General features: G+C 36.3%; 95 protein-coding genes, 6 tRNA genes and 6 pseudogenes. 54 read left to right on the top strand and 53 right to left on the bottom strand.

Going from position 1 to position 115,343, the window contains the following annotated elements; all coding sequences use genetic code 11:
- Positions 1 to 1,774: 1,774 nt before the first annotated feature.
- The 3 genes from CS842_RS02995 to CS842_RS03005 all read right to left on the bottom strand — a co-directional run bounded on the left by CS842_RS02995 (position 1,775) and on the right by CS842_RS03005 (position 3,421).
- On the bottom strand, positions 1,775 to 2,551 hold the full coding sequence (locus tag CS842_RS02995) for a lysophospholipid acyltransferase family protein (protein ID WP_103328018.1): 777 nt from the start codon (positions 2,549 to 2,551) through the stop codon (positions 1,775 to 1,777).
- 337 nt (positions 2,552 to 2,888) lie between these two features.
- A complete protein-coding gene (locus CS842_RS03000) occupies positions 2,889 to 3,089 on the bottom strand; it encodes a hypothetical protein (RefSeq protein WP_103327411.1) in 201 nt (66 codons plus the stop codon).
- A 122-nt stretch (positions 3,090 to 3,211) separates the two neighbouring features.
- Complete coding sequence (locus CS842_RS03005; RefSeq protein ID WP_103327412.1) at positions 3,212 to 3,421, bottom strand: hypothetical protein; 210 nt, start codon at positions 3,419 to 3,421, stop codon at positions 3,212 to 3,214.
- Between the two features lie 528 nt (positions 3,422 to 3,949).
- On the opposite strand from CS842_RS03005, the gene lysS reads away from it, so the two are divergent.
- Entirely contained in the window at positions 3,950 to 5,470 is a 1,521-nt protein-coding gene (lysS, locus tag CS842_RS03010; RefSeq protein WP_103327413.1) for a lysine--tRNA ligase, read from the top strand.
- Positions 5,471 to 5,838: 368 nt separating this feature from the next.
- Here lysS and CS842_RS07145 read toward each other — a convergent pair whose 3' ends face one another.
- The 5 genes from CS842_RS07145 to CS842_RS03035 form a co-directional block, all read right to left on the bottom strand.
- A complete protein-coding gene (locus CS842_RS07145; protein WP_241518425.1) occupies positions 5,839 to 5,958 on the bottom strand; it encodes a DUF3109 family protein in 120 nt (39 codons plus the stop codon).
- Between the two features lie 10 nt (positions 5,959 to 5,968).
- Positions 5,969 to 7,327 (bottom strand): acetyl-CoA carboxylase biotin carboxylase subunit, encoded by a 1,359-nt coding sequence (gene accC / locus CS842_RS03020; protein WP_103327414.1) that lies wholly within the window; start codon positions 7,325 to 7,327, stop codon positions 5,969 to 5,971.
- A gap of 27 nt (positions 7,328 to 7,354) precedes the next feature.
- Positions 7,355 to 7,819 (bottom strand): acetyl-CoA carboxylase biotin carboxyl carrier protein, encoded by a 465-nt coding sequence (gene accB, locus CS842_RS03025; protein WP_103327415.1) that lies wholly within the window; start codon positions 7,817 to 7,819, stop codon positions 7,355 to 7,357.
- Between the two features lie 104 nt (positions 7,820 to 7,923).
- Entirely contained in the window at positions 7,924 to 8,124 is a 201-nt protein-coding gene (rpmF, locus tag CS842_RS03030) for a 50S ribosomal protein L32 (protein ID WP_103327416.1), read from the bottom strand.
- Between the two features lie 36 nt (positions 8,125 to 8,160).
- On the bottom strand, positions 8,161 to 8,643 hold the full coding sequence (locus CS842_RS03035; RefSeq protein ID WP_103327417.1) for a YceD family protein: 483 nt from the start codon (positions 8,641 to 8,643) through the stop codon (positions 8,161 to 8,163).
- Positions 8,644 to 9,373: 730 nt separating this feature from the next.
- On the opposite strand from CS842_RS03035, the gene CS842_RS06510 reads away from it, so the two are divergent.
- The 4 genes from CS842_RS06510 to glyA all read left to right on the top strand — a co-directional run bounded on the left by CS842_RS06510 (position 9,374) and on the right by glyA (position 11,900).
- Positions 9,374 to 9,601: a hypothetical protein gene (locus CS842_RS06510; RefSeq protein ID WP_146037440.1), complete on the top strand. Its 228-nt coding sequence runs from the start codon at positions 9,374 to 9,376 to the stop codon at positions 9,599 to 9,601.
- A 475-nt stretch (positions 9,602 to 10,076) separates the two neighbouring features.
- Entirely contained in the window at positions 10,077 to 10,274 is a 198-nt protein-coding gene (locus tag CS842_RS08135; RefSeq protein ID WP_488192425.1) for a DUF4230 domain-containing protein, read from the top strand.
- A 91-nt stretch (positions 10,275 to 10,365) separates the two neighbouring features.
- On the top strand, positions 10,366 to 10,545 hold the full coding sequence (locus CS842_RS03045; RefSeq protein ID WP_103327419.1) for a hypothetical protein: 180 nt from the start codon (positions 10,366 to 10,368) through the stop codon (positions 10,543 to 10,545).
- A gap of 74 nt (positions 10,546 to 10,619) precedes the next feature.
- On the top strand, positions 10,620 to 11,900 hold the full coding sequence (glyA, locus tag CS842_RS03050; protein ID WP_103327420.1) for a serine hydroxymethyltransferase: 1,281 nt from the start codon (positions 10,620 to 10,622) through the stop codon (positions 11,898 to 11,900).
- A 48-nt stretch (positions 11,901 to 11,948) separates the two neighbouring features.
- Here the strand turns inward: glyA and CS842_RS03055 are convergent, their stop codons facing one another.
- Positions 11,949 to 13,178 carry a porin gene (locus CS842_RS03055; RefSeq protein WP_103327421.1) on the bottom strand — a complete coding sequence of 410 codons (1,230 nt, stop codon included), beginning with the start codon at positions 13,176 to 13,178 and terminating at the stop codon, positions 11,949 to 11,951.
- Between the two features lie 878 nt (positions 13,179 to 14,056).
- The gene (locus tag CS842_RS03065; RefSeq protein ID WP_103327423.1) at positions 14,057 to 14,470 is read right to left on the bottom strand and encodes a transposase; all 414 of its coding nucleotides are present in this window, start codon (positions 14,468 to 14,470) and stop codon (positions 14,057 to 14,059) included.
- Positions 14,471 to 15,134: 664 nt separating this feature from the next.
- On the opposite strand from CS842_RS03065, the gene CS842_RS03070 reads away from it, so the two are divergent.
- The 5 genes from CS842_RS03070 (at position 15,135) to CS842_RS03095 (ending at position 21,371) form a co-directional block, all read left to right on the top strand.
- Positions 15,135 to 17,390, top strand: a complete 2,256-nt coding sequence (locus tag CS842_RS03070) for a DNA translocase FtsK (protein WP_103327424.1) — start codon at positions 15,135 to 15,137, stop codon at positions 17,388 to 17,390.
- An 8-nt stretch (positions 17,391 to 17,398) separates the two neighbouring features.
- Complete coding sequence (gene lolA1 / locus CS842_RS03075; protein ID WP_146037441.1) at positions 17,399 to 18,064, top strand: outer membrane lipoprotein periplasmic chaperone LolA1; 666 nt, start codon at positions 17,399 to 17,401, stop codon at positions 18,062 to 18,064.
- Positions 18,064 to 19,485: an LptF/LptG family permease gene (locus tag CS842_RS03080; protein WP_103327426.1), complete on the top strand. Its 1,422-nt coding sequence runs from the start codon at positions 18,064 to 18,066 to the stop codon at positions 19,483 to 19,485. The genes lolA1 and CS842_RS03080 overlap by 1 nt, the downstream gene beginning before the upstream one ends.
- On the top strand, positions 19,482 to 20,135 hold the full coding sequence (gene ribB, locus CS842_RS03085) for a 3,4-dihydroxy-2-butanone-4-phosphate synthase (protein ID WP_103327427.1): 654 nt from the start codon (positions 19,482 to 19,484) through the stop codon (positions 20,133 to 20,135). Before CS842_RS03080 ends, ribB begins: the two co-directional genes overlap by 4 nt.
- A gap of 594 nt (positions 20,136 to 20,729) precedes the next feature.
- Positions 20,730 to 21,371, top strand: a complete 642-nt coding sequence (locus CS842_RS03095) for a multinuclear nonheme iron-dependent oxidase (protein WP_103327429.1) — start codon at positions 20,730 to 20,732, stop codon at positions 21,369 to 21,371.
- 1,504 nt (positions 21,372 to 22,875) lie between these two features.
- Here the strand turns inward: CS842_RS03095 and CS842_RS03105 are convergent.
- From CS842_RS03105 to nusB, 5 genes are all read right to left on the bottom strand, one after another.
- A complete protein-coding gene (locus CS842_RS03105; protein ID WP_103327431.1) occupies positions 22,876 to 23,037 on the bottom strand; it encodes a hypothetical protein in 162 nt (53 codons plus the stop codon).
- Between the two features lie 246 nt (positions 23,038 to 23,283).
- Positions 23,284 to 23,889 (bottom strand): dephospho-CoA kinase, encoded by a 606-nt coding sequence (gene coaE / locus CS842_RS03110; protein ID WP_103327432.1) that lies wholly within the window; start codon positions 23,887 to 23,889, stop codon positions 23,284 to 23,286.
- A gap of 102 nt (positions 23,890 to 23,991) precedes the next feature.
- Positions 23,992 to 24,351: a YbbR-like domain-containing protein gene (locus CS842_RS03115; protein WP_103327433.1), complete on the bottom strand. Its 360-nt coding sequence runs from the start codon at positions 24,349 to 24,351 to the stop codon at positions 23,992 to 23,994.
- 464 nt (positions 24,352 to 24,815) lie between these two features.
- Positions 24,816 to 25,160, bottom strand: a complete 345-nt coding sequence (gene yajC / locus CS842_RS03120; protein WP_103327434.1) for a preprotein translocase subunit YajC — start codon at positions 25,158 to 25,160, stop codon at positions 24,816 to 24,818.
- A gap of 120 nt (positions 25,161 to 25,280) precedes the next feature.
- Positions 25,281 to 26,294 (bottom strand): transcription antitermination factor NusB, encoded by a 1,014-nt coding sequence (gene nusB, locus CS842_RS03125; protein ID WP_241518426.1) that lies wholly within the window; start codon positions 26,292 to 26,294, stop codon positions 25,281 to 25,283.
- Positions 26,295 to 26,304: 10 nt separating this feature from the next.
- Here nusB and CS842_RS03130 point away from each other — a divergent pair, with 10 nt between their 5' ends.
- The 3 genes from CS842_RS03130 (at position 26,305) to CS842_RS03140 (ending at position 29,452) form a co-directional block, all read left to right on the top strand.
- Entirely contained in the window at positions 26,305 to 28,086 is a 1,782-nt protein-coding gene (locus tag CS842_RS03130) for an ABC transporter ATP-binding protein (RefSeq protein ID WP_103327435.1), read from the top strand.
- 384 nt (positions 28,087 to 28,470) lie between these two features.
- Positions 28,471 to 28,932, top strand: coding sequence for a DUF2520 domain-containing protein (locus CS842_RS03135; protein ID WP_103327436.1), 462 nt, complete (start codon positions 28,471 to 28,473; stop codon positions 28,930 to 28,932).
- Positions 28,919 to 29,452, top strand: coding sequence for a KdsC family phosphatase (locus tag CS842_RS03140; protein WP_103327437.1), 534 nt, complete (start codon positions 28,919 to 28,921; stop codon positions 29,450 to 29,452). The genes CS842_RS03135 and CS842_RS03140 overlap by 14 nt, the downstream gene beginning before the upstream one ends.
- A gap of 414 nt (positions 29,453 to 29,866) precedes the next feature.
- Here CS842_RS03140 and CS842_RS03145 read toward each other — a convergent pair whose 3' ends face one another.
- From CS842_RS03145 to CS842_RS07860, 5 genes and pseudogenes are all read right to left on the bottom strand, one after another.
- The gene (locus CS842_RS03145; protein WP_103327438.1) at positions 29,867 to 30,742 is read right to left on the bottom strand and encodes a sigma-70 family RNA polymerase sigma factor; all 876 of its coding nucleotides are present in this window, start codon (positions 30,740 to 30,742) and stop codon (positions 29,867 to 29,869) included.
- 71 nt (positions 30,743 to 30,813) lie between these two features.
- Entirely contained in the window at positions 30,814 to 32,943 is a 2,130-nt protein-coding gene (locus CS842_RS03150; protein ID WP_103327439.1) for a polyribonucleotide nucleotidyltransferase, read from the bottom strand.
- 86 nt (positions 32,944 to 33,029) lie between these two features.
- Positions 33,030 to 33,299, bottom strand: coding sequence for a 30S ribosomal protein S15 (gene rpsO, locus CS842_RS03155; protein ID WP_103327440.1), 270 nt, complete (start codon positions 33,297 to 33,299; stop codon positions 33,030 to 33,032).
- A 920-nt stretch (positions 33,300 to 34,219) separates the two neighbouring features.
- A complete protein-coding gene (locus tag CS842_RS07855) occupies positions 34,220 to 34,561 on the bottom strand; it encodes an ankyrin repeat domain-containing protein (RefSeq protein ID WP_103328020.1) in 342 nt (113 codons plus the stop codon).
- Positions 34,530 to 34,709: pseudogene (locus tag CS842_RS07860) on the bottom strand (hypothetical protein); the annotation flags it as partial. The gene CS842_RS07855 and the pseudogene CS842_RS07860, both read right to left, overlap by 32 nt.
- A gap of 213 nt (positions 34,710 to 34,922) precedes the next feature.
- Here CS842_RS07860 and CS842_RS03165 point away from each other — a divergent pair.
- Entirely contained in the window at positions 34,923 to 35,567 is a 645-nt protein-coding gene (locus tag CS842_RS03165; RefSeq protein ID WP_103327441.1) for an outer membrane beta-barrel protein, read from the top strand.
- Positions 35,568 to 36,054: 487 nt separating this feature from the next.
- Here CS842_RS03165 and CS842_RS03170 read toward each other — a convergent pair whose 3' ends face one another.
- Entirely contained in the window at positions 36,055 to 37,569 is a 1,515-nt protein-coding gene (locus tag CS842_RS03170; protein WP_103327442.1) for a GH3 auxin-responsive promoter family protein, read from the bottom strand.
- A 177-nt stretch (positions 37,570 to 37,746) separates the two neighbouring features.
- Here CS842_RS03170 and CS842_RS03175 point away from each other — a divergent pair, with 177 nt between their 5' ends.
- Complete coding sequence (locus tag CS842_RS03175; protein ID WP_103327443.1) at positions 37,747 to 38,265, top strand: DUF2797 domain-containing protein; 519 nt, start codon at positions 37,747 to 37,749, stop codon at positions 38,263 to 38,265.
- 725 nt (positions 38,266 to 38,990) lie between these two features.
- On the opposite strand, the gene ubiE is transcribed toward CS842_RS03175, so the two are convergent.
- Positions 38,991 to 39,725 (bottom strand): bifunctional demethylmenaquinone methyltransferase/2-methoxy-6-polyprenyl-1,4-benzoquinol methylase UbiE, encoded by a 735-nt coding sequence (gene ubiE, locus CS842_RS03180; protein ID WP_103327444.1) that lies wholly within the window; start codon positions 39,723 to 39,725, stop codon positions 38,991 to 38,993.
- A 127-nt stretch (positions 39,726 to 39,852) separates the two neighbouring features.
- Here ubiE and CS842_RS03185 point away from each other — a divergent pair, with 127 nt between their 5' ends.
- From CS842_RS03185 to CS842_RS03195, 3 genes are all read left to right on the top strand, one after another.
- Positions 39,853 to 40,929 carry a 3-oxoacyl-ACP synthase III family protein gene (locus tag CS842_RS03185; RefSeq protein WP_103327445.1) on the top strand — a complete coding sequence of 359 codons (1,077 nt, stop codon included), beginning with the start codon at positions 39,853 to 39,855 and terminating at the stop codon, positions 40,927 to 40,929.
- Between the two features lie 60 nt (positions 40,930 to 40,989).
- Entirely contained in the window at positions 40,990 to 41,247 is a 258-nt protein-coding gene (locus CS842_RS03190) for a type B 50S ribosomal protein L31 (RefSeq protein WP_103327446.1), read from the top strand.
- A gap of 118 nt (positions 41,248 to 41,365) precedes the next feature.
- Entirely contained in the window at positions 41,366 to 42,535 is a 1,170-nt protein-coding gene (locus CS842_RS03195; protein ID WP_103327447.1) for a putative sugar nucleotidyl transferase, read from the top strand.
- A 21-nt stretch (positions 42,536 to 42,556) separates the two neighbouring features.
- Here CS842_RS03195 and CS842_RS03200 read toward each other — a convergent pair whose 3' ends face one another.
- Positions 42,557 to 43,276, bottom strand: a complete 720-nt coding sequence (locus CS842_RS03200; protein ID WP_103327448.1) for an RsmE family RNA methyltransferase — start codon at positions 43,274 to 43,276, stop codon at positions 42,557 to 42,559.
- Positions 43,276 to 44,301 (bottom strand): tRNA (adenosine(37)-N6)-threonylcarbamoyltransferase complex transferase subunit TsaD, encoded by a 1,026-nt coding sequence (gene tsaD, locus CS842_RS03205; protein WP_103327449.1) that lies wholly within the window; start codon positions 44,299 to 44,301, stop codon positions 43,276 to 43,278. Before tsaD ends, CS842_RS03200 begins: the two co-directional genes overlap by 1 nt.
- A gap of 59 nt (positions 44,302 to 44,360) precedes the next feature.
- Between tsaD and CS842_RS03210 the strand changes: the two genes are divergently transcribed.
- The 7 genes from CS842_RS03210 (at position 44,361) to CS842_RS03240 (ending at position 53,091) form a co-directional block, all read left to right on the top strand.
- The gene (locus CS842_RS03210; RefSeq protein ID WP_146037442.1) at positions 44,361 to 48,887 is read left to right on the top strand and encodes a translocation/assembly module TamB domain-containing protein; all 4,527 of its coding nucleotides are present in this window, start codon (positions 44,361 to 44,363) and stop codon (positions 48,885 to 48,887) included.
- A gap of 258 nt (positions 48,888 to 49,145) precedes the next feature.
- Positions 49,146 to 49,568, top strand: a complete 423-nt coding sequence (locus CS842_RS03215; protein ID WP_241518427.1) for an Lrp/AsnC family transcriptional regulator — start codon at positions 49,146 to 49,148, stop codon at positions 49,566 to 49,568.
- Positions 49,569 to 50,272: 704 nt separating this feature from the next.
- Positions 50,273 to 50,656, top strand: coding sequence for a hypothetical protein (locus CS842_RS03220; protein WP_103327452.1), 384 nt, complete (start codon positions 50,273 to 50,275; stop codon positions 50,654 to 50,656).
- 84 nt (positions 50,657 to 50,740) lie between these two features.
- Entirely contained in the window at positions 50,741 to 52,708 is a 1,968-nt protein-coding gene (locus CS842_RS03225; protein ID WP_241518428.1) for an HD family phosphohydrolase, read from the top strand.
- 116 nt (positions 52,709 to 52,824) lie between these two features.
- Positions 52,825 to 52,909, top strand: a tRNA-Ser gene (locus CS842_RS03230).
- A gap of 9 nt (positions 52,910 to 52,918) precedes the next feature.
- Positions 52,919 to 52,996, top strand: a tRNA-Pro gene (locus CS842_RS03235).
- Between the two features lie 18 nt (positions 52,997 to 53,014).
- A tRNA-Arg gene (locus CS842_RS03240) sits at positions 53,015 to 53,091 on the top strand.
- A 711-nt stretch (positions 53,092 to 53,802) separates the two neighbouring features.
- On the opposite strand, the pseudogene CS842_RS07865 reads toward CS842_RS03240, so the two are convergent.
- Together CS842_RS07865 and CS842_RS06850 are read right to left on the bottom strand one after the other, a co-directional pair.
- Positions 53,803 to 53,895 (bottom strand): annotated as a pseudogene (locus CS842_RS07865) (DUF4294 domain-containing protein); the annotation flags it as partial.
- A gap of 95 nt (positions 53,896 to 53,990) precedes the next feature.
- Entirely contained in the window at positions 53,991 to 54,164 is a 174-nt protein-coding gene (locus CS842_RS06850; RefSeq protein WP_195909855.1) for a DUF4294 domain-containing protein, read from the bottom strand.
- 206 nt (positions 54,165 to 54,370) lie between these two features.
- On the opposite strand from CS842_RS06850, the gene CS842_RS03250 reads away from it, so the two are divergent.
- A complete protein-coding gene (locus CS842_RS03250; protein WP_103327455.1) occupies positions 54,371 to 55,459 on the top strand; it encodes a M42 family metallopeptidase in 1,089 nt (362 codons plus the stop codon).
- 3 nt (positions 55,460 to 55,462) lie between these two features.
- Here CS842_RS03250 and CS842_RS03255 read toward each other — a convergent pair whose 3' ends face one another.
- Genes CS842_RS03255 through CS842_RS03265 form a run of 3 tightly spaced genes read right to left on the bottom strand, consistent with a single transcriptional unit; the run spans position 55,463 to position 57,652 of the window.
- Entirely contained in the window at positions 55,463 to 56,650 is a 1,188-nt protein-coding gene (locus CS842_RS03255; RefSeq protein ID WP_103327456.1) for an ABC transporter permease, read from the bottom strand.
- Positions 56,651 to 56,655: 5 nt separating this feature from the next.
- A complete protein-coding gene (locus tag CS842_RS03260; protein WP_146037443.1) occupies positions 56,656 to 57,030 on the bottom strand; it encodes a ribosome-binding factor A in 375 nt (124 codons plus the stop codon).
- Positions 57,031 to 57,046: 16 nt separating this feature from the next.
- Positions 57,047 to 57,652, bottom strand: coding sequence for an HAD family hydrolase (locus CS842_RS03265; protein ID WP_103327458.1), 606 nt, complete (start codon positions 57,650 to 57,652; stop codon positions 57,047 to 57,049).
- A 47-nt stretch (positions 57,653 to 57,699) separates the two neighbouring features.
- On the opposite strand from CS842_RS03265, the gene CS842_RS03270 reads away from it, so the two are divergent.
- Positions 57,700 to 57,773 (top strand) — tRNA-Ile (locus tag CS842_RS03270).
- Between the two features lie 882 nt (positions 57,774 to 58,655).
- On the opposite strand, the gene CS842_RS03275 is transcribed toward CS842_RS03270, so the two are convergent.
- Both CS842_RS03275 and recR read right to left on the bottom strand, forming a co-directional pair.
- Positions 58,656 to 59,942: a dihydrolipoamide acetyltransferase family protein gene (locus tag CS842_RS03275; RefSeq protein WP_103327459.1), complete on the bottom strand. Its 1,287-nt coding sequence runs from the start codon at positions 59,940 to 59,942 to the stop codon at positions 58,656 to 58,658.
- 75 nt (positions 59,943 to 60,017) lie between these two features.
- On the bottom strand, positions 60,018 to 60,641 hold the full coding sequence (gene recR / locus CS842_RS03280) for a recombination mediator RecR (RefSeq protein WP_103327460.1): 624 nt from the start codon (positions 60,639 to 60,641) through the stop codon (positions 60,018 to 60,020).
- 84 nt (positions 60,642 to 60,725) lie between these two features.
- On the opposite strand from recR, the gene CS842_RS03285 reads away from it, so the two are divergent.
- The gene (locus tag CS842_RS03285) at positions 60,726 to 61,043 is read left to right on the top strand and encodes a pyrroline-5-carboxylate reductase family protein (protein ID WP_241518429.1); all 318 of its coding nucleotides are present in this window, start codon (positions 60,726 to 60,728) and stop codon (positions 61,041 to 61,043) included.
- Positions 61,044 to 61,274: 231 nt separating this feature from the next.
- Here CS842_RS03285 and lnt read toward each other — a convergent pair whose 3' ends face one another.
- Entirely contained in the window at positions 61,275 to 62,924 is a 1,650-nt protein-coding gene (lnt, locus tag CS842_RS03290; protein WP_103327462.1) for an apolipoprotein N-acyltransferase, read from the bottom strand.
- A 798-nt stretch (positions 62,925 to 63,722) separates the two neighbouring features.
- Between lnt and CS842_RS03300 the strand changes: the two genes are divergently transcribed.
- A complete protein-coding gene (locus tag CS842_RS03300; RefSeq protein ID WP_103327464.1) occupies positions 63,723 to 63,941 on the top strand; it encodes a hypothetical protein in 219 nt (72 codons plus the stop codon).
- A gap of 845 nt (positions 63,942 to 64,786) precedes the next feature.
- Here CS842_RS03300 and CS842_RS03310 read toward each other — a convergent pair.
- The 5 genes from CS842_RS03310 to dapF all read right to left on the bottom strand — a co-directional run bounded on the left by CS842_RS03310 (position 64,787) and on the right by dapF (position 68,899).
- Complete coding sequence (locus CS842_RS03310) at positions 64,787 to 65,212, bottom strand: lysozyme (protein ID WP_103327466.1); 426 nt, start codon at positions 65,210 to 65,212, stop codon at positions 64,787 to 64,789.
- 97 nt (positions 65,213 to 65,309) lie between these two features.
- On the bottom strand, positions 65,310 to 65,510 hold the full coding sequence (locus tag CS842_RS03315) for a hypothetical protein (protein WP_103327467.1): 201 nt from the start codon (positions 65,508 to 65,510) through the stop codon (positions 65,310 to 65,312).
- A gap of 888 nt (positions 65,511 to 66,398) precedes the next feature.
- Positions 66,399 to 66,662, bottom strand: coding sequence for an ankyrin repeat domain-containing protein (locus tag CS842_RS07870; protein ID WP_430537314.1), 264 nt, complete (start codon positions 66,660 to 66,662; stop codon positions 66,399 to 66,401).
- Between the two features lie 401 nt (positions 66,663 to 67,063).
- Positions 67,064 to 68,089 (bottom strand): endolytic transglycosylase MltG, encoded by a 1,026-nt coding sequence (gene mltG, locus CS842_RS03325; RefSeq protein WP_103327469.1) that lies wholly within the window; start codon positions 68,087 to 68,089, stop codon positions 67,064 to 67,066.
- Positions 68,090 to 68,092: 3 nt separating this feature from the next.
- Entirely contained in the window at positions 68,093 to 68,899 is an 807-nt protein-coding gene (gene dapF / locus CS842_RS03330; RefSeq protein ID WP_322746649.1) for a diaminopimelate epimerase, read from the bottom strand.
- Positions 68,900 to 68,969: 70 nt separating this feature from the next.
- On the opposite strand from dapF, the gene CS842_RS03335 reads away from it, so the two are divergent.
- Positions 68,970 to 70,316 (top strand): S1C family serine protease, encoded by a 1,347-nt coding sequence (locus tag CS842_RS03335; RefSeq protein WP_103327470.1) that lies wholly within the window; start codon positions 68,970 to 68,972, stop codon positions 70,314 to 70,316.
- Positions 70,317 to 70,432: 116 nt separating this feature from the next.
- On the opposite strand, the gene CS842_RS03340 is transcribed toward CS842_RS03335, so the two are convergent.
- From CS842_RS03340 to tgt, 3 genes and pseudogenes are all read right to left on the bottom strand, one after another.
- Positions 70,433 to 71,302 (bottom strand): cupin-like domain-containing protein, encoded by an 870-nt coding sequence (locus tag CS842_RS03340; protein WP_103327471.1) that lies wholly within the window; start codon positions 71,300 to 71,302, stop codon positions 70,433 to 70,435.
- Positions 71,303 to 71,353: 51 nt separating this feature from the next.
- Positions 71,354 to 72,445 carry an LptF/LptG family permease gene (locus CS842_RS03345; RefSeq protein WP_103327472.1) on the bottom strand — a complete coding sequence of 364 codons (1,092 nt, stop codon included), beginning with the start codon at positions 72,443 to 72,445 and terminating at the stop codon, positions 71,354 to 71,356.
- A pseudogene (tgt, locus tag CS842_RS06525) lies at positions 72,442 to 73,578 on the bottom strand (tRNA guanosine(34) transglycosylase Tgt). Before tgt ends, CS842_RS03345 begins: the two are co-directional and overlap by 4 nt.
- A 1,736-nt stretch (positions 73,579 to 75,314) precedes the next feature.
- On the opposite strand from tgt, the gene mraZ reads away from it, so the two are divergent.
- From mraZ to CS842_RS07875, 14 genes are all read left to right on the top strand, one after another.
- On the top strand, positions 75,315 to 75,782 hold the full coding sequence (gene mraZ / locus CS842_RS03360; protein WP_103327474.1) for a division/cell wall cluster transcriptional repressor MraZ: 468 nt from the start codon (positions 75,315 to 75,317) through the stop codon (positions 75,780 to 75,782).
- Positions 75,766 to 76,671 (top strand): 16S rRNA (cytosine(1402)-N(4))-methyltransferase RsmH, encoded by a 906-nt coding sequence (gene rsmH / locus CS842_RS03365; RefSeq protein WP_103328022.1) that lies wholly within the window; start codon positions 75,766 to 75,768, stop codon positions 76,669 to 76,671. Before mraZ ends, rsmH begins: the two co-directional genes overlap by 17 nt.
- A gap of 8 nt (positions 76,672 to 76,679) precedes the next feature.
- Complete coding sequence (locus CS842_RS03370) at positions 76,680 to 77,000, top strand: FtsL-like putative cell division protein (RefSeq protein ID WP_103327475.1); 321 nt, start codon at positions 76,680 to 76,682, stop codon at positions 76,998 to 77,000.
- Positions 77,001 to 77,005: 5 nt separating this feature from the next.
- Positions 77,006 to 78,979: a penicillin-binding protein gene (locus tag CS842_RS03375; protein ID WP_103327476.1), complete on the top strand. Its 1,974-nt coding sequence runs from the start codon at positions 77,006 to 77,008 to the stop codon at positions 78,977 to 78,979.
- On the top strand, positions 78,976 to 80,466 hold the full coding sequence (locus CS842_RS03380) for a UDP-N-acetylmuramoyl-L-alanyl-D-glutamate--2,6-diaminopimelate ligase (protein WP_103327477.1): 1,491 nt from the start codon (positions 78,976 to 78,978) through the stop codon (positions 80,464 to 80,466). The genes CS842_RS03375 and CS842_RS03380 overlap by 4 nt, the downstream gene beginning before the upstream one ends.
- On the top strand, positions 80,447 to 81,682 hold the full coding sequence (gene mraY, locus CS842_RS03385) for a phospho-N-acetylmuramoyl-pentapeptide-transferase (RefSeq protein ID WP_103327478.1): 1,236 nt from the start codon (positions 80,447 to 80,449) through the stop codon (positions 81,680 to 81,682). The genes CS842_RS03380 and mraY overlap by 20 nt, the downstream gene beginning before the upstream one ends.
- On the top strand, positions 81,679 to 83,016 hold the full coding sequence (gene murD / locus CS842_RS03390) for a UDP-N-acetylmuramoyl-L-alanine--D-glutamate ligase (RefSeq protein ID WP_103327479.1): 1,338 nt from the start codon (positions 81,679 to 81,681) through the stop codon (positions 83,014 to 83,016). Before mraY ends, murD begins: the two co-directional genes overlap by 4 nt.
- Positions 83,017 to 84,213: an FtsW/RodA/SpoVE family cell cycle protein gene (locus tag CS842_RS03395; protein ID WP_103327480.1), complete on the top strand. Its 1,197-nt coding sequence runs from the start codon at positions 83,017 to 83,019 to the stop codon at positions 84,211 to 84,213. It begins immediately after the preceding gene.
- Entirely contained in the window at positions 84,197 to 85,297 is a 1,101-nt protein-coding gene (gene murG / locus CS842_RS03400) for an undecaprenyldiphospho-muramoylpentapeptide beta-N-acetylglucosaminyltransferase (RefSeq protein ID WP_103327481.1), read from the top strand. The genes CS842_RS03395 and murG overlap by 17 nt, the downstream gene beginning before the upstream one ends.
- Positions 85,294 to 86,655, top strand: coding sequence for a UDP-N-acetylmuramate--L-alanine ligase (gene murC / locus CS842_RS03405; RefSeq protein WP_103327482.1), 1,362 nt, complete (start codon positions 85,294 to 85,296; stop codon positions 86,653 to 86,655). Before murG ends, murC begins: the two co-directional genes overlap by 4 nt.
- Positions 86,649 to 87,377 (top strand): cell division protein FtsQ/DivIB, encoded by a 729-nt coding sequence (locus CS842_RS03410; protein WP_103327483.1) that lies wholly within the window; start codon positions 86,649 to 86,651, stop codon positions 87,375 to 87,377. The genes murC and CS842_RS03410 overlap by 7 nt, the downstream gene beginning before the upstream one ends.
- Positions 87,378 to 87,380: 3 nt before the next feature.
- A complete protein-coding gene (gene ftsA, locus CS842_RS03415; protein WP_103327484.1) occupies positions 87,381 to 88,751 on the top strand; it encodes a cell division protein FtsA in 1,371 nt (456 codons plus the stop codon).
- A gap of 30 nt (positions 88,752 to 88,781) precedes the next feature.
- Complete coding sequence (ftsZ, locus tag CS842_RS03420) at positions 88,782 to 90,437, top strand: cell division protein FtsZ (RefSeq protein WP_103327485.1); 1,656 nt, start codon at positions 88,782 to 88,784, stop codon at positions 90,435 to 90,437.
- A gap of 62 nt (positions 90,438 to 90,499) precedes the next feature.
- The gene (locus CS842_RS07875; RefSeq protein ID WP_103328023.1) at positions 90,500 to 90,709 is read left to right on the top strand and encodes a GatB/YqeY domain-containing protein; all 210 of its coding nucleotides are present in this window, start codon (positions 90,500 to 90,502) and stop codon (positions 90,707 to 90,709) included.
- Positions 90,710 to 91,060: 351 nt separating this feature from the next.
- Here the strand turns inward: CS842_RS07875 and CS842_RS06855 are convergent, their stop codons facing one another.
- The gene (locus CS842_RS06855) at positions 91,061 to 91,213 is read right to left on the bottom strand and encodes a hypothetical protein (RefSeq protein WP_195909856.1); all 153 of its coding nucleotides are present in this window, start codon (positions 91,211 to 91,213) and stop codon (positions 91,061 to 91,063) included.
- Between the two features lie 766 nt (positions 91,214 to 91,979).
- Here CS842_RS06855 and CS842_RS03430 point away from each other — a divergent pair.
- Both CS842_RS03430 and CS842_RS03435 read left to right on the top strand, forming a co-directional pair.
- Positions 91,980 to 93,065 carry a diphosphomevalonate decarboxylase gene (locus CS842_RS03430; protein ID WP_195909857.1) on the top strand — a complete coding sequence of 362 codons (1,086 nt, stop codon included), beginning with the start codon at positions 91,980 to 91,982 and terminating at the stop codon, positions 93,063 to 93,065.
- An 83-nt stretch (positions 93,066 to 93,148) separates the two neighbouring features.
- A tRNA-His gene (locus tag CS842_RS03435) sits at positions 93,149 to 93,222 on the top strand.
- A gap of 1,183 nt (positions 93,223 to 94,405) precedes the next feature.
- Here CS842_RS03435 and CS842_RS03440 read toward each other — a convergent pair.
- Complete coding sequence (locus CS842_RS03440) at positions 94,406 to 95,590, bottom strand: pyridoxal phosphate-dependent aminotransferase (RefSeq protein ID WP_195909858.1); 1,185 nt, start codon at positions 95,588 to 95,590, stop codon at positions 94,406 to 94,408.
- 69 nt (positions 95,591 to 95,659) lie between these two features.
- Between CS842_RS03440 and rsmG the strand changes: the two genes are divergently transcribed.
- Complete coding sequence (gene rsmG, locus CS842_RS03445; protein WP_103327487.1) at positions 95,660 to 96,280, top strand: 16S rRNA (guanine(527)-N(7))-methyltransferase RsmG; 621 nt, start codon at positions 95,660 to 95,662, stop codon at positions 96,278 to 96,280.
- A 17-nt stretch (positions 96,281 to 96,297) separates the two neighbouring features.
- Here rsmG and CS842_RS06530 read toward each other — a convergent pair whose 3' ends face one another.
- The 5 genes and pseudogenes from CS842_RS06530 to CS842_RS07880 all read right to left on the bottom strand — a co-directional run bounded on the left by CS842_RS06530 (position 96,298) and on the right by CS842_RS07880 (position 99,660).
- The gene (locus tag CS842_RS06530; protein WP_146037444.1) at positions 96,298 to 96,483 is read right to left on the bottom strand and encodes a hypothetical protein; all 186 of its coding nucleotides are present in this window, start codon (positions 96,481 to 96,483) and stop codon (positions 96,298 to 96,300) included.
- A 493-nt stretch (positions 96,484 to 96,976) separates the two neighbouring features.
- The gene (locus tag CS842_RS03455) at positions 96,977 to 97,165 is read right to left on the bottom strand and encodes a hypothetical protein (protein ID WP_103327489.1); all 189 of its coding nucleotides are present in this window, start codon (positions 97,163 to 97,165) and stop codon (positions 96,977 to 96,979) included.
- Positions 97,166 to 98,185: 1,020 nt separating this feature from the next.
- Complete coding sequence (locus CS842_RS03460) at positions 98,186 to 98,437, bottom strand: ankyrin repeat domain-containing protein (protein ID WP_103327490.1); 252 nt, start codon at positions 98,435 to 98,437, stop codon at positions 98,186 to 98,188.
- Between the two features lie 244 nt (positions 98,438 to 98,681).
- Positions 98,682 to 99,233 (bottom strand): annotated as a pseudogene (locus CS842_RS07435) (catalase).
- A pseudogene (locus tag CS842_RS07880) lies at positions 99,128 to 99,660 on the bottom strand (catalase). The pseudogenes CS842_RS07435 and CS842_RS07880 overlap by 106 nt, the downstream one beginning before the upstream one ends.
- Before the next feature lie 1,632 nt (positions 99,661 to 101,292).
- On the opposite strand from CS842_RS07880, the gene gyrB reads away from it, so the two are divergent.
- The 4 genes from gyrB (at position 101,293) to truB (ending at position 105,905) form a co-directional block, all read left to right on the top strand.
- Positions 101,293 to 103,233, top strand: coding sequence for a DNA topoisomerase (ATP-hydrolyzing) subunit B (gene gyrB / locus CS842_RS03480; RefSeq protein WP_103327493.1), 1,941 nt, complete (start codon positions 101,293 to 101,295; stop codon positions 103,231 to 103,233).
- 824 nt (positions 103,234 to 104,057) lie between these two features.
- Entirely contained in the window at positions 104,058 to 104,357 is a 300-nt protein-coding gene (locus tag CS842_RS03485; protein ID WP_103327494.1) for a DUF3098 domain-containing protein, read from the top strand.
- Entirely contained in the window at positions 104,354 to 105,214 is an 861-nt protein-coding gene (locus CS842_RS03490; RefSeq protein ID WP_103327495.1) for an undecaprenyl-diphosphate phosphatase, read from the top strand. Before CS842_RS03485 ends, CS842_RS03490 begins: the two co-directional genes overlap by 4 nt.
- Positions 105,204 to 105,905 (top strand): tRNA pseudouridine(55) synthase TruB, encoded by a 702-nt coding sequence (gene truB, locus CS842_RS03495; RefSeq protein WP_103327496.1) that lies wholly within the window; start codon positions 105,204 to 105,206, stop codon positions 105,903 to 105,905. The genes CS842_RS03490 and truB overlap by 11 nt, the downstream gene beginning before the upstream one ends.
- On the opposite strand, the gene CS842_RS03500 is transcribed toward truB, so the two are convergent.
- From CS842_RS03500 to CS842_RS06860, 3 genes are all read right to left on the bottom strand, one after another.
- Entirely contained in the window at positions 105,896 to 106,405 is a 510-nt protein-coding gene (locus CS842_RS03500; protein WP_103327497.1) for a ribosome maturation factor RimM, read from the bottom strand. The two genes, truB and CS842_RS03500, sit on opposite strands and share 10 nt — an antisense overlap.
- Before the next feature lie 20 nt (positions 106,406 to 106,425).
- Positions 106,426 to 106,968 carry a 30S ribosomal protein S16 gene (locus CS842_RS03505; protein ID WP_103327498.1) on the bottom strand — a complete coding sequence of 181 codons (543 nt, stop codon included), beginning with the start codon at positions 106,966 to 106,968 and terminating at the stop codon, positions 106,426 to 106,428.
- A gap of 433 nt (positions 106,969 to 107,401) precedes the next feature.
- Positions 107,402 to 107,545 (bottom strand): hypothetical protein, encoded by a 144-nt coding sequence (locus CS842_RS06860; RefSeq protein WP_195909859.1) that lies wholly within the window; start codon positions 107,543 to 107,545, stop codon positions 107,402 to 107,404.
- Positions 107,546 to 107,728: 183 nt separating this feature from the next.
- On the opposite strand from CS842_RS06860, the gene CS842_RS03515 reads away from it, so the two are divergent.
- Positions 107,729 to 107,911 carry a hypothetical protein gene (locus CS842_RS03515; RefSeq protein WP_103327500.1) on the top strand — a complete coding sequence of 61 codons (183 nt, stop codon included), beginning with the start codon at positions 107,729 to 107,731 and terminating at the stop codon, positions 107,909 to 107,911.
- A gap of 25 nt (positions 107,912 to 107,936) precedes the next feature.
- Positions 107,937 to 108,263 carry a hypothetical protein gene (locus CS842_RS03520; protein WP_103327501.1) on the top strand — a complete coding sequence of 109 codons (327 nt, stop codon included), beginning with the start codon at positions 107,937 to 107,939 and terminating at the stop codon, positions 108,261 to 108,263.
- A 479-nt stretch (positions 108,264 to 108,742) separates the two neighbouring features.
- Here the strand turns inward: CS842_RS03520 and CS842_RS03525 are convergent, their stop codons facing one another.
- The 3 genes and pseudogenes from CS842_RS03525 to CS842_RS03535 all read right to left on the bottom strand — a co-directional run bounded on the left by CS842_RS03525 (position 108,743) and on the right by CS842_RS03535 (position 115,100).
- Positions 108,743 to 108,994 carry a DDE-type integrase/transposase/recombinase gene (locus CS842_RS03525; protein ID WP_103327502.1) on the bottom strand — a complete coding sequence of 84 codons (252 nt, stop codon included), beginning with the start codon at positions 108,992 to 108,994 and terminating at the stop codon, positions 108,743 to 108,745.
- A 297-nt stretch (positions 108,995 to 109,291) separates the two neighbouring features.
- A pseudogene (locus CS842_RS07885) lies at positions 109,292 to 109,387 on the bottom strand (helix-turn-helix domain-containing protein); the annotation flags it as partial.
- A 2,458-nt stretch (positions 109,388 to 111,845) separates the two neighbouring features.
- Positions 111,846 to 115,100: a glycosyltransferase family 117 protein gene (locus tag CS842_RS03535; RefSeq protein WP_195909860.1), complete on the bottom strand. Its 3,255-nt coding sequence runs from the start codon at positions 115,098 to 115,100 to the stop codon at positions 111,846 to 111,848.
- Between the two features lie 127 nt (positions 115,101 to 115,227).
- Between CS842_RS03535 and CS842_RS03540 the strand changes: the two genes are divergently transcribed.
- Positions 115,228 to 115,301 (top strand) — tRNA-Gln (locus CS842_RS03540).
- Positions 115,302 to 115,343: the final 42 nt, after the last annotated feature.

Consider the following 115,343-nt stretch of genomic DNA (forward strand, 5'->3'; position numbering starts at 1 on the left):
TTTACATTTTACATTAATGCCTACCCCTCTGTCTGATCAAGAGTGTGACCACTAGAGTAATGTTTATCAATAGAATGTAGAACTGCTCCATGAAACAAACGTAATCAAAAAAAATGATTTGCAAAAAAAATTGATATTTTTTCTTCAAAACTTATTTTTTAACATAAAATTAATAATTTCATAAATTATTTTTTTAAAGTAATCCTTGGTGTAAAAAAATCTTGAATTTACATTATTAATATAAATTATACAATGATTTAACGATTATTTATTGTATATTAATGTGAACAAAATTGATTATAATATAATTTTATATAACAATAAAATAACTAAGTATTATAAATAAATTACACAATAAGCGATAAATATTTTGAGGAGGACTCAGATGATATGGATGAGTTTTTATATGATTCCAAAGTATTTTCAGGAGATCCTAATGAAGATTAATACTTTTGGAAAGAGAAAGCATAGCTTATGCGGTATTTGACAAAGTACGCGAAAAACTCTCTCCTGGGAAGTAAATCAAGTCTACGATATTTTAAATCTCAAGGGAAATTACACTAGAAGCTTATCAAAAATTATGGGCCATTTCCACGTTAAAATTTAATGATAGAACGCGCGCTATTTTGGCATTTTTAATGAAAACAGGCATCTGTGATGATTTTGCACGAACTACAGGCTATTTGCTATCTGTAAAAACTCACCAAAGAAAGGAACGATCAGAGAGTGTTGAATTGGGGCTTGTTTTTTAATACAAGTTCTGGATTATACTTTTGTTATATAAATGACCTTGAAAAAGATCCGCAGACTACTGTGGTAGATACATGGACCGCCGATCCACATCTGTATCTCTGGAGTGACTCCCCTTTTTTCAATTCTAAATCACCCGATAACGGACTGTTATACAATCGTTAAATAACCTTAGAGAATGATTTCATGGGAAAAGAAATTATACAAAAATAAATCTGATGATTGTCATAAAATATATGATCTTACAACCACGACTCCCCAACATACAAAATTAAAAGAAAAAATCTCTCAGGAGATAAAAACTACCCCTTGAAATGTACCGCTTTCGGATAATCCAGCCCCGGAATTTGTATGAAAATCAGCCGCATTCTTCAAAGAAAGTTATGGGCCAGATTTGACCGAAAGAGCAGCAATATGCTAAAGGCATCAAACGAGAGGCAGAAGAATTTTATTCAAGAGCAAAAACTGACGTCGGAAAAAGATTATAGAAGCTTCTCTGAAACAACACCAAATCTGATTAAAAAACATAAAAAAACGAATAAAAAGCCGTGCGATATATTAAATAAAAAATTGGTTTATCAATCAGATGCTTAATACCTATTAAAAACCATCCACCGCTCTTATCACTCCTACAGCCCGGTAGGATGGCTTTTACTATTGAAAAGATAACTCCTGAAATCTCCCCCTGAATGAGGAATTGCCCTTGAGTTTTCGAGATAAATATTTTTTCTCTGTAAATCCCATAAAGAAATATGTTCTGAAAACATCTATTTAATAATAGTATCGGATAAGATCTACCGAAAAGATGATAAAAATCTAAGAGAAGACCCCTTACCTTTGTAAGGTTCAAAATTTTAGAAGGTCCGGATCTATAAAATTTTATTAACAGGAGAGTTAAAAGTACTTTAAAAGTAAACTCTATTTTTACGAACTATCATTTTTGCAGTTAATGAGATACCATAAGATTTTTTTAAATATCCTGGGCAAGATTTGTAATATACCCTTGATCATAAAAAATGGAATTTCATCTTAATGATGACTTCTCTTTCCTAGTTCTAAAACGAGGAGACTGCTCAATAGCGTCCATGATTTTTACAAGCATCTGATCAGCATTTTCTTTTTCAAAGTCAAAGGTTAACGGCGACTTGAAGGTCATCTTTTGCAAGATGCCTTTTTCTTTTATCTTCAATCCCTTTTTATCATAGGCATCTTGAAATCCATCGATAACAATAGGAATTACAACAGGATTGAATTTTCGAATGATGTGAATAACACCTCTGCGTCCGGGCGCAAAAGGAGTGGTAGTACCTTGCGGAAAGGTAATGAGCCACCCATCATTAAGAGCTACGCCTATACGAGTAATTTCAGAAATATCTACAGGACGATTGATATCTTTTCCGGACTCACGCCAGGTGCGTTTTATAATGATAGCGCCCGAATAAGTAAATAATTTAGTAAGCCAACCTTTACTCATCGTCTCTTTGGCGGCTACATAATAAAGATTAATTTTTGGATTGAAAAGATAAATCGGATTCTTTATAGTATTTACAAAACCGTTTTTAACGCTACAAAATACATGATACATAGCGAAAACATCTGCAAAATAAGTCTGATGATTCGATACGAACAACACATTGCGGTCGGGAAGGTCCAGGAGTTCTTCGGTACCCTTAAGCTTGAGTTTATTAAAGCCATTATAACGATTGTATGAGATACAGCCAAAAATAAAAATCAAAGAACGTTTTATTACATGAATATTGCCGAATATATCCTGAAACAAGGTGCTTTTTCTTTTTTTCAAAAGATTTACTTTTTTATTAGGTAAAGGTATATTTTTTATAAGAAGCGAGCGTCTAAGCAAGTTTTTCTCAACAAAACCTTTTACTTACCCTTGTAAATGGAAGGAAGGACAGTTGGTAATATACTGACACATATTCCGTATAAGAAATATCGTAAGAATTGTCAGAACACAAATGTAATCTTCATGAAAGGAAAAATATTTCAAAAGAAAAAATAATATATAAGACAGTTATAAATAAATACCTCCTGTCCTTCTCTATAAAAGAAATCATAAATCCTGCCGAGTGTATTTAACTTCATAAAGTTAAGATTTTAAAGTCTATGCCGAAATTATTTATTCACCTCTCTTTCCTAGTTAATTTTATAATAAGTAAAGATCTTAAATTTTTAAGTACCCTAAGCGTTTTAAGCGTGCCCTTCTCTGAATCGTAATCCAGGATATAGAAAGCCATACCTTCTTGATTTCTATCATTTAAAGTGGTAGTAGTGATGGTATTTCGAGAAGAATTCAGTTGAACTTTAGGCTCTTTAAATAGCATAATATGTTCAGAATCATGACTCTTCAGATCATAAACGGGAAATTTAAAAAACCAAGTTGATAATGATTCAGATCTGGGTTTCCGGGAAAGAAAAGGTAAAGATTTTTGTTATCACCCTCGAATTATACGGAATTCTTCTTCTTTAACTTCCTTACCGTCCCATCTTTCCCTGCGAGGATTTTAAATTTAATAACCTGAGGTTCTCTCCATACCCGCATATTCTTGGAGATCGTTTTTTCATTGCCGGTAAATTTCCAGCCGTGATAGAATTCCCTAATGTCATAAGGCTTTTTAAAAAATTGCAATTCTCGTCCTTCCCATTTAAGATCCATATGGGTATTGTCCTTTTTTACTATATTGATTTTTTCAGGACCTTTTCCTTCGGCGCCCTGTTTTACAAGAGCGCCCTTCTGGTCAATTTTATAAATAGCTTGATCTGATATAATAAAAGGATCTGTAGCGTCTTTATAATAATTTCTTACTGTTGTGTAAGAATTTTTCTGCTAGTCTGTAAATCTTGTGGATCACTCAATTTATTTATGTCCGTGCACTTCTAAAGCGGGAGATTTTATATCATCGTATTTATCATAGCAAGCTAAAAGCAATAAGAATAAGTAAAACAGGATATGTTTTACGTACACCTTATATAATTTTTATCAAAAAGCTAAGATACAAGTATTATATACTTTTATAGTAAATAAGATATTAATTAATATTTAATACATAAATCAGTCTTTAATTTTCTATATAAACCAAGCTTTTTTTCATGACTATCATCATATTAAGTTTTATCAAGTCTACTTGTTTGGTTTTTTCTTAGAAACTTCCGCTATTTTTATGGGAGAAAATAAATTTACCATATGCCTTTATCCGAGCAAGAGATCGTACGCAAAAATAAATTAGAGCAGCTTCAGGCGCTAGGCATAGAAAGCTATCCGGCAGCTGCTTATAATGTGAGCGCTTCCACCAGGGCGCTTATCGAAAATTATAAAGAAAATCAAAGCGTACGTATTGCGGGCCGTCTTATGCGAATACGGATGATGGGTAAAGCTTCTTTTGCCGAGCTTAAAGACCATAGCGGATCCATACAACTTTATATCACTCGTGACGATATTTCAGGAGATACTGAAAAAACAGCTTATAACGTACTTTTTAAAAAACTGCTGGATCTGGGGGATATCATTGGAGCGGAAGGATTTCTATTTAAAACCCGCGTGGGAGAGATCACCCTGCATGTTCAAAAACTTATCCTTTTAAGCAAGGCACTAAGGCCACTGCCTCAGGTAAAAATTGACGAGGAAGGTCAAACTTATGATGCGTTTTCTGATCCGGAACAACGCTATCGCATGCGCTATGTAGATCTTATCATCAATGAATCGACCAAAGAGGTATTTCTCAAGCGCAGTCGTATTGTACAATTGATTCGGGAATTTTTAAATAAATACGACTATATAGAAGTAGAAACCCCCATACTTCAGCCTATTGCAGGAGGGGCTAACGCGCGAGCTTTTAGCACTCATCACAATGCTCTGGATATTCCTTTGTATCTGCGCGTCGCCAATGAACTATACCTTAAGCGATTGATCGTAGGAGGGTTTCAGGGAGTGTATGAATTTGCTAAGGACTTTCGCAATGAAGGTATGGACCGAACCCACAATCCTGAATTTACTATACTTGAGTTATACGTGGCCTATAAAGACTACCACTGGATGATGGACTTTATAGAAGAACTACTGGAAAAACTTTGTCTTTCCCTACAGGGAAGTAGGGATATAAAAATAAATAATCAAACCTTATCCTTTAAAAAACCTTTTCCTCGCGTTCCGATTTATGAAGCCATCAAAATACATACAGGTTTTGATGTAAACTGTATGGATGAAAAAGCACTTAGGGGAATTTGTGAAAAATTGAATATAAAGGTAGATAAAATGATGGACAGGGGCAAGCTTATCGATGAAATTTTCAGCGAAAAATGTGAAAAAAACTATATACAACCCACTTTTATCACTGATCACCCGATTGAAATGAGCCCGCTAACTAAAAAACATCGTGAAAAGAAAGGATTGACCGAGCGCTTTGAACTCTTTATCAACGGTATAGAAATTGCTAACGCTTATTCAGAGCTTAACGATCCAATTGATCAATTGAAGCGCTTTAAAGAACAGTTAAAGCTGGCTGAAAAAGGAGATGACGAAGCTATGTATATCGATCATGATTTTGTACGCGCTCTAGAATTCGGCATGCCTCCTACTGCGGGTATTGGCATTGGCATAGATCGACTGGTCATGCTGCTTACAGGACAAACTTCTATTCAGGAAGTCTTGCTTTTTCCGCAAATGCGACCTGAAAAAAAGATTGAAAGAAAACAAAATATTTCTTAATAGTATTTTAGTTGAGCAAAAAACTTTCTGTTTATCGATCTCTTTCTGTACTCATGAAGTTTTATAACAGGAGATAAAATCCTTGCTTGACTTTTTGTGAATCCAGATTTTGATATTCAGTACCTAATAAGGAAAGGATCGTACCCATAATATATCGAAATATTTAATTTATGATGATCAAAATGATTTTGTAGATAGACTAGGCACATGGTCCTTTTTTTCCTACAAGGGGTGTGTGTGTGACCAGATCACCCTCATGATCCATAGTATGCTTGCCTTGTACTTGCACGGAAGCTATTCCTTCAAGGCGAATATAAGGGAAGAACCTTTTTGGGTAAATCTGCTCAAGAGTCTCAAGCTCTGATACCTCAAAAAGGGGCGCCGAAGTCGCCCTCTACACAGCAGGCGCCTTTACAAGAGGTAAGATTACAAAGAAATTCCCCTTCTAAAAGCTCATCAGAAATTAAACTTGCGCCGATCTGTATCATGGATTTATTTTCAATGTTCTTGTGCAAAGTGCACATTAGGCTGAAAATCCTCCAGGAATTTAGTAGTGTAATTACCTGATAAGAACTGCTTATCATGCATAAGTTGCCTATGAAAGGGTATGGTAGTCTGGATTCCTTCCACGACAAATTCATCCAAAGCACGACGCATTTTGAAAATCGCCTGATCACGGCTACGAGCCGTGGTAATTAACTTAGCGATCATCGAATCATAATAAGGAGGAATCACGTAACCGGCATAAGCATGTGTATCTATACGAATGCCCTGCCCACCGGGAGTGTGCATCTGTATAATTTTACCGGGTAACGGACGAAAACCATGATAAGAATCTTCAGCATTAATACGGCATTCTATGGAATGCCTTCTAGGATAGTAATTCTCTCCCGAGAGCTTCTCTCCAGCAGCGAGTAAAATTTGCTCTCTGATAAGATCGTAACCTGTAACCTCTTCAGTAATAGTATGTTCTACTTGTATTCGGGTATTCATCTCCATAAAATAGAAATTTCCTCTTTTATCCACGAGAAACTCTACAGTACCTACGCCTTCATATTCTATAAAAGAAGTAGCCTTGACCGCCGCTTCACCCATTTTTTTACGCAAAGCTTCCGTCATAAAAGGCGAAGGGGTCTCTTCTACCAGTTTTTGATGGCGACGCTGTATCGAGCAGTCTCGCTCGGATAGATGGCAGGCGTTGCCATATTGATCTCCGGCTACTTGTATCTCTATATGCCTAGGCTCTAGGATGAATTTTTCCATGTACATATCATCATTCCCAAAAGCGGATTTGGCCTCTTGTCTGGAGGTCTCCCAGGCTTTTTTAAGCTCTTCTTTACTCCAGATGGCTCGCATGCCTTTCCCCCCTCCTCCAGCGCTGGCTTTAAGCATGATGGGATAACCCACTTGTTTAGCCACCTCAAGAGCGCTCTCATAAGAAGAAAGGATACCTTCTGACCCGGGTATACAGGGCACATCGGCTTTTTTCATCGTTTCTTTAGCCGAAGACTTATCGCCCATTTGGTGGATTTGTTCTGAAGAAGCTCCTATGAACTTAATACCATGTTTGGCACACATAGAAGAGAAATAAGCATTTTCAGCTAAAAAACCATAACCTGGATGAATAGCATCTACGTTAGTAATTTCAGCTGCGGCAACGATATGTGGAATATTTAGATAAGAATCTCTGGGAGCAGGAGGTCCGATACATACAGCTTCATCAGCAAAGCGTACGTGCAGACTAAGTCGATCTGCCGTAGAGTAGACTGCAACGGTTTTTATTCCCATTTCACGCGCAGTTCTTATAATACGAAGAGCGATTTCACCACGATTGGCAATGAGTATTTTCTTAAACATTCGTATCTTTTTTCAACAATCAGAATTTTAAGAGGGATCCACTAAAAACAACAACTGATCATACTCTACAGGAGAAGCGTCTTCAACAAGAACCTTTACGATACGACCTGAAACTTCTGATTCTATCTCGTTGAAAAGTTTCATCGCCTCGATGACGCAAACAGTTTGCCCGGCCTCTACCCTATCTCCTAATTTTACGAAAACCTCTTTATCAGGAGCCGGACGTTCATAAAAAGTGCCGATCATGGGTGAACGTATGCTTAGAAACTCCTCATCCGGTAAACCCTCCCGATGAGATGTTGGCTCAGGATCGCAAGTAGATTTTGCAGAAACTGGCGGATCAAATACGGTCAAAGGCTCTTTCCTTTGATCATTTACCGAAGAAATAACATTCTTTATACGAATTCTAACGTCAGCTGATTGGTATTCAAATTCTTTTAGTTCCAACTTTGAGATCAACTGTATAAGAGCCTTGATGTCTTTTAAATCCATAGTATTTTTTTCTCTTAAAGAATACTCTTCTTAAATTCTTATGCTTCATAAATAAAAATTCTACCTAAAAAGGTAGAATTCTGGACAATCACAGGTTCAATATCTTAAGCCTCTTCCTTAGAATTTTTTTTCTCTAAAACTACTTTTCCTCTATAGTAGAGCTTATCTTCATACCAATGGGCGCGATGAGATAAATGAATTTGTCCTGTTGCAGGGCAAGTGGAAAGCTGAGGTAAAGTAGCTTTATAATGCGTTCTTCTTTTATCTCTTTTGGATTTTGATTGTCTTCTTTTAGGATGGGGCATAAGTCGTTTTTTTCTAATAAATGAGTTACAAAGATTTTATAAATAAGGAATTTTTTCCACACTATGTTTAGCGAGAATTTCAAGTACTTTAGAATGTGATTTACCATTTTGCACCTCTGGATGAATCCTTATTTTAGGGAGCGAAAGCATAAAGAGTTGATAAATATATTTAGCTACATTAACTCTAGCTTCCCCATAAGGAATCGTTAGGATCTGATCGTTTTGATCATTAAAAGATTCGCCGAACTTTACCAACAATTGCTCTTGCGAAGTTAGGGGATGTTCAAATTTATCCAAAGAATAATCACAAGTGAGCACAACGGTGCCTTTTTGTTCAAAGTTCAACAAAAGAAAATTTATATTTTTCTCTAGTTCAATATGTATATCCAGATCAGGCTGCTCAAATTGCTCATCAAATGTGAAGAGTTTAAAAAAATCTTCGTTGATTCGAAAATCAAAGAGATGATTACCGATACTTAATGTTCGGAAACAAATATCATATTTTTTTAATGTTTCCATTGAAAGAGCAAACCATATACATTCAAGATTGCAAATTTAAAACTTTTTTTGTATAAGATATCTATCCTCATAGAGAAAATGATCATATCAGAATTAATATATTTATTTTCAATTGTTTATACATTAACAAAGAGTTATTTTTGTTTATATTGTCTTATAAATCTACAAAATATCTGTCAAAAACTTTTATCTGAAAAAGTATGTTAGATCAATCTATCAGAACAAGTAAATACTAAATTATTTATCTTTTGTTGTTATAATTTGTAAATTATATTGAATCAATTTATGAAATGTAATTTATTGACATACTCTTCTCTAGAGTTATCAGATGCCTTTTCAAATGGAAGCAATTCATAAATTCATATTTTTTGTTAAATCCGCTCAGAAAAAAAATCAGAATGAATCTCGATATTTTTGAAATTCACCACTATTAACTTCCTTATTTATAGCGCTTTCTAAACCTATATTTGATACGCCCATAGATTTTTTTGGGATTCCGACGCTTATATTTTTAAACACTTATTGATTCGATCTTTTTAGTGTTTGATGTAATAAAAAGATGATCTAACAATAATTTTAATAAAAATCTTTCCATGTATATTCCCATCAACAAGCGTTTTTTACAGAATTTAAAGCAAACCGTCGATCCATTAAAGTAAGGGACAGGATAGTAAAGGGGATCTGAACACATCTGAATTACATATTCTAATTGATTATATTAGTAATATATATGAGAAAAGATTTTATTTTTTCTTATTCAATAATGGCACTGTCATTATTAATCGGATATTCAAGAAATAGTCAAGATTTAAAAATTACAAAAAAGAAACGAACGAATCTAAATAAAACAGAATCCTCAGCGGGATGGATTGATCAAAATGCACTCTCCTTCCCTCCCCATGTCAACTGGTTTATTCCAAAATATAACACTTACAAAGCTAAAATGGAATTATTTTGACCTGGCTAAAACTCAAATCCGGACAAATGATATAAAAAGATACAATATAGAAGTGTTTTTAGGTACCTGGTGCAAAGACAGTCAAAGAAAAGTGCCTCATTTTTTAAAAACGTTAAACGGACTAAATTATCCTAAGGAAAAACTCAAAATGTTTAGCGTAGTTAAGATAAACGGAAAACTTGATAACAGAGAATATAACAAAAGAATAAAAAATATCCAGAAAGTACCTACTTGTTTTTTTTACAAAGACCCATCCAGGAGATGGGACGTATCGTGGAATCACCCTACCCTTCTGGACTCGAAGGTGATATCGTATTGATCTTAGCTAGGAAAACATCATGTAAAATCCAATAAGTAAGGATAAATGAAAAAAATTCTGATCGTGGCCTTAGTTTTTATCGGGTATTTTTTTACGAGGTATATTATTTAAATCGAAAAAATCATACAGAAATCAGCACGAAAACCTTGCTTCCTAATATATAAGCATGCAAGCAAATTAGTAATAGCGGAAGGTCATTTTTCCCATATACACACTTATAAAAACAGTAAAAAATATTTTAGCGACTTCATAAAAGTCGACAAAAAAGCTTTATTGCTAATCAACACCAAAGCCATCGTATCTTACAATATGAAAAAGTTAAAAATACAAACTAACAGTGATAAAAAAATATAACTATTCAAGCAGTTCCCACTGCAAAGATACAAATCATACCTGATATTAAATATTATGACCTCTCAGATATCTCTTTTAATAAGCTTTTCTGGTGCTGATTAAAAAAGTCAAGCAAAAGGCTTTAGAAGAGATTAGAAAAGAAATAATACATTCAGGTCTGTTAGAAATAAGTCAGAGAACGCCTTTCGATAGAGCTCGGGAAGATTTACCTATTATCGAAAATCTATGGCTGGAAAATCATCGACAAAGTCGAAATATCTACACCTTTTGAATTGTAATTTTTTTTAACAAAAAAATTATTCATTTTATTATGAAGACTTATCTAAATCAAACATCTTTGCATTTATGAAAACGTACTCCGAAGATTCGATCTTTCAATGGATAAAAGAAGAAAAAGATCGACAGTTGCGCAGCATCGAGCTCATCGCCTCAGAAAATTTTGTTAGCTCTCATGTACTGAGAGCCATGGGATCTATATTAACCAACAAATACGCCGAGGGCTATCCCGGTAAACGTTATTATGGAGGGTGCGAAGTAGTAGATAAAATCGAACAAGCAGCTATAGATCGCGCGAAAAAACTTTTTGGAGCTGCCTACGCCAACGTACAGCCACACTCTGGATCTCAAGCCAATGCAGCAATATATATGGCCCGACTCAAAGCTGGCGATACTGTTCTTGGCTTTGATTTGGCCCATGGCGGACATCTCACTCATGGAGCTCAGGTGAGCTTTTCAGGAAGTTTCTACCGAGGGGTATTATATGGTCTTGACCAAAAGAGTGGATTGATCGATTATGATCGCATGCTGTATCTGGCAGAAAAAGAAAAGCCAAAATTGATCATCTGTGGCGCTTCCGCTTATTCAAGAGACATCGACTATAAAAAATTCAGAGAGGCGGCCGATCGCGCGGGGGCGCTCCTTATGGCAGATATCGCTCACCCTTCAGGACTAATAGCCAAAGGACTATTGAACCATCCCTTTCCCCATTGTCATGTAGTCACCACTACTACACATAAAACCCTACGAGGTCCCCGTGGGGGGTTAATCCTTACGGTTGAAGATTTTGAGAACTTCTGGGAAAGTACAAACCTTAAAGGACAACCCAAGAAGATTTCTCAATTAATAGATAGTGCTGTATTTCCGGGTCTACAGGGAGGGCCGCTTGAGCATATTATCGCGGCCAAAGCCGTTGCTTTTCAAGAAGCTTTGAGCGATGAGTACGCAAAATACGCAGAACAAGTCATCGTCAACGCCAAATCCCTTGCAAAAGCGTTAATGGATAAAGACTATCAGATCATCTCGGGAGGCACAGATAACCACTGCATGCTTATCGACTTAAGAAATAAAAAAATTACCGGTAAACAAGCTGAAGCTATTTTAACAAGAGTAGATATTACCTGTAACAAAAATATGGTTCCTTTTGATGATCAATCCCCTTTTATTACCTCAGGAATCCGACTCGGAACCGCCGCGGTCTCCACACGAGGATTAAAAGCCAAAGACATGGAAGCAATAGCTAGCTTTATCAACCAGGTAATTAACAATAAAAATGATGAAACAAAGCTCATTAAGATAAAAAATCAGGTAAATGCCATGATGCGAGATTATCCCATTTTTCGGATGTAAAGCAAAAAGCCAAAGATTACCTGGTCTTTTTTAAAATACTGAAGGAGCTTAGAACATTTTTATACGGTAGCTTAAACCGAGAGAAAAAGCATTAATATTTCGATTTAAATCTTTTATGGGCTCAGCATATTTAATCTGCTGGCCTCTGTAGAGGAGATATAACCTGAGACTATTGATATCTTTAAAAGGAAAGTATTCCACGCCAAAGAGATATCCATAGGATTTTCTGAAATTCTTATTCGATATGTTACTAGTAAGACAGTCTGCGGAATAGGCCGTTTCATACATTCCTTTTATAAAAGCATTCCAGTGGGGACTAAATTGATATTTTAGTTTCAGTATGTAAGAATTATAAAGAACATTGGTAGCGATTTTATCGCTATTTCCATCTAAGCCTTTATTTTTATCCAAAGCCTTGCGAAAGGCAACCGTGCCATATTGCTCACGATCTATATCTTCATCGCCATGAATATAATCTGCATCCACTATCAGGGGATGGAAATTAAACTGAGCACCTAGAGCTAATATTTTCCAGTATTTATTTTTAGCCTCTTGAAAAAGGGAGTAAGATGATCTTGCGTGAATTTTCTCATCCTCCCAAAGAGCACTCCAGTTAAAAGTATAGCCTAAAGGAGTTTTGGCCTCTTTTATACCCTGGGCCTCAAGTTTTTGCTTTTTTGTATTCTCATCCCCTACTTTATCATACATACTGGATAACCTATCGATCGAATTATTCAATACCTGGAATTGAAATTGATGTTTTTTAATAGGTCTGTAGGTAAAATTCACCCCTGTATAGAAAATGTCCACATTCTGAAAAATATCAGCATACTGATAGACTACCAAAGCGTTGTAATTAGATTCAATAGTTCCTATAGCCATCGCTTGTTTACCAGCTGTCAAAACGACTTTATCGTTAATCTTATACTCGATAAAAGCAAAATCAGTAGCTCTCGAGACCTTATCGGTGGAAGTGGCGCCGGGATCTGCGCTTTTATTCAGGCGTTGCCTGAAGCGATAAGAAACCTTATCATTTAGATTACCCATCATCTCCAAGCGAAGCTGATCAACAGAAAAATAATAGTCTTTCCATAAGTTTTTCTCAATGGGTATATAAAAATTCGTTCGAAAATTCACGAATATACCGAAATTGTCCATCTTCTTTTGAATGATTCTTAAACGCTCCGCCACAGATTTATCTTCATTAACAGGCGTTTGGGATTTCATAAAGAGTAAATGAGAGAGAACAAAGAAGCTAAGCAATTTTATTTTTTTCATGGACTTTATGAATTACAGAATTAATAAATGATAAAAATTTCCCCTAAATTATTAATATTTTTTAATATTTTTTTCGAATTTTATTTTGATTCTTCAGTTTCACCAAGAAAAAACGTTGATAAAATTCTTGCTTTCCGACGATCAATAGTTTGATCCGATGTTAAAATAATAAAATGTATCATCTGATCTTGAGTTAGCCGCATTGGTGTTTATTTTTGAAGGCCGTACTATTTGGAATACTTTGAGTTTGCGACTTTATTAAAAAGTTGAACATTTCTTTGTGTATATTACCACTATATGATTTTTTCAGTATCGCTGACATGATAAAACATTTTTATATAGGGAGACCGTTGTAAAAATGAAGTAAAAGGAATAAGAAACCAAAAAAATCCCCTGGACCCACCTATGCAAACCTAGGCCATTACATATTATTTATTAAATCATTTATTATCAATTGATTTATCGTTTTTGTTCATTAACAAGAGCGCATAATAATCCCAGGGGTGGGATATAAATTGTGAACTATAGTCTCCATTAGATGTTGGGAATGTACTCACACCAACCTTTTGTATCAGGTCTTTCCCGAAGCAAACCAGTGCTTCATACTCCCAGTTCGTTCTACTACCCAGCGTTTCTTTCTGGTAAATATATTGAATAAGATGCATATTCTACTTAGATGAGTTTATATTTTTTTCTCTCAGCCTTTTTTTGTTTCTGCTACCGTAGGGGTTCTCTTTTCTTTTCTTGGAGCTCCTTTTCTGTGCTTGAGGATTTTTCTTCTAGATCTTCTGTCTCTAAGAACTCATAGGGGGAATTACCTTCGGGACTCTAAAGGAACTCTGGGTAAGACTTGCGTCTATCATCACGCCTATTTATTACTATGACCCGATTGTTTTTTCTAATTGTTCATTGATTTTCTTGAACAGGCGCTCGTAAGATTTTTTCGATACGAGCTCATTGCGAAATGAGCATAAGGTAGTGTGGTCGGGTATCTGATCTTCTAATCGAAATCCACAAAAGTGTGTACAACTTATTGACTCTTTTACCATCTCTTCTGTCGCTGTGTCACTCAGCGTATACCAATGGCTCAGTAAGAGAATCTTAAATAAGGATAATCCGCTGTATGCCGGCTGACCTTTGAGTCCTACGCCTTTTTGGTAGTTTTTTCTTATTTCTTTTTCTATCCGACCCCAGTCGGATAACTTGTTTAGTTTCTCAAAAAAATTGACCTTTCCTCGTGTTGCGCTCCATATATAATTCTGTAAACTTATTTGTGCATTGCTATTGATCATTGACTGAGTTTTTGGGATAACATAACATAAATATATGTATCAATATATTGATATACAAATAATTAAATCATTTTCTTCGTGCAAGGTTCTCATAGGATATATAAAAAACCTAAATCCGACGCTTGAAAACTTTCTAAGACGGGAATATGGTTCTTTGCCACTTCCGGGGAAGGAATGATAATATGATTCATCTCTACAAGCGCGCTCCCCTGTTATAGGATTGAAACTGGGCAATCAACATCAGATTATCATAAGAGATGAGCGGCACATCAGCGCTTGTCCATAGCAACCGAAACTTCCGGTTTTTCAAGAGAAACTACACCAAAGGTCAGATTATTAACACCGATCTTAGCTGATTTATGACCTTTCCCTATAAATTCAGTTTACAGCCTTGCAGTAGCATCACCTATACTCGAGGTTATTATAAACGATTTTTTCAATTTTTATCTGAAAGACCGTATGTTGCTTAATACTAGGTGAATCATTGGATCAATTAAATTTTACATAATGATAGTATTAATTTTTATAATGATACACAGAACAGAAATATATAATTATATTTAAGTCATAATGATCTATAAATCAACTGAAAACTTATAATAAGTTAGCACGTAATAATTTGTATTTTTGCTCCTTAGCCTACAAAACTGTATTTTATCGTATCATGTCGGAAAAACCTGCTAAAATTTCTCCTAAAAAAAAGAATCCAAATCTGTTTAAAACAATTACGGGATTGCTATTTATCACCGGGGGCATTGTTTTGTTTTTGAGCTTTTGCTCCTTTTTTCTGCACTGGCAAGAAGATCAAAGTCAATTGAGAAGTTTTCTGGATAAGTCATCTCTCGCAAAAAATATATTTGGAAAAATAGGCGCTTTTTTAGGTGATTTTTTCATTTATAAAGGTCTGGGTCTAGGCGCTTTTGTGTTGCCTGTCTTATTTTTTCTAATCGGACTGCGCTTATGGAAAATATCTAGATTCTCTCTTAAAAAATTCTTTTTAAATACATTGTTTTTTTCTGTTTTCTTGCCCATGGTCTCAGGATTTATCCTCCCTGAAAAAACCGTACTGAGCGGCATACTTGGTTTTGAAGTAAATAGCTTCCTGAGCAGTCTTACAGGCGCACTAGGTCTTGGAATGTTGCTTTTTATTAGCCTGATGATCTATATAATCTTATTATTTAAGATAAGTCCAGAGCGATTTACACAATTACAAGACTTTTCTTTAGCAAAAGCTAAAACCCAGGATGTTTTAAAAACATCTAAGCCTCCTCAAATTTTAACGAGCGATAATGCAAGTCTATCTGAAAAAATGAATTTGAAAACAAAACCTAATAGCCCTGTGAAAATCTCTGAAGATGAAAAAGAGTCCGTAGAGATGATCGTCGGAAATCCTGAAAAAAAAGCTGATCCCGCAGAACAATTACAAAAGTATGAGCAGAGTCCTCTTTTGCAAAGAACCGGCGAGCGGGAAGATTTTACACCGCCCACTCTAGAATTGTTGAAACCATCAAAGGGTGCCTTGCAAGATATCGCTATCAATCAAAAAGAGCTTGAGGTGAACAAAGATAAAATCGTCGATACCCTTCGACATTACAAAATAGGTATCAAGAAAATTAAAGCCACTATAGGACCAAGCGTTACGCTTTATGAGATCATACCACAAGATGGTATACGCATTTCCAAAATCAAAGGGCTCGAAGATGATATAGCGTTAAACCTGGCAGCCCTGGGCATTCGAATCATCGCACCGATTCCAGGCCGGGGAACGATAGGAATAGAAGTGCCTAACAGCAATCCTGCTGTGGTGTTTATTCACTCGGTGCTTTCTTCTGAAAAGTTTCGATACAGCAAAATGGAACTGCCCATTGTTCTGGGGAAAACCATTTCAAATGAGACTTTTATGGCAGATTTAGCTAAAATGCCTCATTTACTTATGGCGGGAGCTACCGGACAAGGAAAATCCGTAGGTCTGAACGCTATTATCGTAGCGCTTCTTTATAAAAAGTCTCCAAAGGATTTAAAATTTGTAATGATTGATCCAAAAAAAGTAGAACTCTCTCTTTACAAAAAGATCGAACGTTATTACCTGGCTAAGGTACCCGATACTAAAGAGGCCATCATTACCGATACCTCTCAGGCTAAAGACGTGCTTAATTCACTGTGCAAAGAAATGGATCGTCGTTATGATTTGTTAAAGCAAGCTATGGTTCGCCATATAAAGGAATACAATGCTAAAGCTGGGCATATGCCTTATATCGTACTGATTGTAGATGAGTTTGCAGATCTGATCATGACCGCTGGCCGGGAAATAGAAATTTACATCGCGCGTCTGGCACAGCTAGCAAGAGCTGTAGGGATCCATCTGATCATTGCTACCCAACGGCCTTCGGTAAATGTAATTACAGGTTTGATCAAGGCCAATTTTCCAGCGCGCATAGCTTTCCGGGTTACCTCTAAGATCGATTCAAGAACCATTCTCGATGTATCGGGAGCTGAACAGCTCATAGGAAAGGGGGATATGCTTTTTTCCAATGGAAATGAATTAATCCGCTTACAATGTCCTTTCATCGAAACCCATGAGGTAGAAGAAATCGTCAACTTCTATGAAAGCAAAAAAATCGACGTTGAACAATGGAAACTGCCTAAACCTGATCAGCAAGAATCCAAAGGAGACCTTCCGATAAGCTCCTTTGGAGAACGCGATCCGCTTTTTGGTGAAGCAGCGCGCCTGGTGGTCAGCACCCAACAAGGTTCTACCTCTTTGCTTCAGCGCAAACTCTCGGTAGGCTATTCCCGAGCGGCTAAAATCGTCGACCAACTCGAAGAAAACGGTATACTAGGGCCTTTTGAAGGAAGCAAGGCGAGACAAGTGTTGCTCTCGGATATAGAAAGCTTACAATCGCCTCATGAAAAAAAATAAAATTGCTTATGAAAGGAAACAGTAACATAATAAAATGCTATGCTGTATTGATTTTATACCTTATCGGGCCGGAGATTTCCATGGGACAAAATTCTAAAAACCAAGCGGAAAAAATTTTAAATAAGGCATACGAAAAAATTAAAAACGTACCTACCCTTTATATGCGCTTTACTTATCAGCGTAAAAATAAAAAGGGTGAGCTTTTAAATTCTGAAAGTGGAAAAGTATACGCAGCAGGTAATCGATACCGGCTTTCTCTGATGGAAATCATACAAATAGGGGATGGGAAAAAAATTTACACCATATCAAGTAAAGACAAAGAAGTGACGATATCAAGCGCTGAGGGTATTGAAAATATTCTCTCTCCAGTTCAAATGCTTTCAAATTATATACAAATGTTCAATATTGAAAAAAGCATTCAATATAAAAAAGGCTCGAGAAAAATATTGCTTTTTTTAAAGCTTACACCCAAAAAAGAAAGCCCTGTAAAAGAATTGCTCATCGGCTTGGATCCTGAAAATAATGATCTTAAGGAAATTCACGAATTAGAAAACGATAATTATACTACCAGTATTCTTATTAATGAATACCTGCCAGGAATTATCGTATCAAAAACTTTTTTAAAATTTGAAGAAGAAGATTATCCTGATTATGTAATCACTGATATAGACTAATGCTCAAGAAAATCGATCGTTATATCCTGCGGCTATTTGCCGGGCCCTTTCTGGTGATTTTTAGTGTGCTGTTTTTTATATTTATCATCCAGTTTCTCTGGAGCAAGCTGAATGATTTTACAGGTAAAGGCCTGGAAATTTTTACCATCGTCAAACTTATCTTTTACTTCGGTCTATCCTTAGTACCTCTTGTGATGCCGATTGCTATGCTTTTAACTTCCATCATAACCTATGGAACACTAGGTGAGCACTACGAGCTGGCAGCTATGAAATCCACAGGTATATCACTATGGCGCATGATGCGAGCGCTTTTTGTAATAAGCATATTCATGGCAACAATCTTGTTTCTATTTTCAGACTATGTAGTACCAGCTGCGCAACGAAAGGCAAAAAATATCGCTTATAATATCTCCGTAGCTGAGCCGGCAGTAAATATTACAGCAGGAAATTTTATAGATATGATTCCGAATATAGTGATGAGAATTGACAAAAAAACAGGTAAAAACCAAGATCTCCTCGAGGGAGTATTTATCCGTCAGTATAAAAAGTCTTCCGGAGAAGGAAATACCATTTTAGCTGAAAAAGGCCGCCTGATCTCCGGAAAAGATGCACGATATTTAGAAATGCATCTTATCAATGGCGTACTTTATTCAGAGAAAAAAAATAATGATCAAAACATCTATGCCTCTGAGAATACTTATCAAATCATTGAATTTGAAACTCTTATAGAGCATTTGGACATTTCTAAACTAGCTAATCAGAACCTTGAGGAGGAGAATTTTAAAGATAACTATAGCATGTTAAATGCACAAAAACTCACGGAAAGAATTAAAACGATCAAAGCTGATGATCATAAGTTTTATGAAGAGCTATCAAAACAAAGCTACCCTGTAAAAGAAAATACTTCCGAACGTTTAGCATTTTCTAGGAAGTCTTCTGCAGATTACGAAAATTTAAGTCCTAAGAAAAAAAAAGAAGTCCTTCAAAAAACGCAAGAGCAATTGTATAATTTCTCCACAATCATCAAAGTTCAAAAAGAAGCGATAAAAGAGCGTTTTGAATATCTAGCGAAACATGAGCTTGAACTTCAAAAGAAATTTTCCTTTCCGGTAAGTTGTATATTAATGTTCCTTATCGGAGCTCCTTTGGGAGCTATCATCCGAAAAGGAGGCATGGGTATGCCTGTACTGATGGCTTTGATTATATTTATAGTATATTTTACACTATTAACCATAAGTCAAAATCTTAGTGAAAAAGGACAACTCTCTATCTGGCTCGGCGCATGGTTATCCAACCTGATTATGTTTCCAACAGGTCTTTGGTTAACACGAAAAGCCATGATGGACGCACCCATAATGAATCTGGATCACTACGGTTTCTGTATAAAAAGACTTCAAAAGAAATACAAACTTAAAAAATGAGTAGACTAAGTAACGTTGAAGAAGCCATAGAAGAAATCCGCTCCGGAAAACCTCTGATAGTAGTTGACGATGAAAACAGGGAGAATGAGGGAGATTTCGTGATGGCCGCTGAGAAGGTAACCCCCGAGGTTTTAAATTTTGTCATCACACATGGTCGTGGGCTGGTATGCGCTCCTCTTACAGAAGAACGCTGCGATGAACTAAAACTCGATATGATGGTTAAAGAGAACACCGATCCAAAAAAAACCGCTTTTACTATATCTGTAGATCTTCATGGAGAAGGTGTTAGCACAGGAATCTCAGTCTATGATCGATCAAAAACATTGCAAGCGCTGGTAGGTAAAAACATAAAGGCCCGGAATTTTAACAGTCCTGGACATATCTTCCCCTTGAAAGCAAAAAAAGGAGGGGTGCTTGCGCGTGCAGGTCATACCGAAGCAGCTGTAGATCTTGCGAAAATGGCAGGATGTCAACCCGGAGCTATGGTAGTGGAAATTCTTAATGAAGATGGCTCAATGGCACGAATGCCTGATTTAATTAAGATAGCTCAGCGCTTTGATCTAAAAATTCTTTCCATAGAAGATCTCATTTACTACAGAAGAAATTTCAAAGCGGACAAGCCAAAAAAAATATTAAAAGAAATGCCGTGATTCCTTTCAATTAAATACAAAGTAATTACGTATTCCTTATTTAACTTTTTGCTGGATTTTACTGGTAGAGTCTCTTTATTACTATGAGAGGTATTTGTATCATGCTTTTTATTGCATTTGCATTCACCTTCTCCACACATTTTCCCTCTGTAATCTTAGTGTTTGCTGACGTCTCTTTTTTTACTGATGCACAAGTATGATCTCCCATTTTCGATCCACACTTTCCAGTGCTGCAATTCATTTCCAAATGCTTGCCTGAATTAAACATAAAATCACTCTTCTGAAGTAAATGATCTTTCAAATGAGCGACAGATCCTAAGTTTTACAACAAATAAAGAGGAAGCTCCGGGGGGCGACAGGCGCAAAGGCAAGAGAGCCTAACAGCAAAGCTCCTGAGAGTTTAGACAGGGCTCTATAGTCTTTATCCATAATTATTACTTATTTATAAATGAATACCGAAAACGGATATAATAATTTATTGGATTTGAAGTGTTTTTTTTATTCTGGTTTAGGTATTTAATTTTTTTATAGATTTGAGAAGAAATTTATAAAATATTCCTTAGTTTTTACTTTAAACAATGAATTCTTTAGAACATAGACCTTGGGCTCAGGCGTGAGGTCATCGATAAAATAAAAGATCGTGAAAATCAGCGTGCTGCTTTTATAGAATTAGCGCCGGAAAATTGGATGGAAATCGGAGCGTTCTGGAGAAAAAAACTTGAAGAGATCGCGGAGAAATACGTGATCTACAGACACGAACTTTCTCTTTCTGTCGGAAGTCCTGATGGTCTTGATCTCGATTTTATAAAAAGAATAAAATATTTTCTCGATGAATTTAATATCGACATCTATTCAGAGCATCTTAGCTATAGCAAAACTGAAAACGCAAATCTTTATGATTTGCTTCCTGTTCCTTTTCGTAAAGATGTTATAAAAATATATCGTAGAGCGTATAAAAATTGTACAGGATATATTAAATTGACCTTTAATCTTAAAAATATTTCTTATTACACTCTCATAGCTTCAGAAATAAAGGAGCTTGATTTTTTACAAATGAAATCATTAATAAGTCAGGATGTAAGGCTCGATACCAATAATGTATATATAAATATTTTTAATCATCAGTATGAGGATAAAGAATTTTTGTTGAAAATGCCACTTAAACAAGTGCGCTATGTCGATATGGACGGGCATGAAAAAATATCGAAAGAGATTGTTATTGATCTCCATGGGTAAACCATCATTCCAGATGTATATGAGTTATTTGAGCGAACGATATAAAAAATAGATCCTTGTTCCTGTGCTTTTGGCAAGCAACTTTAATTTCATAAACTCTCAAGAACTCGAAGATGAAATGTTGCATCTCGAACTATATCTCAAACCCTATTGGACACGCTCTTATGCTTTAAACCTGAGACACGAGAGCTACAAAATAGTTTAAGCAATATATTTATCTAGCCGAGGAGATACAAGTTCAACGCTTAAGAGTCACTGCAATGAAAATCTTCCATACTACAGAGAGCTAGTGTTGAATGTTGTGCAGAGGATACTCTGAACAGACTCACCATGTTAGTAAGCAAAGCCTTAAAGAGGAAAAATGGAATGAACTTATCGAATTTATTCGCAGAACACAAATGCCGTACAAATCAGCTCTGGAAGCTCCCTAAAGAATTTATCGAGTACATAAAAGACTGCTCTGGCATAAAAAGTGGAAGTACCTCACTTTATTGATCTTCTAATATTAGAATGGGCAGAAATAGAAGTATTTATGATGCCAAATCATAAAGTTGAATTTTCTCTTCTGGTCAACTGGAAAGAAAACGTTTTAGTTCTAAATCCTTATTTACAAATATTTCATTTGGAATACCCTGTACATCTGCTTAAAAAATAGACCTCCTAAGGCCAGAATTTCATATATTCTATAATAAGGATTTTAAAGTTTACTATCTGGAAATATCTATCTTAAGTAAAACTCTTTTAGAGCATCTAAAAGAAAAAAGTCACATGTTAGATAGCTATAAGAAAGGATTATCATAACTTTTTAGTTTCTTATACTTTTTAAAAACTCGGATTGTATAGCTCTCCGAGCTATGTCATCCCTATATGACTCTAAGTAAGAGATTGTGAATCTTGGTTTTTTATTGTCTACCACCAATCGAAATCCTTTTTAGACATCATCATATCTAGAATACAAAGATCATCTTCATTTTTATTAAAATAATTTATGCCTTGCTCACCCGTCTACTTCGTGCGTTACGTTAAAACCATTTATGACCAAATAGTCTTTCAAAACACTTCCAAAACTAGGGTAGTCTTCAGCGAGAAATATTTATTATTATGGGTAATAATTTATTATTTAATGTAATTTTTATAGGAAATTTACTTCCTTTTTCTTTTATTCTATCCATAACGGGAAAATAGTTGTAAAAATGTATAATTTTTTAACATAAGAAAGTCCTAATCCATGACCTTTTACGTTGTGTAAATTCCCCCCTTCAGCTCTGAAAAATCGTTCGAATATCTTTTTTTGTACTTTTCTAGTCATTCCTAAATGTTTAGAACCGTATTTTCAATGTGTACGGAATCTGCATATATCAGTGAAGATTAAGCCTCGTAATTTTCGTAATAAAACCCTGACGTGCTTGTACCATAAGACAACTTCTACAGATTTCCTCACCAGCTGATTTAAGTCGATAGGCTGAAAATGAATTTGACTTAATTATTCTCGGGCTTTGACATTTTAAGCACTAATTCCACCTGATCGTTCATTCGCATATTTTTCATTTTTGATCAATCGTGAATAATAGGTCACACGCTCAAGATCCTTGTCGACAATGGGATTTTCTAAAGCCTTAGTGGCCAGATTTATAGTGGTGATAGGTGTTTTAAATTCATGAGTCATATTGTTGATAAAGTCATTTTTGACCTCGGAAATCTTTAATCTTTGAATTTGTTGCGATAAAAATCTACCTCTATTTCACGGAGTTTCTCACACAACCTCGACAAGTGCATTAGATAAATTTCTGAAAAAAAACTTTCCTTACTGGTTTTTAAATCCTTGTCAAGAAAATAAAATTATATGATGTTGATTCCAACATACAGCCAGATACTTTATAAAACTCTTTCTCATAAGGAGCAGGAAGTGTTTTCACAGAAAAAAACTGTTATTGATCAAATTTAATATTTTAATGTGGGTTACTTTAACTCTCTCACACAATATTTCTAAGCCATCATTATTTTCAATGATTATATCCGATCGGCTGTAACGTTCTTGATCAGACCATTGATAATTTAAACGATTTAATACCTCTACCCTACTTAAATGAGATCTCTGCATAATACGTTGGATTCTTAATTCAGGAAAAGCCATCACTGATATCACCCAATGGCACTGCGTATAAGAACCACTCTCAAACAATATAGCCGCTTCTTTAAGGCAGTAAGGTCCTTTTTGGAAAATCACCCAGGATTTAAAATCAGAATCTACCACGGGATGAACCAGACTATTGAGCTTTTTTAAAGCAGACGTATCACTAAATGCCCTCTTTGCTAGAAAGGGAGTATTGAGCTGATTGTCTTTATAAGATTGTTTTCCAAAATGATGAACAAGAGCAGATCGAAGCGATTGATTTTCTTGCATAAGTCGGCGAGCCTGAGCATCGGCATTATAAACAGAGATTTGTAACTCAGTAAAGAAGCTAGCAGCGGTTGATTTCCCCGCGCCCATCCCTCCGGTAAGGCCAATAATAAACACCTCTGTTATTTTACCATAATGACCCCCAGTCTATCGGGAATAATGATAATGTCCTTTAGATAGTAGGGAGCTTTTATCAATTTTAAAGGGAACATATTGACTTCATCTTGCGATTGGCTCAGATCGCAATCCACTAAAATCAGAAGGAAGGATTTTCTTATACTTATCATAATCCATTTTAAAAGAAATTTTTACGTTATCCGGAAAGAGTTGAACTCTACTTGCAAGAAAGGTATTCAGCACTTTTACAGGTACTTTTATGGTATCTTTAGTATAGCGTTCTATTTCTACATTTAATTTGAGTTTTAAAACATCTGATTTGACATGCCGAGGAAGTTTTAGTTTTAAATATTTATGAAAACTGGCATGGATCGAATCGCTTATCCACTTTTCTGTATTTATAAATTGTATAGCATCCAAAATATTACTTGGTCCTGTGATATTTATTTGCTGATGATCCATGGATAATTTTTCTCCTTAAATCCATCACGGAAATTGATCTGGATATCAGATCGAATAGACACTATTTTAGAGGCCAGATTAGCCACAACAGGTAATTTAACTTATTAGGAGATATGCTAACAATTTGGGAATCGCCTATCTTTTCATTGATAGCAATGAGTTGTTCATTAGGCAGTCAATAATACCCTTGCGGGTCACAATGAATCGCCTTTGATAAGTCAATAGATATAGAGTTATAAAATTTATTCATCAAAAGCGAATATCCACTGCCTTGTTGCTGTATAGATAATCTATGCCTGGGAGGTTCGTAAAAAATCTTATCAAAAGGCAACTTATAATCCACCTTGTAGGAAATGACTTCGGTATATTTATTAGAAAGTTTTATAGAAAACCAGAAGGAAAAAGATAAAAACAAACAGATCAAAAATATTTCTATAGAAGATTTGCTATAAAATTGTTTTCTCTTAGGTATTGGATGTTGTATCTTTTGCCTCTTTTTTGGTCGTAACTACTTCTTTAGAATAACGTAAATGACTGATTTCTCTGGAAATAGCGCTGCGCTCAAATTTGATTTTTCCAGCCAAAGTTTCTATTACGCACGATTCATCGGTAATCTCGAGAATTTTTCCGTGTATTCCTCCATTGGTTACCACTCGATCACCTTTTTTAAGATCAGCCTGGAATTTTTTCTCGGACTTTTGCCTGCGCATTTGTGGACGAATCATGAAAAAATAAAAAACCACGAACATCAAAGCAAACATCCATAATGTGCTTCCTAATGGGTTCTGCTGGGTTTGTAAAAGAATCATCGGATATATAATTTAGTATAAATAGTTTTTTTATTTAAAAAATTTTAAAAGGAAATTTTTTATAGTTTATTATATAGCTATAAATAATGGCTATAAATATAAGCGCATCTTAGTGAATATTTAAAGCAATCCTCGCCCGGATTTATGTATTTTGTTTTGGTTCGTTAAGTTTTTGAATAACTGATCGAGGATGCCGTTAATAAAAGTTTTACTTTTTTCCGTAGAGTAGATCTTAGTGATTTCTATATATTCATTCATCGTAGCGCGAGGTGGAATGCTTGGAAAATACAAGAACTCACACATGGACATTTGTAAAATAATCAAATCGAGAAATGCAATGCGCTTAAGCTCCCAATGGTTGGAAGTCTGACTGATCAGTATATTAAATTCATCTTTATAAAGATAAGTTTTACGAAAGAGCTGTTGTACGAAATTTTTATCCTCGGCATCGCGATAAACCTCATAAAGTCGAAAATCATTGGAGGTATCGCTTTTTATAAATTTTAAAGTGTTGTAAACCATTACATTAGCAGTAGAAAGATCATCCGACCAGGTTATGTAGCCATCCCCAAGACACTCGTAAAGTTTTTCATGATCAGCGAAGCATTCTTCGTAATAATGTAAAATAAAATTTTTATCTTCTTCAAAAGAGTCTTCTTTTGAAGAGCAATAGTTTCTGTAAAGCGAAAGCTCTTGAAGTTGTCTGAAAAAAATTGAGAGATACTCTTCATGATTTTTCCAATTGAGCTGTTGATTTTCCGCGATATATTCGCGAAGTTGCGGATTTCTTGAAACAAGAGCCAATAATCTATTATATGCGAATTTTTTGTTCGGATGAAGATCTTCATAGGTGGGAAGAATTTTTTTCTTTAAGATCTGGAGCTTATTCAGGAATTTCTCCTGCAATCCTAAAAGCATTGCAAGCAAACAAACATAGAGATCAAAGATTTTATCGATACTATGCAACATATTGTGCTCTACCTTTCTGGGATCTTCACCCGATAGGTGTTGAGCATATAAAAACTGCATAGCCCTAGCTCTTAAATAACGTCTTCCCAGCATTTTCAAAGATCTGTTTCCTTTTCCGAGAAACAAAGGTAATGAATAAATCAGGCTAAATAAAAGTTCATACATTTATACTCCTATGAAGATTTTCATCCGCACGCTTCCTTATTTGCATAGATACAAATACCGTTTTACAGGGGGTATCTTACTTATAATTCTGACTAACTTATTCACTATACTGCCAGTTACTTATATTGGAAAAGCTATATACACGATACGAAAAATGCTAGAACATTTCAAAAAAGGAAAAATTTCTGAAAACCTTAAATATGATATTATCCTTTATGGAAGCCTTATCGTGATCTTGCCTGTAATAGGAGGGTTTTTTAAATACGCTATGCGAAAACTTATTATTACTACCTCGCGTAAAATAGAGTTTGACATGAAAAATGAGCTTTACGCGCATTACCAAAAACTAAGCCTCTCCTTTTACCAAAACAAACGAACAGGTGATTTGATGACACGTCTTACTGAAGATACTTCCATGATCAGACAGTATATGGGACCAGGTCTGATGTATCTGATACATCTTCCGGTAATTATATTGATGGTGGGCGTGCAGATGATTCGTCTGGATAAGACTTTAGGATTATACGTATTATGCCCCTTACCCGTTCTTTTAGTTATTCTTTACCTGATGAGCACCTCAGTATACAAAAAGAGTATGGGTGTACAGGCTCAGCAATCGATAGTTTCTTCTTTTGTGCAAGATGCTTTTGCAGGAATATGTAGCATTAAATCCTTCGCATCGGAAGAGTATTTTCAAAAAGAACACTATCAGATGATTGAAGATTATCAAAGAAAAAATTTGAATTTAGCGCGTTTCAACGCTATGTTTTATTCCATTATTTTATGGTTTACAGGACTAAGTCAATTGCTAATTCTTTATATAGGAGGTAAAAGATATCTTAGCGGAGAGATTTCGGATATCTGCCTGCTGGCAGAATTTTTTGTGTATATCAATATACTCAATTGGCCCTTTATGGCCATAAGCTGGGTATTGACCATATTGCAAAGGGCTGAAGCTTCTCAAAACCGTATCGATGAATTTTTGCAAATCTCTCCTGAGATCGTTTCCGCATCACAGGCTAAGCCAAATATTCAAGGGGGTATTCGGGTAAAAAACCTCAGCTTTGCTTATCCAGGGGCCAATAGACAGATACTTGAGAATCTTTCTTTTGATATTCGGGCAGGAGAAAATATAGCCATTATTGGAGAAAGCGGCGCCGGAAAAAGTACGCTTGCACAACTCCTGATGCGCCTTTATGAACCTACCAAAGGTAATATTTTTATCGATGAAACGGATTTGAAAAATCTGAATTTGGAGCATTTTAGAAAACACGCAGGCTATGCTCCACAAGAGTCCTTTCTCTTTTCAGATACAATATACAACAATATTGCTTTTGGAAAACCCACCGCTTCCAAGGAAGAAGTTTATGAAGCTGCCAAAGGGGCCATGATAGAGAAAGATATTTTTTCTTTTAAAGAAAAATACAACACGCTCATCGGCGAGCAAGGCGTAACCTTATCAGGGGGACAAAAACAAAGGCTATGTATTGCACGAACACTGATTAAACGCGCAAAAATTCTTTTATTCGATGATAGCTTATCGGCTGTAGATCAATATACAAAAAAAACGCTCTTGCAGGAATGGAAACGCTCTCAAAAAAATCAAACACGTTTATTTATCACTCACGATACAAATATTGCAGAGAACGCCGAGAGAATTCTTGTCTTGAAAAAAGGACGTTTGGTAGAATATGGAAATCATAAAGATCTGCTCTTACAAAAAGGATATTACTATGAGCTTTATCAAAAACAAAACGATAGAAATCAATGTTTTTTTAGTAGTTTTGTCTGAAAGGTCGTTTATATTTCATTTGATTTTGCTTATTTTCAATTGAATTTACCTGTTTAAATAATTTATTAAAAAATACCTCCTAGAATAAAAAAAAGTAATCATGGGAGTGGGGCATCTGTCTTATCACCTGATTGAGATGCTCTTGATAAACAAATTTCATATCTCTCATCTTTACAATCGATCTAAAGAAAACACGGAAATTAGTTTGTCAGTCAAGAAATATCCCTTTTACCTTCGATCCCTCATCTATACAAGATGCCGATGTTTGTATTATTGCTGCGGTCGATCACGCCATAGAAAAAGTTTCCTCTCTTATTCAGTTTAAAGATAGGTCTTGTATTGCATAGCTCAGGAGGTTCTTAAATGAGTATTTGAAAATCAATTATGGAAAAGGTGCTTTTTATCCATTACAGAGCTTCCGACGTGAGAGAACTCTTGCTTATATATAATGAAATTCCTTTTTTTATCGAGAGTGAAAAAGAAAAAGATGCTGGATTACTCATGCAAATAGCCGGAAAAATATTGAATCTTGTCTTTCGGGCTAACACTAAAGAGTTTGCGCATCTGCATCTGGCTTCCGTATGGGGGGGGAATTTTCTAAATCATTGCTATCACATAGCCCAGGAACACCGTCAAAAAGCGAAAATTCCCTTTTTAGTTATGAGATCATTGCTGAGAGAGACAGCAAAAATTCAGTATATGTCTCCTCAACAAACGCAAACCGGACCTGCTCGATCTGAAGTAAAGATCCTCGAAAAACACCTAAAACTTACCAAAAGAAAGCGGGAAAAAATGCTTTATCGCCTTTTGAGCGATTCGATACGAAATTGCTATGAAAAATTGTAAAGAGATTCTCAATGATATCCGGGCGTTTATTTTTGATGTGGACGGGGTTCTGACCAACGGAACTATTAGCCTTTTTCCTGATGGAAATATGGTTCGGCATATGTTCGTGAAAGATGGATATGCATTACAATTGGCGCAACGTAAAGGTTACCATTTATGTATTATCACCGGAGGTATAGACCACATGGTGTACAAGCGTCTAAGAAAGCTTGGGATAAGAGATATCTATTCAGGTGTTCGCGATAAAAAGTCCGTTTTTCAAACGCACTGCCGGATCAGGAAAATAAAAACTGAGCATATCTTATACATGGGCGATGATCTTCCCGATATTGAAGTGATGAAAAACGTTGGATTAGCTTGTGCCCCTAAGGACGCAGCTTTGGAAATCAAGGAAATAGCAAAATATATATCTCCTAAAAAAGGCGGAAAAGGGTGTGTTCGGGATGTTATCGAGCAAACCTTAAAAGCGCAGGAAAGATGGATGGAAAAAGACGATGAAAAAGGCATGCAGTCTATGTAAGATGTCAGTGTCACAACCCATCGTCTGGTTTTTGAACCTTAGTCTCAAGTCAAATAAAGAGCTTTGAATGAAATTCCGTGTGGATCTTCTCAAGTAAAACCCTGAGATAACATAATAACAATATTTTGTTTTCCTTGTAATGGAAACTTTAGAAATGTTTGAAATTTCATAGGAGAGGAGGGTATTCAGCAAATCATCTGATATGTTTAAAGAACTTAACTCGACATCTCTTTATGTCATCAGAGCAGCTTTTATACATCTTAATGACAAGGAAATTTTATGGTATCAGTATAAATATACCGTTTAATCTGAATAAAATCTAGAGGAAATGGCATTTTAAGAGTTAATAGGTTCCACAGGTATTAGCGCTATCTAAAAGATTGACGCTGAAAAAATTTTCAGAGACTTTCTCCTCTACTGGTCATACATATCAAGATAATCCCTGAGAATGCGACTTCGGGAGCTATGACGAAGTTTTTTGCAGGCCTTATCTTTAATCTGACGCACACGCTCTCTGGTAAGATCGTGCTCCTGACCTATCTCTTCAAGGGTACGTCCTGGCTTGCGATCTAAACCATAAAATTTTTCAATAATGTCACGCTCACGAGGTGAAAGATTGCTCATAGCTCGCAATATGTCAATACGTAAAGATTCCTTAATCAGTCCTTCATCAGGACGAGGCGACTCGTCAGATCGAATCACATCATATAAATTAGAATCTTCTCCTTCTACCAAAGGTGCATCCATAGAGATATACCTTCCGGCATTTTTTATAGATTCTTTTACATCATCTTCATTCATATCAAGCACCTCTGCAATTTCTTGCGCTGAAGGTGCGCGCTCGTATTTTTGCTCAAGCTGCGCGGAAGTTTTATTTACCTTGCTCATCAAAGCGCATTTGTTCATGGGTAGACGTACCATTCGAGAGCACTCAGCAATGGCTTGCATGATAGATTGTCGACACCACCACACAGCATAGGAAATAAATTTAAAACCTTTTGTGGGATCAAACCGATTGGCTGCTTTTATAAGCCCCAAGTTACCCTCGTCGATAAGATCTCCAAGACTGAGTCCTTGATTTTGATACTGTTTACTAACGGACACTACAAAACGTAAATTGGCTTTTACCAATCTATCTAAGGCTACCTTATCTCCTTTTTTAATAAGACATGCCAGCTCTACCTCTTCTTCAGGTGTTAGCAAAGACTCTTTACCGATTTCATGAAGATACTTATCTAAGGAAGGCGTCTCACGATTGGTTACCTGCTTGGTAATCTTGAGTTGTCTCATATTGTATTGTTTTTATATAACTTATATGTAAAAATAAATTTTACAGAAAAATTTTTGCAACACATAGCGAATTATTTCTGCTCTTCAGGGCGAGGGAAAAGCACTTTTCGGGAAATTCTCATTTTGCCGTTTCGCTCATCAATCCCCATGAGTTTGACCTGTATTTTGTCTCCAATTTTCAAAACGTCTTCTACTTTTTCCAAACGCCCCCAGTTAATTTCGGAGATATGCAATAAATACTCCTTACCTGGAACAATTTCCACAAAGGCGCCAAATTCCTTAATAGACTTGACTTTTGCCTCATAGACACCGCCTACTTCGGGTACAAAAGCAATGAATTTAATACGCTGCAACGCCTGATCAATTTTTTTCTGATCTCTGCCCATAATTTCGATAAGCCCTAGTTTACCTTTCTCTTCAATAGTGATCGTGGTATCTGTATCAGCTTGAATTTCCTGGATAATTTTTCCTCCCGGTCCGATAATCGCACCTATGAATTCTTTGGGAATATCGAAAAGATAAATTTTAGGCGCATTAGGTTTCATAAAAGCTCTTGGTTGAGAGAGCGTCTTAAACATTTCTTTTAAAATATGCATACGCCCTTCGTAAGCTTGCGCCAAGGCTTTTTTAAGTACTTCGAAAGAAATGCCTTCTACCTTAATATCCATCTGACAAGCGGTGATTCCCTTTTGTGTACCGGCTACCTTAAAGTCCATATCACCGAGATGATCTTCATCACCTAAAATATCTGAGAGAATTACCTCTTTTCCTTCTTTTTGATCAATGATTAATCCCATAGCGATACCCGAAACAGGGCTTGTAATAGGAATACCCGCATCCATAAGCGCAAGCGTCCCAGCGCAAACTGTTGCCATAGAAGAAGATCCATTGGATTCGAGGATATCAGAGACCACACGAATGGTATAGGGCGTATTTGAAGGAATAACGCTCTTTAGTGCGCGTTGTGCAAGATTCCCATGTCCGATTTCACGACGCGAAACACCCCGCAAAGGGCGCACCTCTCCGGTGGAAAAAGGAGGAAAATTATAATGCAAATAAAATTTTTCCTGTTCCGCTTTAATCGCATTATCTATACGATTAGCATCTATGGAAGACCCCAGGGTCACCGTGGTAAGCGATTGGGTTTCTCCTCGTGTAAATATCGCTGCTCCGTGTACACCGGGGAGGTAATCCACGCAACTCCATATAGGACGAATGTCTCTTGAAGAGCGACCATCTAAACGAACATCTTCATTAAGTAACAATGCACGAATCGCCTCCTTCTTAATATCAGCATAATAATGAGAAATAAGTTCTTCTTTTTTCTCATAGTCTTCCTCGGAAAAGGAAGATCTCATCTCGTTAAAAATTAGCTCATAACACCCGAGGCGTTTCTTCTTGTCGGAAGAATTTTTTGAAGCTTCATATATACTTTCATAAGTGTGCGCTCGAATTTTTTCGTAAAGCTCCTTATCTTGCTCTTTGAGCGTATAAGTCCTTTTTGGATGAGATTTTTCAATTTTTGACATCAGACGAAGTTGGGCTTCTATCTGATCTTTTATAGCCTCATGGGCAATTTCAATAGCTTGCAACATTTCATTTTCGGAAATCTCTTTCATCTCTCCCTCTACCATGATAATGGACTCTTTAGAGCCTCCTATGATCATGTCGATATCTGCTTTTAAGGCTTGCTTTAGACTAGGATTGATGATAAATCTTCTCTCTGACCGCACAATGCGCACCCCAGAAATTGGTCCGTGAAATGGAATATCCGAAACAGATAAAGCAGCGGAAGCGGCCAGACCAGCCAGACCATCTGGCAGGACTTGACCATCATAGGAAAGCAAAGAAATCATTACCTGAACTTCAGTATGAAAATCCTTTGGAAATATGGGACGTAGCACACGATCGACAATACGCATAGTCAAAATTTCTTCATCTGAGGGACGTCCTTCTCGCTTTATAAAACCACCGGGAATCTTGCCGCCTGCAGAATATTTTTCCCTATAATCGACAGTAAGAGGTAAAAAATCCACTTCTTCTTTTGCCTCTTTAGCTGCTACGACCGTTGCCAAAAGCATGGTATCACCCATTCTTATCACTACAGATCCATCAGCCTGTCTGGCGAGCAAGCCCGTTTCTATACTAATGCTGCGTCCATCTTCAAGCAATATTTTTTCTGAGATAAGGTATGATTTCATTGTAGTATATTTTATTATCGGGGAACTAAAATGGGGACACGAAATTGCCCCCATTTTTTATTACTGTTCAACATCAGGTTTTTTAATTATTTCCTGATACCCAATTCTTTTATAATCGTCCTATAGCGATTAATATCACAATCTTTAACGTAGTTGAGCAGTCTTCGGCGGCATCCTACCATATTAAGGAGCGCTTTCTGTGTATTGAAGTCTTTTTTATGATTTTTAAGATGCTCGGTGAGATGTTTGATGCGGTAGGTAAAAAGCGCGATCTGCCCTTCTGAAGAACCTGTATCATCAGCTGATTGTCCGAACTTTGCGAAAATCTCTCTTTTTTTGCCAGTAGTTAGGTACATAAAGTCTTTAATAAAGATACTTTTACAAAAAAGTATAAATTTAAGCAAAGTTAAAAAAAAATCTTACATATAGCTTTTAGCATTTACAGACTTTCATAATACCCTACCTACCCTATACTTAATTTACCTATAAGAGTCTTACAGGTTATTTATTCATCTAAATGGATCATTACAATAAAACTAACTTACTTAAAAAAACTTCCAGTAATATTAATGCCATTAGAGAACTTAAAAACCATGCAAAATTCAAAAACCAGGTAATAGAAATTAAGAATACATGTATTAAAAAGACTTAAAATAAACAAAAACCTTTTTTTTCACAGAATTTTATTTCTTTATAAAAATGACAATTAAGTTTATTTAAGTTTAAAAAAATTAGGGAAATTTCAAAATAAGTGTACTCTTAGAATTCTAAAAGTTGTTTTGGCAAATGAACACAATTCGCAGTATAGCTGAGCTCCTTCAAGGTCTATGTGGGGATACTTTTACTAAGCCTCTCAAGAATTTCTACAGAAGACTTGCGATAGGGTAGCTTACCTTTCTATTAAGGTACTTATCAATTAACGAGATATTCACCTTATTTGACACAGAAAATATATAGTATGGTTTTTAATAAAGGTTTCGTTCTCTTTTAAGACTACATGGTTAAAAATAGTCCATCTTTAAACATCCCTCAGGCACAAGGCCGAACCTTATCGAAGGTTAAACGATAAGCCGCCATAAAAACTCATCAGAGTTTATCTTAACTCCGCGATCTGACCTTTAAAGCTTTTAAATTACATAGCGTCCATATGCTATAAAAATCACGTTTGATAAGCTTCCGATGGCCGTCTTTCTCTTTTTGATACATCAGTTCAGTTTTATTAACGTTGATTTACCAATTATTTTTAGATCAGCTAGATTAAACAGAGTTTCATATATCACTTTAATTTATTCGCTCCCAAACCATCAAGAGCTTTAACAATTTCTGTATTGCTCGCCGAAGCGGCGAAATGAAGCGGGGTGTATCCATCGGTAGTTCTGGAACTTACAAAGGAATTATGATCTAAAAGAATGTTTACCGCTTCTAGATGGCCTTGCGAGACATCCGTATGAAGAGATGTGTTACCTGAATTACTTTTAACATTTACCTCAACTTTATTTTCTATGAGATTCTTTACAATTTCTAAATTGTCTTGTGAAAGAGCCCAGTGAAGTTGGGTATGTCCGGATTTATTTTTAGCGTTGATATCAACTCTTTTTTTTGGGAGAACCTTTATAATTTTTAGATCGCCTTAGGGATGTTTCCATTATAAGGAACCACATAATTAACGAATGGTCGTTCTGAGCAACGAAATGAAACGGGGTTTCACCCCATTGATCTTCACTATTTACATTGGCTTTCTTTTCTATAAAAGATCTTAGAGCTTTTGTATTGCCCTGGAAAGAACGAAGGGAAGATAAAGTATATGTATGCGAACCTAAATGAAAATTAAGAGTGTTATAATCTCAATTCACTTGATTTTATATAGATAAATCGCTGTTAACTAAATAATAACGTCAATACATGATATATATCATGTATTTGATAGGATTTTTACTTATAAATTTACGAAATCATAATTTCAAAAAAATGCTCTTATTATGAGAAAGCTATTAACAAGCATCTTTGTACTAAGTGCCGTGGTGGTCAACGCGCAAAATGTTCCCTCTCCTTTTTCAAAAGGCAGCAAATATGTCACAGGTAAATTAGGTTACGCCTATAAAGATCTTAAGGATACTAAAGAAATAGCAACTAAAGCACATAAATTTGAATTCGCTCCCGGATTGGGTTATTTTATATCTGATCATATAACTGTAGGTGTAAGCTTAAAGTATGTTGGAATTAAATCCAAAGCTGAAAGTGTATATACGAAAGTTAATAGCAATACTTTTGCCTTTGAGCCTTTCGCGAGAAAGTGTTTCTCTCTAGGAAATAAAAGCTTTTTGCTTTATGCTCAACTCGACGCCTCTTTCGGCTGGAGCAATAAGAAAGACAACTTTTCTCTTAACCGGAACGATACGAAAATGGTGGATAAAAAAAGTGATACTAAATTTGTATGGGGAGCTTCATTAAGGCCCGGTTTTAGCTACGTTCTTTCTCCAAGGGTAGCGTTTGACGCCTCTATCGGAAGCGTGGGTTACAGGGATAATACAAATGAAATACTAACAGATAAAGAACGAGGCAAAACTTACGGTATCGGACTTGACTTATCTGATGTAAAATTCAGTGTACAGGTATTTTTGTAGCAAAAAAATTCTTGAGAAATATACCGTTACCTAGCCTACCATGGAGCACTCCTTTACCGATGATTTCTTTGGTGTTTTTAGCAAAGAATGTAATATTGCTATAAAAAGTCTACTAAAATAAATTATCGTGCATTCAGCGAAAGACCTTTCATAAGAAGATTAAATGACTCACAAAAGATTCATGCTTTCTTTACAACTTGACGGATCTTTTGGTTGGATAAATAGATAATCAAAACTAGAAGTAAAAGCAAAAATGGCTAAATGCACCTCGGGACTTCATCTTTACCCCAGCTTTCTTTACCGAGCTGGGCTCATCTATATTTTTAAATACCAACATAGTTTTATAAATTTATAGCGACAAATCTATCCGATGGGCTTTGATTTTTCATCACTATAAAATTGAGCACTAATTTTTTACTCTTAAAGAGAGTTCACAGCTTAAATTTACTCTGTTATCAGGAAGAATTTTTCATTTAACAAAAAAAGTTTAATCCATGCCACTTAGATGAAGCAGTGATTCTAAATATTTCCGGTCATTGGCCAGTCTAGGCACCTTATGTTGACCTCCGAGTTTTGAACGTATTTTCAGCCAACGGTAAAAAAGACCTTTCTTAGCTACTTGAATCACCGGAGGCAACAAAGTTATATCCTTATACCGCTTGGCCTCATAATCTGAATTGAGTGCCTTTAAAGTATTATCAAGCACCTCTCGGAAGCGTTCCATATCGCTAGGATAGCGTTCAAACTCCACAATCCACTCATGGGCACCTGAAGAATTACGGTCCATATAAATCGGACCGACGGTATATTCATGTACAACCGCGCCGGTTTCTAAGCAAGCTCTCGTAAGAGCCGATTCAGCGTTCTCTATAATCAATTCTTCTCCAAAGGAATTTATATAGTGCTTGGTACGTCCTGATATGATAATTCGATAAGGAGAAATACTTACAAAACGAACTGTATCTCCAATGATGTATCTCCATAAACCTGCATTGGTGGAAATAACCATAGCGTAATTCGTATTGATTTTTACCTCTTCAATAGAAATAATCGCAGGATGTTGATCATAAAATTCCTCCATAGGAATGAATTCATAAAAGATGCCATGATTGAGTAGAAGCAACATACCTTCTTCTTCGGACTGATCCTGAAAGGCAAAAAAACCTTCTGATGCATTGTAGGTTTCATAATAATTGACAGGACGCTGAAAAAGATTGTTGTATTGATTAATATAAGGCTTAAAACTTATACCACCATGAAAAAATACTTCCAAAGAAGGCCATACCTCATCGAGGTAAGTTTTTTCAGATCTTTCCAATAATTTATTTAAAAGCACCAGCATCCAGGAAGGCACCCCAAAGAGGCTTCGTACATCCTGATGAATTGTTTGATCAATAATTTCTTTAAGCTTGGCCTCCCATTGACTCATTAGCACCACCTTTTTAACAGGTGTACTACAAGCATTAGCCCAAAAGGGAAGATTTTTTAAAATAATAGAAGAAAGATCACCGTGAAGCGTACCGTAACTTTCGTAAAGTTCATGACTGCCTCCCAGGCGTAATCCTTTTCCCAAAAATATTCCGGTTTTAGGATGGTTTTTTACATATAAAGCAACCATATCCGTACCTGCTTTATAATGACAATCATATAATGCGTCTTTGGTAACTGGTATAAATTTGCTCTTAGCATCGGTAGTACCCGAAGACTTGGCAAACCACTTTGTTCTGCCGGGCCATAGTATATCAGGTTCCCCTTTACGCATACGCTCTATAAAAGAAGTGATATCTTCATATCTAAACAAAGGAACACGCCTGGAAAATTCACGGTAGCTCTTACAAGCTTGAAAACCATGTATGCGGCCGAATTCAGTATTTCTCGCCCTTTGCAGAAGGAAAAGCAGCAATTGGTTTTGTGTCTCGAGCGGACGCATGGGTTTTTTAAGCCGTTGAGAGCGTCGTTTCATAAAATACCTTACAAAACTTCCCATCAAGTTCTTTGTCATAAAAAGTCTAGCTTAGCTAACAAGAGATCAAAATTAGATTAAAATGAGGCTATTTGGATCCATTTTCAAAATGAAAAGTGAAAATTTTAAACCCATAAAATATTATTTAGATCTAATAGAACACCTCCATTATGAATGTCTTAGATGCAATGACAAGGAGATTTATCAACAAGGTTTTTGCAAGAATTTTTTAGTCTGCCTCAGACCAATTCCAGTATATTCAGACCCGAGCTCAGTACTAACCATTTGGGTATAGCACAACGCGATCTGGAATGGAAAAAAGCCTTCGAGATCCAATATCTTTCCGTTACAAGCGACGTAAAAATTGGGGTTACTCGTGAAAAACAGCTCCTTCATCGATGGATAGATCAAGGTGCGCTATCGGCTATTGCATTAGCCCGAACGTCCAACCGATACCTGGCAGGTATTATAAAGTGGCGATTAATAAAAGTTTCAGATAAGATCTCTCACCAAGGAATGGTAAAAAATATTTATCTAAAGATGGATCTGAAGGAAATAAAAAATTCTTTACACGGGTTTCTTCCAAATGAAACTCAAAAATACCTCATCGAAAAAAATGATATCCGTACTTTCACTTACCCTGTAAAGAACTACCCAAAACAAATCAAAAATATCCACCTAAAAAAAAACACCTACCCTAAAAAAACTAATAGGTATAAAATTGAATTACAATGATTTAAATAATGCTATTTTCTAATAGCTTTCTATTCAAATTTCAAAGAAAAAACAATAGCGCGCGTTTGCAAGTTGCGAAGGACCCCGGTCCAAAGAGCAGGAGTTCCGGGATTGTCTTTTATAAGCTCACTATTAAGAAAAAACAAATCCTTAAAAGAAGGGGTAAGTTTAAAAATTAGGAAAATAAATCTCTACTCCCATTTCAGCTTTCCAATTAAAATTATGAGTCTTCATACGAAAAATTCCTTCAAGATTATCTGCCTTCTTTTTTTCATTGCTCTCCACATTTAAAAAATATTCCATCCCGGTTGATAAAAAAGGTCAGACATTATGAAAACGCTCTCCGTTGAATTTGAGAATAATAGAAAGGTTTAGATAAGTAGAACGAATTTTTCGCTCTCCCGCAGAGTGAGCGATGGGATTTTCCTAGTCATTTTTAAATACAATCTTTCCGTTTTTCCATCAAACCGAGATGTAAACCTATAGAATTTTGTATATTTATAGCGAAAAGATCTTTATCTTTCATTCCATCAGAGGTAGGCTATATCTTAAAATCAAAATAATTGAAACCTGCAAAATAACCCCAACCAAAAAGCGACTGATCAAACTCATGAAGATTTGAAAAATGATCTTAAATGTTACAAATCTGCGCTTTTAAAGTCATAAAAAAAAGAGAGCGAAAAAATTCAAAAATACCTCATATCCTTTTTTTTCTGAAAACTTTTTTATCCCCTTTTAGCCATATAAATGGTAGCGACACCGAAGGTCAGCGGTAGCAGCTGAACATCATAAAAACCTGACTTTACAAGTATTGCCTCCATCTCTTTTCCATAAGGAAAGGCTGCCGCAGATTTCGGAAGATAAGCATAAGCGGCTTTATCTTCTGACAATATTCTACCAATAAAAGGCAACAGATAGCGAGCATAGAAAGAATATAACTGCTTTGTCGGAAAACTAAGGGGAGTTGAAAATTCCAAAATCAGCAAATGACCTGTAGGTTTAAGTACACGATGCATTTCCAGGAGCCCAGCTGATAAGTTTTCAAAATTTCGAATTCCGAAAGCCACCGTAACGGCATCGAAATAGCATTCATCAAAAGGAATATGCTCTGAATCGCCGTGAAGCATTTTTATACGGTCATCCAATTTCTTTTCTACCACCTTTTCCCTTCCCAGATGTAACATTCCTTCAGAGAGATCCATGCCCATGATATGAAGGTTCGGCATTTGCTGAGCGCTTAAAATAGCTAAATCCCCTGTACCCGTAGCGACATCTAAGATGCGATTGGGAGCATATTCAGAGAGGCAATGTACAAGTTTTTTACGCCATTGCATATCAATGCCAAAAGAAAGTATACGATTAATGAAATCATAACGAGAAGAAATTCGGTCGAACATCTGCTGAACTTGCTTTTTTTTAGCCAAACAAGAGTTCTTATAAGGTTTAGTCTGACTTTTCAATGAAAAAAAATTTTTTTCACAAAGATAAGGAATCGATTTTCCATGAAGATTATAGAAAAATCAAATTAAAATAAGAGAAATTTGTCTTTTTATACTTATTTTGCAATTTTCAATACATCTGCTAAAAATGATTCGATCGATAGTCAGGGGGACAGGGCATTATTTGCCCGATATCATCGTAGAAAATTCCGATTTTCTAACACATGATTTTTTTGAGAACGAAGGGAAGAAAAGTAAAAAAAACAATGAGGAAATCATCAGAAAGCTTCAGGAGATTACTGAAATAAAAAGGCGCAGATACGTAAAATCTTCGATGCTTAATTCAGATATAGGAACCTTTGCGGCGCAAAACGCCCTATCAGATGCCAAAATCGATAAAGAAAATATAGACTACATCATTACAGCCCATAATTATGGAGACATCCACTCTGGTTCACACCAGTCGGATATGATGCCCTCTATCTCTGCGAGAATAAAGCATAAGCTCAATATTCGAAATTCGCGTTGCCGCCCCTATGACATGATCTTTGGTTGTCCCGGCTGGGTGGAAGGACTTATACTGGCAGATCAATTACTTCGCAGCAGACATGCTAGAAATATACTCGTGATAGGCTCTGAAATTCTCTCTCGAGTGGTAGATCCTTATGATCGCAATGCGATGATCTTTTCTGACGGAGCTGGCGCAGCGCTTTTATCTGCTGAGAAAAGCGATCAAAATATAGGTATCCTTCATTATGATTCGCAATGCGATAACAATGAAGAGTTATATTATCTAACCAACGGCCCTTCTGTTAATCCCGATTATAAGGATTCTAAGATAAATATCCGCATGAACGGCCGCAGGATCTATGAATATGCCCTGACAGCCGTCCCAAAGCTCTTAAAAAAAACCATAGACGATGCGGATCTTTCCATTAAGGATATTCAAAAAATATTGATCCATCAGGCCAATGCCAAAATGGATCACGCTATTTTAAAAAGGCTCCTTGAGCTCTATGGACAGAACACCGATGACGACAATCAATTAATGCCAATGACCATTCAGGAATTAGGTAATTCTTCAGTAGCGACGGTACCCACATTACTCGACAGACTGCTTAAAGGACAGCTTCCTGGTCATTGTATTCAAACAGGCGATTCTATATTATTGGCTTCCCTAGGCGCGGGAATGAATAGCAACGCGTTAATCTATCGTTTTCCCTGAGAAATACTTTGAAAAAAGTATTAACTTTACCGCTCCTCGGTATCAATTTGAAAAAACACCATGAAAAAAGAAATTCATCCAGAAAATTACAGAGCAATCGCCTTTAAAGACATGAGCAATGGCCAAGTATTCATCTGTCGCTCTACGGCCGAAGCCAAAGATCGTATAGAGATAGAGAGCGTGGAATATCCTCTGATTAAAATGGAAATATCGAGCAGTTCTCACCCTTTTTATACCGGAAAAATGAAATTTGTAGATACTTCCGGACGCGTAGATAAATTCCGGAACAAATATGCCAAATTTGAAAAGAATAAATAAGCAATATAAACTTCAAATAATATTCTAAAGCCTTTTTTAAAGGTTTTTTTTATACACTTTCTCTTCTCCTTGAGGAATAAAAATTACATTTAAGAATCTGTTTTATCAAAAAAAATCTATGAAATACATCCTGCAAGACGGCCCAGAATGGCACAGTCTTCTGCCACTCACTTTTACAAGATCGGTAGCAGAAATTCGCACGGGAATTTACAGCCTTAAAGAGCGCTGGGAGCAATGGCTTGGAGAAAAACCCTTCATAGCCACACAAGGATACCTTTCCGAAAGGTATCTCCCCATAGGGGAAGATAATGAATATATAATTATTAATCCAGCTTTCATTCCCGATGAAAAACTTATTAAGTCCATAAAGAACCTAGGAGAAAATCAATGCCTTATACAAGGAGAAAATCTTATCGCTAAATATGAGAAAAAAAACAAAGAAAACGCAAAATCCATACCCAATATTTCTTATTACTATCCATTGGTTCATTTAAAAAATCCCTGGGATATTTTTTTAAAAAACGATGAGATACTCAAAGCGGACTTCAAGAAGTTAAGAGAAAATCGTAAAAGTATTTTTTCTTTAAATGAAAGCAATTACGCTTTTCAAACAGAGGATATCTTCATCGAAGAAGGTGCTTGCATCGAATGCACCACACTCAACGCACGAAACGGACCGATATATATTGGAAAAGACGTACAGATCATGGAAGGAAGCCATCTCAGAGGCCCTCTATCTATTGGCCGGGGCGCCCAGATAAATATGGGCGCCAAAATATACGGCGCCACCACCATAGGGCCATTTTGCAAGGTTGGGGGAGAAATCAGCAACAGCGTATTTTTTTCCTACTCCAATAAAGCCCACGAGGGATTTCTTGGACAATCGGTCATCGCAGAGTGGTGTAATCTTGGAGCGGGTACCAACAGTTCGAATTTGAAAAATAACTACTCCAGGGTTAAAGTATGGAGTTATCAGGAAAAAAAATACCTTTCCACTGATTTACAATTCTGTGGCGTGATCATGGGAGATCATTGCAAAACCGCCATCAACACCTCACTAAACACAGGAACGGTAAGTGGTGTGGCGGCACAAATCTTCGGCTATGGTTTTCCGCCGAAACACATCCCCTCTTTTTGTTGGGGAAGCATTCAAAATACAGAGATTTCTGATTTGGAAAAGGTTTGTAAAACTGCCGCAAAGATGATGAAGCGACGAAGTCTTAGCTTTGGCAAAACAGAGAGAAAAATACTAGAGAAACTCTTTGCAATGCATCGAAAAGACCGGTAGAATGTATAAAACTACGCGGGCTTAATTCTTATCAGTAAGAATTTTTATCGTATGCAAAGCCGAAAGAGCGGCTGTTTCGACTCTCAGGCGAAATGCTCCCAGGCTTACCCCTTGCCAGTTCCTATCCAGGGCCTCGCGAATTTCTTCAGAGGAAAAATCACCTTCAGGACCGATCAAAACCGTATAGTTTTTGACCGAGAGATTCACAAGACTTTTCAAAGAAACTTTGGAGGAGTGATCTTCGCAATGAGCAATGAAACATTCGCCGGAAGAGGGTGGTAGATAATCCAGGAAATGATCATAAGAAATGACCTGATTAAGCAAAGGCATATAAGCTCGGATGGATTGTTTCACCGCTGAGCGGATGATTTTCACGGAACGCCCATGAGAAAATCGAGTGCGAAGAGAACGCTTACATATTACAGGAGTGATTTGAGCAACGCCTAATTCTGTAGATTTTTCCAAAAACCATTCAAAACGATCTATAGATTTTGGCAGCGCTATAGCTATATGAAAAGAAAAGAATGATTTTCGATATTCTGGAAAATGTTCTACTATGTCAGCCTCTGCCCTGTTTTTTAAAACCTTATTCAAGCGAGCTTTCCATAAATCTCCAGCGCCATTGGTTAAAAGTATTTCTTGGCCAACAGGCAAGCGCAAAACCTTAGAAAGGTGGTATACTTCTTCATATGCAAGCTCTAGTTGAGAGCTTGCGATTTTTTCGCCAAAAAACAAATGCATTAACTATCCCATTCACAACACGATGTAGCTACGATATCGAGATTATCGAAAAGTGAGCGCGCGTATTTTAATTGAGCGGTCATAGCGATCATGGCCGCGTTATCGGTAGTGTATTCTAGCGGAAGGATATACAATCGCCAGCCTTTTTCTTCTGAAGCTCTTAAAAATCTCTGGCGAAGACCTGAGTTGGCCGAAACGCCTCCGGCCAGAGCCAGTTGAGAAATATTAGTTTGAGCCATCGCTTGTAAAACTTTATCTAATAATATATTTACCAAGGTGTGTTGTACTGAGGCGCAGAGATCATAAAGGTTTTTCTTTATAAAATCAGAATCGATCGCAAGTTGTTTTTGTATAAAATAAAGAAACTGTGTTTTAAAACCGCTGAAGCTAAAATCCAGACCTTTCACACGGGGTTTTGAAAAAGGAAATTTAAGAGGATCGCCTTTTTGAGCATAACGATCAACCCATACTCCGCCCGGGTACTCTAAGCCCATTATTTTAGCGCTCTTATCAAAGGCCTCTCCGACGGCATCATCAAGGTTTTGTCCTAATACTGTCATTTGAAAATAATCCTCTACGTAGACAATTTGGGTATGTCCCCCACTTATCGTAAGACATAAAAACGGAAACTCTGGAGGAAGCCTCCCTTGAATTTTTATAAAATGAGCCAGAACATGTGCCTGTACATGATGTACCCCTATACACGGGATCTCTAAAGCCATAGCTAAAGATTTGGCGAAATTGGCTCCTACCAACAAAGAACCTATCAGACCGGGACCTTTAGTGAAGGCTACGGCATTGAGTTGTTTTTGATTTATATTTGCTAGGGCGCCGGCCCTTCGGACCAGGGGGACGATATCTTTTTGATGAAATCGAGAAGCGAGCTCAGGTACTACTCCTCCATAGGAGGAGTGTATCTTTTGTGTACCGATCACATGTGATAACACTAAATTTCCCTGCATAAGCGCGACAGCTGTGTCATCGCAAGAAGATTCTATAGCAAGTATAATAGGATCTTTTTTCATGATAAGTAAAAATAAGAATATTCAAGGTGCGTAGATTTTTTCTAAGGGATCCGTTTTTTATGATAAAGCCCTTTAAAGGATTGTCAAAATATCTGGTCTATAGCATCATTATTTCTTTTCTTTTCTTTATCGGCGCACTTATTTCCGTTAATACCCCGGCTGTTCAAACCACTGTTACAAAAAAATATTTAGAATATTTTAATAGAGAATTTGGCACATCGCTTTCAGTAAAACAAGTAGATATTAACTTTTTTGGTGATATTTATTTATATGATATTAAAGCCTTAGATGATCATAAAAACGCGCTTATCTCTGTACCTAAGCTCAAAGCGCGAACAGATCTTATCGGTCTGATTCTCAAGCCCGAGGATATCAATCTTCGGGCATTAAAATTGTATGATCCTCAATTAAATATTACTACTTATTACGGTGAAAAAAAAAATAATTTGGATCAATTTATCCAAAAATTCGATAAAAAGGAGAATCATTACTCAAAGATACTTTTCAGGGGAAATATAGAAATAGAAAATGGATTCTTAACTATTCTTGATGAAAATCTTAAGCCAAGAGATGTCGTGATTTTGCAAACAGAGAACTTAAATTCGAAAGTAGAAGATCTTAAAATTCAAGGAAAAGACATATCAGCAGAGCTTTGCAGCTTACAAAGCAGCGGACGCTATGATGGAAATAATTTTCAATTGGATAAGTTTTCGATGAATATAACCTTCACCTCCAAATCATTGATCCTTGAGACTATTGATGTAAAAACTCCAAAGAGCCATGTTAAAGGTGCGCTAAGTTTTAAGTATGACAAACCAGAGGATTTTAAATATTTTAATAAAAAGGTCCATATCAAGACGGAGATTCGCCGGGGATCAAAATTGAGTTTTCAAGATCTAAGTTTATTTGTTGATCATTGGGATAGCAAATCCAACGTGCAACTCGCCGGAAAGATCTCAGGCAAAGCAAGCGAAGAGCTCCTTTTAACCGATATTGAACTACAAAGCGATGATAATCAAATCAAAAGCGATGAAATAAAACTTTTTAAAATCACCTCTTCTAAAGACTATCGGATTACCCAAAAAAAAGGACTTATCAGAACTTATTATAACGGATTACAAAAATTACTCCCTAGTAATCTGGCAAAAAAGATTCCTCATTTTATAAAAAACTACGGACAATTAAGTTTATACGGCGCATTGTCCGTTGAACCAAAAAAGTTGAGTGCAAAAGGAACGCTAAGCAGCGAAGCCATCGGAAGTCTGTATGCAAATATTGAACTCAATGATTACACCAGTGAGCAAATACGATATGAAGGCAGATTATCTGCCGATAAACTGCATCTGGCGACCTTAACAGGCAACGAAAAATTACAATCTATAAGCGGTACCCTTGACTTTAAAGGAGTTTCTTTATCTCCCAAGAATCTGGAAATAAGTCTTAAGGGGAACCTCTCGCAAGCAGTGCTCTATAGTCGCTCTTTAGATAATGTACATATAGATGGAAAATTAAATGGCTTCTCCTTCCAAGGTCTTTTAGATGCCAAGGATATTAAAGGAAAAGTGAATTTTGACAGTAAGGTAAATTTTTCACAAAAAAACCCGTCGCTTGAAGCAAAAATAAATATTGAAAAAGCTGATCTTCACGCGTTAGGTTTCACTGAAAAAGGAAAATCCCTGTTAAGCGCCAAAGCAGAAATACAGCTTAAGGGTCTCGATATGAGTAAGATTGAGGGAAAAATATCTATGTACCAAAACGCTTATGAAACCAGAGCTAAAACATTTAAAATTCCGGAGATCAAACTTCAGGGAATAATAGAAGGAGAAAAAAAGAAAATTCTCCTCGAGGCCACCAACATAGTTAAAGGAGAAATCACAGGAAATTCTTCATGGGATTCCTGGCCAGGCTTGTTGAAAAACGCACTAAAGCGCTTAACCAACGAAGAAGGGAAAAACGCTTTTGAGAAAGAAAATTACCTGACTTTTAACTTGAATGCTGAAAACACACTGGCAGAAATCCTGGAGGAAAATTTTAGCTTGCCCTCAACCAATCGATTGCGTGGAAAAATTGGACCAGGTCATAACATAAAACTTGATATCTTTATTGAAAAAGCCCAGCTGAAAGGTAATGTTTTCGAAAATGTTCAACTCACTACCGATGAACTTACAGGAGAGCTTTTGCAGTTGAAAATCGATAAGGCCCTTGTGCAGGGAATGGTTTTGAAAGATATTACTCTCTCAGGTGTTCCTCAAGGGAAATTGCTAAAAATCAATAGTCGATTCATAGCCGAGTGGAATGGAAGCGAGCAGCTATTCGAGTTAAATTTTTATAAGCAAGGCAACTGGAGTGATAAAGAGCGAAAACTTTACGTAGGTCTAAATCGCTCTAAGATGGTAATCAACGGTCACAACTGGTGGATTAATGAAAGAGATGATAATCAAACTCATAAAGTAAAAATAGACCTCAATAAAAACACTTATTTTATAAGCAAAATTGAACTTACTTCTTCTGAAGGACAGCGCTTAGAGCTATCAGCTGATTTTAGAGGAAAAGATTACAAATACATTCAGGGAATGCTCGATAATCTCCAGTTAAAAAGACTTATCCCCAGAAAAGATCAGGATAAGACTATAGATGGCCTGGTTAACGGAGAGTTCTCTATCGAGAATTCGAATAATATCTTCAGACCCAGTGTCAAATTAAATATTGATAAAATTTCTATAGATAATATGACTTTTGGAAATCTGAAATTTACCAGTTCTTATGATGAGAAAAATAAAAATCATTCGCTTGAAGGATATTTAGAAAACAAAGGAACCGAGATTTTTCGTCTTGTCGGATTTATCAAAAATAAAAAACAGCAAAAAGCACAGCTAGATTTAACACTCGCTGCCCAGAAACTTCCGCTTGGTTCTCTGGAGGGATTCTTAGGAGGGGTTTTTAGCAATATGCGTGGAAGTGCACAAGGAGAGATAAAAATCAGCGGAGCTTTTGACAATCCGCTTTACAAGGGTGTTTTAGAACTGCAAGGAGCAGGTATGAAAGTGGATTACCTAAACACAGAATATAAATTAACAGGTCGACCTCTGGTTAATATTTCTACCGACTTGATTCAATTTGAAAATTTTCACTTTGAGGATGTGCAATACCACACCCAGGGTAATCTAAGAATAGGTAAATTATACAGGGAAAAATCCAAATTGAATCTGAATTTTTCCATAGAGAGCCAAAATATGCTTTTAATCAATACTTCTTCTGCTCACAACAAATTTTTTTACGGAACCATCTTTGCTTCCGCTCTTAAGAGAGAAAACGGTGTCAGCGCTAAACCCTTTACAATTGATATTTCAGGAGAAACCGATAATCTAAAGGTTCAGGTAAAAAATGTCAGAATCAATGGACTTTCACAACTCTCTATTAACACTCAGGGAAATAAAACCACTGAAAAAATGCCAGGGTATATTTGTTTTAAAGGTATTCATAATCCGTCTGTAAAAGACGCTATTGAAAATGCTTCATATGTATCGATTGAAAACAACAAAAAGAAAGGAATTTCTATTGATATAGAAACATTTATAGATTCTAATGCGCAGATAAAGCTGATTATGGATGAGTATGCAGATAATTTTATCAACGCTAAGGGAGAGGGGCACATCTTTTTAAAGATGGAATCTGGTGGGGATCTTCAAATGACTGGTAGTAACTATAAAATATTCAGCGGGATCTACCAATTTTCTAATGAACAGATTCCTTTTCTAAAACTTGATAAGAAATTTAATATTAGACCCGGGGGTACTATTCTTTGGGGTGGAGATCCGATGAACGCCACACTTGATATCCAAGCCTTTTATCCGAAAACAGTATCCAATGTAGGAGAATATATCAATCTGAGCAATACGGCAGGTTTTTCTGATCTTTCTACCGAATTGAATATCTATATTTCCGGAGCGCTTCTTAAACCAGAGATCGCATTTGACATAAAGTTTCTCGATGCGCCTGAAAACATAAGGCAGCAGCTAGCCGAGCGCCTTAACACAAGCGATAAGATTCTTACACAATTTGGTTTAATATTGTTACTTGGGAAGTTTTTCCTCGATACCAAAGATATTATCGGAGGCGGCCTATCTTCATCGGGTTATGATATCGCTCTTAAACAGCTCGGAAATATTCTCTCAAGTATCCATAATTCATTAAGCATTAATTTTGAATATGTTCAAGGAAACAGAGATACGAATACTTCCAATAGTTTCAGATCTTCAATCTCATATAACATTAGCAGGCGATTTAATTTAAAAGGAACCCTGGGGGTTCCTCTTACGGTAAAGCAACAAAAAAGCGTTTTTACAGGAGATATTCAACTCAATATAGATATTAGCAAAGAGGCTGATAAAAGTTTAACATTTGCTTTATTTTCTCGCCCAAGCACCTTTGGGCAGGAGAGAGAAGAGATACAATCCGCTACTTTCTCTTCACAAACTCATGGTGCAGGTATTATCTATACAACACAATTTGATAATTTTAAAGAACTCAAACAAAAATTATTTTCTAAGAAAAAATCAGAAGCTCTTTTAGAGAAAGGACCATAAAAATTTCTTTATTTACAATTGAATTTCTCTATAAAACAGATTGATTTTACCATCCTTGATATTCTGATAAATGCAAAATAGTATTAACTAAAAATCAAAATGGAATTCCATTTTGTTAAAAAATACTTTTTTTCAGACGGTTTTTTTAATAGTTTTGCATAAGAAAAAAGAATCGATAAAACTAAAATCATGTCTTTAATAGATCAATTTGACGAGATAGATAAGCAAGTAGCGATTAACTTAATGAAGAATAGTCGTATGCCCGTTACGAGAATATCCAAAGATATTCCTAGTGTTTCCACAGGAACAATTCGTCAGCGAATGAACAAAATGGAAGATACTGGAATTATCAGAGGAAGTACACTTTTGATCAACTATGAAGAGTTAGGTTTTCGAATCAAAGCCTTTCTGGGAATAGTTACTAGGTCTTCTGAAACGGAAAGCGTTAAAACTGAACTTGAAAAAATACCCAACATTGTACAGTTATCTATTATTTCCGGGAAATACAATTTTTTATCTAAAGTTATTGCTAAAGACTCCAGTAACATGATGAATGTCATTCTGGAAATAGGAAAAATAAAAGGGGTTACAGGGACTGAATCCATGCTATGCCTTCAAGAGAGTATTAACGATGAGAACAGACTATTACTAAGCATGTTGGATAAATCTTCATTTGCTTAAATGATTCTACAAACGATTACTTTAAGATAACCATATCCATGATTTGGTAGCAGTGTTTGAATTCTACAGAAAGAATCTTTGAGTTCTAATATTCAAAAAACAAGTTCTTAACCATTAAAATGGTATGGTATAAATGCCACTAGATTGTATATGCTTAATAAAGTTTTAAACTATCAACTTAAAACTCTCCAAGAAAAACCATAAACTTCATCTAGAGTCGATTTAATCTTTAATGATTAAAGCGCTCAGGAAATTTTATCTGAGTCCTTTTGAGACATTGGCAATTATTTATTTTATGGCTGTTGAAGCTTAATCTGAGATTTATAAAACTTTACTCCCCAGGAGAGAACGTACAAAAAACATCATATCGGCTTTGATTACAATAATGTCAACGTTTTTTATCAAAAAACACCTACAGTTTCGTCGATAGCACATCTTACATTCATTATTTAAACATTCATCCTATTGCCCTGCAAGATAGCTTTGTGAAGCTATTATACAACAAGAGAAATTTTCTAATCCTAACTGATACCAATACAAAAAAATGAGCATAGAGGTAAAAAAATATAGTGTTGCAAAAAATTTATCGCTTTAACGAAGAAAAATATGAGAAAATATACCTGAAAGACTTTGATTTTCTTCCTTAATAAGAGTTGCTATTGTGTAATAGATTACCTTTGACGTTTGGTCGAAATGCTATTTCGGTGGAAGATTACTTCGAAACCGGTCATAAAAAAAGACCGTTAGATTTTAAAATAGGGTTGCTCTTAATCATATCGATTAAGATTTTTAATATATTTTTAATTACACTCACAGTCATAAATTCCAAAGAATATTCTCTTAAGAAATTTCAACTACCAGAATCTTTTTTTCCCACAACCTTAGTGTTGAATATACTAGGCCTACTCGGTCTGTTTATGATATATAATTTTAAAAAAATAGGATTCTACTTTTTTATAGGCGATATCGTTATTCAATTACTAATGCAAAGATATTACGGTTATATCGATACTGATATAATTTTTCAATTATTCGTGCTTTTTTTGGTCGGTATAGGACTGGTGCCTAAATGGAAAGAGTTTTCCTAAACCTAAAACAATAAGGAGAAAATGCCAAGATTATTTACAAGATTATACAAGCATAAAAATAAGGTCTACCGAGCATCTCTTTTTTTGTTTTCGATATTTTGGCTGATATACTTATTTCCGATAAAACACAATTTCAGATATAAATTTTCCAAAGGAGAATTCTGGAATTATGAAGACTTATATGCTCCTTTCGATTTTGGACTTATTAAAACAGAAAAACAGATTAATGAAGAGAAGCAAGAAATTAAGGAAAATGAGAAATATTATTTTGAAAAAGACAAAGACATTTCTCCAAAGATCCGGAAGGAATTTAATGAAAGAATGGCCTTATTCAATGATCCATTTCTTAAAAAAAAGGGACTAGAAATTATCGATAGTATTTATAGCAAGGGTTATATAAGTACACGCATATTTCCATATTACCTCAAAGCAAATGATATTATTACTATTAAATCAGGTGCAAATTCTGTAGATATGCCATATGGCGTAACGTTTAATCTTGAAAAGGTACAAGCTTTTATAGATAAGAGTATACCTGAGAGCAATTCACGAGGATTTTTTTTTAAGGAAACTCTTAAGGACATTATCAGGCCAAATATTTTTTTTAATGAAGACCTCACTCAAAAAACATTAGATATAAGAATAGCCTCTATGTCTAAAACTAAAGCCGTTATAACTAAAGGAACTAGGATCATAACAAAGGGTGATTTAGTAAATGATGATAACTTTCAAAAACTCTCTTCTATTAAAAGCGCTTATGATGAACAAATATGGACCAGAAAAAATAATTATCATTTAACTTCGGGTTACCTTTTGCTACTGAGTACGGTACTGTGCATGTTTTTTTCTTATTTGTACTTTCTAACAAGGGAGGTATATCATAATATAAATTCCATAGGATTTTTAGTAATTTCCATTCTATGTAAATCCACCTTATCAATTATTATATTAAGACAAGAGTCGGATTTAGTATACCTAGTTCCTTTTTGTCTTTTACCCATTGTGATACGGGCTTTTTTTGACTTCAACATAAGTTTTGTCACGCATTTAACGACAATCATGCTTTTAGCTCCGGTTATGCCCCATAGTTTTGATTTTTCTTTTCTTCAAATTACTGCAGGGACCCTTGGCTTATTAACTCGAACGAATATTTATAAAAGAGTCAATCTTTTTATCACCTCTATAAAAATCGTATTGATCTACATATTATCGTTTTGTGGATTAATGTTAATCCAGGACGGGACTTTAGATATGATTACTCCTAAAAAAATTTTTATATTTTTCATAAGCGGAACATTAGTACTTTTTGCACAGCCCTTGATCTATTTATTTGAAAGACTCTTCGGACTTACCTCTAATTTATCTCTGTTAGAACTCTCCGATAGCAACAGTATTTTATTGAGATTATTATCCCAAAAAGCTCCAGGAACACTTCAACACTCGCTTACCGTAGCCAATCTAGCAGAAGAAGCTGCCAGACAAGTTGAAGCTGACCCTCTTTTAGTGAGAATCGGTGCATTGTACCATGACATAGGGAAGATAGAAAATCCTGCTTTTTTCACCGAAAATCAAAGAAATATTATAGATCCGCATGAAGAACTTCCGCCTGAAGAAAGCGCTGAAATCATTTTAGAGCACGTGCCTTTGGGCATAGAACTAGCCAAGAAACATAAATTACCCGATAAAATTATAGATTTTATACGAACCCACCATGGTGACACATTGGTATATTATTTTTATAAGAAATATAAAGAGAAACATCCGAATAAAGATATAGATAGCCATCGTTTTTGCTACAACGGCCCAAAACCTTTTTCTAAAGAAACAGCTATTCTCATGGTCTGTGACAGTATAGAAGCAGCTTCTAAAAGTCTTCAAAATCCTTCCGGGAATGAGTTAGAAAATCTCGTAGAAGAGATTGTTAATAAACAAATGAAAGAAAATCAGTTTTCAAATGCTGATATAACCTTAAAAGAAATTGAACGAATCAAAGGTATTATAAAAAAGAAGTTAGTTAGCATCTATCATACCAGAATAGAATATCCTGAATAATCGTTGGTGGTAAATAGCAAATACACTAATCCTTGTTTATTTAAAAGATCTACCCTACATTTGCGCAACAAATTGTGAAGCCCCCTTGGCTAGGGAAAATATTATAAGAAATAGCAGGAGAATTGCCGGAGTGGTTAACGGAGCAGTTTGCTAAACTGTCGACGGGAAACCGTCGCGTGGGTTCGAATCTCACATTCTCCGCAATAGATACGGGGTGTAGCGTAGTCCGGTCATCGCGCCTGGTTTGGGACCAGGAGGTCGCAGGTTCGAATCCTGCCACCCCGACCATATTAAGAAACTTTAAAAGGTCACGTAGCTCAGTCGGATAGAGCAATTGTCTTCTAAGCAGTTGGTCGCAGGTTCGAATCCTGCCGTGATCACCAAAATAAGATATTGATGATCAATACTTAAATTCCATTTTAGGCTTTTTTCTTTATTTTGTTGGCTTTTTTGAGGAATTTTCTGCCTTTCTCGAGAAAAAAGGAATAAAAAAAGAAAAAAACTGGTTTTTTTTGTTATGTCTTGGAATAAACAGTGGGACATCAGGGCCGGTGTGCTTTTTTAACTGTAGAAAAAAATTTACAGGGAATTCATAGTGGAGGGTTGTGAGAATTTTGAAAACATCTTTTCCTATTCGCTTCTCTTAAAGGGAAATCGCAAGAATCTTGCTTTCTCAATCTTGGGCTTCAAAGAAAATAGGTGAACTTAAAAAGACTGGTAAGAGTTTAAAGGCGCTGTGCAACTATTATAATTGTTTTTGTGCCTCTTAAGATTTCAAAAGGGGAAAGCGCTCACGGAAGAATTAAAAAAAATAGTGTACATAACTATCTGAGCACATTGATAGTCATTTTTAATGAAGCAATATTAAGAGAGAAATTTTACAAATGAAGAGATTTTATTATAATTTTTAAGGCGCAAAGTAGGTACTGAATAATATAAGCTATAGAAGGGGGTTTATCATCTTAAAAGAAGCATCAACTCTTTCTTTTGAAAAAAGCTTCCAGTAAAATCACCTCAATACAATGATCTTTTATATTGTTTTGAAGATCATAATCTTTTTTCAGCGAAATATCATACAGATAACCTTTATAATTCTACCAAAAAGCGCTCCAGTTATTTCGCATTTCCCGAATAATCTGATAAGCACTCTTACCTGCTTTCCAATAGAGGAGTTTACAGAGAATTTTCCCTTTTTTCGACTGAGTTTTTTGAGATTTCCCTCATATTCTCTTATCAGAATCATTTGCTTTTTTTTCTAACATATTTCTTTTTAACGCTTGGGTTATCTATTTTTTTTCAATTCTTCCTGTATTTGAAGATATACCTCTACTATATTTTTTACGTACGGATATACTCTATATACTTTTTGCTTTAACCATTTGTAATAAGAATTATCAACATTCGCTTTTGAAAGAGCAATTTTCTCAGAGAGCGCTTCTTCTTTGGAAGAAATCATTACCTCGGATAACTCTTGAAAAATACTTACTTTATCTTTTGTGATTTCTGACTAAGTGATTTTCTTTGCTTTTTGCATCTTCTTCCTCTTGTGCGTATTGATTCATACTCCAAAAGACAACAATCCATAGAGAAAATTTTATAGTCATGACATAGGGGAGCGCTTTTTCTTTTTTTAATCTTATTTTTGGTAAAAAAACTTATTCTATGAATCAGCTGAAGAAACCCTTCCGAAAAGAGTCATTAAAGTTTCTTGAAACTTATTTAAATAACGTCTCTCCTACAGGTTATGAAAGCAAAGGCCAGAGGATTTGGAAAGAATATATTCGTCCCTATGTGGATAAGATACAAATAGATACTTATGGCACGGCAGTAGGCGTGATCAATCCCGAAGCGCGATACAAGGTAGTCATCGAAGCGCATGCCGATGAAATTTCCTGGTATGTAAACTATATCACCGATGACGGTCTGATTTATGTGGTGCGCAACGGAGGTTCAGATCACCAGATCGCTCCTTCTAAACGTGTGCAAATCCACACGGATAATGGACCTGTAGAAGGAGTGTTCGGTTGGCCTGCTATCCACACGCGTAAATCTTCGGAAGAAAAATCACCTGCTATAGAGAACCTATTTATAGATATTGGCGCTACCAGCAAAAAGGAAGTTGAGGAAACAGGTGTACACGTGGGTTGCATCATTACCTATCCGGAGAATTTTTTTGAGTTAAATGATCGCTATTTCGTTTGTAGAGCCTTAGATAATCGCATGGGTGGCTTTATGATCGCCGAGGTAGCCAGAATGCTCAAAGAAGAAAAGGTCGAGTTGCCTTTCGGTTTGTATATAGTAAACGCTGTTCAAGAGGAAGTAGGTTTAAGAGGCGCAGAGATGATTACTCAAAGTATTCGTCCTAATGTAGCCATAGTCACGGACGTTACTCATGATACCTCTACTCCTATGATTGATAAAAAAACACAAGGAGACATTAAATGTGGATTAGGACCGGTAATCACTTATGCTCCAGCAGTACAAAACAAGCTTCGCGAGCTGATTATTAAAGTAGTGCAGACCCATAAATACCCATTTCAACGCTTAGCTTCTTCACGTTTTACGGGCACCGACACCGATGCTTTCGCCTATTCTAACGGAGGAGTAGCTTCAGCTCTTATTTCCTTGCCTTTGCGATACATGCACACTACAGTGGAGATGGTTCACAAAGAGGATGTGAAAAACGTTATTGAACTCATTTTTGAAAGTCTTAAGGTTATACATCCAGGTCAGGATTTTAAATATGTTTAAATCTTATTTTGAAAGCCTCAATCTACGCGAGGAACAATAAGCACCGAGGAAACCTATAGTCCATACCGTAAAGCTAATGAGCGTGAAATTTTCTAGGGTAAATCGCACCGGGAAGGCGATGCTCTGATTTACTGTAATCCAGGAAAATTTCTTTTGTCCAAAAGCTAAGGCATAGCCTATGAAAATCCCGATGAACCAGCCGCTAATTGTGATGAAACCACCTACATAAAAAAATATATTTCTAATTTGCCGCAGCGACATTCCCATATTCCATAAAGTACGAATCTGTTCTTTTTTATCAAGAATCAATATAATGATTGCTCCAATTAGGCTAAAACTTGTAATAATAAGAATCAAGCAAAGCAGCAAATAAAGAATAAAATTTTCAGTATTGATGACCTTAAAAAGTGCTTCCTGTTGTTCTTGCCTTGTTTTTATGACAAACTTATCGCCTAGTGTCTTAGAGAGATCTTTTTTTATATTATTTAAATTGTATTCAGGGACTGCTTTGATTTCCAAATGATAAATACAATCTTTCTTATCTAGTAAATCTTGGGCAAATTCAAGCGAGCTGTAAACATATTTCTCATCGATATCTTCCATTATATGAAATATTCCCACAGCCATAGCTTCTTTTTGATGAAACGAAGTTGCACTCATAAGTCCCTTGCCTGCCTTGGGAACTAAAATGCTTATGAGATTATCGCGATCTTCAAGAGTCAGGGAAAGTCTTTGGGCTACCCCTAAGCCAACCCATACACCTGCTTTAACATAAGGTAAGAGAGGATCGCCTAGCAATAAAGTTTTATTGAATGACATCACTTTATCATAAGTTGAATCTACTCCTTTAAGATACGCCAGGTGGTCATAAGTGCGGTAGCGCAGATATACTTTTTCTTCTATGGTCTGGGAAATAGCTGCGATACCTTTAATAGTCTTGATTCTATCGATAAACAAGGGGTTACTTGTAAAATCCTTGCCGTTTTTTGGCTCAATTTTAATATCCGGATTGATCTTTTCATAAAGATCCTTATTAAGTGCCTCGAGTCCGGAAAAGACTGCAAGCAATACACTTAAAGCGATAGTACCTATAGCCAGACCGGAAACAGCAATCCAACTAATGATATTAACCACCTGTGGATTGTTTTTTGAGAGAAAATACCGCAGGGCTACATGAAAAGATGTTCGCAATGCTTTTAGCTTTTAATCGGGTTTTCCCCTTCTCCGCGTAGTTCACGATCCACATTTTCCAAATTATCTAGCGAATTATCAAGACGAAAATCGAGCTCAGGTATTCCTCTAAGTTGATTTCGAATACAACGCGCCAGGAGATTTTTATAGTACGTCGATCGGTTAGCAATATGTAAGAAAATCTGTTCTTTGTTCTCTACTGGAAAAATACTTAAATATATTTTAGCCAATCTCAGATCAGGACTAATACGCACTTGACTTACGCTAATAAGCCGTGTTTGTCCACTTATTTCACGGCGGAATATTTCAGCCATTTTTTCCTGAATAAGTGTTGTAATTTTCTTTTGTCGAATGCTTTCCATAAATATAAATATAACCACTCGGAAACTTAATATTTTATAAAAAATCCTCCATCCACTTCTTCAAATCAAAGAGTTTATCATCTCGAAGATCAAAGCGTTTTGTATGGATTCCCAGAGTATGCGCAGTTGCAATGTTTTCTTTTAAGTCATCTACAAAGAGTGTTTCTTGAGCTTTAAGATTTTGTTGCTTTAAGATGATCTCATAGGCCTTTCGATCAGGTTTTCGAAGCTGGATTTCATGTGAGAAATAACACTTTTCAAAACTGGTCTGGAAATTTTCATATAAAGGGCCCATTTTCTTTTGTATATGCTCCATATGAAGCGCATTCATGTTACTGAGTAAAAAAAGCCGATAACTTTGAGCGCTCCAGCTTAAAATTTTCAGAGCTCTCTCATCAAAATTTCCTATTAAGGTGTTCCAGGCTTTGTGTATCTTTTCTATATCTCCCAGAGGGCTGTATTTTTTAATGGTCAAAAGAAATATTTCAGCGCTTACCTGTCCGGTTTCATATTTTTTAAAAAGATCTCTAAGGGTTTTAGGAACGTAAAAAAGTCCCAGTTTCATAAACTGAACCCGGGTATAAAAAATCCTCAGTGAAATAAAGACATTCCCGAAATCAAAAATAATATTCTTAATCATAAGCTTGCAAGGTAACAAAGTTTGTTGTAAAATTGTGGGACCTTCCAGGTCCCATAGCTCAGTTGGTTAGAGCACCTGACTCATAATCAGGTGGTCGCTGGTTCAAGCCCAGCTGGGACCACTCCTTGTTTATCTATTATCAAGAATTTTACTTAAAATTTTATTCGGGATAGTTTTCGTCCTCCATTTAATCTTATGGTATTTTAATAAAAAAAAAGGTAAACACGAAAAATATAATTCTTTTACAGGAAAAGATATAATTATTTAAATAATATATTTCAATGATATTCTAAGAACGTTTTCCCATTATCACAATACAAAATATTTTTAGGATGAATATATCTAATTATAATCTTTTAGATTATATAAAATCTAAAAAGGTTCGCTGTCAAGATTTTTCAAATTGCTACTGTTGAAGAATTTTACGCTAATTAATATATCAAATTTTAAATCATAGGATTTAAGAGATTTTAATTAAGATTTGCCTAATTACGGTTTGTGAAGGTGATATCTTCAAAAGATTCGCTTTGAGATTCTTCATTAATTTCAAAACAAGTAGAAATCAGAACTGACAAACACTGGAAGAATTTCTTTGTATTTCTATATAATTCCTTTATAATGTTCCTGAGGATAAAAGCCTTTCTTGTTTTATTTCTAATAGCATCATTTTAATTCATAATCTGAAGCTTTATAAAAAATAAAGAGATAAATTCATTAATAAACTCACTGGTATAGTGTACATTTATTTGCTAAGCCAACAAAACTTTACCTAGCTTTTTACACTAAGAATCAAGACCAAAGAAAATAAATAAGGCCCCATATATTCTTCAATATATTCTTTTAATATTATTTAGAATGAATTAGAATACATTACATGAATGTATTTTATGATTCTCCTTTTGGGGAAATTATCATGTATAATAAACTTAAATGAGATAGTTATGTATATACTTTCACTTTTTTCTCCCTATTTTAGGTACGTTCTTTTCTTTTAAAGAAGCCTTCATCGCTCATCATTGGTGTCGAAATTTTCCAGGTAATAAGCCACTTGCTTAACAAAACCTCCTCCCAAAGCGCCGTCTATTAGACGATGATCATAGGAATGTGACAAAAACATTTTATGTCTTATACCTATAAGGTCTCCTTGAGGGGTTTCTATAATTGCCGGTTTTTTCTGTATGGCCCCTACTCCCAATATTGCCAATTGCGGTTGATGAATGATAGGGGTGCCCAGTAAATTTCCAAAACTTCCCATATTGGTAATGGTGTAAGTACCCCCTTGTGTATCATACGGCTTCAAGGCATTCTTACGTGCGCGATTTGCCAGATCATTGATAATCTTAGCTAGCCCTGTAAGATTGTAAGTTTCCGCATTTTTAATGATGGGTACAATCAAATTGCCATTGGGCAAGGCCGTAGCCATACCGATATGAATATTCTTTTTTTGTATAATAAAATTCCCCTGAATAACACTGTTGATTAGAGGAAAATCTTTAATAGATTGCACTACTGCTTTGACAAAAAAAGGCATAAAGGTGAGTTTTTCACCGGTACGTTTTTTAAAATCATCCTTTATTTTTTCACGCCACTGCACGATTCTTGTCATATCCGCTTCTACAAAAGAACTTACATGGGCTGATATAGATTGGCTATCAAGCATATGTCGGGCCATAAGTTTTCGCGAACGATCCATTTCAATGATCTCTTCTTCTGATTCAGAAAAACAGGGCTTGACTTTTGGTTTCGAAGGCTTTGACAATTCGTTAGATCTCTTCTCAGATCTTATGGTGAGGTAAGCCTGTAAATCATCTTTGGTAAGACGTCCCTCTCTGCCTTTGCCTTTTATCTGAGAAAGCTCTTGAAAAGAAATATTCTCCTTTTGGGCCATAGAACGAACCAAAGGAGAATAAAAGCGGTGATTTTCATCTTTTACAAAAGATTTTTCTGCAGTTTTAAAACTCTTTTTATCTATGCCATTATCTGATTGCTTTGGTTTTTCCAAAGCAACTTTTTGCGAGAGATTTTCCTGATTTGGGATTTTATTTTCTGATTTGATTTCCAGTATGGCGATCACTTCACCAACTTTGGCCACTTGATTATCTGAAAACATCTTTTTCTTTAGAACGCCGCTTACCGGAGAAGAAACTTCAGAATCTACTTTATCTGTAGCAATTTCAACTATAACCTCTTCCTCTTCTATTGGATCTCCTTCATTTTTTAACCAGCTGGTTATGGTAGATTCCGTAACGCTTTCACCCATTGCAGGCAAGCTAAGATAATATTCAGCCATGTTAGTTTTTTAAATGAATACCAAAATTAAAATATATTCTCGTTTTGCTGAAGCTTTGTTAAAAGCTAAAGGACTCTATCTTTTATCCTCGAGTATATCTTCATAAGGAACACGGTGCAGTATAGAGCGTCCCAAAGTAACTTCATCAGCATATTCTAGCTCATCCCCCACAGATATACCACGAGCGATGGTCGATATTTTTAAACCTAAATGTTTAATCTGTTTATATATATAAAAAACCGTGGTATCTCCTTCCATAGTGCTGCTAAGAGCAAAAATAATTTCTTTTATTTTCTCCTCTTGAGTTTTCTCAAAAAGACTTTGGATGTGAAGCTGATTCGGACCTATACCTTCCATGGGGGAAATTTTACCTCCCAGCACATGGTATACCCCTTTATATTGTCCGGTATTTTCGATGGCCATGACATCACGTATATCTTCCACCACGCAGATAATTTGTTTATCGCGATGCAAGCTGGCACATACTTCACAAATTGTTTTATCTGAAATATTATGACATTCTTTACAATGATGAATTTTTTCAATCAGTTCTTCCAGGGAAAGGGTCAACGATTTTGTTTTTTCCTTGGGATGTTGCAAAAGATGCATTACCACCCGCAATGCCGTTCGCTTGCCAATGCCTGGTAAACGTCCCATTTCATATACGGCTTTTTCCAGTAATTTACTCGGATAATTCATAGGGCAAAAATACTACATTTAGCCTTTGGAACAGATTATCAAAAAATATATGAGCTATGGCGTAATTTAGGTGAAGTAACAGAGGTGAATGAAGAACTCATGGAAGCAGCTACGGTTTTAGACGCCTGTGGCATTGCCTATGTATTTCGCTTTATTCGCGTTATGGTACAAGGAGGAGTTGAAATTGGTTTCGATACAACGACCACTTCAAAAACTGTACAACAAACGGTAAAGGGCGCTATAAGCCTGCTCATGAAAATGAGATTCATCCCGGAACAAGAAATCGATAAAGTAACCACACCTAAGGGTTATACTATTACCGGACTAGACGAAATGGAGTATCAAGGCTTTAGCTCTTCTTTAATTAAAGGAATATTAAGTTCATACCGTAAGATTCAATAAATATCTGTTTACCGTTTCTAAACAGAGCTCTTCTTTATCTCTAATAGTTTAAATTTACGCTCTTTATATGCTCCTCTTTCTTTTGATAATTCGTTTTTTCTGAATGATTAAAACGGTTCTTGTGGCTTTGATTGTTAAATTTAACACCTGGCGGAAAAGCTTTTTATTCTAAATCTCATTTTATTATTTAAGTTCTTAATGCCGATTTTTAGAACACATCTGCAAAGCTGCTCAAATATTACTTATAGTTATAAATAAAAACCATCGTTGCTTAAGCAAATCATAAGAAAGCGCGTAAGCAAATAAAACACCACCGAGCAATAGCGCGAAACGCGCTACAAAGTCTCCGTAAAGGCTATAAAAAGTTTGCTTATCATTTGCGAAAAGATGCGTACGCAAGACGCCTTTTTTGCCATAAGGCAAAGTCGATAATAGCTCACCTTTTTGATCGATAAAGGCTGAAATACCCGTGTTGGCCGAACGCGCTACAGATCTCCGGTTCTCTATGGCGCGCAAACGCGCATAAGCCAAATGCTGCTTATGCCCCTTTGAATTACCCCACCAACCATCATTGGTAAGAATGAAAATGAGTTGTGCGCCTTTTAGTATGTACTCTCCTACATGCTCTCCGAAAACCGATTCATAACATATCACCGGCGCCAGAGTTACTTTTTCAGTAGGATGTGTAAAAACCGAAGGTTCCATCTGACGTCCGTGACTCATTATCGTACCTCCAAAATCCAGCAGCAGATCACCTAATATAGGCTGAAGAAATTTTTTGTAGGGAAAACTCTCCACTCCGGGCACCAGTTTGGATTTATGGTAAAGTGTAAAGCTCTTTGAAGCGTCTATCTGCAAAGCACTATTAAAAACATCCGTCCAACGGCCTGATTCCTTAGAAAAGGAAGCGCTTTCACTAGCAATCTCTTTGGAGTTATACTCAGTATATATTTCTACTCCCAGAACAAAAGCCAGTTGAGGTATGGCACGCACGAATTCGCAAAGCGCTTTGATAGCTAAATTTTTTTCCAAATAATTCAGATGAGCCAGATGAGAAAAGGCGGTCTCAGGCGCTAATAAAAAACGGGTATTTTTAGTAAGCTGGCTTTGGCTCAATTGAATAAGATCATTTACGATTATATTCTCTGATTTTTGATATTTTTCTTTATAAGGATCTATATTAGGCTGAAGTACGATCACCTCAACTTCCCTTCCCCTCTCTTGGTATCGAGCGTAAAGAAGATAAGAAAAGCCAATAGGCAGTAGGATTTTTATCCCATTAAAAAACAATTTTTTATAAAGTATAGCTTTATTTCTGTTGAAGTAATAATTGCGAGCTGCATTAAAAATACCAAAATTGACAATCCAGATCCATAGAGTCCCCCCTAGAGTCCCTGTATATTCGTACCATTGAATCCATTTGAAATAATGTGCCATTCCATTACCCATATTCATCCAGGGCCATGCAAGTTCCCATTGGAGTTGCAGCTTCTCAAAGCTAATCCATAAACATACCAGAAATACCTGCCCTGAAGAAACACCCAATCTATTTTTTACCCAGGTACATACTCGAAGTAAACCGGCCATAAGCAAAGCGTTAAAGAGCACCGGCGGAAAATAGGCTTCCCAAGCATAAGAGCCATCCGGTCGCTGAGAATAATGTAGCCACCAAATAACTGAAGCGTTCCAGAGCGTAAAAGCGATAAAAGCAAAAGGAAAAATCAGATGCTGTCGGTGTTTTTTAGCGGAATTGCTCAAAACTGCCTCCATCCAAAGCAAAGGAACAAGTCCTATGAACATTAATGGTGCAAATCCATCACTAGGCCATGAGAGTGCCAGTAATATTCCAGAACTGACGGCCATGATAAAACACTTGAGCATGAGTATTTGTTTTATTAAACAAAATTATCTAAAAGGATTGGTTTGCATGCGTATTTTAAACAGTACGATCCCGTTCATATTTGTTGTGCAAATATAGTACTCACCAAGAGCGATTTATATTCGTAGCAAGCAAAAGTCTTTTCTCGTACATCTTAGGTTTTGTAAAGGCAAGGCTCTGGATGTTTTTTGTAAAGACAGAACTTTATTGTCAAGACCAAGGATTGAAATGTAATAAAATGGCGTATTAGAAATTCAGAACTGGCAAGGAGTAAAGAATTTCACCATCAGAGTAACAAGGAAAGATTGAGGACTTATAGTACATATTTGAAGATGCCTTAATGAACTGCAAAAAAAGGAGTAAATTGGGAGAGAGTGTTTGAGCTTACTAATCCGAAAAGATCATCTCAAAGCTTCTGAATATTTTGCCACTAAGCTCTACAGTAAAGCTGTCCAAGATATCATCATAGCGTTATCACAAGAAATTAAAACAGAAAAACAATCCTTAAAATGTATCAAGCGTCCCCCGAGAGAGCATAATGATTTTAGACCTCACAAGGCGCTCTTGAGGAACACAAACGATCATCTAAAGCTCAAAACTTTCCTGAGAACTTAAGATTTAAAAAACCACATTTGTCCTTGCTCATCTCTAATTGATCTAAACTTAGCTCGCCCGGTATAAAAAAACATGAGTGTATATTAATTAATAATATAAAGTATTATGTTTATAATTGTAATTTAGAAAATTAATAGAAATAATGAAACATATTTTAATTTCTTTTTTTTGTAATCACATTTTCCTTGCAAGCGAAGATAGGTATAGGCATCAAAACCCCCGAGAGCCAAATCGATATCAAGGGAGATGTTAAAATAGGAAATGAGGGAAAAACCGACGCGAAAGGAAAAAAATGGATGATTCGATGGAGCGATGCCAAAGTTTGCTTTGAGAGACGTGACGGTGCACAAATGAATGTCAAAGAAAACACAAAAACCGATATTTACGACCGCTCAAAGCAATAGATCAGGACAGCCCAAATTAGGCTTATCGCGTCAGATTAGTTAACCATCATCCTGCACAAGGGGCTTTTGACAGAACCACTCGGGGGAATTCGCTACCTGGATCAACATAAGTAATTGGAAGGCAAGTTTAATGCAGTTGCAACTTTTATATAGAGGGGCTAAAATTGACGTAGGAGTTACTTATGTCGAGAGTAATGACGATAAGATCGTTTATTTGAAAAAAGACGATAAGCTTCACGTTCGTTTCCATACCTATGGAACAACTAATATGAATACTAATACTATATTAGAAAAAAACGAGAGTTACATAAGGTTCTGGAAGCTTTAAATGGGTGTCAGCTTATTTTTTACCCTTTCTTTTTAAGAAAGGGTTTTTTATTTGCAAAGGCCCTACAAATCAAAGCCTCTAGAATTCCTCTAAAAGGGTAAAAACCTCTTGAGATTCCACTCTACGAACACCACATTTGCCAATGTAAGAACATGCACTCATTGCGGAATATACGGCGCTTTAACGAGCTTATCCTTATAGATCAACTTATCTTGCGTCACCACCTTTTCAACAACCTTATCCTTACTTGTGCTAAGCTTTAATAGTCTTTCCCTGTACATTCAAGCTTTGATCCTGGTTTTCTCGCTTATAAGCTCATAACGTTTAGGAGGCAAGTGGTGTATATCTAAAATTCTCTAAAGGAAGCTCCATAAAGCTCATCAGATCCCGGTGACGGGTCTATCCTTCACACGCGATCTATCGCTCTGATTTAGATCTATATTTTCCTTCACCGTGAGCCTTTTTGAGGAGGAGTAGCATAGCAAAAGGAAATAAAGTATAAGCCTCTCATGCTTGTTTAGCTTACAAAGAGCTTCCTTTCCGCCTCGCGTCTTTTAGTTAAGTCTTCCGAGATCTCTCCCTTTACTTTGTTCCATTGTAAAAACTCCTTAGACGCCCTACGGTAGTTTCTTACGTTGAGTTTTTTAAGCAATGTGGAATCTTTGAAGTTATTCACACCCAGGTTAAAGATAAAGCTCGAAAGCGCGTCGTATTGATTTTGAGACAGCGGAACCTTTATATAGGCCTCTATCGCCGCTTGAGCGTCCTTTAGATCTTGCTTTAAGAGCAAAACAGCTCCTTCCATAGTGATATGATCTCCGGGCTTTACTCCTTTAGTGTGACCGTAGCCTATGGTCCATACGCCAGCTTGACATTTATAGGCTTTTGCCCTAAAGTCTTCAAATCCGCATATAAGATCTATGCCTTTATCTGATATTTTCATTCTTTTATGTTTGCCGTGTTTATAGAACAAGAGCCCTGTTCTTTTGTCTTTTCTTGATCGCTTTCAATACCCTTTTCACTCAAAAGCCTCATCTTATTCATAAGTCATCGGGACACCCAGAGAGGCCACCCCCGCTAAGTTCTCCATCGCCGAAAAGGACTCTCTGAGCAACTATGACCATGGTGAGGTAGCGCGAGGGCAGATCGAGCTCAAAAGGATGATCTCCCCCAAGACGATAATTTTTCAAAACATGGTAGAGCGCGAGCATAAAGCTATACATAACGGATTTATGGATCATCGAGTCAAAAGATGCTCTGGTCTTTCAGTGGAATTTCATCTCTACCTTAGACATTTCAGCCTCAAATTAGCGACATCCTCTTTTAACTCGCCTCTGACTTGAGATATTTGTATTTCAAGTTGAGCTACCTTAACCTCTACCTTAGAGACATCTTCCTTAGTGGCAAGATTATTGTACTTTATCTTCTACCTTGTCTTCTATCTGAGCGGGTGTAACTTATTCAAGGTAGTGCTCTTGAGAGTATCCGCTCCATTCCCATCTATCTTTTTGGCGGGGGATCTGTGCGCATCGGTAACACATAAGTCCTTCTAGTTTTATTGACAGTCATAGTTTCCATGAAATTAAAAAAAGATAAATACAAACCCAAGCTAAATATAACAAACTTTTAGGCTTTTACTTCCGCGCCACTTTGTTTTGTAATCTACTTTTTGCCGCTTTGCCGGCAACCTATCCTCTTTATAGTTCGTCCTTAAAACACTTTGAGAGGTCTTCGTCTATCTTTGGGGTGGAATAGATAACATCGCCTTTAGCAAAGGCTTCGTTGTCTCTTAAGGTAGCCTTGGTGAAGAGAAGTGAGGTAGTAGTTGAGGTCCGAAGCTTTAATATGTGTCTAATCAGGTTAAACAATCAAGGAAGTACGCCGCTAAAAACTCATCTGGGCTTATCTTTTTAAGCGTTGTTTGATCTTTAAGTCAACTGCATAAGGTCCATACGATCAAAATCACTCTCTATGAGCTCCTATGGGTCGTCTTTCTGTTTTCTATACATCAGTTAGGGTGTTTTTTGGTGATTTAATACTTATCCTTAGATCCATTGAGTTTCCTTTGTTCATTTACTTCTATCTTAACATGAGGATGTTGATAAACTCTCTGTGGCCGCTCTTGGTAGCTAAACCAAGTGGCGTTTTCCGTACTTATCTTCAGCCTTTACATTGGCGCCATAATCTAATAAGAATTTCACAGTTTCTGCTTTTCCCTCTTTGGCAACCCAATGTAGCGGTGTTTTGTCAAACAGACCTTTAACGTTCATATCCGCGCCTCCTTTGATAAGAAACTCAACAATCCATGTATTAAAAAAGGATTGAACCCATAATACAAAACCTACAAAAGGTTTATGAAATTCGCAGAAAATATGATTTCTGTATGATAAAATCTCTCTCTAAGAGAATTTAAAAATCAAACCGGAGTTTAAAAAATGAATCTTAACCAGAAACAAACTACTTTATAAGAACCATGATGGATCTTCTTGATTTAAAGACAAAGTTTAATTAATTACTCACATGAAATGAATACTTTTTTTAAAAAATAGAAATTCTTTATTTCTCCATAACCAGCGTTAAAAAAATAATTAAGCTTATGTATCTTTAAAAACAAAAGAATATCAGAAACATTTTAAACAAAGACAATTATAAAGAATGGCTATATTACCTTCGTGACTATCCCCTTTTTTTCTTACAGACCTTATTTTACAGAAAGCCAATTAAGATAGGGTTAAAATAATTAATTTGCTTATACTTTATCATTAAAAAAAAGCGAAAAACAAAAAGTCAACTATCAAGGCAAACCATGTTGCTTGATAAAACGAAGATAGCGCTGACGGAACTTCTCGTGTGTAAACGCATCTGTGGAAAATTCATGGTATCCTTTTCTGTCAACACTTGCCACCATAAAGTAATAAGAATGTGATTCAGGCTGAAGTACTGCGTCAATAGCGGTGGTTTGCGGAAAGCAAATAGGCCCGGGAGGAAGTCCGTAATACATATAAGTGTTATAAGGCGAATTTATAGAAAGATCTTTGTAAAACAATCTTGAAATATGCACTCCGGATACCATATGAGACTTCATAGCATAGACCACCGTAGGATCGGCCTGTAATTTTTGCCGATCCCTTAAGCGGTTCAAATAAAGACCGGCAATCCTTGGCATTTCATCACTTTTAGAAGTTTCTTTCTGAACAATAGAAGCCAAAGTGATTACTTGCAAAGGCGTTAAACCGAGGCGATAAGTCTTTTCCCGACGTTTTTCATTCCAAAACCTTTGATATTCCTTAAGCATGCGCTCTAGAAAAGCTTTTGGAGACGTATTCCAATACAACTCATAAGTATTGGCGATGAATAATCCACGTACGCTCTCTTTACTAAGTTGATGGTTATGAAGAAAATGCCAATCCAGAATCGCTTGCATAAAATCTTCAGACTTAGGTTCAAGAAAACGAGCTAGTTGATCGACAAGCTCTATAAGGGTTTCTTGTTTTGCAAAATTTAGTTTCACTAAAAGTTGCTGACCGGAACGCAACTTATTTACCAGCTCCCAATTGCTCTCACCCTGAGTGAGCTTATATTTTCCAGGTTTTATTTTCCCAGAATAAGATTTTTGACGGGCTACCCAATCAAAAGCTTCTGAATCTTTTATGAGAGGTGCGATGCTGCTTTTCACCTGATCATAGGTAAAACCAGTAGGGATAAAAAATTCTGTAGATTCAAGGACGCTTTGATCGAAAAAATACTTGTAATATTTATAGAAGAAAAAAATCGAAGCACCTAAAAAAAATATTGTAATCCATCGCAGAGTGCTCCTCATACCTCATATAAGATTTACAACACCCTGAAATACATAAGAAGCTCCTCCATGAAGCCATATTTCCTTAAAAGCTCCCTGAGTTTCCTGAAAATTAACCGAAAGCACCCCTCCAAGGCTATATACTTTTATCGCATTGGTTTTTATTCGTCCAAGACGATAAGCCGCTAAAGCCGCAGCAGTCACGCCTGTTCCGCAAGAGAGAGTCTCATCTTCCACCCCGCGCTCATAGGTTCGTATGCCTAAACTCTCATCATCGAGAAGTTTTACAAAATTAACGTTGGCGCCCTCATCAAAATAAGGCGCTCCGTAACGAATGGCGCCTCCTTCTCGAGTGACATCAATCTGATCTATGTTTTCAGTAAAAATGACATGATGAGGAGAGCCTGTATTTACAAAAATATGCTCAGGATGACTTTCAATGGTAAAAACATCTTTCATCTTAAGAGATATCTGATCTTCCTTTATTAAAGCATAGTGCTTTCCATCTACAGTGTTAAAACAAGTGTAGTTCTCAGAGACAACTCCCAATTTTTTTGAAAAAGCTACGGCACAACGAGCGCCATTTCCACACATACTACCTTCTGTACCGTCAGCATTAAAATATTTCATAAAAAAATCTGAATTGGCATCTTTTTTGATCAAGATTAACCCGTCAGCGCCTATGCCAAAGCGTCGATGACAAAGCTTTGAAATAAAAGAGGTTTTTTCAGGAAAAGAAATTATACGAGCGTCAATCATGACAAAGTCGTTGCCCGTGCCTTGATACTTACAAAAATCTACTTGCATTTCCGGCCATTTTGAAAAAAGCAAAACTAATATTTTTTAGTGGCTTTAAAATTTTTTTACATTTCGTAAATCAAAAATAAAAAAGCATTTGTTCATGAAAAAATTACTATTTACCGGTCTTGCAATAGGTCTTGCCAGTTCAGGCCTTAGTTTGATGGCTTATAAAAGATATATAGAACAACAACAACCCATTGTTAACACAAGTAACTCCGCTACTGCTCAACTGATTTCCAACCCAGCCTTTGCAGTAGGCTCGGCCGGACGCCCCGATTTCACCGGGATAGCGGCCAAGGCGGTCAACGCCGTGGTCAACGTAAAGAATTATTCCAACAGAATGGATACTCAAGAGTATGTAGATCCTTTTGAATTTTTCTTTGATTTCCCGCAAAGGCCTCGTCAGCGCGCGCAAACAAAAAACGATCAAAATACCCCGAGCGGACATGGCTCCGGGGTGATTATCTCCCCTAGTGGATACATAGCGACCAACAATCATGTCATAGATGAAGCGGACAGGATAGAAATCACTCTTAATAACCAGAAAAGCTACAAGGCCAAGGTGGTAGGAAAAGACCCCAATAGTGATGTGGCGCTTCTTAAAATCAAAGGAGAAAACCTTCCTTATTTGAATTTCGCGGATTCTGAGAAAGTGCAAGTTGGTGAATGGGTATTGGCCATAGGAAACCCTTTCAGTCTTAACTCTACGGTAACGGCAGGTATCGTCAGTGCTAAAGGACGGAGTCTTGACATTTTAAGATCTAAATCGAGATCTCCGATAGAATCGTTTATACAAACCGATGCGGCTATCAACCCGGGAAACAGCGGTGGCGCCCTGGTGAACACCAATGGTGATCTGATTGGAATAAACACAGCAATCGCTTCAAAATCAGGTAGTTATGTAGGTTATGGATTCGCTGTTCCTTCTAATCTGGTTAGAAAAGTAATCGAAGATATCAAGAAATTCGGGGTGGTGCAACGCGCCTATATCGGCATAAATGCGTTAGATCTATCTAATGAAGAACAACTTATCCTTTATAATCAGGGAAATAAAACCAAGATAAAATCCCAACAAGGGGTGATGGCCTCAGAGGTGATGGCCAATAGTGGTGCGGCGGAAGCAGGAATTAAAAAAGGCGATATTATTAAACGAATAGATGGAAGTCCCATCCGCAATTATGCAGACCTTGCCGCTATTATTGGAAGCAAAAGACCTGGTGATAAGATTAAAGTAAACGCCCTAAGAGATGGACGAGACATAAATTTCATCGTAACGCTCAAAGATCAGCAAGGCAGCACAAAAGTTCGCACACGCGAAGAAATAGAATCTTCTGAGTTACTAGGCGCGAAATTTGTTCCTCTGGAAAATGCAGTAAAACCGAAACTCGGTATCAGTTATGGTGTCCCGGTAAGTGAACTCAGCAGTTATAAATCGGATTCAGTATAACCAATACTATATAAAAGAATTTGAAATGAATTAATCAAAATTAATTTTTTATAAAGAAAGTTCGAATCTTACCGCCTTTTTTATAAAAATTAAAGAGATTTTAAATAAGTATATTATTATTCTATACCCAAAAGTTTGTGAGTGTGAATAATGGCTCTTTTATTTTTGTACTCCATCCACTTCCGACCACCGTGCTTACGCATAAGATTGTCTATATGTCGCATGATAAAAATATTGTACATCCCTTGTCCCAGATGAGCGATCGAGTGTGGAAGAGCTCTTAAGCTCATGGAAAATCCCGGGGTCATGTATTTCATATGATGCCACCAGCCCTCGGGTATATAAAGAGTTTCTCCATGAGAGATCTCCGCGATATGGCCATGTGTATATCTTAGAGCAGGCCATTTTTTGAAATCTATATTCTCAAAATCAATATCCTCACGACATATTACGGAATAAGGCACCTTGTACATGTATTTACTATCTGAGGGCGGAAATAAAATACATTGTTTTTTACCGTGAAAGTGAAAGTGAAGGATATTAGCTAAATCTATATCATAATGCATAAAAACAGCAGATCCCTCACCGCCGAAAAATAACATAGGCAATTCTTTCATCAGACGAATGCCTATTTGTGGAAATTGAAAATCGTTTTTTAGATCCGGAACGTGCCGCATAAGACTGTAGAGAAAAATTCTCAAATCGGTAGGTCCCTTTTGAAGAAGGTCAATATATTCAGTCATTTTCATCCGGGCTACCGGTTCATTAACTTTTCTTAAATAATTTATAGGCGAGGCATCATAAAGGGGAACGATTTTATCACCCGCTATGTCTTTGATATAAGAAAGGCTCCATTTTTTATAAGCAAGCCAATTTTCTGTGAGATTCTCTATAACTACAGGCATCTGAGGTTTATAATAAAATTCCAAGAAATTTCTCCTATTAATGGACTTCACACGCGCTATCGGTCGAAAAAACTCATTCATGACGGTTAAAATCTTTTTTGTAAAGGATTAAATATAAAAATTAATGGGAATTTAATACCGGCTACGCCTAAGATAAAAAAAACACGACAATATCCCGAATATAATATTCGGCAGCCAAACTGCTAAAAATGAGGACATATAAACTTTGGTGGAAAAGTTTTTAGACACCTCCATGAAAAAGATGTAAACAAAAGCCAAAACTATGCCTAAAGCTAAATTAGCTCCGATACCGCCACGACGCTTTTCCGACGAAAGAGAAAAGGCCAAAAGAGTTAAAATAAAAGTGGAAAAAGGTAAACTGGTGCGCTGATAGTATTCATTAAGAAGAAGATTAATACCAAGAATGCCTTTTTTTCTTTCACTTTCAATGAATTTACCCAATTGCAAAGTATCCATAGTTTCAGCTGCATATTCCTCAGGAAGAAGTTCCTGAGGTGTTAAAGGAATTTTTACCTTAAGTTCTTCGCCCGTTTTAAAAATATCCTTGGACTTTTCTATATAATGCTCTTTGTAGTTATATACATGGTACATTTTTTCTAACTTATCCCATCGGATTTGCTCAGCTGAAATAATATAAAAAAGTTTCTTTCCATTAAATTTTTGGTAAACAAATCCCGTACCCCTCTGCTGACTTTTCGAAAAATTATCAATAAACACATATTCCCCATCACCTAAATAAGCATTTACCTTTCGATCACGCTCATAATTAAACTTATGTTCCACGCTAATAAGATAGCGGTATTGAAAATCATTTTTTACGACATTCGTAACAGGCAATATAAAATGATTCAACAAAAAAGAAACTGAGAAAATAAGAAAAGCAGCCATGAGGTAAGGACGCACAAGTCTGCGAAGACTGATGCCACCGGCTGCAATAGCTACAATTTCAGTGTTATTAGCCAATCTGGAAGTAAAAAATATAATCGATATAAATACCCCTATCGGCATAAAAGTGTTTCCCAACCATAAAGCCCATACCGGATAATAATAAATCAACGCCTCTTTGACCGATCCATGATGCGCCTCCAAGCGATGCAGGCGTTGGGAAAGATCGATGACAATGGAAATGGAAAGCAAAAGTAAAGTGGCAAAGAGAAAAGTCCCCAAAAAATTCCGAATGATATAACGATCCAAAATTTTCATAAACGCCTTGATAATTCTGCAATTACTGAACGCTTCCACTCGGAAAAATCTCCCAGAAGAATATGCTTGCGCGATGTAAAGACCAGATCGAGATAAAAAGCCAGATTATGCGCCGAGGTGATTTGCTTTCCCAGATATTCCCGGGAAACAAAGAAATATTGCACATAAGCAAGGCTATAATAAGTATCTACAAAGATAGTTCCTTGGGAATCCAAAGGAGAAAAATCTTCTGCCCATTTCTTATTGCGGATATTGAGAATACTTTACCCAGGTAAAGACCATGCCGTTGCACGCGTTTCTTGTCGGCATGACACAATCAAACATATCTACGACTAAAAGAAATACCTTCCAGAATATTAGCAGGTATGCCCACGCCCATCAGATAACGAGGTTTATTCAGCCGAAATATATCTGTGACTAGATCAGTTATTATCATACATTTGCTTCTACCAGCTCATCGATATTCAACCTGCCTATATGACGTTTCCGTCAGTGCTAAAATCAGTGATCATTTTAGCGGATTTTTTTCGTAAATCATGATAAACGCCTCCATGCACAATAGAAAACAAAGACTGACGATAGGCGTGTTTCTCCGAATGTTCCTTAAGATAATATCCGCAATATGTGATCCAGCAATGGGTACGCACCATAGAAATCTTTTACATAGCTGTATTCTGAAAGGACAGACGCGCATTCATCAAAAGCCATAATGATATCAGGGTCTATAGAGGATTGAATCTCCATAAGGCGCTCAGGAGAAAAGAAATGATAAACGCCATCGATGTGAGATTTGAAAGAAATGCCCTCTTCAATGATTTTTCTAAGCCCAGCTAACAAATATACCTGAAAACCTCCGATGTCAGTTAGAATCGGAAGATCCCAGTTCACAAACTAATGAAGTTCTATGGCCTTTTCCAAAATAGAGGTTCTGGGTCTTAAGAAGAGATGATAAATATTCTCTAAAATGATCTGAGCTTTGATGCCATTTTTCAATGTTCTCTGATGAACGGTTTTCACACTCGCCATGTGCCTACAGGAATAAAAATATGTGTATGAACAGATCCATGATTGGTTTTCACAATTCTCGCCCGGGCCTTTGAGCGGGAATCTTGCCGCAAGAGTTTAAATTTCATAATTCTCAAAATCAAGCAAACTCTTATTCTACAGTGAATTTTCTTTTTCTTACATGGAGTTTTAAAATATATTTAACTATAACCTATAGTTCAATTAAAAAAAACTATCGTTTAGTTATATTTTTTAAATATAATACCAGGATTTAAAATCCTTCAACAAATTCGCGCAGTTTATCGCATTTATAAATACTCTGTAGTAATTTATGCAGCTGCCTCAGGCTAATTTTACGGTAATCATAAATGAGGCTTTGCCATTGAGCAATTGAAATACCTCGAAGGGTTTAATGAGGCTGTAGTACATAAAATAAGGCAAGCGTAGGAAGTATAACTACTTTTATGAAAATCAAAAGATTTAAAAATCATTTTTTAGAGCTTATTTCGGTAAATCTTAACGCTGTCTTAAAATAACTTAAAGCTGATGTAAAAATCAGGAATCATCCATAATGGCGCATCTCTATTTTAGTAGATCCTAAATTTTTATGTATTATGAAAAGGCATTCGCTCTTTTTCTTGCTTTTCCTGTTTTTTCAAAGTTTCCAGAACGAACAACCCGTTAAAAATCCAGAGACATCAAATAATACGAGACATTGAATAATAAAAAATTAAAGAAAAAATTAAACATGGCAAACTAAAATGCTCCTTAGATATAAATTTATTAGATAGAACAGATAAAGTTCTCTCGAAAATATGCTCGCAAGCAAATCCTGATATTTATATAACTGATATTTATCATAAATTTGTTATGATTTGATTTTTAAAGCCAACTCATTTGTGAACGAAGGTCTCTAGAGTATCTTTTTAAAGCGGTATGAAGATGGCTATGTCTACACCCTTTTATGAATAAGGGTAACTTATTCTGACTCAGTCCATGCTCTTGTTGATCAAAAATGGGAAAGTAATAGAATAAATCAGGAAGGTGAGGTGCTTTTAAAAAAAGTCTTTCAAACGCAAATGACAATGCTTACAATAGTGGTTGATCACATAATTTTTATGTATGAGAAGTTAAATGAGGCTCATTTACGAATTCTCCTATGGGGCAGTAATTATAAGTTATAAAGCGCAAGTTTTTTTAGATGCCTCAAAGCATAGAGGAGCCCCAGAGAAGCTGAAGACCTGTCTACGAAAACGACGCAAAAGCAGGATTTTATTTTTCACTCAAACATCTGGAATAGAAATAATAATATAGGCAAATTCAACGGCGCAGATCAAAGTGAAGAATTGAGATTCTATCTTGAAAAAACTTTTAGAACGGCATGCCTTGGAAATTCATGGAGATATTACAATAATGCATATCCCATAATATCATTAAGTAACGAAAGCTTTGTATTTTATATACCTGCATTCCTAGGCAGTATTTTTGGAGAGTACACGGAATATTTTTTAAAAACCTGTTGGCAGAAAACATAAATAACAAAATATCAGATGATCCTGTGTGGCACAGCCGTAATAAAAACATTTTTTACCCGCCATGAGAAATGATGAACTTCCTGATTATATTTTTATGCCGGTATGGTCAAATAAACATCATTTGAACATCATTGTTTGTAAAAATTTATTTATAAATAGCATAAAATACCGAAACTATAAAATAAATTATAGTTATTAATCTGTTAATATTAAATATTAAACAATTGAAATATGAATTTCTCATAAAGAAATGAATAATAGAGCGATTTTGATAAAGTGGTATAAAGTGGTATAAAAAATCTATTTTTGAAAAAACCTTAATCAAAAAGATGTTGCTTATCGGAACATACTGCTGTAAAATAGACGTAAAAGGTCGTCTGATGTTACCTGTATCATTAAGAAAACAACTCAAATCTATATGGGGCGATGGTTTTATCATAAAGAGATCGGTATTTCAAAAATGCCTTGAGCTCTATCCTAAATCTGAATGGAACGCGGTGATGAAAAAAGTAAACGCTTTAAATCGCTTTGTGAAAAAGAATAACGATTTTATACGCCGACTCTCGGCAGGTTTAAAAGAAGTGGAAGCTGACGGACAGGGACGTGTGCAAATCAGCAAAGACTTAATCGGATTCGGGTCACTTGAAAAAGAAGTAACACTCTCGTTTTCAGTAAATATGATTGAGATTTGGAATACCAATGATTATGAGAGAGTTATCGAAAAAACTGAGGAAGATTTCGCCGAGCTCGCCGAAGAAGTAATGGGAAATAAAGAAAATGATGCTTACCTATCATAAACCTGTCTTACTAAAGAAGACGCTTGAAGGGCTCATCAGCGATCCAGAAGGGATATACATAGACTCAACTTTCGGAGGAGGCGGACATAGTACGGGTTTATTAAAGAAAATTAGTAAAAAAGGAAGTGTTTTGGGTTTCGATCAGGATCAAGAAGCTTTTGAAAATAACACGCTGAAAGATGTGCGCCTTGAGATTTTTCATCAAAATTTCCGACATATCGAAAATATTTTACATCTGAAAGGTATCCAGGAAGTTTCTGGCATTTTAGCTGATTTGGGGGTTTCTTCACATCAATTAGACACCCCTGAGCGCGGATTCTCGATTCGATTTGACCGTTGCTTAGATATGCGTATGAATCAACGCGCTAAGCAATCAGCCAAAGAAATCGTCAATACTTATTCGGAAGAAGCGCTCGCGAGGATTTTCTTCGAATATGGGGATCTGAGGAATTCCAGAAAACTCGCTGCAAAAATCCTTGCCAGACGTCAGGAAAAAGAAATAGAAACCACCTTTGATCTGATAAGCATCTTTGAAAGAGATATTCATCCGAAAGAAAAGCAAAAGTTTTTAGCAAAAGTATTTCAAGCGCTGCGAATAGAGGTCAACGGTGAATTAATTGCCTTAAAGCAATTGCTAGAGAGCGCACTGAAAATTCTTAAAAAAGGAGGACGTATTGCCGTAATATCTTATCACTCTCTTGAAGATCGACTAGTAAAACAGTTCCTTAAAAACGGACGATTTGATAAAGATCCTGAGAAGGATTTCTACGGAAATAAACACCTTCCCTTTAAAATGCTTTCAAGAAAACCCATAATTCCTGACGGGCAGGAGATCCTGGAAAATCCACGCGCCAAAAGCGCCCGATTGAGAATTGCAGAAAAGATCTAGAGAAAAAAATGAAAAAGAAAAGAGATATTTCCATACAAGGGATTTTGAAAGGAAAATTTCTTGTCAAAGAAGACGCCGCACATCACTGGAAGTTCATTGTATTTCTAATGCTGCTCGCGCTCATCAGTATCACGAGCTCTCATATGGTGGATAACAAAATCCAGAAGATAAGCCTATCACACGAGGAAATTCGTGAGCTTAAATCTGAGTACGCAAGTCTACATAAAGATTTTATGCAGATGCAATTGGAATCGAGAGTAAAAAAAATAGTAGCTTCTAAAGGTCTGAGACCTTTAGAAGAACCTCCTTATGAGCTTAAGATGAAATAAAAACTATGGGATACCAGAGAAAGCATATCCTCTATAAATCTTACCTGATAGGCATCGGATTGTTATTATTTGCTTGCTCGGTAGCTTTTGCCTTGGTTAAAATTCAGAGTTCAGCTGAGCGAAAAAAATATGAGAAATTTGCCGAAGCAACTACTATACGGGTTAATCCACTCAAAGCGCACCGGGGAAATATTTATGCCAGAGATGGAAGTCTTTTAGCCACTTCTATCATTCAATATGATATCTACCTGGATTTAAAGACTATTCAGGAGAAATTTTTTAAAGAGAATCTTTCTTCCCTAAGCGATTCTCTTGGGAATCTTTTCCAAAAACCTGCGATCTACTTTTACAAAAAACTCTCTGCGGAGAGAAAAAAAAAGAATAGATATTTCCCACTGACCAAAGGGCTTCATTACAATCAATACAAGCGTTTAAAGAAATTTCCCATTTTCAATAAGGGTCAAATACGAGGCGGTCTTATCACAGAAAAGAGGGAGCTTAGAGTTCATCCGTTAGAAAATATAGGTGCACGCACCATAGGCTATGATGATCAAAGAGGAAAAGCAGGGCTCGAAGGCGCTTATAGCGAATGGCTTAGTGGACAAAATGGCAAAAGACTTGAGCAACGTATCAGTTTTAATGCCTGGAAGCCCTTGAATGTATGGAATGAGCTGGAACCCGAAGATGGAAAAGATATCTACTCTACCATTGATATCGGCATACAAGATATCACTTATAACGCTTTGCTTGAACAACTTAAGATTTCCAACGCAGCGCATGGATCAGCAGTGCTTATGGAGGTGAAAAGCGGAGAAATTCACGCTATGGTAAGTCTGGAAAAAACAGCGGAAAATACTTATGAAAATCGTCGAAACTTTGCCGTTTGGGAAGCCAATGAACCGGGGTCTACTTTTAAAACTATGGCTTTACTTACCGCGCTGGAAGATCAAAAGATCGATACCTCAACGCAGGTTAACACCACAGGTGGTATATATATATTGCATGGGAAAAAAGTACGAGACAGCAAAAGAGGCGGTTATGGAGTGATTAGTGCTAAGAAAACTTTGGAGGTTTCTTCAAACATTGGTATGGCAAAACTCATTTACGAAAATTATAAAAGCCATCCTGAAAAATTTATCCGCCATCTTAAAGACTGGCATCTTGATAAAAAACTCGAGATTGATATTCCCGGAGAAGGTCATCCCTATATTCCAGCTCCCGGACAGAAAGGCTGGAGTGAATTGACACTTCCCTGGATGTCGTTCGGCTACAATCTAAAAATGACACCTTTACAAATTCTTAGCTTCTATAACGCCATTGCTAACGAAGGAAAAATGATTAAGCCTTTGTTCATTAAAGAAATAAGAAAAGAAGGACAGCTGATTAAAAGGTACTTCCCTGTAGTGAAACATCCCGTGATCGCTTCAAAAACTTCTATAAAGAAAATTCAGGACCTGCTCGAAAATGCCGTAAAGCATGGAACGGCTAAAAAATACTATCATCCCGAATATCCTTATGCCGGAAAAACAGGTACTACTCAACTCAATTACTGGACTAAAGGCAAACTTTCCTATAGTAGCTCTTTTGCGGGATATTTTCCTGCCAATCAACCGAAATACAGTTGTATCGTGGTGATCTCCAAACCTAAAAATGGCTATTACGGAGCTGCCATAGCAGCTCCGGTATTTGATCGAATTGCCCGAAGTATTTATCCGAGAACCTCTCGAAAGGTCCCCAGATCTCTTCAAGATAATCTCTGGAAAAAACGATTTCTTGCAACAGAAAGAAAAACGTTTGAACCTTTTACGGATTATTTACCCAATTTAAAGGGACTCTCTGGAAAAGAAATCATTCCTGTATTGGAAAAAAGTGGTTTTCGTGTAGAATATCAAGGGATTGGAAAGGTTCTGGGGCAATCCATTCCGGCGGGAGAAAAAATAAAAAAAGGCCAAAGCATACATCTGATATTAGAAGGATGAAAATATTGAAAGATATTCTCGATCAAGTAGCTATAAAGCAATTGATCGGCTCTGATCAACAGCCGATATCGCGGCTGTGCCTGCATTCCTCAGAGGTGATTAAAAATAGTTTGTTTGTGGCTCTCTCCGGATATACTACAGATGGACATCATTTTATTCAAGAAGCGATAGAAAAAGGCGCAAATGTCATTGTCTGCCAAAAATTTCCTGAAAAACACCGGGAGGGACTGAGCTATATACAAGTGGATAACTGCGCTGAAGTTTTGGGTTTGATAGCGGCAAACTTTTATGATCATCCATCGAAAAAATTACGACTGATCGGAGTTACCGGAACTAATGGTAAAACCACTAGTGTGAGTTTATTGCATGAACTCTTTTTAAAATTTGACGAAAAGAGCGCGTTACTTTCCACTATTTGTCTAAAAATCGGATCTCAATGCCAGCAGGCTACACATACCATGCCCAACGCTATTTCCATCCAAAGTTTTTTACATCGAGCCGTAAAAGAGGGATGTAATTATGCTTTTATGGAGATCAGCTCTCACGGCATCGATCAAAAACGGCACGCAGGACTATATTTTTTTGGGGGGATATTTAGCAATATTACTTATGAACATCTTGATTATCATAAGACCTTCAGAAATTATTTACGTGCCAAAAAGTCGTTTTTTGATGAACTTCCCTCAACCGCTTTTGCTTTAGTAAATACAGACGATAAAAACGCCCAAATTATCCTCCAGAACTCCCGAGCTAAAAAATATACTTACAGCCTTAAAAACCCTGCTGATTATCAAGGAAAAATCCTTGAAAAAAGCATCTTAGGAACGCTCTTGAGATTTGACGGACGGGAATTTTGGAGTCAACTTACAGGAGTGTTTAATACATATAATCTTTTGGCAATCTATGCCGGTGCACTATTGATGGGAAAGGAGAAAGAGCAAGTTCTTAAAATACTGAGTACACTAAAGCCAGTAAAGGGACGATTTGAGCATTTCCGATCTTCCTTAGGTATTCACATCATTGTAGATTATGCACACACACCTGATGCGCTTGAAAAAGTACTAAAAACTTTACGAGAGCTCCGAGAAAAAAATCAACGCATACTGTGTATTTTGGGCTGTGGTGGAGATCGTGACAGAAAAAATCGACCTTATATGACGAAAATAGCCTGTAAAAATGCCAATCAAGTTATCCTTACTTCTGATAATCCAAGAAGTGAAGATCCTGAAAAAATACTCGATGAAATGGAAAAGGATCTTTCATTAGAGCATCGAAACAAAATCCTGCGAATTTCCGATAGAAAATCAGCTATTAAAACAGCTATAACACTAGCTAAAGCTGAAGATATGGTCTTGATAGCTGGCAAAGGACATGAAATTTATCAGGAGATTAAAGGAACTCGCTATCCTTTCGACGATATGAAAATCGCTCAGGAAATAGTACATATAAAAAGATCAAAGTTGAAAAATGATTTATCATCTATTTGAATACCTAAAGAAAATTTACAATTTTCCCGGAATTAATCTGATGCAATACATCTCATTCCGCGCCGGAATAGCCTTGATTCTGTCTTTAGCTATTGCGCTATTTTATGGGAAAAAGACGATTCGCTGGCTGCATAAAAAGCAAATGGGTGAATGTGTCCGAGATTTGGGTCTGAGCGGACAGAAAGAAAAAGAAGGAACTCCCACCATGGGAGGCCTCATTATCATTGGCGCCACGCTTTTACCCACAGTGCTTTTTGCGCGCTTGGGAAATGTATACATCACCATGCTTATCGCCACTCTTTTATGGATGGGTTTTATCGGTTTTATAGATGATTATATCAAAGTCTTTCGCAAAAAGAAAGATGGACTTAAAGGCTCTTTCAAACTCACCGGACAAGTATTCTTAGGTATTTTCATAGGCGCTATGATGTATTTTCATCCACAGGTAACCATTAAAGAGAAGATATATCATAAAGAGTCTTCTTCTGTATCGGTATCTTTAAAAAGTATACCTCAGCAATTTTCTACGGAGAAATATACCATTAAAACCACTGTTCCTTTCTTTAAAAATAATGAGTTTAATTATACCGAGGCTTTGCAACGGATCGATCCCAATTGGAGTCAATACGCCTGGATCATATTTATTCCGATAGTTATCTTAATCATCGCAGCAGTCTCTAACGGAGCTAATTTAACGGACGGTATCGATGGATTGGTCGCTGGGACCTCATCTATTGTTGTTGGTACCCTAGCGCTTCTGGCATGGGTTTCGGGCAATTTTATATTCTCTAACTATTTAAATATCATGTATATACCAGAAGTAGGTGAGATGGTCATCTTCTCGGCTTCCTTCGTAGGAGCGCTTATCGGTTTTATGTGGTACAATACCTATCCCGCGCAGGTTTTTATGGGAGATACCGGGAGCCTGACCATAGGAGGTGTTATTGCAGTTTTGGCTATAGCTACACGTAAAGAGCTGATGCTACCTTTACTATGCGGGGTTTTCCTCATAGAAAATCTCTCCGTGATACTTCAGGTGGTTTATTTTAAATATACTAAACGAAAAAGCGGCAAGGGCAAAAGAATATTTCTCATGTCACCGCTGCATCACCATTTTCAAAAAAAGGGATATCACGAGAGCAAAATAGTCAATAGGTTCTTGATTATACAAATTTTCTTAGCTGTAATTATAGTGATTTCATTAAAAGTAAGATGATCAAAAAGCTAGTCATTTTAGGTGGAGGAGAAAGTGGCACGGGGGCTGCTTTACTGGCGAAAAAGCAAGGATTTTCTGTATTTCTCTCCGATGCCAGCCTTATAAAAGACAAATACAAAAAAAATCTGATTCAGCAAGGTATAGCCTTCGAGGAAGGACATTATGATGAAAGCCTCATTCTATCGGCTCACGAGATCATAAAAAGTCCAGGAATTCCTGATAGTAGCCCGATGATGAAAAAAATCTATAAAAAAAACCTACCTGTTATTTCAGAAATTGAATTTGCATGGCGCTACAACCGCGCAAGGATTATCGCCATCACAGGCAGCAATGGAAAAACTACCACCAGCTTGCTTACTTACCATCTACTGAAAAAAGGGGGCTTGAATGTGGCTCTGGCCGGAAACATCGGAAAGAGCTTCGCACGGCAGGTAGCTGAAAAAAATCCTGATTGTTATGTCTTGGAAGTCAGTAGCTTTCAGTTGGACAATTCTCCTTATTTTCGGACCGATATCGCTATTTTACTCAATATCACCCCTGATCACCTGGATCGTTATCATTATAAAATGGAAAAATATGCGCACTCCAAATTCCAGATTTGCGCAAAGCAAACAGCAAAAGATTTCTTTATTTACAACCATGACGACCCAATCCTACGGGCTCAACTGACCAAAAGCGTCCCACACTCTAAAATGCTTCCTTTTTCAATAAAAGAGACCGCCGATATGGCTGCCTGGCTGGAAAATCAAATCATACACATAGATTCTCAAAAAGAATATTTACATATGGCTATTAATGAACTCAATATAAAAGGTTACCACAACGTATATAACACCATGGCCGCTGGGCTCGCTGCCAGCGTAGAGAAAGTTCGCAAAGAATCTATCAAAAAAAGCCTGGCGAGTTTTGAAGCGGTAGAACATCGTCTTGAAAAAGTGCTCAAAATTCAGGATATCTGGTTTATCAACGACTCCAAGGCGACAAACGTAAATGCTGTATTCTACGCACTTGAAAGTATGAAAGCCCCGGTAATATGGATCGCCGGTGGCCAGGATAAAGGCAATGACTATAGTGAGCTTCCCGCGTTGGTAAAGAAAAAAGTCAAAGCGCTCATATGCTTAGGATTGGACAATGGCAAACTTATAAAAAGCTTTCACAAGCTAATAGATCCTATCGTTGAGGTAAAAAGCATGCAAGAAGCTGTCAAGGCTGCTTATATGCTGGGTCGAAAGGGAGATGTAGTGTTACTATCACCTGCTTGCGCAAGTTTTGATTTATTCGAAAACTATGAAGATCGCGGAAGACGATTTAAAGAAGAAGTGAAAAAGTTGTAAATGGTCAAAGGATTTCAAAGATACCTCAAAGGCGATCGTTACCTATGGGCTTTTATAGGGCTATTGGCCTTATTTTCATTTTTGCCGATCTATTCTGCCAGTACGAACCTAACGGTTAATTATGGAACGGGAACTGTCTTTAGTTACCTATTAAAGCATGCCTTAGCGCTCTTTATAGGATTTATCATACTATTTTCTACGCAATTTATCGATTATAAATACTTTGGAGGCCTTTCCGTATTAGCCATGCCGCTGATTTTTATACTACTTATCATTACGCTTACACAGAGAGACCATACAGAAGAAGGAATAAATACTGCGCGATGGTTGCATATTCCAGCTACCAGTCTTTCTTTTCAAACCTCTACGGTAGCTGGTATGACCCTATTTATCTATTGCGCACGTTATCTGGCGAAGAATAAAGACCAATCCATAAGTTTTATGGAATCTTTCTGGTTGTTGATTTTTCCGGTTTTAGTAATTATCATGTTAATTTTTCCGGCCAACGGCTCAACTGCAGCATTGATCTTTGGCTGGGTCGCTATTTTATTATTTCTTGGAGGTTATCCGTTAAAATACCTGCTAATCCTACTGCTCATAGGACTTTCGCTTACGGGGATCTTCATTTTTATCGCACTGCGCTGGGGCGAGCAGCTACCGGGAAACCGGGTACATATCTGGAAGAGCCGTATTGAAAATTTTTCTAATTCAAGCGGGGAAGAAAGTTACCAGGTGAAACGGGCTAAAACAGCTATCGTGTTAGGAGGACAATTAGGCCGTGGCCCCGGAAAGAGCGCGCTTAAAGCATTTTTACCGCAATCTTCCTCGGACTTTATTTACGCTATTATTGTGGAAGAATATGGACTGGCAGGTGGCCTGACTTTATTATTTCTGTATGTACTTATTTTACTCAGGATTGTCATTATAGCGACAAAAGTAGAGAGTTATTTCGGGAGTTTGCTCGTGCTTTCAGTAGGCCTGCCCATTATTGGGCAAGCGCTTATCAATATGGGCGTAGCGGTGCATCTGCTACCGGTTACCGGGCAAACTTTGCCGCTGATCAGCGCCGGGAGCACATCGATATGGATTAGTTGCCTGAGCTTTGGTATCATATTAAGCGTAAGCCGCAGCATACAAAAAAACGATCTTTTGGCACAAGATTTTCAAAACTCTCGTATTCGTGAAGAGATCGCATAAAATAATACTTAGCGCAGGCGGGACCGGCGGACATATCTATCCGGCTATCGCTATTGCCGATGGGCTTCGGGAGCGATTAAAAGATGTGAAAATTCTTTTTATCGGCGCAAAAGATCGTATGGAAATGCAAAAGATACCGCAAGCAGGTTATGCCATTATAGGATTGTGGATATCAGGTTTACGCGGGAAAAACATCAGAGAGTTACTTTTATTTCCTTTTAAAATAATGCATAGCTTATGGAAATCACATCGCATTTTAAAGAAATTCCGCCCGGACCTCGTTATCGGAACAGGGGGATATGCCAGTGGAGCGCTTCTTTATATGGCAGCGCAAAAAAATATCCCTATACTCATACAAGAGCAAAACGCGATTCCAGGACTTACAAACAAAAAATTAAGCCGCTACGCTCGAGTTATATGTACTGCCTATTCAGATACTAAAGCTTATTTTCCTCAAGAGAAAGTCCGCTGTCTGGGCAACCCCTTAAGGAAAGGAATTACCCATTGCGTTTATAATCGTAAGGAAGCTTGTGAAAAGTTTTCTCTGGATCCAGAAAAACCGGTGATACTATCCTTAGGAGGAAGTCAGGGCGCACATACACTCAATCAGGCCTGGTTAAGAGGATTGAAAAAAATAATCAGAAATGACATTCAGCTAGTTTGGCAAAGCGGAAAAAACGACTTTGAAGAGCTTAAAAAATATCGTGAAACACAACATGAATCTATACATATTACAGATTTTATAGACGATATTTCAGCAGCCTACACAGCAGCGGATCTTATTGTATCAAGAGCCGGTGCTCTTGCGCTTTCTGAACTGGCTTTGGCAGGCAAACCCTGCTTGCTTATACCTTATCCATGGTCAGTAGGTGATCATCAGTACAAAAATACGCAGGCGATTGTCAATGAGAAAGCTGCTTTAATGATTGCCAACGATCAGGTTGATAAAATATTAGTTGATAAAGTATTGGATCTTATCAAAGATACGAAAGCGAAAAATACGCTCTCTAAAAATTTAGCGGCTTTGGCAAGACCCAGAGCTACCGAAGAAATTATTAAGGAAATTCTGAATTTATTGCCATGAAGACCTTATATTTCCAGCGTTACTATTTTATAGGCATAGGCGGCATCGGAATGAGCGCGCTAGCGCGCTATATGCAGGCGATGGGCCTGTCAGTAGCTGGTTATGATCGTAACCCTACAGAGTTGACCACTCAGCTTGAGCGTGAAGGAATCGCCGTTATTTATGAAGAACGCCTGGAAAATATTCCCAGAGAATTTTATGTAAAGGAAAAAACGCTCATCGTATATACCCCGGCCATTCCAAAAAATCATCTACAGTGGAATTTTTTTAAAGATTGGGGGTATACGATAAAAAAACGCTCGGAACTGCTAGGTATGATCACCGAAAACACCTACTCTGTAGCCATAGCGGGTACTCATGGTAAAACGACCACAACAAGTATGCTGGGACATATTTTACATAGCGCAGGAAAAAAAAGCACATCTTTTCTGGGAGGAATTTCGGAAAATTATCAATCAAATTTAATTTTGGCAGGCCAGGAGATTTCAGTGGTGGAAGCCGATGAGTTTGATCGATCTTTTCTAAGACTCTCCCCTGATAAGATATGTATCACCTCTATGGATGTTGATCATTTAGATATCTACCAAAAAGGCGAGAATCTAGCTGAGACTTATCGGGAATTTGTCAGAGGTCTGAAAGTTGGCGGAACGCTGTTAATACATAAGGGTTTACCCATAGAAAGCGCTCAAACTTACGCAGTAGAAGAAAATGCTGATTACTACGCTAACGCTCTAAGAAGAGAAGAGAATTGCTGGTTTTTTGATTTTCATGGTCTGGATCTTTTTTGGGAAAAACTACCGGTTCCACTTGCGGGTCGTTATAATCTTGAAAATACTACTGCGGCTTTAGCCATAGCTGCACAGCTAGATATAACGAAACAACAAGCATACCAGGCGCTGAGGTCATTTAAAGGGATTAAAAGACGTTTTTCTATTCATCATCACTCAACGGATAAAATCTATATCGATGATTATGCCCATCATCCCAGCGAATTAGACGCGCTTATAAAAACCGTAAGAGAGTGGTATCCGAGGAAAAAAATTCTTGGTGTTTTCCAGCCCCACCTTTTCAGTCGAACAAGGGATTTTCAGGAAGATTTCGCGCGAAGCTTAGAAAAGCTAGATGCTTTGATCTTACTCGATATCTATCCCGCACGTGAACAAGCTATTGAAGGTGTAAACGCTCAAACGCTCCTAGAGCTTATAAATCTTAAAGAAAAAGAGTGTAGCGATTTAACTAGAGTCCTTGCCTGCGTTCAACAAAAAGATTTTGAGGTATTGCTCAGCATAGGGGCAGGAAATATAGATACTCTGGTGAGACCTATCAAAGAGTGGCTTGATAAAACCAACCCATGCTAAAAAAAACAGGGATATATTTTTTAACTCTAAGCACTCTGGCTTTGATTATTTTTTTAATGACTTTCTCGCATGCGCAACATAATAAGAGACTTGTTAAAAAACTTAACTTATCCATAGAAGACGGTAGTGAGCATCGGTTTGCAAATGAAAAAAATATTCGAAATATTATCTATGCATTACAAGGTCCGATAGAAAAGAAATCTATAAATCAAATGCAACTTTCTTTAATAGAAAGAAAATTAAAGCAACTCGATTTTATAAAAGAGGCACAAGTATATATGGATCTCGATGGTCAATTAAACGTATACATCCGGCAAAAAAAGCCTATTGCTCGAATAAAAACCGCTTCAAAAAACTATTACTTAACCCAAGAAGGCGCCCTGATGAATATGTGCTCCTGGTATAGTCCAGAGGTTTTGCTAGCAGAAGGAATATTTTTAGAAACTGATGTAAAAATGCTGAAAGAAATGATTCAATACATAAATGATGATGAGTTGTTAAAAAATCAAATTATAGGAATTAGAAAAATATCACAAAAATATTTTATTTTGCTACCAAAAATGGGTGATTATGTCATTGAATTAGGAGATTTATTAAATTATAAAGATAAATTTGAAAAATTAAAAGCCTTTTACAGACAATATATGGAGCTTCTTGAAAACACAACTTATAAAAAGATTCGTTTACAATATGCCGGGCAAGTGGTGGCAACAAAGATATAATATATGGAGGTGGAAAAAATAGCTGTCGGTTTAGACATAGGAACTACAAAGATAGTAGCCATGCTCGGAAGAAAAAACGAGCACGGAAAAATAGAAATTCTTGGAATGGGCCGTGCAAAAAGCAGAGGCGTACACAGAGGCGTGGTAAATAATATTACTCAAACTATTGATTCCATCAATGAAGCAGTGAGAGAGGCAGAGCGCAATTCAGGCTTGAAGATTCATCAAGTTATCGTAGGTATCGCGGGACAGCACATACGAAGTTTAGAGCATAGCGACTACATTACTCGCGAAGATTTTGAAGAAGTTATCGCGCAAGAGGACTTACGACGGCTCATCGGGCAGGTGCATAAACTCGTCATGTTACCGGGGGAAGAAATCATACATGTATTACCACAAGAATATAAAGTAGACAGCCAGGCAGAGGTCAGAGAACCCATGGGCATGTATGGGAGTCGGCTGGAGGCTAATTTTCATGTAGTACTTGGGCAAACCTCTTCCATTCGGAATATCGGAAGATGTGTAAAAGCAGTCGGTTTGAATTTATCCGCCATTACTTTAGAACCCTTAGCTTCAGCAGAAGCGGTACTAAGTCGTGAAGAAAAAGAAGCCGGTGTAGCTTTGGTAGATATCGGGGGGGGCACCACAGATATCGCCATTTTTAAAGATAACATTATCAGACACACAGCCGTTATTCCTTTTGGAGGAAATATCATCACCGAGGACATTAAGGAAGGTTGTTTCATCATTAAACGACAGGCAGAGTTATTAAAGGTTAAGTTCGGCTCAGCATGGCCTGGAGAGAATAAAGAAACAGAAATTGTCTCTATTCCTGGTCTTAGAGGGAGAGAACCCAGGGAAATTTCACTAAAACGCCTTTCTCAGATTATCAATGCCCGCGTAAAAGAGATTATTGAGCAGGTATATATGGAAATCCAAAACTATGGCCATGAAGATCAGAAAAAACGTTTAATAGGAGGACTTGTACTTACCGGAGGAGGTTCCAAATTAAAACACCTTCGGCAGCTTGCCGAATACATCACAGGTGTAGATACACGCATAGGCTATGCCAGCGAGCATCTATCCAATGGAAAAGATCACAATCTAAACAACCCTGAATACACCACCGCTATAGGTTTGGTGATGAAAGGCTTTGAAAAAAGTGAAGAAAATCAAGAAATAACTACCAATAATTCGAAGGAATCTGTTTCCGTCTATGAAGAAAATCTAAAAGGCACTAGAAAAATTTCAAGAAGAAAACCTACAGAAATTTCAGAGGAAAACCTGTTAAAGAAAAAAGCCATAGAACGATCAAAATCATTTCTGGAAAACTGGGCTGATAAGTTTCGTCAGATATTAAATGATTCTGAATAATTATTGTCTACTATCATTAAAAAATATCCTATGCATACTGAAAATATTCATTTTGAACTTCCCAAAAATCGATCGGCTTCTATTAAAGTAATCGGAGTCGGAGGTGGAGGAAGCAATGCGGTAAACCACATGTTTCAACTGGGCATCACCGGAGTTGACTTTGTCATTTGCAATACAGATGCCCAAGCGCTCAATAACAATCCGGTACCAGTGAGAATTCAGCTAGGTGCTTCCATTACTGAAGGACTGGGAGCAGGGGCAGACCCGGAAGTTGGTGAAAAAGCAGCGCTTGAGAGCCTCGAGGATATTAAAATTCTTTTAGACACTAATACGAAGATGACCTTCATCACTGCCGGAATGGGAGGAGGAACAGGCACAGGAGCAGCTCCTGTTATTGCCGGAATATCTAAGGAGATAGGTATACTTACAGTAGGTATCGTTACCATGCCTTTCTATTTCGAGGGGAGGATGCGTTTAGAACAAGCCCAAAAGGGTATAGAAAAGCTTCGAAAAAATGTAGATTCTCTCATTGTTATCAACAATGATAAGCTCAGAGAGCTATACGGAAACTTAGGTTTTAAAGCAGGTTTTGCCAAAGCCGATGAGGTGCTAGCCACCGCGGCAAAAGGCATTGCTGAGGTCATCACCCATCATTATAAGCAAAATATTGATCTGCGCGATGCGCGTACTGTGCTTAAAAACAGTGGAACAGCTATTATGGGATCTTCAAGTTCCGGAGGAGAAAACCGTGCGAAAGAAGCTGTTACAAAAGCACTGGACTCTCCATTATTAAACGATAATAAAATTACTGGTGCAAAAAATGTTCTCTTGCTTATCGTATCGGGAAAAATCGAGATTACTATCGATGAGATTGGAGTCATCAGTGATCATATTCAAGCTGAAGCAGGCCATATGGCAAACATTATTATGGGTATAGGCGAAGAGGAGCAGCTAGAAGAGAGTATTTCAGTAACCGTAGTTGCTACAGGCTTTCCAACGGAGATGCAACGCATAATAAGCCATGAAGAAAAGAAAATTTTCCATAACCTGGATATAGAAGAACCTATTGAAAAAAAGCCCCGAGAAAAAGAAAAATCCAGTCGGATTTTACAACATTTCCCTTCCAGGGAGCCCGATAGCATGTCTCCGGATCTATTTTCAAAATCCAGTAAAGATGATTTATCTCCTGAAAATGTCTCTCAAGAGCATATCTCTCAAAATAAGCTTAGAAAAGCAACCGATAATAACATAAAAGATGTATTTCAGTCTGAAGAATTTATTTACAAAGAAAAACAAGAAGAAAAATCGATAATTTTTGAGCTGGAAGATCCCATAGATAAGAAAGAGAATTTTGATTTCTCAATCTCAGAGACTAAAGAATCAGGTCTTCCATTTAAATTTAACGAGGACCTTTCAAAAAATTCCGCTGAACTTAAAGAAGCATACTCTGAAGAATTGCAAGAGATGATCCGTCAGAGAAAAAAACGGCTTGAAATTTTCAATTATCAGTTTAGAAATCCTATGGATACGCAAGAGAACCAAAGCATACCTGCTTATAAACGTCAAGGCATTGATTTGGACGAACCCAGCAAGGAAAAAAAATCGCGCTATGTAATAGATCAGGATGGAGATGGACAACCCAGAATCAGACCTAACAATTCCTTCCTACATGATAACGTAGATTGAAAATATTTTTTAAATAATGAATCTGGAAGACAAAATTCCAGAGTCCTTAAAAAAAAGTAGTCATATTTTTAGCTAAAACCGATGAAAAGAGAAGCTCCAAAAAACTATCGGAAGATCAGGAAACAGCACTGCTGCAAAAATTTCTCAAACAGATCAGAGAATCCACTGAGCAATTCAGTGCGCTGAATCGACTAGAAATCTGTAAAATAAAGCAGTACAGGAAGAGATTATCAGAAAGTTTACCTGAAACCCTTTCTCCGAGTCGGTTTTAAGAAAATAGCTTATGGGTATTATCAAAGAATGTAAGGTCCAATCTTCCCGGGATTTTGGAAAGGCGATGGAAAAATAGCCAATAGCCTCGGAAAAATTAAAAGGTCGTTCTGATGGAAAACATTATGAAAGAATTGATAAATTTTGTAAAACGATTAAAAAAGCGATGAATTCTCGACTTTGAAAAAACCTTTTTATACTGACGCCGAGCTATCGCGCGTTTAATTCCAGGTTTCACAGGAGCATGTATATGGATGACATTACCTAATCCATAATGGAATACCAGCCTTACTTTCTCTTGGTAATATTAATTACGATATGTCTTTTATAAAAAACTTTCAAGGTTGATTATTCTACCCGGAATTTTTTAGTACTGCGCTTAAAGAAAGTATGTTAGAAAGCGTGCGAATATCTGAAGATTTTTGAGAAAGGGTCTTATAAGTCAAAATATCCTCTGGATCAAACTCTAAGGCTTGCACAGATTCGATAAAATTACGAATATCCATAACTTTAGATTTAATCTGTTCTTTATCTGAATTTTCCTCAAATTTTGTTTCTAATGTATTTATAAGATCTTTTATAACCTCTTTTGATTTATCAAATCAAAAAATGTACCATCAAAATTTTTTAGCTCTTTCTTAATACTTTCAAAGTATTCAGCACTTGCTTGCGTTCTTTCGGTTGAATCATTAATTTACAGAGCATCCCAGACTATCGAGGACCTCTTGAAATGAAACTTTAATTCTTCCATCGCCTTATCCTCATCCATGATCAGATGAGTAAATTTCGCTCGGGTTCCTTGAAAAGTCTCTCCTGCTTATATACCTCTATATTGGGATGTATTTAGCTGAAATTCAAAACTATATATTTTTCATCAATTCAATGTAAACCAATGATTTACTGACTTCACGCTCAAAAGCCTGAAAAAATAAATGAAGATCCCCTGAACTATCAGGGGAAACCATCAATATAACGTTTACTTTATCTATTGTTTGCAATTTATATTGAGATAATTCCTCCGCAATATCTTATATCTTTTTAATCTCTCTCTCAAGTTTATCACCATCTCGAATCAAAGGATAAAATTCAACACATTAGAATTTATGAATGAAAAATTCAACATTTATCCAAATCTAGTATTTTAATACTATTTATTAACGTTTTTTTATTAAAAAATTAATATTATTTCATAAGAAGCGCTTCTTTTTAAATTAATTCCTCTACAGATTCTATCTGATATTTGCTTTCTTTGCAAGAGAATACAATCCACGAATGTCATCTTTTAAGAAGAGCGCTTTTATAACAAAAAGTTATAATGTTTCTAGCATCTCACAAGAGTATACGCTTAAGGCCATAGGTTCCTCGAATATTGCGTTGATTAAATATTGGGGTAAAAAAAACGGACAAATCCCCGCCAATCCTTCAATAAGTTATACCCTTACAAAAAGTCATACCTGCAGTGAGTTGATATGTAGCCCTCGAAAGAATAAAACCGATGATTTTTCAATAAAAGTAGTTTTTTTCGGGAAAGAACGCTCGGATTTTTTACCGAAAATCCGAGAATTTTTTAAACGTATCCTACCCTATTGTCTTTATCTGTTAGATTTTGATTTTGTTTTAAATACACATAATAATTTCCCGCACAGCAGCGGTATTGCCTCGTCAGCCTCGTCCATGAGCGCGCTGGCGCTTTGTATTTGTGAGTTGGAATCACATATGGGAATAACTCTCAGCGAAGATTTTCTACTAAAAAAAGCTTCTTTTCTTTCAAGATTAGGATCGGGAAGCGCTTGTCGATCAATATATTCGGGTTTAGTAGTCTGGGGAGCGCATGAAAAAATTATAGGTAGCGATGATCATTATGCTATTCCCTATCCCTATGAGGTACATAAGGTTTTTCATCGCTTTAACAATTTCATCTTACTGGTAGATATTTCTCCCAAAAAAGTATCCAGTACTCTCGGACATAAGCTAATGAACAAGCATCCCTACGCAAAAGAGCGTTTTTTAGCTGCTTACAAAAATATTCAAGAGCTTATTTTTATACTTAAAAATGGAGATGTTGAAGCTTTTGGAACACTTATAGAACATGAAGCCCTTAGCTTACATGCTATGATGATGACGGCATATCCTTCTTTTGTATTGATGAAGCCCGATACTCTTAAAATTATTGAAAAGGTATGGAATCTCAGAAGGGAGCAAAAAATATCATTATATTTTACCCTGGATGCAGGAGCTAATGTACATTTACTTTATCCGGAGAAAGATATAGAAAAGATACAGGATTTCATCAATCAAGAATTACCGATGTATACCCTGGAAAATAAATTTATTCGAGATTCTTGTCGATATGATTAAATTTCGTAAAAAATCCTCGCATTAAAAGAGATGAATTATTCTAAAAATTCATTGGACATTTCTATCTTTGCAAAGAATTTATGGTGGGCGTAGCTCAGTTGGTTAGAGCGTCAGGTTGTGGTTCTGAAGGTCGCCGGTTCGAAACCGGTCGTCCACCCAAGTTTAGGATTCTTATGATAGGATCCTTTGTCGTTATTAAATAGTTCTCTAACGATACCTCGGGAGCAATAAGAAGTAATTAGAATTCGTTCACAAACGAAAGAATAGTTTTAAATACACATATAAACCCATTTAAAATGTAAGATCTGAAAGAACGTAGAAAATGACTCTACTTACATTAATTATTTTTAAAGGGCTAAAAATTCTAGCCTTTTAGGAATTGTTTACTACAAGCAAATACCTTCTTAGATTGTACTTTTTTCATTTTTTTCCTTGTTTATTATCCTAAGATCCTCTTTCTGAGAAAAAATTTACCGGTGACTCATTTAAAAAAAATTCATTTTTTTCTCTTTTATAGCTCTTATTCTAAATAACTTAAATGATTAGTGCTATATCCTTAATGTGACAGACTATCAAGAAAAATTTCTTTAAAGAATATGGAGATTTAGTATTAACTAGTAAGTGCAATTTTATACATACAAGATTGTTAACTATAAAAACTTCATATTAAATCTTTTTTAAAGATCATTCATTGACTTAAAACATAAGACTTTTACTCTTTAAAAAAAAGCAGACGCTGTATTTACAAATTCTCCAAGTGACATACAGACCGGGTATACGGTATTTATTATAATATAGATCTTCTAAATGAAAGTAATCGTGATCACTTATAGATATGAACTACCCCAGGTAGCAGATAAGATGAAGATAGTTCTAAAATAAACTCAAAGATTAGATATTATAGTGCAAAAAAACATTTGCTTTTCATATCAAAAGCCTCATAATAACTTCTCCCTTAATCTTTAAAAAAGATGATATTTAGTTTCTTTTTTTTTACTATGAAAGTGATATATGCTATGAAATTTATTTATAAATTAAAGAAGTACGTTTCAGGAAGAGGTTTTTTCTAAAACAGAAAATTTTAAACAGATATGAAAACAGTATATAAGCTCATATATTCAGAAACTCCAGAACTGGTCATAATTTAATTCGTAGTTATAGTAAATAAAATGGAACCTACTTACCCTGATCAGATGAAAATATATAGTCCTTATAAGCGTATTTTTATAAATATAAAAAGCCGACAAAAACCCTAAGAGGATTTTACTATATATTTATGAACCCATGAAATATATATAATAAAGTTATTTATAGCGCTATCATTTTAAATCTGACCTAACTTATGACAACGCCTGATGAATTCTTGAAAATGCCTCATTCAGCTTTTCTTCAGAAACAGCATAGGAGATGCGCAAGCTTTTTTCATCGCCAAAGGGCGCTCCTCCTACAACCGCAACATGAGCTTTCTCAAGCAAATACATGGAAAGATCATCGGAATTAGAAATTTTAACTCCTGAAAAAGTTCTTCCAAAAAGGGCTGAAACCTCTGGAAAAATATAAAAAGTTCCCTGTGGAATATTACAATAAAATCCTGGTAGCTTTTGAATTTCTTTTAATACTAGATCACGCCGTTTTTCAAAAGCTTCAATCATATAACCGATACGCTCTGGAGCAACTCTTAAAGCGCTAATAGCGGCCTGTTGCGCGATAGCGTTGGCTCCTGAAGTGGTCTGTCCTTGCACCTTATCACAGGCCTTAGCTAACCACTCAGGCGCTCCGATATAGCCTACACGCCAGCCCGTCATGGCAAATGCCTTGGAAAGGCCATTTAAAGTGACTATTTGTTCATAAACTTCAGGAAATTCGGCAATACTGGTATAAGATCCTGAATAATTAATATGCTCATAGATCTCATCAGATATGATAATTAGTTGGGGATGTCTGGCAAAAACCTCCGCAAGCGCTTTAAGTTCTTCGCGAGTATAAACACTACCGGAAGGATTACAAGGTGAACTGAAGATAAAAACTTTAGAACGAGGAGTGATTGCGGTCTCAAGTTGCTCAGGTGAGATTTTGAAATTGGCTTCTACACTTGTTGGGAGGATCACTTGCTTAGCTTCGCAAAGATTGGCCATTTCATAATAACTCACCCAATAAGGCCCTGGAATGATTACCTCATCACCAGGATTTAAAAGCGCCAGGAAAACATTGATAATCGATTGTTTACCCCCGGTGGAGACGACCACTTGAGAGGGTTGATAATTCAATTGATTATCTCGAAGGAATTTTTCACATACCGCCTCGCGCAGCTCCAGGTAACCAGGCACAGGCGTATAATAGTGATGACCTTTATCTATAGCTTTTTTAGCAGCTTGCAGCACAAAATTAGGAGGTGAAAAATCAGGCTCGCCCACGCTCAAGCTGATCACATCATGGCCTTGACTGCTAAGCTCTCTAGCTTTTGCAGACATGGCTAAGGTTTGCGAATAGCTCATATTTTGAAGACGGCGAGAAATCCTTTGCATGATTCTTTGTTTAAATGAAGAGCAAATCTAGTAAATTCGCCCCTACTTTTAGGCTTTATATAAACATATATGCAAATTATAAAAAAATATTTTCCAAATCTTAATTCACAACAGAAGGAACAATTTGCTGAGATGAAAGATTTATATGAACATTGGAATGCGCGCATCAATTTAATTTCGAGAAAAACCATTGGACACTTCTACAAACAACATTTATTACACTCCCTAGGGCTAGCTAAAATAATATCATTTTTACCTAACACCAATATAATGGACGCGGGAACAGGAGGCGGATTTCCAGGTTTGCCGTTAGCGATTTTTTTTCCTGAAAGCCACTTTTTATTAGTCGATTCTATTGCCAAGAAAATCAATGCTATTACAGATATCGCTAAAAATTTAGAGTTAAAAAATACCCACATTATTTGCAAGCGTATAGAAAACTTAGAAGAACGTTTTGATTTTATCGTCTCACGAGCGCTTACACAGTTGCCTCGTCTAGTAAGCTGGACGTCAGGTAAATTTCTTAAAACCTCACAACATGTCTTACCTAATGGCCTTTTATGTTTGAAAGGCGGCGATCTTAATGAAGAACTCAAAGGCTTCCCAAGAGCCATAGAATACTCACTGAAAGATTATTTTAACGAAATATTTTTTGAAAGCAAAAAAGTAGTGTATTTACCTCCCGACTGATAACTATAAAAAGGTATTTATATTAAAATTCGTAAGATCAAAGGGAGGGCGACTATTGATATCAAAAGTGATGTGACAATAGCTAAATCTACTTCTTTTTCAAGCACTTTATAATTATTGGAAAAAGACATTGCGCCGGCGCCTATGGGTTGAATAGCCATAACCAATGCGCTGATGTTCCAAAAATCATGAAAACCTCCCAAGGAAAAAAATAAACACAAATTGCAGTAAATAAAGGGTATGAAAAAAATTTGATCAAAATAATAAGCGCTACCCTGGGTAACATTTCTTTTTTAAATCGTACGATCCATAGCGTTAGACTCATCCCTAATGTAAAAAGCCCTAACGAGCTTGCCGTCAAGGTAGGCATATCCAATGATTTTGACGCGAAGGTATTTGCAAAGAGCTTATAACTAATACACCAAAAATTTTCGAAGAAAACAGAGGGTTGCCTAAAAAACTTTCGGTACCATACATCTCGTCCTACATAAATCACAGAAAGTCTTCTGCGAAACTGTCGGCTGCTTTGAGAGAAGTTGATAATAAACACTGCGATTAAAATACTCGAAAGATTACTAAGCACAGCCGCCATAGAAACCGGAACAAGGGATTTTTAGAAAAGACCATCAATATCATAGGCAAACCCATATAACCAGTATTTCCGTAAGGCGAAGCCATAGTTCATTATAGAAGAATCTATGGAATCGTAAGCGTAATATTTTTTGGCGATGAAAACTCTTCAAAATAAGAATTTTCAATAATCTCCTTAAAAAGCAAAGCCGGAAGAGCTACATATAAAGGATAGTCGTTAATAATTTTTAAAGATTTATCTCTTCGTCTGAGTCCAAAAAGGTACCAGATGAGAATAATTAGAAATATTGGCATATTAATTTGAAGACCTCTACCATGTTATGATTTTAAGTTAAATATTAGTTAATTTTTTTAAAATTATCTAACCATCTGAAACCACTCGAAAGATGATTTTTATTATAAAGAAGTATAAAAATGAATTTAAAAACCTGCATTAAATACTTAAAAAGTATATAAAATTGTGAATCACGTTTTTAAATCCCTCATTATATAAAAATTTAAGGTCATCGATTTTTTAGAAACTTGATCTTTGATTGCACAGCGCAGATCAGCAAATTTTTTTGAATAAAAAGCTAAATACACTCTCTGCTACTTTCGCTATTTTTTCTGAATTATACGCTTAAACGCAATAAAACAGAGTATATTTTCAAAGGAGATCGGCTTTTTAAAGAACTCTAAATCTTTACGAAGAAGCGTTTTATTTATTTACAAATATTTCCATTTGGAAATATTTTACAGGAAAAATTCACCGTCATAAATCCGAAACCTGTTCTCCTGAGTTTTAAACAATTGTGTAGGCTCAAATCAGAGTCCTTAAGATCCTTCTCAACATATAATGGCTTCTAAATTATATAACAATAAGTTATCATTGTTTATAAGATCATTGTTTAGTGACAAGAAACTTTTTAAAACTTATATCAGTTACGAAAAACCTCTGATTCAAAGTCGGATTTTTAGATCCGAGATGAGATACAAAATATCGATAACAAAAGCTTTATAGTGCAGGTTTGAGTTATTGTACAACATCTTACCTTAACTATAGTTTTCGTGGGATCGTTTATATGCTATTCTTGTAAGACTACGATGGTCCTGTTACTAAGATTTTTCCGGAAGGAAATAAGTCAGTAGCTCTTAAACCATGTATCTACGCCACTTCATTGGGTGGCTTACCATGGCGAAACAATCTCCATAGAGAGAGCATGGAGATAGATACAAAAAAGGCTATCGAAATGAACATCGATAGCCTTTTTTAGGTTAAAAACTCTTACCTATTATAAAATAGTTTTTCTATTAAAATAGTTACAATATGACTGCTTATTCTAGAAATTTTATTGCCACATCATTTCCCTGAGTGACTGCATAGTCAAGAGCTGTTTTTCTAAAATTATCTCGGATTATCTTACCTGATCCTTTATCGGTCAGCATATTTATTGTATCATTAGCTCCAAATGTTACGGAAAAGATTAAAGCTGTTATTCCGCTGCAGGAAATATGGTTTCCTAGGCCCGTATCGAATAAAAAGATTAACAATATTACTGTAATGGTGCTGATTGTGTTCTTTCTCATCCTTATTTATTATTCTTATTGTCCGGAAAAATTGTTAATCAAATCCTGCTTTTTTTGCTCAGGCAATGACGGTAGAACTCGCTGGATTTCTTAAAATCATTCGGTTTGCTTATTTTGCGCTGCACCGTAATGGCTTTCGTAAAAGCAGATGTGGAGTACTTATAATTTGCGCTATCTATGAAACCATTTTGTGTTGCACTAAGTGGAAAGAGCGCCATCCTGGTTATTCGTTGCATCGGTTATCTTAGGTAACTTTACCGGAAGTTGCTAAAAGTTTCCCACCTGTCCTGTAGCGTTGCGTATCAAAATACGAGAATAAGCGGCCCTGCAGCAATTTATATTCGGAAGGTTCAATTCCCGAAACCAGTGTTCCCGGAGAAAACGTAGATTGTTCAACTTCCTGAAAAAAGTTATCAGGTATTTTATTCAAGGTCATTTCCCAGAAATTGCAGTGGCACGATACCCTCAAGACATACTTTATTGGTGTCTACGGGACTAAAATCAAGCTTATAAAAATCAGTGGACTTCAGAAGTTGAATATACAGATCCCATGATGGATTGTTTCCTTTTCTAATGTTATCATATAAATCTACTGTATCATGCTGAAAATCTTTGTCCTGCATTTCGCTGACCTCTGCCGCAGTAAAATTTTTACTCCCTGTAATGATTTCCAGGTATATTTTACGTAAACTACCTTACCTGTGTAATTGATCCACTTGAAAGTATGGATACTAGAGCCGTCCATCTGTCTGTAATTTGCAGGTATGCTATAATTAGAATAAACGCGAGTAAGCATATGTGCCCCTTCCGTAATATTATTGAAAAAATCGAAAACCCTGTTTTGGGGTCTTGTTTGTTATTGATGGGCGATGGATTAAAAGCATCCACCATATTAGGAAATTTTATCGCATCGCGGATGAAGAATACTGGCATGTCATTGCCAACAAGATCATAATTTTCCTGATCGGTGAAAATTTAGTGGCAAGACCTCTCGGATCCCTTGATGTCTCAGGAGAACCAACACCATGCACTACGGTAGAAAAACGCATAAATACAGGCGTCGTTTTGACTTTTTGAAATAAGGATGCCTTGGTATATCTGCTCACATCGGCAAAAGATGCAAATTTTCTATAAGCGCCTGTATCTCTGGCGTGAATCACTCTTTCGGAAATACGTTCCCTATCAAAGGAAGCCAGATCTTCGATCAGATGAATATCTTCCAATAAAACTTATCCATTTTGGCCAATAGTTTTTGAGTTTCGATTATCAACAACCTACCGCACTGGTGTTTCTTTTGATCTGCTTTTGTTGTGCAGATAAGGTTATTGAAGAAATAATCAAACCACCAATAATATTTTTTTACAATAAAGCTGTTATTAAAATTTTCGGAAAATGTATATTCATATTTTAATAGATATAAATTGATAATAACTATTATAATATAAACAAAGTCTATCATACAACAAATGAAATGCATCGTAGCGTTGGACAAGCGCCGACATTTCTTAAAGGTGTCTGAAGTCTGTTTACCAAATAGGTAACTTTAAGTGGAATGATTAAAAAATTGGAGAAAGAGTCAAACATTATTATATTCGACGGAAGCAAACACCCTATAAAAGGAGACCTTAGAATTGGAATTGTACCTTCATTAGCACCATATTTGTTATACTTGTTCATAAGAGATTTTACGGACACTTACAAGAAGGTGAAGCTAATTATTAATGAGTTTACTACAGAAAAAAGAAATTAAAAGAAAGTCATATAGATGATGCGCGATATTGGCAATACCTTTATTGGACAAGGATTTGGATGAAAACACGCTCTTTTATGAAGAATTTTTCCACTATGGCGCACTAAATAAATCTACGGTTAAGAAAAAATTCATCGTTCCGGAAGACATAAATCTAAATAAGAAAGCCACTATCTTCGAAACAAAATCGTAAACTTATGTGAGTTACGGACCAAGGATACTTCTGATTTAAAGATAAAGTATCAATTAGGAAGCATCGAAGCCTTGAAACAAATGATAGATTTAAATCTAGGAACAACGATACTACCTGAACTCTATTTATTAACCCTAACGATAACCAAAAAGAAAAAGTAAACAAATTTGAGCCACCACACCGAATGCGGGAGATTGGATTGGTCTATTACAATCATTATGTAAATATTATTATTAAATCTTTTTAAAGATACTTTCCTATAAAATTTCCAAACCCCTTTTCTATGTAATTTACTAACTTGTAACTAAACGGACTATAGAGAGATATACATTAACTTAAAATCAATAGTTACGAAAAGGGTGGTTTTAGATGTAGTAGCCTTCATGTGTTTTTACTGCATTAAAATGGACCGAATCGTAGGTATACCAAGCTTCATAGAGCTAATAAATTGGATAAAAATAAAACCATCGAAGCTCTGGAGAACTCCTTAAAAGATCTTATAAAATCAGGGATTTAATAAAAAAACATAAATAATACAAAAGCTCATAAGCCATAAACTTTATCTAATGTTACTCAGAATTAGTGACTAAGGTATAATAGAGATGGACTAAATATGAGGTTTTTACATTTTTCTTTAAAAGCTTATTAATAGCACAAACGGTTCTTCATCTTAGTATTGAAATCTCCCGTAAGAGAAATCCATTCTAGTCTGCTTTTATTAAAGTGTAATAATTGTGCCACACAATAGCTACTATTGCCATAAAAATTATCAGTTACAAGGTTTTTAAATTATGAGGGGCATGTGAAAATTTTATTGAGTTTTTATACTTTTATAACCTTAAAAAAATTCAAAAAAATCATAGGATAAAAAATCGTTAGATTTGTAATCTGGACATACAGGAACCCCATTTTATGAATAAAACAACTGCCAATAATTATAATGCCGATAGTATTCAGTCTTTAGAAGGTATCGAACATGTACGCTTGAGACCTTCGATGTATATCGGCGATGTAGGTCCGCGAGGGCTGCATCATCTGGTTTACGAGGTAGTAGATAATTCTATAGACGAAGCCTTGGCGGGCTATTGTGATAAGGTATGGGTAACTATTCATGTGGACAATTCCATTAGTGTTCTTGATAATGGACGTGGTATCCCTATTGATATCCATAAAAAGGAAGGTAAATCAGCCCTTGAGGTGGTCATGACCAAAATAGGCGCCGGAGGAAAATTTGACAAAGACTCTTACAAAGTCTCCGGAGGCCTTCACGGGGTAGGGGTTTCTTGTGTGAATGCTCTTTCAAGTCATCTGAGAGCTAAAGTCTACAGAGATGGAAAAATATACTCTCAAACATACGCCACTGGAAAAGCGATGGATGAGGTGCAAGTTATAGGCCAAACAAACCAGCGCGGCACGGAAATACATTTCCGTGCCGACGATACGATATTTAAAATTACTGAATACAACTACGATACACTGGCCGCACGCTTACGTGAGCTGGCTTTCCTTAATAAAGGCCTTTCAATCTTTTTAAGTGATGAAAGAACAGCTGATAAAAAGGGTCAAACTCGAAGAGAAACCTTTTTTTCCGAAGGGGGGTTGAAAGAATTCATTCTTTTTATTGAAGGCTCTCGAGAGCCCCTGATTCAAGAGGTCATCTCTATAGAGGGTGAGAGGGAAAACATACCTGTTGAAGTAGCTATGCGTTACAATACTTCATTCAACGAAAACCTTCACTCTTATGTCAATAATATCAATACCCAGGAAGGTGGCACACATCTAGCTGGATTTCGCAGAGCCCTTACGCGCACACTAAAGAAATATGCTGATGAATCAGGGCTTTTGGCTAAAGAAAAAGTAGAGATTACAGGCGATGATTTTCGCGAAGGTCTTACAGCGGTGATTTCGGTAAAGGTTATGGAGCCACAATTCGAAGGGCAGACAAAGACTAAACTAGGTAATAATGAGGCAAGCGGCGTCGTAGACCGAATTGTGGGAGAAATGCTTAGCGCTTATCTAGAAGAACATCCAGCCGAGGCGAAGAAAATCGTTGAAAAAGTACTCCTGGCGGCAAGGGCGAGACAAGCGGCAAAAAAAGCCCGCGAGATGGTACAAAGAAAAAGTCCAATGGGCGGCGGCGGTCTTCCGGGAAAATTAGCGGACTGCTCCTCGAGCGATCCAGGAGCTTGCGAAATTTATATGGTCGAGGGTGATTCGGCAGGCGGCACTGCCAAGCAAGGGCGCGACCGGGAATTTCAGGCTATATTGCCTTTGCGAGGTAAAATACTCAATGTAGAGAAAGCCATGCAGTACAAGGTATTTGAAAGTGAAGAAATCAGGAACATATTTGCAGCTTTGGGAGTTTCCATAGGAACTGAAGAAGACAGCAAGGCCTTAAACACTGAAAAACTTCGCTACCACAAGATCATTATTATGACTGATGCTGATATAGATGGCAGTCATATATCTACACTTATACTGACTTTCTTTTTTAGGTATATGAAAAATCTTATAGAAAACGGACATATCTATATCGCCACTCCGCCACTTTATCTAGTGAAGAAAGGAAGCAAATATACCTATGCTTGGCATGATAAAGAGCGCGAGCAAATCATCGAGGAATTTGGCGGAAGCAAGGGAGTGAATGTACAACGCTATAAGGGTTTGGGAGAGATGAACGCTGAGCAGTTATGGGATACAACGATGAATCCTCAAAATCGAACGCTAAGACAGATCACTATAGAAAATGCCACTGAGGCTGATCGAATTTTCTCGATGCTTATGGGAGATGATGTACCTCCTCGCAGGGAATTCATCGAAAAAAACGCGATTTATGCTCATATCGATGCCTAAAACAAAACTTTCAGAAGGGTGAAGAGAAGAAATAAGTCGGCAAAAAACACATCAAGTTCTTCCTATGTATATGTAATGCTAAGTATTACACTGGTACTCTTTATGATAAAGGTTCTGGGAGTTTTGCTCATGAACGCCTTCTCTTTAGGTCATTATATGAAAGAATAATTGCCTGTTGAACTCTTTCTCAAAGAAAGTATTTCAGATATGAATAAACCAAGAGCTTTGTCGATTCAATTGAGTTCTTAAGCTATGTGAAAAAACTGAGGTATATAGATAAAAATCAAGCCATAGAAACCACTAAGAAGGAATTGAATATCGCCTATGAAGATTTGAAGCGCGTATATTTCCCGCTTCGATAAAATTAACCATCACCTCAGGCTATGTTCAACCTGAAAATCTAAATGCCAATTTATTAAAACGCTGGAAAAAAATACACTGGTAGATAGATGGAATAAAATACCCGAAAGATCTCCTGCGAAAGATTCACGATAATATCGAACGCTGGAGTTTGTGGATTATGTGTTTAACTCTTTTATTTTTTATCATTTGTATAGTGCTGATTAACAATTCCGTACGATTGAATTTTCATTCAAAGCGTTTTACTATCAAGACCGTGCAGTTAGTAGGCGCTAAAAGAGGATTCTTTTACAGCCCTTTTCTGAACTAAAGTTCATCATGTAAAACTCCTTATCAATAAAATCCTTATATATCAGGTGTGTTGGCTGCTCTTTTGTTGAAATAGGCATTTTATATTCTCTAATAAGCACTTATTTTTCAGTTCGAAAATTTTTAAACCTTAAAATACACCAGCTTTATCACGTATGAAAAAAAGAACTCTTCTTAAAAAAGTTAATAAGATGTTTATTTTTGATAGAAAAAATTATCGTTTAATGCTCATCGGCTTATTGTTGATTGGTTTAGGATTTATACTGATGAGCGGGGCTGACGCCAATACAAATCCAAAGGGTATTTACGATAAAAATTATTTCAATGAAGATATTTTTAGTTTTCGTCGCATAAGACTAGCCCCAATTTTTATAATCACAGGTTTTATAGTTCAGATTTTTGGAATTTTATCAGCCGGCGAAGCGGATAATGAAGCGGATAATGAAAAAGTATGAGTTACTTAGATTCTTTTATTTTAGCTCTTATTGAAGGGTTTACCGAATTCGTACCAGTTTCTTCAACAGGTCATATGATTATCGCTTCTTCCATCATGGGAATCGCTTCAAAAGAATTCACCAAACTTTTTAACGTTTTCATTCAGTTTGGTGCCATTTTTTCCGTACTCATAGTATATAAAAAACGATTTAAGAGTGGGAAAGGCTTTTACAGTAAACTTCTGCTAGCTTTTTTACCGGCGGTAGTGCTCGGCGGGCTACCGTTGAGCAAGCAAATAGATGCTATGCTAGAGAGCATTCTTACTGTAGCCGTTGCCCTGGTAACTGGTGGAATTATACTTATAAGGGTAGATGAATGGTTTAAAAAAACCGGGAAATCAAAAACTCCAACTTACATAAATGCTTTCATCATAGGCTTATTCCAGTGCTTAGCTATGATTCCGGGAGTATCTCGTAGCGGCGGCGCTACTATAGTAGGAGGAATAACGCAAAAACTTAGTAGAAAATCTGCTGCTGAATTTTCATTTTTCTTAGGCGTTCCTACGGTGTTTGGGGCTACGGGTAAAAAGCTTTTCGATTATTATTTGAAAGATTATTTTCTATCTCTTAAGAATTCCTCGAGTTCCTTTAAATTTTCAAATATGTTTACTATCCTGGAATCAAAAATCACAGCGAGAGAGCTTCAAATTCTTTTATCAGGAAATATTATCGCCTTTTTAGTAGGAATGTTAGCTATAAGTTCTTTTGTGACCTATCTGGGAAAAAATGACTTTAAGCTCTTTGGCTATTATCGTATCATTCTGGGATGTACCCTTCTTTTCATTCATTATTTTATACACCCTTTAAATGTACTCTGAAAAATCATGTGTTTTTACAGAGGGACAAATTCTGCTTGTAGACAAACCTCTGGAGTGGACGTCATTTGAAGTGGTAAAAAAAATCCGATGGAAAATCTGCAAGTATTTTAACCTGAAAAAAATTAAAGTGGGACATGCCGGGACACTGGACCCAAAGGCCAGTGGACTTCTGATCATCTGTACGGGCAAGGCCACAAAAGAAATCGACAACTTACAAAAGTATTCCAAAATATATAGTGGAAGATTAAAGCTAGGAGCAACCACTCCCTGCTACGATACTGAGATGCCAGAAAATCAGAGATTCCCCATTGATCATATCTCCGATAAGGATATTTACGAAACTGCTAAAAAATTTAAAGGAAAAATACAGCAGTGTCCACCATCTTTTTCAGCCATTCAACAGGGAGGTAAACGCCTTTATAAACTGGCACGAAAAGGGATCAAAGTAGAGGTACAGTCCAGAGAAGTAGAGATTTTTCAACTCGATATAATCTTTATAGATATGCCCTACGTTGATTTTAGCGTGCACTGCGGAAAAGGAACTTATATCAGATCGCTGGCTCATGATCTTGGCAAAAACCTACAAAGCGGCGCATATCTGACAGCTCTCAGGCGCGAGCAGATCAAAGGATTTTCAGTAAAAGATGCAGACCCCAATATTCTGACAGAAGCATGGCCTTCTCAAATATAAAGATCTAATAAGCCTTCCGGACAGTCGAGCAATAATAAACGTTTTTCTCTGTTGAGCTCTACAATAAATTCTTTTACTATGGGTACCCACACCTGCCTGCCTTTAAATCTGATATCAAAGCGTTTTTGAGAAGATTGCTCGTCAATATCCACAAGAGTTCCGATAGGCCCTTTGTGAGTATCTTCCACATGAAAACCTATGAGGCCGCGGTCATCAAAGCGATTCTCAAAGGCATAAGAGAGATTTGTAAGAGATGCATACAAGGAATGGTGTGTTAGATCTTCTTGCTGAGCTACACTTTCAGAAAATCTAATCAATAAGCGGTCACTGGAAAACATCCTAAAATCCTCTATAAAAAAAGGCACGTTAAGTCCGTGAATATCTACAAATAAAAACCCAATGTCAGAACATTCAACTAGCTTTATAGTATGTAACTGAACCAACCAATACCTTTTTAAACCATGCCGGCGAAGGATTTTTCCAAAAAAAACTTCAGGCATTTTCTAATAAAATCTCTCAGTTATTGGGCAATCTTTTCTTCATCAGCTTGTGTAGCTATTACTATCTCTGAACTTTCGGCTTCATTTAGCTCCTGAGCTATCACCTCCTCTTTTTCAGGTTTATTTTTCTGAGCACGCGCTTCGCGCATTTGGGCTTCTGCCTGATTTTTTTTAACTTTTTCCTCTTTGGCTCTCTGAATCAGAGCTTCTTTTTTACCTTGCATCTTAGATGCTTTTTCTTCAAGCCATAACTGAAAGCGTTTTTCTGCTTCATTCTGATCAAAAGCACCTTTACTAACCCCTTCTAAAAGATGTTTTTTATAAAGAACGCCCGTATGAGAGAGTATAGATCGGACCGTATCGGTAGGCTGAGCACCTTTTTGCAACCAAAAAACAGCATTTTCAATATCCACCTCAACAAGAGGTGGATGGCTTAAAGGATTGTAAGTGCCCAATTTTTCAATGAATTTTCCATCTCGCGGCGCGCGCGCATCAGAAACGACAATATGATAAAAAGGTTTAGCTTTTTTTCCGTGTCTTTGAAGACGAATCCTTGCAGGCATAGGTTATCTATTTAAGGGAACTCGTCCCAAGTTATAAGTCGACAAACTTACATAATTTATGACAATTGTTTTATTAAGTTGCGTTCTCTTTTAAAGATCAGATTTGTTCTGATTATAAAAAAGATATTTTCTCTGCTCTAACCAGCGTAGCCAATTACGATGTCCTCTCTACTTTCGTTAAATTATCTTACAATGAAGGTTATAATACTATTCGAATGGTCGGCGATCAACTGATTTTTGGTCTGCTTATAATTTTTATTTGCTCGAAAAACCTTCCTAAAACCTCTTAGAAAACAGAAGAAATACAATAATTATAATAAATTCATTTACATCATATTAAAAATTAAAATCTATAGATGTAGTCTACAAATTGCCTGCAATTGCTATTTCCTTTTCCTTTTTTTTACCTCTTCAAACAAGTTAAGTATATATTTTAGATATAAACCTTTTTCTGAAGTTTCAGTATGCGCCAATTATGAGACTCAAGATTGGTTTGCGCGTCATATTTTGTGTTTTCACAATCCAAAAATGACTTTATGCCCCAGTTAGGTCCAACAAAACGCTCTATTGAGGACACATTCTTTATTTTTTCTCTCATAAGGCGCTCTTGGGGCATAAAGAGGATACAGAAGTCACCTCTAAAAACTCTTGAAATCTCCCGAAGAGCAAACACCACATTTGTCCTTGTCCATATCTGATTGATCTAAAACTTCGATATAAAGTATAAAAATATGAATGTATATTAAATAATAATATATGTATGTTACATATTATAAATAATAATATGAAACTAAAAAATTTTTTAGATATTCCCATCGCTTCGGAATCCTTGCAGGCTGAGATAGGTGTGGGAAAAAAACCCGAGAGTAAGCTCGATGTTAGCGAACATATTAAAATAGGCAATAGAAGGAAAATACTAACGCGCAAAGAAAAGAAGCGATGATACGATGAAATAAAGAAAAATCTGCTTGGAGAGACATGATAGAAGGAGCTGGACATGTTTGGAAGAAAGGTTTGAATACGGTTTTTTGATCCTTTATTGGAATTATCAGATCAAGGAATGCCATGTCATAATAAAGATGAAGAGGGCTGGAAAGATAAATACAGTAAAATCCAGTATCCAAAGCAACATTCTTAAATTAGGTGTAGCCTCAGACTCCAATAAAGGTGTTTATAGCGATAGTACTTTTACCACTCCTGAAGAGGGTTCTTATAAAATTGAATATATTATCAGATTAGGTAATCATCCTCCCGGAAGCGCTTTTGACGGAACTAGAGGAGTATTTGGCACCTGAATCAGCGTAAATAACCGTTTCACAAGTATATTATAATAATTACAATGTATTAAGAGGATTCAAATTATCCTCTGGTAGTTCAAAAACAGATGCTCACATTAGTCAAATTATATATTTAAAAAAAAGGAAATAAACTCAATGTTCGTTTTAAAGCATGAGGAATAGCCGATATGAACACCAATTTGAGAAATGTTTTTATCGATAACAGTCAAAGCTACATTAAGATTTGGAAATCTTAAATAATGTTATAATGTTCGTATCAGAATCTATATTTACTTAGAATAAAGATAAATATTTGACCTATTTATTGATAGGAAATCTTATTAGGAAGGCCCTTTGGAAGAAGTTTTCTAAGCACCTCGTAAGGAATCCTTTTCCCTTAAATCCCCGTTAGGTCGCTGAGAATTGTAAAATATTTCCCATTCCCTAAATTTCTCAATATCTATATCATCGGTATATTCGAGAATATAGCAAAATTCTTACTGGTCGATTAAATGCGAACGCTCGACTTTTCCATTGAGATGAGAAATAACTTTATTGATATAAATATGCCTTATACCGAGATCTTCACAACGCCAATAAAACTGAGCTTGAAATTCATGTTCGTTATCAGTCTGCACCGTATGTATCCTGAAAGAAAATCTCTCGATAACATAGTCGAGAAAATCTATGGCACATTTCTGGTTATATTTTGAATAAATTTTAAGAGCCAGAGCCTCTGCTGGTATCATCTATTCCCGTGTACTGATAATGTTTAAGCGCTTTACCTTCTTTATCTGTGAAAGAGAAAAATTTAACATCAATCTGAATTGCGATGTCTGGGCACCTGCTTTTCGTATCATTTAAATGACTTAATGGATGTTTTGCGTTGGTTTTGAGGTAGTCGGTTCAGATCATTGCATTTCAATACATACCAAAACCCTCCGTATCTCATGGTATTTAAAATACCATGAGATACGGAGATTCCTTAGATGATAGTTTTTACATAAAAATAATCTTTTCTTCAATATCAGGCGCTATTCTGAGCTTTATATTTTCAGGACAGGGTTTGTGATCAAAGCGGTTTCTCCTTCTTCTTCATAAGCTCTCTTCCAATTGTAATATCTATCCCTAGATATACCAAAGTATCTACAGGTTTAGAATTTTGATTGACAAGTTACAAGATGTAAACCAAAGTCCTGATTTTCATAGTTAATTCTTTGTTATTTGTCCTTTCTTAAAAAGAAAGGATTTTTTATTGATAAAGCTCTTACAAATCAATACCCCTTCAAGTCCTTTTAAAAGCTCAAAACCCCGATTTAAGCTTCCGCCTCCTCTAGAAACAAACGGACAAAAACATATACGTTTGTGATATACGGCGCTTTAACAAGCTTGTACTTATAGATAAGCTTATCTTTTGCCATTCACCTTTTCAATGTACCTTATCCTTACACGCTCGCTTATTATCGCTTGCCGTAAGCTTTAAGATCTTTCCCTTTATCTCGGCGCTGATCTTGCTCGATTGAAAGTTTATATAAAGTTTGGGAGCTATGTGTTAACCTGAAGTCTCCGGGGCGGCAGCTCGAGAGAGAGCTTACAAAAGCTAAGCTTACGTTCTCTCGTGGTAAGCGGTATCGCTCTGCTTTACCACGAGTCTTTCCTTAAATGTGAGCCTTTTTAAAATCAAGCGGCTTATAAGGAAAAAGAAAGGAAAAAGATATGTAATAAGCCTTTCACGCTTCGTATAGCTTATATAAAAGCTTTCTATTCCGCCTCACGCCTTTTGCTTAATCCCTCTCTGAAGGCGCTTTGCTTTGCTCAAGAATAACTAGACCTTTTTTGCCGCTATCTTGATCACTATCTGCGAAAAAACCTGACGGCTCAACTTATCCTTTATTGAAACGCTTTTTTCTGATTATATCGTGGTAGACGATATAATCAGTTTGAATGATACTATTTGACATCTGTATATGAAAAGGTGGAAGGGTAAGGAAATTCCAGATGGAGAAACCCGGATTCATTATGTGGCTTCAAATGGCAATACAAAAACTATAATATTTACTTATCAAGAAGAGAGCTAATGTGAACACCATAAATAATCTTAAAAACACCCCGATTCACTTTACCGTTAGTCCGGATGATAAAATAAAATTGTTCATGCCTTCTAAAGGCATGAACCGACAAAAAAAGCTAAAGATAACGATGAAAAACCTCCTATGATTTAGCAACAATCGAAAGTTAAAACTTCTTGAACCATAAGAGGATTCATACGTTCTCTTAAAGTTATTTTTTTGCTTGCCAATCCTTTATGGGATTGGTTTTTTCTTTTTGTGAGATTTTATTATGGCTAAAAGTATAAGTTCGTCATATTGAACTATTATTATATAACGATTTGTTAAAGAATCTCGGTAATGCATAGTCTTTAGGTTGTTTTTTAACAGTTTTTGGTAAGTTTTTATTATTCTTCCTCAAGAATCTCTACAGTATTTTTAATTTAATTAATTAAATAACAATTAAATAGAATAGATGTAAGAAGAGAAACCTTAACTTAAATAATGTTTATGAGAAAGATTTTACTAGCTTGTATAGCGACGATACTTTGTTTTTCTTTTGGTGATGACCATGAGAGTCAAAAAATAAACCAAGCCAATCGGCTTAATTTCAACTTGATGAATATGTAGAAAACCTCGCTTCATCGGGCAATAATTAATAGAAACAGAAAGGCTATTAAAGAACTTATAGAAAAGAAGTAATACATCAATACTAAAAATCAGTATCGATGTGCTCAGAGCTATCGTCGGAATAAAATAATCAGAATAAAATAAGCTGTAACAATGATAAATATTATTTTATCTATCGATTTTGGCAAATTTAATACAAAAATTAATCATAATATTTAAAAATTATATCATTGATAAATTATTAAATAAAATAAAATTAGCGATAGAAAAATAATCAGAACATCGGGCTTCAAAAGTAAAAGAGCTTACTAACTCTCTCGCAAGGAGAGGAAAAAGGTCAAATACAACCCTAGTTTAAACACAAAAGAGTCAGAAAAGTATAAAAGGATCATAATGCTAACTGTGTCTCTCAGGAAGAGAACGAAATATGAATAATGAATTTCTCTCAAAACAAGGTGAAACAGATGAAAAATAAAAGTTTACTTATATTAGCTACAGGTTTTGTAGAGGGAGAAAATAATAAACTTTCTTGGTATAGGTGTCTGTGCACAGTTGTTTGCTATATGTTTTCTTGTTTTTCAATAAAAACACACTGATATTAACCTTTTATCTGCCTTTGGGGCAGCACCTTCGGCAATGATCTATGGAAATGGAGTCTTGTATTGGCTTTATTTGGGATGGTTTTCTCTACACTGCTGCCTTCATCAGGCATGCCAAAGAATTACAACGTATCTGTTATTATGTCTGGTCTGTTTCTCGAAGGATGCATATTATACGTTAATATGGATAGGTATTTAGTTAATTTTCTGTCCATAACGTAACCTTATAACTTGCAAATTTTTCTTATTATACTTAACCAGAAAATGATTTACGTATCTTGTTTACGGACTTTCTGAAAAAAATCGTTTTTATAATGCTCGGCTTAGGGTCTCGGATCGCAACTTTTTAGCGTTGAAATTAAACTTCGATGGGCATGGGACAATGCACTTAAGTCCTGATCGTATAAATGATTATCTGAAATCTTCTCAAGTTTTTTTATGAGTTTTTCCAGACGAAGATTTATTTGTCGATAAGACTGCTGGGCGTAAGCCAGAGCGCCACTTGAATGAGCTGTTTCGAGATAAGCTTGCGTGATCTCATTAGATAAAAAAGCATATTTATAGGTAGTATAAAGCATATCATTATTTATCCAGTATTTATACTTCACGGGTAATTCTATGTAATAATCAATTTCTTCAAGAAGATTTTTCTGAAACACCTGTATGATTTTTTTTGCTTTATTCACCTGTCCGATGCGGATATAGGAGGCGGCTATATCTATCAAAGGCAAATGCTCTTGATAGAGCTTTTGTGGAATTTCTTCCTCAAGTCGATCCATGATTTCCTGAGCTTTTTGTCGTTTTCCCTCAGCTATAAGGGCTTCAGAAGCTCTGTTTACAGCATTTCGATAAGTGAGTATATTACGACGACCATTATAATCGGTATAGCCTCTAGGGTCTTTAAGATTACCCCAATGAAATTTTTTAACTGCCTGATACATATCCCCTGAATTTATATATCCTAGCTCCCCTTTAACATTCTGAGGAGTCCGTATAGGTACCAATTTATAATGAAACCCCATGTACTGAAGATAATCGCTCAAATAAAGAGTATTTGCCGGATTGTAAATACCTCCTACGCTGAAATATATAGGACGATCCCATTGATAATTGGCTAACATATCCAAAAAAATCAAATCATTTTTATTCAGATAAAAAGGCTGATTTTCTTTTACAGGAAACTCCAAAATGAGCTGTGAAACCATCTTATCAGCATCTTCAGGGGCTACAATTCTATTTTTAAGCGCAGCAACTTTGTTTACCGGTATAATAATTTTATTGGTAGGCAAAAAATCTATTTTTCCTTTAGTATCTGACAGAAACTTTTTTCTAAGAACTTGTTTTTTTTCATCGTCTCTGGCCAGCCATACCATAGCTTCCTGGGCGGTAATAGCCTGATCTTCACAAAAAACCACTACAGCGTCACGTGTGCCTTGACGGTATTGGGTATGTTCAAGCGTCATTTTTATAGGAAGAGAACTATTAAGTTTTCGCTGTGCCTGGTCAATATTCCACGAAGTACCTAATAAAGTATAGTTAAGAATACGCACATCACTGCGATAATTTTCGGTCTCTTGCAAAGACCATAATGGATAGGTATCATTGTCTCCAAATACGAACAGAATGGCCTGAGGATCAGTGGTATTCAGATAATTTCGTGCAATATCCCGGGGCAAGGTCCGATAGGATCGATCATGATCATCCCAGTTTTGCTCTCCCATACGTAAGGGAATAGCAAGTAAAACCCCGAAGAGAACCAAAGCTACGCCCGAGCGACGATATTTTTCTTTGAACGAATGAAAAATTGCCACCACTCCCAATCCAATCCAGATAGCAAAGGCATAAAAAGCGCTCACCAGAGCATAATCACGCTCCCTAGGTTCAAAAGGTTTCACATTGGTATAAATAATTACACCCACACCTGTAAGTAAAAAAATTGACAGCAACATATAAAAATCTCCAAATCTCCTACGCATCTGAAAAAACATCCCTATAAAACCTAAAAGGAGGGGAAACCCGTAATAAACATTATTGGCTCTATTATTCTGAAAATGTTTCGGAACATTTTTTTGCGATCCTAAATGCGCTTCATCTATAAAAGAAATACCGCTTTTCCAATTGCCTTTGGTAACTTCATAATTTCCTTGCAAGTCATTCTGACGTCCCACATAATTCCAAAAAAGATAACGCAGAAACATATAATCAATCTGATAATCAAGAAAAAAAAACATATTTTGACCGAAAGTAGGTTTTTGATAACCTACTATCTCCTGCCCTGTTTCAGCATCTCTTTGAATGTAAGTTTGAGCTTTTCCAAGTATAGCTTGGTAATTATCCATGGTCTCTGGAGAGTTACTGTACATTCTTGGGAAAATACCCAGATGTTTAGGGTTGAATTTATAAGAAATCTCTTCGCTTATAACGATGTATTTGCCTGATTTTACGTTTTTTTCATAGATAGGTCCTTGCGATTTGTATCCGATAATACCATTTTTATCTAAATAAGCCGTATACATTTGTCCATAGAGTATAGGCCAGTCGCCATATTGCCCGCGACGTGTATAATAATCGTGCATGGTAATAGCATTATCTGGATCATTTAAATTAATAGGTGTATCAGCGCTCGCACGTATAGGAAGAAGCATCCATGAAGAAAAACCGATAAGGCTGTAAAGGATACAAAGAACAAGTGTATTTAGGAAAACCAGTCCTTTTTTATGCGTCTGACGAATAAGGAAGAAAAATACCCATGAAAGAAATACAAAAGCAGCTATGGTCCCCGAATGAAAGGGGAGACCAAGAGTATTGACGAAAAAAATTTCGCTACGCCCAAAGAACTTCATTGTCAAAGGAAAAAGCCCTTTGAAGTAAAAACCAAAAATGACTAATATCATCAGATGAGCTATAAAAAGACTCTTTATATTAGAGTGATATCTTTTATAATAATAAATCAAGCCTAAAGCCGGAATAACCAATAATACCATAAGATGTATACCTACCGAAAGGCCTATAAGAAAGCAGATCAATAAAAGCCATCGGCGCGCATGAGCAGGATCTTTATCATTTTCCCAACGGCACATTAACCACAAGAGAAGTGCTGTAAAAAGCGAGGCCATGGCGTATACCTCCCCTTCTACAGCTGAAAACCAAAAAGTGTCGCTGAACATAAAGCTCATCGAGCCTATTATGCCACTAGCAAAAACAACGATTTGTTGAGTAGAATTCATCTGAGTATCCCACTGAACAGAGCTGTTTTTAATAATAAGTTTACATGAGAGATGCGTAATGGTCCAGAATAGAAAAAGAATGGTGAGTGCGCTGCAAAGCGCGGATTCTAAATTAATAATCATAGCATATTTAGTAGAATCTCCTAAAGCAAAGAGTGAAGCTAATGCCCCTAACAATTGAAAAGTAGCTGCCCCCGGCGCATGTCCCACCTCTAATTTTACAGAAGAAGCAATATATTCACCACAATCCCAAAAACTTAGTACAGGTTCTACTGTGGAGATAAAAATATAAGAGGCGATAAAAAACAGCGTCCAACCTAAAAGGTTGTTGATTTTTTTAAAAAGTAGCATATTAAAATACTCTGGAAATAGAGTGCTAAAATAGATGATTTGTGTATCTAAAAAAATTATAAAGCCTAGAAAAACCCATTTGTAAAAAGAAAAAATAGTAATACCTTTGCTTACCATTATGTTTATAAGACCCGTGGTGTAACGGTAGCACAGCAGATTTTGGTTCTGTTAGTTGGGGTTCGAATCCCTGCGGGTCTACCAAATCTCTTAAGATTTTTTTTATCAAAAATCTTAAGAGATTTG

The organism is Bacteroidetes bacterium endosymbiont of Geopemphigus sp., from assembly GCF_002904345.1.
In the GTDB taxonomy this organism is placed as follows: Bacteria; Bacteroidota; Bacteroidia; order Flavobacteriales; family Blattabacteriaceae; genus GSPS2-BC2016.

Excerpts from the sequence above, each read along its gene's own strand:
- CS842_RS03000 (WP_103327411.1), bottom strand. The coding sequence starts at position 3,089 with ATGCTATTTAAAGAGCCTAAAGTTCAACTGAATTCTTCTCGAAATACC.
- CS842_RS03005 (WP_103327412.1), bottom strand. The coding sequence starts at position 3,421 with ATGGATCTTAAATGGGAAGGACGAGAATTGCAATTTTTTAAAAAGCCT.
- lysS (WP_103327413.1), top strand. The coding sequence starts at position 3,950 with ATGCCTTTATCCGAGCAAGAGATCGTACGCAAAAATAAATTAGAGCAG.
- CS842_RS07145 (WP_241518425.1), bottom strand. The coding sequence starts at position 5,958 with ATGATACAGATCGGCGCAAGTTTAATTTCTGATGAGCTTTTAGAAGGG.
- accC (WP_103327414.1), bottom strand. The coding sequence starts at position 7,327 with ATGTTTAAGAAAATACTCATTGCCAATCGTGGTGAAATCGCTCTTCGT.
- accB (WP_103327415.1), bottom strand. The coding sequence starts at position 7,819 with ATGGATTTAAAAGACATCAAGGCTCTTATACAGTTGATCTCAAAGTTG.
- rpmF (WP_103327416.1), bottom strand. The coding sequence starts at position 8,124 with ATGCCCCATCCTAAAAGAAGACAATCAAAATCCAAAAGAGATAAAAGA.
- CS842_RS03035 (WP_103327417.1), bottom strand. The coding sequence starts at position 8,643 with ATGGAAACATTAAAAAAATATGATATTTGTTTCCGAACATTAAGTATC.
- CS842_RS06510 (WP_146037440.1), top strand. The coding sequence starts at position 9,374 with ATGAGAAAAGATTTTATTTTTTCTTATTCAATAATGGCACTGTCATTA.
- glyA (WP_103327420.1), top strand. The coding sequence starts at position 10,620 with ATGAAAACGTACTCCGAAGATTCGATCTTTCAATGGATAAAAGAAGAA.
- CS842_RS03055 (WP_103327421.1), bottom strand. The coding sequence starts at position 13,178 with ATGAAAAAAATAAAATTGCTTAGCTTCTTTGTTCTCTCTCATTTACTC.
- CS842_RS03065 (WP_103327423.1), bottom strand. The coding sequence starts at position 14,470 with ATGATCAATAGCAATGCACAAATAAGTTTACAGAATTATATATGGAGC.
- CS842_RS03070 (WP_103327424.1), top strand. The coding sequence starts at position 15,135 with ATGTCGGAAAAACCTGCTAAAATTTCTCCTAAAAAAAAGAATCCAAAT.
- lolA1 (WP_146037441.1), top strand. The coding sequence starts at position 17,399 with ATGAAAGGAAACAGTAACATAATAAAATGCTATGCTGTATTGATTTTA.
- CS842_RS03080 (WP_103327426.1), top strand. The coding sequence starts at position 18,064 with ATGCTCAAGAAAATCGATCGTTATATCCTGCGGCTATTTGCCGGGCCC.
- ribB (WP_103327427.1), top strand. The coding sequence starts at position 19,482 with ATGAGTAGACTAAGTAACGTTGAAGAAGCCATAGAAGAAATCCGCTCC.
- CS842_RS03105 (WP_103327431.1), bottom strand. The coding sequence starts at position 23,037 with ATGACTCATGAATTTAAAACACCTATCACCACTATAAATCTGGCCACT.
- CS842_RS03115 (WP_103327433.1), bottom strand. The coding sequence starts at position 24,351 with ATGGATCATCAGCAAATAAATATCACAGGACCAAGTAATATTTTGGAT.
- yajC (WP_103327434.1), bottom strand. The coding sequence starts at position 25,160 with ATGATTCTTTTACAAACCCAGCAGAACCCATTAGGAAGCACATTATGG.
- nusB (WP_241518426.1), bottom strand. The coding sequence starts at position 26,294 with ATGTATGAACTTTTATTTAGCCTGATTTATTCATTACCTTTGTTTCTC.
- CS842_RS03130 (WP_103327435.1), top strand. The coding sequence starts at position 26,305 with ATGAAGATTTTCATCCGCACGCTTCCTTATTTGCATAGATACAAATAC.
- CS842_RS03135 (WP_103327436.1), top strand. The coding sequence starts at position 28,471 with ATGGAAAAGGTGCTTTTTATCCATTACAGAGCTTCCGACGTGAGAGAA.
- CS842_RS03140 (WP_103327437.1), top strand. The coding sequence starts at position 28,919 with ATGAAAAATTGTAAAGAGATTCTCAATGATATCCGGGCGTTTATTTTT.
- CS842_RS03145 (WP_103327438.1), bottom strand. The coding sequence starts at position 30,742 with ATGAGACAACTCAAGATTACCAAGCAGGTAACCAATCGTGAGACGCCT.
- CS842_RS03150 (WP_103327439.1), bottom strand. The coding sequence starts at position 32,943 with ATGAAATCATACCTTATCTCAGAAAAAATATTGCTTGAAGATGGACGC.
- rpsO (WP_103327440.1), bottom strand. The coding sequence starts at position 33,299 with ATGTACCTAACTACTGGCAAAAAAAGAGAGATTTTCGCAAAGTTCGGA.
- CS842_RS03165 (WP_103327441.1), top strand. The coding sequence starts at position 34,923 with ATGAGAAAGCTATTAACAAGCATCTTTGTACTAAGTGCCGTGGTGGTC.
- CS842_RS03170 (WP_103327442.1), bottom strand. The coding sequence starts at position 37,569 with ATGACAAAGAACTTGATGGGAAGTTTTGTAAGGTATTTTATGAAACGA.
- CS842_RS03185 (WP_103327445.1), top strand. The coding sequence starts at position 39,853 with ATGATTCGATCGATAGTCAGGGGGACAGGGCATTATTTGCCCGATATC.
- CS842_RS03190 (WP_103327446.1), top strand. The coding sequence starts at position 40,990 with ATGAAAAAAGAAATTCATCCAGAAAATTACAGAGCAATCGCCTTTAAA.
- CS842_RS03195 (WP_103327447.1), top strand. The coding sequence starts at position 41,366 with ATGAAATACATCCTGCAAGACGGCCCAGAATGGCACAGTCTTCTGCCA.
- CS842_RS03200 (WP_103327448.1), bottom strand. The coding sequence starts at position 43,276 with ATGCATTTGTTTTTTGGCGAAAAAATCGCAAGCTCTCAACTAGAGCTT.
- tsaD (WP_103327449.1), bottom strand. The coding sequence starts at position 44,301 with ATGAAAAAAGATCCTATTATACTTGCTATAGAATCTTCTTGCGATGAC.
- CS842_RS03210 (WP_146037442.1), top strand. The coding sequence starts at position 44,361 with ATGATAAAGCCCTTTAAAGGATTGTCAAAATATCTGGTCTATAGCATC.
- CS842_RS03215 (WP_241518427.1), top strand. The coding sequence starts at position 49,146 with ATGCCCGTTACGAGAATATCCAAAGATATTCCTAGTGTTTCCACAGGA.
- CS842_RS06850 (WP_195909855.1), bottom strand. The coding sequence starts at position 54,164 with ATGATTTCTTCCAAAGAAGAAGCGCTCTCTGAGAAAATTGCTCTTTCA.
- CS842_RS03250 (WP_103327455.1), top strand. The coding sequence starts at position 54,371 with ATGAATCAGCTGAAGAAACCCTTCCGAAAAGAGTCATTAAAGTTTCTT.
- CS842_RS03265 (WP_103327458.1), bottom strand. The coding sequence starts at position 57,652 with ATGATTAAGAATATTATTTTTGATTTCGGGAATGTCTTTATTTCACTG.
- CS842_RS03275 (WP_103327459.1), bottom strand. The coding sequence starts at position 59,942 with ATGGCTGAATATTATCTTAGCTTGCCTGCAATGGGTGAAAGCGTTACG.
- recR (WP_103327460.1), bottom strand. The coding sequence starts at position 60,641 with ATGAATTATCCGAGTAAATTACTGGAAAAAGCCGTATATGAAATGGGA.
- lnt (WP_103327462.1), bottom strand. The coding sequence starts at position 62,924 with ATGCTCAAGTGTTTTATCATGGCCGTCAGTTCTGGAATATTACTGGCA.
- CS842_RS03310 (WP_103327466.1), bottom strand. The coding sequence starts at position 65,212 with ATGAAAATATCAGATAAAGGCATAGATCTTATATGCGGATTTGAAGAC.
- CS842_RS03315 (WP_103327467.1), bottom strand. The coding sequence starts at position 65,510 with ATGATCCATAAATCCGTTATGTATAGCTTTATGCTCGCGCTCTACCAT.
- mltG (WP_103327469.1), bottom strand. The coding sequence starts at position 68,089 with ATGAGGAGCACTCTGCGATGGATTACAATATTTTTTTTAGGTGCTTCG.
- CS842_RS03335 (WP_103327470.1), top strand. The coding sequence starts at position 68,970 with ATGAAAAAATTACTATTTACCGGTCTTGCAATAGGTCTTGCCAGTTCA.
- CS842_RS03340 (WP_103327471.1), bottom strand. The coding sequence starts at position 71,302 with ATGAATGAGTTTTTTCGACCGATAGCGCGTGTGAAGTCCATTAATAGG.
- CS842_RS03345 (WP_103327472.1), bottom strand. The coding sequence starts at position 72,445 with ATGAAAATTTTGGATCGTTATATCATTCGGAATTTTTTGGGGACTTTT.
- mraZ (WP_103327474.1), top strand. The coding sequence starts at position 75,315 with ATGTTGCTTATCGGAACATACTGCTGTAAAATAGACGTAAAAGGTCGT.
- rsmH (WP_103328022.1), top strand. The coding sequence starts at position 75,766 with ATGCTTACCTATCATAAACCTGTCTTACTAAAGAAGACGCTTGAAGGG.
- CS842_RS03370 (WP_103327475.1), top strand. The coding sequence starts at position 76,680 with ATGAAAAAGAAAAGAGATATTTCCATACAAGGGATTTTGAAAGGAAAA.
- CS842_RS03375 (WP_103327476.1), top strand. The coding sequence starts at position 77,006 with ATGGGATACCAGAGAAAGCATATCCTCTATAAATCTTACCTGATAGGC.
- CS842_RS03380 (WP_103327477.1), top strand. The coding sequence starts at position 78,976 with ATGAAAATATTGAAAGATATTCTCGATCAAGTAGCTATAAAGCAATTG.
- mraY (WP_103327478.1), top strand. The coding sequence starts at position 80,447 with ATGATTTATCATCTATTTGAATACCTAAAGAAAATTTACAATTTTCCC.
- murD (WP_103327479.1), top strand. The coding sequence starts at position 81,679 with ATGATCAAAAAGCTAGTCATTTTAGGTGGAGGAGAAAGTGGCACGGGG.
- CS842_RS03395 (WP_103327480.1), top strand. The coding sequence starts at position 83,017 with ATGGTCAAAGGATTTCAAAGATACCTCAAAGGCGATCGTTACCTATGG.
- murC (WP_103327482.1), top strand. The coding sequence starts at position 85,294 with ATGAAGACCTTATATTTCCAGCGTTACTATTTTATAGGCATAGGCGGC.
- CS842_RS03410 (WP_103327483.1), top strand. The coding sequence starts at position 86,649 with ATGCTAAAAAAAACAGGGATATATTTTTTAACTCTAAGCACTCTGGCT.
- ftsA (WP_103327484.1), top strand. The coding sequence starts at position 87,381 with ATGGAGGTGGAAAAAATAGCTGTCGGTTTAGACATAGGAACTACAAAG.
- ftsZ (WP_103327485.1), top strand. The coding sequence starts at position 88,782 with ATGCATACTGAAAATATTCATTTTGAACTTCCCAAAAATCGATCGGCT.
- CS842_RS06855 (WP_195909856.1), bottom strand. The coding sequence starts at position 91,213 with ATGGATATTCGTAATTTTATCGAATCTGTGCAAGCCTTAGAGTTTGAT.
- CS842_RS03430 (WP_195909857.1), top strand. The coding sequence starts at position 91,980 with ATGTCATCTTTTAAGAAGAGCGCTTTTATAACAAAAAGTTATAATGTT.
- CS842_RS03440 (WP_195909858.1), bottom strand. The coding sequence starts at position 95,590 with ATGCAAAGGATTTCTCGCCGTCTTCAAAATATGAGCTATTCGCAAACC.
- rsmG (WP_103327487.1), top strand. The coding sequence starts at position 95,660 with ATGCAAATTATAAAAAAATATTTTCCAAATCTTAATTCACAACAGAAG.
- CS842_RS03455 (WP_103327489.1), bottom strand. The coding sequence starts at position 97,165 with ATGCCAATATTTCTAATTATTCTCATCTGGTACCTTTTTGGACTCAGA.
- CS842_RS03460 (WP_103327490.1), bottom strand. The coding sequence starts at position 98,437 with ATGAGAAAGAACACAATCAGCACCATTACAGTAATATTGTTAATCTTT.
- gyrB (WP_103327493.1), top strand. The coding sequence starts at position 101,293 with ATGAATAAAACAACTGCCAATAATTATAATGCCGATAGTATTCAGTCT.
- CS842_RS03485 (WP_103327494.1), top strand. The coding sequence starts at position 104,058 with ATGAAAAAAAGAACTCTTCTTAAAAAAGTTAATAAGATGTTTATTTTT.
- CS842_RS03490 (WP_103327495.1), top strand. The coding sequence starts at position 104,354 with ATGAGTTACTTAGATTCTTTTATTTTAGCTCTTATTGAAGGGTTTACC.
- truB (WP_103327496.1), top strand. The coding sequence starts at position 105,204 with ATGTACTCTGAAAAATCATGTGTTTTTACAGAGGGACAAATTCTGCTT.
- CS842_RS03500 (WP_103327497.1), bottom strand. The coding sequence starts at position 106,405 with ATGCCTGAAGTTTTTTTTGGAAAAATCCTTCGCCGGCATGGTTTAAAA.
- CS842_RS03505 (WP_103327498.1), bottom strand. The coding sequence starts at position 106,968 with ATGCCTGCAAGGATTCGTCTTCAAAGACACGGAAAAAAAGCTAAACCT.
- CS842_RS03515 (WP_103327500.1), top strand. The coding sequence starts at position 107,729 with ATGTTACATATTATAAATAATAATATGAAACTAAAAAATTTTTTAGAT.
- CS842_RS03525 (WP_103327502.1), bottom strand. The coding sequence starts at position 108,994 with ATGATACCAGCAGAGGCTCTGGCTCTTAAAATTTATTCAAAATATAAC.
- CS842_RS03535 (WP_195909860.1), bottom strand. The coding sequence starts at position 115,100 with ATGCTACTTTTTAAAAAAATCAACAACCTTTTAGGTTGGACGCTGTTT.